This window comes from Bradyrhizobium sp. AZCC 1693 (genome assembly GCF_036924745.1).
In the GTDB taxonomy this organism is placed as follows: domain Bacteria; phylum Pseudomonadota; class Alphaproteobacteria; order Rhizobiales; family Xanthobacteraceae; genus Bradyrhizobium.
Map to the genome: position 1 here is coordinate 4,318,029 of NZ_JAZHSD010000001.1, position 113,378 is coordinate 4,431,406.

A 113,378-nucleotide genomic window follows, 5' to 3' on the forward strand; every position below is an offset into this window, starting at 1 on the left:
CTGGACGTCGGCGCCGACCTTCTCCGACAGGTCGGCGATTTCGTTGATGAAGGTGATCTTGGTGGCGAGGAATGCGTTCGCCGCGTATTTGATCAATTCCGCGGTACGCCGCGCGGTGAACATTAGAGGTGCCTGGTTGAGCGACAGCGGTCGGTAGACGTCACTGAGCACCTTGCGCCCGCGCTCGTCATCGGTACCGACCACGATGCGGTCGGGGAATTTGAAGTCGCGGATCGCAGCGCCCTCGCGCAAAAATTCCGGATTAGACGCGACCACCACGTCAGCCGACGGATTGGCCTCAACGATCAGCCGTTCGACCTCGTCGCCGGTGCCGACCGGCACGGTCGATTTTGTCACCACCACCGTGAAGCCGGACAGCGCAGCCGCGATCTCGCGGGCGGCGCTGTAGACGTAAGTCAGGTCGGCATGGCCATCGCCGCGCCGCGACGGCGTGCCGACCGCGATGAACACGGCGTCGGCTTCCGCGACCGGCGCGGTCAGGTCGGTGGTGAAATCCAGCCGCTTGGCCTTGACGTTGGACGCCACCAGCGCATCGAGCCCGGGCTCGAAGATCGGGATCTCGCCCCTGCGCAGGGCTTCGATCTTGCCGGCATCCTTGTCCACGCAGGTGACATGGTGACCGAAATCGGCAAAGCAGGCGCCGGATACCAGCCCCACATAGCCCGTGCCAATCATGGCGATTCGCATGAAAACAGTCCGTATTTGATGGTTAACGCCAATCCCGAATTCGCGGGCGTCTTAGAGCATTTTTCAGCAAAGGGGAAACCGGAAAAAGCGCAGAAAGCCGGCATGTCATTTGTATGAATAAAGGAGAAAGCAACGGATCGGGCCGAAGATGCGGCTCCATCGCGCCGAAAAGGGACACCGATGACTGTAAACGGTACATCCGCCGGACCTGAGCGTTCCATCCGCATCGACTGGGTGGATTACGCCAAGGGCATCTGCATCGTCATGGTGGTGATGATGCATTCGGTGCTGGGGGTGGAAAAGGCGGCTGGCGACACCGGTTTCATGCATGCGTTCGTCATGTTCGCGCAGCCGTTCCGGATGCCGGATTTCTTCCTGATTTCGGGCCTTTTTCTCGCCGTCGTGATCGACCGTGACTGGCGCACCTATCTCGACCGCAAGGTCCTGCACTTCGCTTACTTTTACGTGCTGTGGATGACGATTCAGTTCGGCTTCAAGGCGCCGGGCTTCGCCGCCGAACAGGGCTGGCGCCATGTCGGCTACCTGTATCTGGAATCCTTCGTCGAGCCGTTCGGCACCTTGTGGTTCATTTATCTGTTGCCGATGTTCTTCGTTGTCACAAAACTGTCACGCGGCATCCCCGCCATGGCGATCTGGCTGGTCGCCGCGGCGCTCGAGTCGGCGCATGTCGTGACCGGCTGGACGGTGATCGACGAATTCTGTGCGCGCTTCGTCTATTTCTATTCCGGCTATCTGTTTGCTTCCTATGTGTTCGCGCTGTCGGATCGTTCGCGAGAGAAACCCGCGCTGGCGCTCGTGGGCGTCGCGCTGTGGGCGCTCGTTAACGGCGGCCTCGTGATGTCGGACTTCAGCCATTGGCCGCTGGTCTCGCTGGCGCTTGGGTTTGCGGGAGCGTGCGCCATCATCGTCATGGGCACGCTGCTGGCGCGCATGCAGTGGCTGAACTTCCTGCGCTATTGCGGCGAACACTCCATCGTCATCTACCTCGCATTCTTCCTGCCGATGGCGGTGACCCGAACGCTGCTGCTGAAGACCGGCGTGATCACCAATATCGGGACGATTTCCCTGATCGTCACCGTTGCGGGCGTCGTCGGTGCGGTTCTGATCTGGCGGCTGGCGCTGGCACTTCGTGCCGACTTCCTGTTCGAGCGCCCCGCCGCCTTCTGGATCGCGCCGAAAAAGGCAGCTCCGGCGCTACAGCCGGCGGAGTAGGTTCTGTATCCGCATCTCAGCTGTCATCGCCCGGCTTGACCGGGCGACCCAGGGCGCCGGGCTCCCTCAGTTGAACACGGCCGCCTCGGCGTACTGGATCACCCGCTTTCTGTTTAGTCCGGAGACATGGCTGACACCTGTTCGGACACATCACTGACAGGTTGGTCATTGGTCAAGTCGATCGATGCGACCTGCCAACTGGCAAAGAAGATACCGTAGTGGCCGTCGCGATCGAGCGGGCGGATGGCAAGGCGCTCGCCGACGAAGGCTTTCGGAACTTTCCAGAACTGTCCCTTGAAAGAGATGTAGCTTCGGGTCGGCGAGACGGTCCGAACCGTCTCGCCGAGGTCGTATTGCACCTCCGGAATACGGGCCGGCATCGCACGTGAACTCGGCCGAAAGCGGTCGGCGGGGACGCTCATATCGAGGCCTTGGTGAGGCCGCTCCAGATTGTAGACCATGCGCCAGGCGTCGAGGGCGCGCTGGACCTCCGGCAGGGTGCGGAAGGGGCGCATGGCAAACACTTCGGCGTTGAGGGTGCGATGGAAGCGCTCGTTCTTGCCGCGGCCCTGCGGGTGGCACGGTCTGGCATGCACCACCCTGATGCCGAGCTTGAGCAGCCACACCTTCAGCCCGGTCCAGCGACCGCCGGACGTATCACCCCAAGGTGAGCCGTTATCGATATAGAAGGCCTCCGGCAGGCCATAGCGGCGGAACGTGGCCGTCAGATGCTCCTGCACCGTGGGACGCTGCTCGTTCTCACACGCCTTCAGGCACGGGACATAGCGCGAATGATCGTCGATCACCGTCAGCGGATGGCATCGCGTCCCGTTGGCGAGTGGCATGTGGCCCTTGAAGTCCATCTGCCACAACTGATTGGGAGCTTCCTTCTCGAAGCGATGGCCTGGATTGGGCGGCGCATTCTCGCTCGGCTTGATCCGGTCGTTCCGACACAGGATCCGATGCACGGTGGACGGCACTGGCACAGCCTGCCCATTGCGCTTCAGGCAATGGGCGATCTTGCGTGCTCCCCAAGCAGGATGCTTGTCGCGCACAGTTACGACCCGCGCCTCCACGGCAGCGGCGCTGCGCTTGGGCATCCGCTTCGGACGACGGGACTGATCCGAAAGCTCCCGATCGCCGGCCTGCCATCGCCTCAGCCATTTGTAGCCCACATCAGGACTGATCCCGAACCGCCGGCAGAGCTCCCGGCGGTTCGCTCCTTCCTGCAAGGCAAGTCGCACGAACTCGCGTCGCTGATCCATTACTGACACCTCGCTCCACGGCATGGACGGCTCCCGAATCGACCAATCCAGCCAATTTTGATGTGTCAGCTATGTCTCCGAACACCCGTCAGTGATCTGTCCGGGCTAAACAGAAGGCGGGTGATGACGGGTGATGACGGGTGTGTATTGGGCTCAAAATCCACCTCCCAAGGCTGTCAATCCGCGCAAAAATCCCTAAATTTCGGCCATGCCGAAATCAGCCCCCAAAGCCGCCACGAAACCCGCTCCCGCCGCCAAAACCCCTGCCAAGGCGCCAGCCAAAAATCCCGGCAAGGGCGACCATGTGTTCCTGGTCGACGGTTCCTCCTACATTTTCCGCGCCTATCACGCGCTGCCGCCGCTAAACCGCAAGTCCGACGGGCTGCAGGTGAATGCCGTGCTCGGCTTCTGCAACATGCTGTGGAAGCTGCTCCGCGAGATGCCCGAGGATAACCGGCCGACGCATCTGGCGATCGTGTTCGACAAGTCCGAGATCACGTTCCGCAACAAGCTCTATCCCGATTACAAGGCGCACCGGCCGCCGGCGCCGGACGATCTGATTCCGCAATTCGCGCTGATCCGCGAGGCGGTGCGCGCGTTCGACCTGCCCTGCCTGGAACAGGTCGGCTTCGAGGCCGACGATTTGATCGCGACCTATGTCCGCATTGCCTGCGAGCGCGGCGCCACCGCCACCATCGTGTCCTCGGACAAGGACCTGATGCAGCTCGTGACCGATTGCGTCACCATGTACGACACCATGAAGGACCGCCGGATCGGCATTGCCGAGGTGATCGAGAAATTCGGCGTGCCGCCGGAGAAGGTGGTCGAGGTGCAGGCGCTGGCCGGCGATTCCACCGACAACGTGCCCGGCGTACCGGGCATTGGCGTCAAGACCGCGGCGCAATTGATCATCGAGTATGGCGATCTGGAACAACTGTTGTTCCGCGCCGGCGAGATCAAGCAGCCGAAGCGGCGCGAGGCGCTGATCGAGAATGCCGAGAAGGCGCGGATTTCACGGCAGCTCGTGCTGCTCGACGACAAGGTCGATCTCGAAGTGCCGCTCGATGACCTCGCGGTGCACGAGCCTGATGCGCGCAAGCTGATCGCGTTCCTGAAAGCGATGGAGTTCTCCACCCTCACCCGCCGTGTCGCCGAATATTCGCAGGTTGATCCCGCCGATATCGAGCCGGATGCCGGAAACAAGAGCGGCGCCAGCGTTTTCGCAGTTCCGCCTTCCGGCAAGAAACCGGAAGGATATGCCGAGGGCGCGACGCTATTTGATAGTCCGCCTGCAGGCAAAGCCGGCACTGCGCCCGGCGCCGACAAGCAGGACAAGGCCGCGAGCCACAAGGGCACGCCGATCTCGCTCGCCGCCGCCCGCGCCGAAGCCGCGCGAAAACTGCCGGTCGACCGCAGCAAATACCAGACTATCCGCAGCCTCGACGAACTCAAGGCCTGGATCGCGCGCGCCTACGACGCAGGCATCTTCGCGATCGACGCCAAATCGAACTCCGACGATCCGATGCAGGCCGACATCTGCGGCATCGCGCTAGCGCTGGCGCCGAACGACGCCTGCTATGTGCCGCTCGCCCACAAGCAGTCCGGCGGCGGCGCAGGCCTGTTCGATGCCGGCCTCGCACCGGACCAGATCACGGCCGCTGAGGCGTTGGCGGCGCTGCAGCCGCTCCTGGAATCATCAGGCATTCTCAAGATCGGCTTCGACATCAAGTTCAACGCCGTGATGCTGGCGCAGCATGGCATCACCCTGTGCAACGTCGACGACGCGCAATTGATGTCGTACGCGCTCGACGCCGGACGCAACTCACATGCGCTGGGGTCGCTGGCCGAGCGATGGTTTGGTCATGCCGTGATCGGCGAAAGCGAGCTAATTGGCAACGGCAAGAGCAAGCTCACGTTCGACCAGGTCGCAATCGACAGGGCGACCGCCTATTCGGCCGAAAGCGCCGACGTGATCTTGAGGCTGCACCGCGTGCTGAAGCCGCGGCTCGCCGCCGAGCACATGACAACGGTCTATGAGACCCTGGAGCGGCCGCTGGTCAGCGTGCTGGCGCGGATGGAACGTCGCGGCATCTCGATCGATCGGCAGGTGCTGTCGCGGCTGTCGGGCGATTTCGCCCAGACCGCGGCGCGCGTCGAGGCCGAACTTCAACAGATCGCGGGCGAGCCGATCAATGTCGGCAGCCCCAAGCAGATCGGCGACATCATCTTCGGCAAGATGGGGATACCCGGCGGCACCAAGACCAAGACCGGCGCGTGGTCGACCTCGGCGCAGATCCTCGACGAGCTCGCCGAACAGGGCCATGAGTTCCCGAAGAAGATCCTGGAATGGCGGCAGGTGTCGAAACTGAAATCGACCTATACCGACGCGCTGCCGAATTACGTGCATCCGCAGACCCATCGCGTGCACACCACCTACGCGCTGGCTGCGACCACCACGGGGCGGCTGTCGTCGAACGAGCCCAATTTGCAGAACATCCCTGTACGTACCGAGGACGGCCGCAAGATCCGCCGCGCCTTTATCGCGACGCCCGGCCACAAGCTGGTGTCGGCGGACTATTCGCAGATCGAATTGCGGCTATTGGCCGAGATCGCCGACATCCCCGTGCTGAAGCAGGCGTTCCGCGACGGGCTCGATATTCACGCCATGACGGCATCCGAAATGTTCGGCGTACCGATCAAGGACATGCCGGGCGAGGTGCGCCGCCGCGCCAAAGCGATCAATTTCGGCATCATCTACGGCATCTCGGCGTTCGGCCTCGCCAACCAGCTCGGCATCGCCCGCGAGGAAGCCTCCGCCTACATCAAGAAATATTTTGAACGATTCCCCGGCATCCGCGCCTATATGGATGAGACGCGGGATTTCTGCCGCAGCAACGGCTATGTCACGACGCTGTTTGGGCGGAAGATGTACTACCCCGACATCAAGGCCTCCAACGCGTCGGTCCGCTCCTTCAACGAGCGCGCGTCGATCAATGCGCGCCTGCAAGGCACCGCCGCCGACATCATCCGCCGCGCCATGATCCGGATGGAAGACGCGCTGGCGGAGAAGAAACTATCGGCGCAGATGCTGCTGCAGGTGCATGACGAACTGATCTTCGAGGTGCCCGACAACGAGGTGGCGGCGACGCTGCCGGTGGTGCAGCACGTGATGCAGGACGCACCGTTCCCCGCGGTGGTGCTGTCGCTGCCGCTGCAGGTGGATGCGCGGGCCGCGAACAACTGGGACGAGGCGCATTGAGTTGCTCTGTCATCAACCGCGACCGGGCGATCCAGTATTCCAGAGCACGAAGTGTGAGGGGCAGCTCGTGCCGCATTGACTACGCTTCATCGGCTGGGCCGCGGCGTACTGGGCGGATTCAACCGGTCGTCGCAACACTTCAGCCAAGGAGGTCGGCAGCGTGCTGACGCAGTCGCTGGCGCTGGCGCTGGGCGCGATCCAGATCGTCATCAGCGTCAGCGTCAACGCCATGATCGCGCTCGCCGCCGGATCGATCGCGCGCTTTCTCGGCACGCGGCCAAGCTGGCTCTTGGTGCAGCGCGGGCTGATGGGCACCGTGCTGGCCGGGCTTGCGGTGAGGATGGCGTTCGAGGCGAAGCGGGCGTGAACTTCTTCCCCTCTCCCCTTGTGGGAGAGGGATCGAATGAGCGAAGCTCATTCGAGACGGGTGAGGGGTCTGTCACCGCGAGTCCTGCTCGTTGAGAGAACCCCTCATCCGGCGCTTCGCGCCACCTTCTCCCACAAGGGGAGAAGGGAAGAAAAATCAATCCAGCTTCGCTTCCATGCCGCGCTTGGTGGCGGGGCGGGCCATCAGCGCGTTGTACCAGCGCTCGACGTTCGGAAAATCCTTCAGCTCCACCTTGTGGCGCGGGTGGCGCCAGGCCCAGCCGAGGATGGCGAAATCGGCAACCGACAGGGCGTCGGCGACGAATTCACGGCCTTCCAGCCGCCGGTCCAGCACACCATAGAGCCGACGCGTCTCAGCCATGTAGCGCTTGAGGCCATAGGCGCGGTCGGTTTCGTTCTCCAGCGCGATGAAATGGTGCACCTGGCCCGGCATCGGGCCAAAGCCGCCCATCTGCCACATCAGCCATTCATAGACCGGGATACGCTCGGCCAGCGGTTTTGGCAGGAACTTGCCGGTTTTCTCGCCGAGATAGAGCAGGATCGCGCCGGACTCGAAGATGCCGACCGGCTTGCCGCCGGGGCCGTCGGGATCGACGATCGCGGGAATCTTGTTGTTCGGGCTGATCTTGAGGAAACCGGGCGCCATCTGCTCGCCCTTGGTGATGTTCACCGGGATCACCTTGTAGGGCAGCCCCATTTCCTCCAGCGCGACCGAGATCTTGCGGCCGTTCGGCGTGTTCCAGGTGTGCAGTTCGATCGTCATTCGGTTTTCCCCACAAAGGCTTGGGTCTCCGTACCCCGGAACCTCCGGGCCTTACAACCCGCGCTTTCCACGGGGGGCCCCTGCGAAAGCAGGACGCATGCGCCACTGTTGACGGCACGAGATCGGCGCTGGAATGTCCGGGGAAGCGTCGATAGATTGCGCCCGCCTGAAACGCCTTAGGAAACCGCCTTGTCCAAATCCGCCTCCCGCGCCCGTCTCGCCGAGATCATCCGCAAGCGTTCGTTCGGGCGCGGCGAGATCACGCTGGCCTCGGGCCGCAAGAGCGACTTCTACTTCAACCTCAAGCCGACCATGCTCGACCCCGAGGGCGCCGCGCTGCTGGCCGAACTGACCTATGAGGCGCTGAAGGACGACAATCTCGATTTCGTCGGCGGGCTGGAGATGGGCGCAGTGCCACTGGCGGGCGCGATCGCGCAGCTCTCCTGGATCAAGGGGCACCCGATCGCCGCCTTCTTCGTGCGCAAGAAGCCGAAGGAGCACGGCGCCCGCCTCGCGGTGGAGGGTCTCGCCAAGGGCGAGACCTTGCAGGGCAAGCGCATCGTCATCGTCGAGGACGTCACCACGACCGGCGGCTCGGCGCTGAAAGCCGTTGAAGCCGTGCGCGACGCCGGCGGCGAGATCGTGCTGGTCCTCACCATGGTGGACCGCGAGGAAGGCGCGACCGAAACGTTCGCGGAAGCCGGCCTGGAGTTTCGTTCACTCTACAAGGCCGGTGAATTCTTGAAGGGGTGATCTCCAGCTCTTTCGCACATATCACCGTCATGCCCGGGCTTGTCCCGGGCATCCACGTCTTAGCGGTGCTGCGGCAGGAAGACGTGGATGGCCGGGTCAAGCCCGGCCATGACGGAGAGAGCATTTCTTTTCCGCGTTCCCGCCCCCGGGTAAAAGCTCATTTACCATCCCCCGTTAAGGTTACCCGAACTGAAGCCGATAGCGCTTCAGCGCGTTTGTTGCGTTGGGTGGAGTTGGCGTTGCGTACAGAGTTGGCTTTTTCGCGCGTGCGGCGCCGCGCGGCATTTGTGACCGCCGCCACCCTTGCGGGCTCGCTTGCGCTGGCACCCGGCAGCGTCTCCGCCGAAGGTCTGTTCGATTTCCTGTTCGGCGGCGTCCAGAAACAGGCGCGGCAGGCCCCCGCGCAGGCGAACTTCTTCGCCGATCCGTTCGGCACCAATCAACCGGCGCATCCGGCGCCCGCAGCGCGCGTCGCGGGCTCCGGACCTGCCTTCTGCGTGCGAAGCTGCGACGGCAAATATTTTCCGCTGACCATGCGCGGCAACGCCACGCCGGTTCAGACCTGCCAGGCCTTCTGCCCGGCGAGCGTCACCAAGGTGTTTTACGGCAGCAACATCGACAGCGCTGCCGCTGCTAATGGCGAGCGCTATGCCGACAGCGAAAACGCCTATGCCTATCGCAAGGCGCTACGCGCCGACTGCACCTGCAACGGCAGGAGCCCGTCGGGGCTGGCGCCGGTCGATCTCACGCTCGATACCTCGCTGCGCTCCGGCGACGTCGTCGCCACCACCGACGGCCTGGTGGCCTATACCGGCGTTCGCTTAGGGGCCGACCAGACGGCGGAATTCACCCCCGTCGCTGCCTATCCCGGCCTCACGGCGGACGTCCGCGCGCGGCTCGGCGAAATGAAGGTGGCGCCGGTCAGTGCCGAGATGGTCGCGGCCAACGCGCCGCTTCCCGAAACAAGACGCGACGTCGAACTGCCGACCGCCTCCATACCGAAGACGGTTGCGCCGAAGCCGGCGACGCGGGCAGAAGTGCGATAAGGACAACACTGTAGCCCGGACGAGCGAAATCCGGGAAAACTGTATCCGTTGCGACACTGTCCCCGGATGTCGCTTCGCTCGTCCGGGCTACGATTTTGTGCAAGCCCCTACCGCACCACGCCCGAGGTAAACCCCGCCTTGCGCCGCGGCGGCTTGATGTCCTTCTTCAGGAAGCAGTGCGCCTCCTTGCCGGCGTAGCCTGGTCGCGCATAGGTCCAGGCGCGGCATTTGTTGTCGGCGGCACAGGCGGCCTTGCAGGCGTCGTCGCCGCCGTTGCTGCTCTTGAGATCAAAACTCTTGTAGTCGCCGCCGAAGCGGTCGATCGAGGTTTCGATTGTCTCGTTGCGCCGCTCGACCACGCCGGCGCCGCGCACGCCGGTGACACAGCAATCGCTCTGCACCCGCGGCGGCACGTTGCTCTTGAGCCAGCACACCGCGCCTTTGACCAGGTCGGTCGGATAGCTGAAGGTCCAGGCCCGGCAGCGGCGGTCGCGCTCGCACACCAGCGCGCATTCCGCCGGATCGCCCGAGATCACGGGCGCACTGAGATAATCGCCGCCGGGACGGTCGAAATTGGCCTGCGCCAGCGCCGGGCGCGCGCCTACGGCCGCCGCCAAAAAGGCGAGCGTCACCATACATGCCCTGAACAGGCGAACAGTCCCCATTTGCGGGTTGCTTTCGAGCACGCGTTTCCAGCGCGGGACGGCTTTCCTTCGAAAAGCCATCCCGCCCCAGCCCCTTGATTCGAGCATGATTTCCGCGAGGGAAAACCGGCACCGGCCTTCCCTCGCGACAAACGCGAAAACGCGTTTGCGCGGAGATCATGCTGCATCCGGCCGTCATTTGAGCGCCATCAACCTGTACGGTGGATGAACGGCCCAAAGGTTAAGCAACCCGTTAAGTTAAAACGCGTATTCCTGATAGACGGGCTCCACGGAACCGCCCCACTCACCGTTGAATTTGTCCAGCATTTCTTCCGCCGGCGTGCGGCCCGCTTCGAGGATGCGCTCCAGCGGTTCGAGGTGGCGGCTCTCATCGCGGCCGAGTTGATCGATGCGGCCACGCCGCCGCAAGCCGGCATGCGACAGCTTCAGGCAGTCCCGGGCGATTTCGAACAGATAGCGATCCCGGATCCTGGCCTTGAAGCCGAAGCGCGGCACGTCGTCGCGCAATGCCTGACGCTCGGCCGCGGTCCAGTGGCGGACCAGATCCCAGGCCGCGTTCAGGCTTTCGTCGTCATACAGCAGTCCGACCCAGAACGCCGGCAGCGCCGGCAGCCGGCCCCACGGCACACCGTCGGCGCCACGCATTTCCAGATACCGCTTGAGGCGTACTTCCGGGAAGATCGTCGACAGATGGTTGGCCCAGTCCGACAACGTCGGACGCTCGCCGGGAAGCGAATTGTTGCGGCCCTCGAAGAAGGCGCGGAACGACGAGCCGGCGACATCGATATAGCTCTCGCCGCGCTTGACGAAGTACATGGGTACGTCGAGCGCGTAGTCGACCCAGCGCTCGAACCCCATGCCGTCCTCGAACACCCACGGCAACATGCCGGAGCGCGCATTATCCGTGTCGCGCCAGATCTCGGAGCGGAACGACAGGAAGCCATTGGGCTTGCCTTCGGTGAAGGGCGAATTGGCAAACAGGGCGGTCGCCACCGGCTGCAGCGCGATCGACACGCGCAGCTTCTTGACCATGTCGGCTTCCGAGGAGAAGTCGAGATTGGTCTGCACCGTGCAGGTCCGGTACATCATGTCGATGCCGTATTGCCCTACCTTCGGCATGTAGTTGGTCATGATCTTGTAGCGGCCCTTGGGCATCACGGGAATCTGCTCCCGCGACCAGGACGGCGTCATGCCGAGCCCGAGAAAGCCGATGCCCAAGGGCGTCGCGATCTCGCGCACCTGCGCCAGATGCGCCATCAGTTCGGCTTGGGTCTGGTGCACAGTTTCGACCGGCGCGCCGGACAGCTCAAATTGGCCGCCGGGCTCAAGCGAAATCGCGCCGCCCCCGGTGACGTCGTAAAGCCCGATGATGTTGCCGCGCTCCATGATCGGCTCCCAGCCGAGCAGGAGTTGCATACCTTCGAGCAGCGCGCCGATGCCGCGCGCTCCCTCATATGGCACGGGCTGACGGCCCTCCAGCGTGAACGGGGTTTTCTCGTGCTCGGTGCCGATGCGGAACTCGGACGGCGGCTTGATGCCGGCTTCGAGCCACGCGACGAGTTCGTCACGCGATTGCAGCGGAGTCATATCGATCTGGTCACGCGCCATGAAAAAATCCGGATATCTGGCGATTCGACCGAACGCGCCGTGTGGCCAAGGGAATGCGGACGGCGTCGTCCGCATCAACGAAACGTGTCAGGATTATCATCGCGCCGGCACGCCGTCGCGGGCAGCAGCCGCCTTGACGTCGGAGCAGGAGCAGCCCAGCCGGTCGAGCAGACCGCAAAGCTTCATGGCGTCGGCATCGGACAGTTTGGAGCCTACGTGCTTTTCGATCGCCGCCGAATAGGCGCTCCACATTTTCTTCTGCAGCTCGCGCCCGGCTTCCGTGATCTCGACGAACTGGCCGCGTTTGTCGATCTTGCACTCGCGCCGCGCCGCCAGGCCCTCGTCGACCAGGCGGTCGATCAGCCGGGAGGTGGAATATTGCGGGATCAGCATCTGCTTTTCCAGTTCCACCGGGCGCATCTCGCCGGACGGCGCGCGCGACAGTTCCAGCAGCGCGTCATACCAGGCCAGCGGCGGAAAGCCCGCTTTCTTCAAATCCTGCTCGACGGCATCGAGTACCCGGCTCTGCACCCGCATCAGGCGGATCCAGGCGGCTGTCGCCTCGGTCGATGGTTTGCGTTTCATCATCCAGTCCGTGTCTGTCACAGATCAGTGTACCGCACTAAATGCAGGTGCATCAATCTTGACTATTCCATGCAGATGCATTTAGTCAGTCTGCCAATAAATGCGAGAGAAGGAAATCCGATGAAATTGTATTATACGCCAGGCGCCTGCTCGCTATCCCCCCATATCGCGCTTCTCGAGGCCGGTCTGCCCCATGACCTGGTCAAAGTCGACCTGCGCGCCAAGAAGCTGGAGAACGGTGACGACTTTTTGAAGGTCAATCCGAAGGGCCAGGTGCCGGTGCTAGCGCTGGAATCCGGCGAACTGGTCACCGAGGGCCCGATCATCGTCCAGATGATCGCCGACAAGGCAGGCAAGAATCTGGCGCCGGCCCGCGATTCGGACGAGCGCTACAGGCTGCTCGAATGGCTGAACTACATCACGACCGAGTTGCACAAGAACCTCGGACCGATGTTCTCTCCGCTGCTCGCCGAGGAGGCCAAGGGCTTCTTCAAGGATCGCGCGATGAGCAAGTTCAAGTATCTGGAAACGGCGCTTGCCGGACGCGACTACCTGATGGGTAAGCAGTTCACCGTCGCCGACGGCTATCTGTTCACCATGCTGATGTGGGCGACCGATCGGCTCAAGTTCGATCTCTCCGACCTGCCGACCCTCCTGGCCTACAAGGCCCGCATCGCTGCGCGGCCGATGGTGCAGGAAGCGATGACCAAGGAAGGGCTGCTGAAGGCGGCGTAAGCTTTCATCCACGGGAATGCGAAAGGGCCGGATCGACGATCCGGCCCTTTTTGTTCGTGTCACTCTCTCCAGTGGTCGTCCCTGCGAACGCAGGGACCCATAACCACAGGGAGTTGTTGTTTGCCGAAGGCGTCGACCAACACGCCTTATCGACAGATCACGCGGTATGGGTCCCTGCGTTCGCAGGGACGACGATAGACCGCGACTTACGCCGCCTGCTTCTTCGGCGGGAAGCGGCCGTAGAAGGTCTCGCCGCTCGCCGCCATGTCTTCCAGGAGTTTCGGCGGGGTGAAGCGCGAGCCGTATTTGGCTTCCAGCCTGTGGCAGAGTTCGACGAACTTCCGCGTGCCCATGAAGTCGATATAGGACAGCGTGCCGCCGGTGAACGGCGCAAAGCCGAAGCCAAGGATCGAGCCGACATCGGCCTCGCGCGGATCGGTGATGACGTGATCCTCGACCGTGCGCGCGGCTTCCACCGCCTGCACCACCAGAAAACGCTGCTTCAGCTCCTCGATGTCGAGCGTATCCGGATCGAGTTGCTTGGGCTGCAGCGCTGATAGCCCCGCCCACAGGCTCTTCTGGCCCTTGCCCTTCTCGGGATAGTCGTAAAAACCCTTGCTGTTCTTGCGCCCCAAGCGGCCCTGCTTCTCGACCAGTTCCACCATCAGCTTCTTCTGATCCGGGTTGATGGAATTGGGACCGAGATCGGCCTCCGTCGCCTTGATGACCTTGAGGCCGAGGTCGAGGGCGACTTCATCCGACAGCGACAGCGGGCCGACCGGCATGCCGGCCATCTTGGCGCAGTTCTCGATCATCGCCGGCGGCACGCCTTCCAGGAACATTTCGTTGCCTTCGGCGATGTAACGGCCGACGCAGCGGTTGGCGTAGAAGCCGCGGGAGTCATTGACGACGATCGGCGTCTTGCCGATCACCCGCACATAGTCGAGCGCGGCGGCGAGGGCTACGTCGCCGGTGTTCTTGCCAAGGATGATTTCCACCAGCATCATCTTCTCGACCGGCGAGAAGAAGTGGATGCCGACGAACTTGCCCTGCTCCTTGAAGCTTTCGGCCAGCGACGTGATCGGCAGCGTCGAGGTGTTGGAGGCGAAGATCGCGTCCGACTTGAGGTACTGCTGCGCCTTGGCAAAGGTCTCGGCCTTGACCTTGCGATCCTCGAACACGGCCTCGATGACGAGGTCGCAATCCCCGAGCGTGGCGTAGTCAGCGGTCGGCGTGATGCGCGCCAGCAGCGCGTCGCGGTCACCGGCCTTGGCGCGGCCCTTGGCGACCTGCTCGTCGATCACCTTCTGCGCATGCGCCTTGCCCTTGTCGGCGCTTTCCTGGTCGCGGTCGATCAGCACCACGTCGAGGCCGGCGCGGGCCGAGACATAGCCGACGCTGGCGCCCATGAAGCCGGCGCCGATCACGGCGACCTTCTTGATCCTGGTCGGCGGCACGTTTTGCGGACGCCGGGCGCCCTTGTTCAGTTCCTGCATCGACAGGAACAGGCTGCGGATCATCGCCGCGGCTTCCTTGGAGCGCAGCACTTTTGTGAAGTAACGCGACTCGACGCGCAGCGCGGCGTCGATCGGCAACTGCAGGCCCTCGTAGACGCAGCTCATGATGGCGCGCGCCGCCGGGTAGTTGTCGTAGGTCTCGCGGCGATAGATGGCGTTGCCGGCCGGGAACATCATCATGCCATTCTTGGAGAACACCGGTCCGCCCGGTAGCTTGAAACCCTTCTCGTCCCAGGGCGCCACGGCCTTGCCGCCGCCCTTGATCCAGTCCTTGGCCGCCTTGACCAGATCGGCCGCCGGCACGATGGCGTGGATCAGATTGAGCGCCTTGGCCTTGTCGACCGTGACCGGATCGCCCTTGAGCAGGATCGTCATCGCATCCTGCGGCGGCACGAGGCGCGGCACGCGCTGGGTGCCGCCGGCGCCGGGGAACAGGCCGACCTTCACCTCGGGCAGGCCGAGGCGCGTCTTGGGATTTTCAGCCGCGACGCGGTAGTGGCAGCACAGCGTCACCTCGAAACCGCCGCCGAGCGCCAGCCCGTTGATCGCGGCCGCCCACGGCTTGCCGCAGGTTTCGATGCCGCGCAGCACCAGCGAAAAGCGGCGGCTCTGCTCGAACAGCATCTGGTTTGCGGCGACCTCGCCCTTTTGCTTGAAGACTTTTGCGTATTCCTTGTTCATGCCTTCCAGCATGGAAAGGTCGGCGCCGGCGCAGAACGCTTCCTTGCTCGAAGTGATGACGACGCCCTTTACCGCGGCGTCGGCCGTGGTCTGCTTCAATATCTCCTCGAGCTCGGTGGTCGAGGTCTCGTCCAGCACGTTCATCGAACGTCCGGGAATGTCCCAAGTGACGAGCGCAATGCCGTCGGCGTCGGTCTCTAGCTTGAAATTCTTGAAGGCCATGTTGGTTGCTCCCTCGATGCCGGCAGCCGATGTCAGGCGCGGGCGGTTGAATTGTGATCCCGTAGGGCGGGCAAAGCGCAGCGTGCCCACCAATCCTTGCGGAGTTCGTGATGGTGGGCACGGCGCAAGAGCGCCTTTGCCCACCCTACGTTCTCAGACTCTTTCGATGATCGTGGCCGTCCCCATGCCGCCGCCGATGCACAAGGTCACCAGCGCGGTGGACTTGTTGGTGCGCTCGAGTTCATCGAGCACGGTGCCGAGGATCATCGCCCCCGTCGCGCCGAGCGGATGGCCGAGCGCAATCGCGCCGCCATTGACGTTGATCTTCGAAGGATCGATGTCGAAGGCCTGCATGTAGCGCAGCACCACCGAAGCGAAGGCCTCGTTCAGTTCGAACAGATCGATGTCCGACTTCTTCATGCCGGAACGCTCGAACAGCTTTTCGGTGACGTCGACCGGACCGGTCAGCATCATCGCGGGCTCCGAGCCGATATTGGCAAAGGCGCGGATTTTTGCGCGTGGCTTCAGGCCGTACTTGGCGGCGGCCTCCTTGCTGCCGAGCAGCACCGCGCCCGCGCCGTCGACGATCCCCGAGGAATTGCCGGCGTGGTGCACATAGTTGATCTTCTCGACTTCGGGATGCGACTGGATCGCCACCGCGTCGAAGCCGCCCATCTGGCCCATGACGACGAATGACGGCTGCAACTGGCCGAGCGACTGCATCGTCGTGGTCGGACGCATGTGCTCGTCCTTGGCCAGGATGGTGAGGCCGTTGATGTCCTTGACCGGCACCACCGACTTGTTGAAGCGGCCCTCGTCCCAGGCCTTGGCGGCGCGCTGCTGGCTTTGCACCGCATAGGCGTCGACGTCGTCGCGCGAAAAACCGTATTTGGTGGCGATCAGGTCGGCCGAGACGCCCTGCGGCATGAAATAGGACGGTACAGCCATAGAGGGATCCATCGGCCAGGCGCCGCCGGAAGCGCCGATGCCGACGCGGCTCATCGATTCGGCGCCGCCGCCGATCACGAGCTCATGCTGGCCGGCCATGATCTGGGCGGCGGCGAAATTCACCGCATCGAGGCCGGAGGCGCAGAAGCGGCTGATCTGCACGCCGGGAACGGATTCGCCGAGGCCCGCCTTCAGCGCCGCAAAGCGCGCGATATCGCTTCCGGCCTCGCCGACCGGATCGACCACGCCAAGGATGACGTCGTCGACCACGTCCTCGGCCAGGTTGTTGCGTTCCTTCAGCGCCTGCAGCGGCACGGTGGCCAACGCCAGCGCGGTGACCTCGTGGAGTGCGCCATCGGACTTGCCGCGGCCGCGCGGGGTACGAACGTGATCGTAGATATATGCCTCAGGCATGACGCCCTCCTGGTATGAGGATCATAATATTATAGGCGAAAGGACAGGGAGGTGGCGGAAAATCTCAGAACGCTTCCGCCGCCAATTCCATGGTGGTGGCGCAGCCGGTCTGGATGCGCGCAAGATGGACGTGGGTTTCCGGCAACATCCGCTCCATGAAGAAGCGGCCGGTCACCAGCTTGGTGGAGAGATAGGGTGTGGCGCCACTGCTCGCAATCTTGTCCTGCGCTACCTTGGCCATCCGCGCCCACATATAGGCGAAGGTGACAAGGCCGAACAATTGCATGTAGTCGGTAGCGGCGGCACCCGCATTGTCGGGCTTGGTCAGCGCGTTCTGCATCAGCCAGCCGGTGGCCTGCTGCAGATGGCCGAGCGCCGCCGACAGCGGGGTGACGAACGGCTTCATCGCCTCATCGCCGCCGTGCTCCTTGGCGAAAGCGCCGACCTCGGCGAAGAACGCCATCACGGCGCGGCCGCCGTCGCGCGGCAATTTGCGGCCGACCAGGTCGAGCGCCTGAATACCGTTGGCGCCCTCATAGAGCATGGCAATGCGCGCATCGCGCACGAACTGCTCCATGCCGTGCTCGGCGATATAGCCATGACCGCCATACATCTGCTGCGCCAGCACCGCGTTGGAGAATCCAACGTCGGTCATCACGCCCTTCATGACCGGCGTCATCAGGCCCATATGGTCGTCGGCCTCCTGACGATCCTTCGGGTCGGAGGATCGGTGGGCGACGTCGCTCTTCAACGCGGTCCACACCACCATGGCGCGGGCCGCCTCGTTGAAGGCGCGGATGGTGAGCAGCACGCGGCGCACGTCGGGATGCACGATGATCGGGTCGGCCGCCTTGTCCGGTTCCTTTGCGCCGGTCAGCGAGCGGCCCTGCAGGCGTTCGCGCGCATACTGGACGGCGTTCTGATAGGCGACCTCGGACTGCGCGAGGCCCTGCACGGCGACGCCGAGGCGGGCCTCATTCATCATCACGAACATGCCCTGCATGCCCTTGTTCTCTTCGCCGATCAGCCAGCCGGTGGCGTTGTCGTAGTTCATCACGCAGGTGGAGTTGCCGTGGATGCCCATCTTGTGCTCGATCGATCCGCAGGACACGCCGTTGCGCGCGCCCAGCGAGCCGTCGGCATTGACGAGGACCTTCGGCACGACGAACAGCGACACGCCCTTGATGCCTGATGGAGCGCCTTCGATGCGCGCCAGCACCAGATGGATGATGTTCTCGGCGATATCGTGCTCGCCGGCCGAGATGAAGATCTTGGTGCCTGAAATCTTGTAGCTGCCGTCGGCCTGCTTCACCGCCTTGGTGCGTAACAGGCCGAGATCGGTGCCGCATTGCGGCTCGGTGAGGTTCATGGTGCCGGTCCACTCGCCCGCCACCATCTTCGGCACGAACATCTTCTTCTGCTCGGGCTTGCCATGCACCAGCAGCGCCGCGGTCGCGCCCATGGTCAGGCCGCCATACATCGAGAACGCCATGTTGGCCGCGCTCTGGAATTCGGTGACGACCTGGCTCAGCGTCACCGGCAGCCCCTGCCCGCCATATTCCGCCGGCGCCGACAGTCCGAGCCAGCCGCCCTCGGCGACCTGCTTGAAGGCTTCCTTAAAACCCTTCGGCGTGGTCACCGAACCGTCGTCATGCCGCTTGCAGCCTTCGAGGTCGCCTGTGCGGTTGAGGGGCTGCAAGACCTCTTCGGAGAGTTTTGCAGCCTCGCCCAAGATCGCTTCGCGCACATCGGCGGAAGCGTCGGTGAACCCGGGCAGATTGTCGTAGCGATCGATCTGGAACACGTCGTTGAGCAGGAAAGTGACGTCTTCCACAGGGGCTTTGTAGATCGGCATGATGTTCTCCCGGCAGGGGCAAAGAGTGGCGAAGGCGCTTGAAATGAATTCGTCGTGGCGATCCGGAAGCAGACCTTATCCGGTTCCGGAGATTCTAGGGAGTGAGCAGGCCGGCAATATCTCGCCAGCCATTGCGGCATAAACGGCGCCGGAGATGTCGCGGCCTTCCTCACCCTTTGGCGAGCTGCTCCCCCATCAAGCGGTGCAGCAGATTGATTCCCTTCAGCGGACGCACCATCACCTTGAAGTGCGTGATCTTACCGTCATCGCTGAAGGTGATGATGTCGACGCCGTTGATCCTGATGCCCTCGATCTCGTTTTCGAATTCAAGGACTGCGCCATCAGCGCGGCGCCATTCGCCGATGTATTTGAAGCCGGGGCCGCCAAGGACCTTCTCGGCGCTCGCCAGATATTTGAAGGTGATGTCGCGCCCGCGCTGCGGCGTGTGGACGACCGGGCTTTCGAACACCGCATCCGGGTGCAGCAGGTCCCACAACGCCGCCGTGTCATGGGACTTCATGTAACCGTACCACTTGTCGAGGCCGCTGATGGTCATCATGTCTCCTCTGGCGGGCGATGACCGGCTGGCGCCGGGGAATGGGATTCTCCGGAGCTTATGCGTGTTGACGCATATGCAACTTTATGCATAATGTCAAATCAATCCTGAAAGCCGGAGGCCGGCGTCTTGGCGCTTGGTGACGCGATCCTTGCCTGCCTGACCGAACGTCCCATGACGGGCTATGAGCTCGCCAAGACGTTCGACAACTCCATTGGATTCTTCTGGAAGGCCGACCACCAGCAAATTTATCGCGAGCTCACCAAGCTTCGCGACCGCGGCCACATCCAGGGCCGCGAGGTGGTGCAGTCCGGCAAGCCGAACAAGCTGGTCTATACGCTCACGCCGGAAGGGCGGGCCGCGCTCAGGCACTGGGCCGCCCGGCCAAGCGTTCCGGCCTCGATCAAGGACGACCTGCTGGTGCGGCTGTACGCCCTCGACAGCGTCGACGTCGAACCGTTGCGCACCGACCTGATGGCGCGGCTGGAACATCACCGCGACCGTTTCGCCCGCTACGAGCGCCTGCTCAACAAACGTTTCCCCCAGGGCATCGCGCCGCCGGCCGATGTCGGCAAACTGCTCGGACTTCGCATCGGCCTGAGCCACGAGCGGGCGGTGGCGGAATGGTGCGAAGAGGCGATCGAGGCGCTGTCGGCCCTGTCTCCCGGCGCGGAGCGGACCAACGTCGTGGCCCTCGAAGACGGCCAGCACGAAAATAACGGCTAGAGCCTTTTCGGTTCTGGCTGAATGAACCGGACTCAAGGAGACGCGTCCCAATTAGCGAAAATGACGATCGCGTTCGTTCAGACCGCCTTAGTTGGCTGCCTCTTTCACTTGCGGCGGACGCGACTGAATTCCAAGCCCACCCAGTCGGTATCGCTTGCCGGCCTTAACAGCAGATACAACAATCCTTCCCTCTTGCTTGATCTCAAGCGGGTTAAATTCGAAGCTCAATGCCGCGCCCATGAATGGGTCGTTAATGTCCGTGGGAGGTGGCGGCAGTTTTGCGGCGAGGTCTTCAAGCGAAACGTCTACCCGAGCGGTTGGCTTGTCTTCATCGTCGCCCGGCATGTGAACTTCAATAGCAAGAGGTTCACGTCCGTCTGTATAGCGCTGGCGGTACGCTACATTTATCGAGAACTTTCCTATTGCAGCCGGCAATACCCCGAACACATGCAGGTCGTTGCCGACGATAACGCCGACATAAGTTTGTTTTCCGTTTATTTCCTGCCTTATGTCTTCGCAGAAAATGCAAAATCCATACGGACTCGTTGTCTTTTCGAAATTCATCTCAACCAACCGCGACCGTCGCGCTTAAGACATCGTTGAAACTGAGCTTCTGATCTACAGCGGCGGTAGAGACGTAATTCGTAAATGAGTGAATCTTCGCAGAGCTAGGCAGAGAATCGTCAGGCTTGGTTGATGCAAACTTGCTCAAGAAGTCGGCGTCAAAACTCTTTTTCTCAAAGTTTTCACGAGACTGATTTTTCATGCGCCGTAGCCAATCGCTCCATTCTGGGAATTGGACGAGCAGCGGCAAATCATAGGCCTCCGCAATTTCGAACAGGGTTTGGAGTGAGACCTTGCCATACTCAGGGTCTTCAAGTTTTGAAATCCAACTCTGCGGCTTATCGCAACGCTTGCCCAATTCGGCTTGTGACCATTCGCGCCCTTCCTGCTCGCGCAAAATACGAATGGCGAGAGCAATGTGAGTGCGGACCTGATCGGTCATATAGGCATGGCGAAACTCTCGATCAGAAAGCTGATCGATAAACTGACTAGTCCAAGATGAAGTCATGGGGACAACTTCGTTTGCCATCAGACTGAACCTCACTCTTTCGCGCTAACCCAACTGCACACGCACTAGCAGGCACAAACTTACCGCCCTTTTCGATGGCGCAAAGAACCATCGTGAACGTAAAGTCGGTGCGAAATCCCAACGGTCTGTGTTGGACATTTCCTACCTCGAATCGAATTTCTCCCAATCCCCGCGCACTCATGGCGAAGCCAGCGAAAAGGCTTCGGCACCCAGAGCTCCGGATCGAGTTGCCGCAATGTTTGCAAGCGCGAGATGAACTTGCCTTGGACCGCCTTTGGCTGGTCGTCGAACCAGGCGCGAATTTCATTCGTGCCAGCCCCATTCACATAACATCGAAAATACCAGACAACAGCCATGATATACTATTTTTCGTATATTACGAGAAGTTTCGTCTTGCCAGAATATATGAAATTTGATATGGATAGAATCAACTTAATAAAAACCCGTCTAATCAATGGATTAGACGGTCTTTGAGAGGGCGGGTAGCAGGTTGCCGGAGAGCCCTGATGAAGTTCGCCCGGTCGGTTCAATTCCGACTACCTCCACTGAATAATGGCATCGCTGCGGTTGCAGCCACAACGGCCCTCATCATACACCCCGAGGATGCGCCCGAAGCGAATGACCATCTGGATGACATACGCTTTGCAGAGCGTGTTTGCCAGTGTCGCGGAAGCCGCGAAAGGACCAGCACCGGCTGATATGCCCGCTTGGTAACTTTTGCGGCCGCCCGTCCCATTCCTTAACCCGTTCTTTACCGTAACGCGAAAAAGTCAGTTCCGAGGCAGGCGAGCCGCGCAAAAATTCTATTGTCTCTTCAGTGGGACGCGCGGGGAGAGGCTGATGGCGCTGGTGGAGCGCCGGAGCGGAACCGGACGAGAGCATGAATTCGCGCGTATCGTGGAGTGTTGACGGCATCGATCCATCCGTCCGCGAAAGGGCCGAGGCGGCCGCGCGGCGCGCCGGCATGTCGTTGAGCGACTGGCTCAATTCCACCATCGGCGAACCGATCCCGCCGAGCTTCAGCGCGCCTTCCAGTCAGCGCCCGGCGATGCCGAGCCGGGAAAGCCGCGATGTCGCCGACATTCACCAGCGGCTGGATTCGATCACCAAGCAGATCGAGCAGATTTCGCGGCCGGCGCCGCGCGGCGGCGATGTTTCGCGTGGCGAAGCAGCCCGTGGCGAGCCGACGGTGGCCCGCCAGCTCAACGAGGCCATTTCGCGCCTCGACGCGCGGCTGTCGCAGATTTCCAACCCAGCGCCCACCCGGCAGGCCCAGATGCAGGAAAAGCAGCGTCAGACCGAGCAGGTCGAGCGGGCCGCAGCCCAGGTCTACCGCCCCGCGCCGCCGCTCAGTCCGGCCTCGATGGATTTTGCGATCGCCGAAATCACCGCGCGCCGGAACGAACTCGACGGCCCGCCGCCGCGCCAGATGCCGCCGCGCAATGGCGCACCGACGGCCTCTCCCGCGCAGCCTGCACAGCCCAATTCTACACATTCCACGATGCAGGCCGCGCCGGCCGGTCCGGACTTTTCTTCGCTCGAACGGCACCTGCTCAAGATCACGAGCCAGATCGAGGCGCTGCAGCGTCCCGATCATGTCGAGGAATCGATTGCGGCGTTCCGCAGCGAACTCGCCGAAATCCGTCAGGCCATCACCGAGGCGGTGCCGCGCCGGGAGATCGAATCGCTCGAGAACGAAATCCGCTCGCTGTCCCGCCGCATCGATGAAAACAGGCAGCACGGCAGCGACGGCCAGACGCTGGCCGGCATCGAACGCGCGCTCGGCGAAATCCGCGAGGTGCTGCGCTCGCTGACGCCGGCCGAGCAGCTCACCGGCTACGACGAGGCGATCCACAATCTCGGCGCCAAGCTCGATCTGATCCTGCGCTCGAACGACGATCCGTCGACGGTGCAGCAGCTCGAAAGCGCGATCGCGGCGCTGCGCGGCATCGTCTCCAACGTCGCCTCCAACGACGCGCTGGCCCGGCTCGCCGAGGACGTGCACACGCTGTCGGCCAAGGTCGACCAGCTTTCCCGCTTTGACGGCAACAGCGATGCCTTCGGCATGCTCGAGCAGCGCCTGGCCGCGCTGACCTCGACGCTGGAAAGCAGGCAAGCGCCGGCAGCGAGCGACAATTCGGAATATCTCGAAAACGCGCTGCGCACGCTGTCGGAGCGGCTCGACCGTATCCCGGCCGGCAACGACAATGCGTCGGCGTTCGCCCACCTCGAACAGCGCGTGTCCTATCTGCTGGAGCGCCTGGAAGCCTCGGGTGATCGTTCCGCCGCCCCTGCCATCGACCTCGGACGGGTCGAGGAGGGGCTGCACGATATTCTGCGTTCGCTCGAACGCCAGCACGCCAGCCTGGTCGCGCTCGCCGATTCCAACCGCAATTCGACCGACACGGCCCAGCCGATGGACTCCGGCATCGTTGATCTGGTCAAGCGCGAGCTGTCCGACATCCGCTTCAGCCAGTCGGAAACCGACCGCCGTACGCAGGACTCGCTCGAGACCGTTCACAGCACGCTCGGCCACGTGGTCGATCGCCTGTCGACGATCGAAGGTGATCTACGCACGGTTCGCACCGCGCCGGCTGCGACCGCCTCTTCTCCTGCAGCCGCCGAAATGCGCGAGGAAGCACCCCGCGTGATGACACCGCTGCAGACCTATCCGCAGCAACCGAAACCGGAATTGCCGAATCCCGCCGCACTGCAAGCGACCCCTCAAGAACATTTTGCCGCCGCGCCGCGCGAATTCCATGCCGTGCAGCCGATAGCGCCGGCCGCCCCGCCAGTGCCGCCGCGCGCGATTAGCGAAATCCTGGAGCCGCATGCCGCAGCCCCGCGCACCGCGATCGCGCCGGAATTGCCGCCGGATCATCCGCTCGAGCCGGGCACGCGGCCGCCCGTGCGCATGTCTTCGCCGTCGGAACGGATCGCGGCTTCCGAAAACGCGATCAGCGAAATCGCCTCCGCTGCGAAGGAGCCAGTGAGCTCGTCGAGCTTCATTGCCGCCGCGCGCCGCGCCGCGCAGGCCGCAGCCGCCGCGCCGCCGCCCGAAAAGGCGGGACGTTCGGCAAAGGTCGCGCCCAAGGACAAGGGCGGCGACAAGGCGGACGACAAGAACCCCTCGAACATTTCCTCCAAGATCCGCTCGCTGCTGGTCGGTGCGAGCGTGGTCGTGATCGTGCTCGGCACGTTCAAGATGGCGATGACGCTGCTCGACACCGGCAGCGTGCTGCAACTGCCGATGATGGAACAGTCCAGCGAGCCGGCCGCTCCAGCGCAGCCCCCCGCACCGGCGGAGAGCAACACCAGGCCCGCAATGCCCGTGGCGCCGGCGCCCATGATGATCTCGCCGACGCCGGTCGAGAAGCAATCGAACAATTCGTCCGCACCGAACACGCTGGATAGCGCGCGGATCGCGGTCCCGCCGCAGGCCGCGGCTGCCAGCGACGTCACCGGCGCGATCACGACGCTGCCGGCCACCGGCGGCAAGCTTGCCATGATCGCGGTGCCGCCGACCGAGCGGCTGCCTGACGGCATCGGCGGCCCGGTATTGCGCGCCGCCGCGCTGAAGGGCGACCCGGCGGCGGCCTACGAGGTCGGCGTGCGCTTTGCCGAAGGCAAGGGCGTTGCCCCGGATCTCGACCAGGCCGCGAAATGGTACGACCGCGCGGCGCAGGCCGGCGTGGTGCCGGCGCTGTTTCGGCTCGGGACCTTCTACGAGAAGGGCCTGAGCGTGAAGAAGGACGTCGATATCGCACGGCGTTATTATGCGCAGGCGGCGGAGCGCGGCAGCGCCAAGGCGATGCATAATCTCGCCGTGCTCGATGCTGACGGTGGCGGCAAGGGCGCCAATTACAAGAGCGCGTCGATCTGGTTCCGCAAAGCCGCCGACCGCGGCGTCGCCGACAGCCAGTTCAACCTCGGCATCCTCTATGCCCGCGGCATCGGCGTCGAACAGAACCTCGCCGAATCCTTCAAATGGTTCAGCCTCGCGGCAGCCCAGGGCGACGCGGATGCGGGGCGCAAGCGCGACGACATCGCCAAGCGCCTCGACGTCCAGTCGCTGGCGGCGGCCAGGCTCGCGATCCAGACGTTTACGCCGGAGCCGCAGCCCGACGACGCCGTCAACGTGGCCTCACCCGCAGGCGGCTGGGATTCAGCTCCCGCACCGGCCACCGGCAAGCCCGGCGCCAAGCCGGCTGCGACCAAGCGCACCGCCGCCGTTCATTAAGACCTGAACACGAGTCGCGATGCCGCCGGCATCGCCGCCATATCCTCGGCCATAAATTCGTATAATGCTTCGAGCCAGCCCGACCCCGAACGGGGCGGCCTGCAACGAGGACCGATTGTCGACCGAAGACAGCCAAAGTGGGGAAAATCGCTTCCGCAGGTCACCGACGGGCCCTGCGGTCGCGCCGCCGCGCGGACCTGCCGGTCAGGCCCCGCCGCCGGCGCCGCCGGTGCAACCGCCCCGGCGCAAACGGCATTTCTGGTCGGTCGCGATCTTCATCCTGCTGGTCTCCGGCGTCTGCATTCGCGCCTACCGGGACCTGTCGCAGCCCGAGGCCTGGCACTACTGGAAAGACCAGTACGTCTCGCCGAGCCTGACTTTTTCGCTGATCGACAGGATCGACCTCAACGGCGCCGCGCAGGGCCGCCGCGCACTCTTCGTCAGCGGCACGATCGGCCCCGCCGCCGCTACGCTGTTTCGCGACAAACTGGACCAGGCCAATCTCGCGGCGGGCGACATCGTCCTGCTGGCCTCCCCCGGCGGCGATTTGAACCAGGCCACGATCATGGGTGAGATCATCCGACAGCGCTCGCTCGCGACCGCGGTCGGCGGCGCCGACGCCTTGGGCCGCGTCAAGCCTGCTTACTGCGCCAGCGCCTGTGTGCTCGTCTATGCCGGGGGCAAGACCCGCTTCGGCGTCCTGGGCTCGGCATTGGGCGTTCATCGGTTTGTCACAACCCGGCCCGTCGACGACCCCGTCGCGGAGGCGCAGCGGATTTCCGGCGCCGTGCTGGGCTACATGACCAAAATGGGGGTCTCGTCCTCCATCGTGGAAGCGATGTCCGAGACCCGGGAGATCCGCTGGCTCAGCCCCAAGCAAGCGCTGGCGATGAACCTCGTCACCGACCCGCTCGGAAAGCCCTGAGCCAGCCCCACAACCGTCCTGGGCTCGCCCAGCGGATTTGTTACAGCGCTTCAATGTCCTGACGGACCCGTGGCCACGTGAGGCAAAAATTTGCCTTTCCGGGCATTTTTAGTCCCTCATCCGCCCGAATTCAGTTAAGCAAAGGCGCGGGAACCGGCCCTGCGCACGCAAAGGTGCATGCGCGAACCGGCTTCCACTGCCGGCAAATACAACAGAAACCATGCCGTGAAGCGGCCTCCCGGCCGTCTCTTGCGGCAAAGCTACAAAAGCAGACGCGCGTGCAGCTCTACCTCCCGATCGCCGACATTCCAGTCAATGTTTTCCTCATCCTGGCGATGGGCGCGGCGGTTGGGTTCGTGTCCGGCATGTTCGGGATCGGCGGCGGCTTCCTGATGACGCCGCTGTTGATCTTCGTCGGCATTGCGCCGGCGGTGGCGGTCGCCTCCGTCGCCAGCCACATCGCCGCCTCCTCGTTTTCCGGCGCGCTCTCCTATTGGCGACGGCGCGCCATCGATCCGCTGCTGGCGGCGGTGCTGTTGACCGGCGGCAGTATGGGCACCGCGCTCGGGGTCTGGACCTTCACGCTGCTGCGCGCGCTGGGTCAGCTCGACCTCATGATCGCAATGTCCTACGTGATCCTGCTGACCACCGTCGGCGGCCTGATGTTCTGGGAGGGCCTGCGGGCGCTGTTGCGGGCCCGCCGCGGCGGCCCGGTGACGACGCGCCGCCCGGGCAGCCATGTCTGGATCCATGGATTGCCGCTGAAGATGCGCTTCAAGCGCTCGAAAATCTATCTGTCCGTCATCCCCGTCGTCGTGATTGGCCTGGTCATCGGCTTCATCGGCGCCGTGATGGGCATCGGCGGCGGCTTCATCCTGGTGCCGCTGTTGATCTATGTGCTGCGGGTGCCGACCTCGACCGTGATCGGCACTTCGATGGTGCTGACCCTCGTCACCATGGTATTCGCCACCATGCTGCACGCCATCACCAATCATCTGGTCGATGCCGTGCTGGCGCTGATTTTGATGGTCGGCGGCGTCACCGGCGCGCAGTTCGGCGCGCGTGCGGGGCAGAAAATCCGCGGCGAACATTTGCGGCTGCTGCTCGGGCTGTTGGTGCTCGCCGTCGGCGTCCGGTTTGCCGTCGAGCTGGTGATCCGGCCCGAGGATCTCTTCACCATCCGCGAAACCGGAGCAACCGGATGATCGCGCGCCTCCCGCTCACACTGGTCGGGCTGCTGCTGGGCACAGCGCTCGCGGTCTCGCCCGCGCGGGCCGAGCGGCTGATCGTGTCGGTGTCGAACCACCGCGTCACCGTGACACCGAACTACTCCGGCGAGGAGCTCGTGCTGTTCGGCTCGGTGGAGAAGGACCCCAATACGCCGGCCAATCGCACCTACGATCTGGTGGTGACGGTGGCCGGCCCGCGCGCCGACATGGTCACCCGCCGCAAGGAGCGCCGGTTCGGGATCTGGATCAACACCGACTCCCGGCAGTTCCTGAAAGTGCCGAGCTATCTGGCGCTGTTCTCCAACCGGCCGTTCGACGCCATCGCTTCGCCCGAAGCGCAGCGGCGGCAGCAGATCGGACTGAACAACGTGTTGCTGACCCAGCGCGTCGGCGGCGATTACGCTGACGTGGTGCCGGACGACGCGTTCCGAAGCGCCTTCGTGCGGCTGCGCAAGCAGCATGGGTTGTATCGCGAGGAAACCTCGGCGGTGACGTTCCTGACGCCGACGCTGTTCCGCACCGGCATTCCCCTGCCGGCGGAGGTGCCGATCGGCCTCTATAACGTCGAGATCAAGCTGTTCGCCGAAGGCGCGCTGGTGGCCAAGACGGACAGCGCATTCGAAATCGTCAAGGTCGGCTTCGAGCAGTTCGTCGCCACCACCGCCCAGCAGCACGGCTTCGTCTACGGGCTCATCACCGCCTTCATGGCGCTGATGACGGGATGGATGGCATCGATCGTGTTCAGGAAGGATTGAGTGGCCATCGTCATTCCGGTCTGGTCCGAAGGACCAGACCTCAGGTGTGCAATTGCACACCGGGGATTCTCGAGATTCTCCGATGCGCAATTGCGCATCGTAGTTCGATGCTTCGCATCGCCCCGGAATGACCTCAAACAAAGAACCCCACGCCCATCGCGACGACGCTGAGCACCATCGCTGATGTCGACAGCCAGCCCAGCCAATAGAGCGGGCCGTTGACAGCGAAGCTCCCCATCACGTCCCTGCGGCGCGCCATGAACATCAGCAGCACCATCACTGGCACGGCGAGAACGCCGTTGATGACCGCGCTCCAGTACAGCGCCGAGATAGGGTTGATGGAGGTGAAATTCAGCGCGATCCCAATACCCGCCGACAACGCCAGCACGGCGTAAAATGCCGCCGCTTCCTTCGGCTTGCGCGCGAGCCCGACCGGCCATCGCCGCGCCTCACCGACGGCGTAGGCGGTGGCGCCGGCGAGTATCGGGATCGCCAGCAATCCGGTGCCGACGATACCGAGCGCAAAGATCACTTCCGCGAAGACGCCGGCAATCGGACGCAGGGCTTCGGCGGCCTCCGCCGAGCTCTTTATGTCGGTCGTCCCGGCCGCATGCAGCGTCGCCGCGGCGGTCACGATGATCGACAACGCGATCAGGTTGGAGAATGCCATCCCGATGACGGTGTCGGCGCGGATGCGATGGAATTCCTTCCGCGCGCCATAGTGCTTTTCGATCAGCGGCCGCTTGGTCGCATCGACACGCTCATCCTCGGCTTCCTGCGAGGCCTGCCAAAAGAACAGATAGGGCGAGATCGTGGTGCCGAAAATCGCGACGATGGTGGTGAAATAGTCGACGCTCCACGAGAGGCGCGGAACGAGGATGCCGGTCAGCGCCTCGCTCCAGGAAACCTTGGCGAAGACCAGCGCGGCGACATAGGCGAACAGGCTGAGCGTCAACCATTTCAGCACCGCGACGTAGCGCTGGTAATCGAGAAAGATCTGCGCCGCCACCGACGTCACGCCGAACAGCAGCACATAGACGATGCTGTGGCCGCCGATCAGCAGTTTGCTGGCGTCCGCCATCGCGCCGAGGTCGGCGGCAATGTTGATGGTGTTGGCGATGAACAGCAGCGTCACCACTACATGGAGCAGCCATGACGAATAGTGCTGGGACACATTGCCTGCGATTCCATGCCCGGTGACGCGGCCGACCCGTGCGGAAATTTCCTGAATCGCCGCCATCAGCGGGAAGCTCAGCAGCATGGTCCAGCCGATGCCGTAGCCGAGCTGCGCGCCAGCCTGGCTGTAGGTGCCGATCCCCGACGGATCGTCGTCGGATGCGCCGGTGATCAGTCCGGGGCCGAGCTCGTTCAGCGCATCGCGAAAGCGAAACGGCCGCGGCGGCCTGGCCTTCGCGGCCTGCTTGTCGTGGCCGGGATGCTTGTGCGCGTGATGCTTCGGATTCGACTTGTTGTGCTCTGCCATGCCCGGGTCCAGCCGCAGCGACAACGAACCTGACGGGAGCAGGTTCCGGAGAGCGACCTTGCCCGAGGACGCCGCGGCAGACAAGCGGCCATCAATGCCGTCACGCGGCGCGTGGCGGCTCGATGATGGTCGTGACGCCGGGCTCCAGAATCCGCAAGCGCGATCCGAACCCCAGCGCGTCGAAGGTGGTGCGCAAATCGTCCGCGCTCTGGCGAAAATGCTTCCATCCCTCGGTATGGACGGGAACGATCACGGCGTCCGGGAATGCGCGCGCGGTCTCGATCGTATCGTTGGTGTCCATCGTGAGGTGGAAGGGACCGCGGGTTTGCGCCGCGCCCGCGAAAGGCAGCACCACGCCGGCCTTGAACCGTTTTGCCACTTCGGCAACGCCGTCATACCAGACGGTGTCGCCGCTGATATAGATTGGACGGCTGCCCGGTCTGTTCGAGGCGACCACGAAGCCGATGACGTCGCCTGCCAGCGGCTCGATGCCGGCCGGACCGTGACGCGCGGGCGTGGCGGTGATAGTCAGCGAGCGACCATTGTTGCCCGTCAATTCGGTGACATCCCATGGCGCAAAGCCTTCCGCGTGGCTGCCGAGCCGTTTTGCGCCGATCTCCGTCGTCAGGACGCGCTTGGCTCGCTTGAGAAAATCGCGCCCCGAATGATCGAGATTGTCCGAATGCTGGTCATGACTGAGCAGCACGGCATCGACTTCGCCGATATCATGCGCGCTGAGCGCTGGGCCGACCAGCTTTTCCAGCTTCACATGCGGCAGTTGATAGGCGCCGGGCTCGTCGAAGGTGGGATCGGTGAGCAGGCGGAAGCCGTCGACTTCGATCAGCGCGGTGGGTCCGCCGATCAGGGTGATGGAAACTGTCATGACTTGCTCCTTCCATTATAGCGTTTTCGAGCGAAGTGGATTCCGGTTCGCGTGAAGAAAACGCGTCAAACGAGAATTTGGAGATTCGGTTCTGATTTAATCAGAACCGAATCTCAGGTTTGACCGGCCGCAGCAGCGGGGCGGGTCACCAGATAAATGCCAAGGGCTACGGGAACGATGCCGAGCAGATCGCGCAATTCGACGTGTTCGCCGAGCACGAGGAAGGCGAACAGCATGCCGAGCGGCGGCATCAGGAAGTGATAGGCACTCGCGGCCGTAGCTCCACAGACCTTCAACAGGTGAAACCACAGCAGATAGGCCAGGATCGAACCGCCAAGCACGAGGAACGCGAACGCGCCGAGAAGCCTCATGCTCGGAACGATGTCGCCCGCGCTGGACAGCGTGAATGCGAACGGCAGCAGCACGATGCCGGCTGAGATATTTTGCACGCCGTTGCCGACCCAGAGGCTGCCCTTCGGCGCCAGCACCTTGAACAGGATGGTGCCGGCCACGATCGAGGCCAGCGACGCCAGCGTGAACAGGATGCCGTGCCAGTCATCGGTACCGACCGACATGCGGTGCCAGACGATGAAGCCGACGCCGGAAATGCCGAGCAGGAGGCCCATTACCTTGCGCCAGGTCAGCGCCTCGCCGAGAAAGGCTGCCGCGAGCACGGCGGTGAACACGGGATTGGCGCTCACGATCAGCCCGCCGAGGCCGGCCGACACGGTCTTGAGGCCGGTATAGCCGAGGCCGAGATAGAGCCCGTTGTTGGCGACGCCGAGGATTGCGAAAATGCCGGCGTCGCGCCAGGTGAGCGAGGACCACGCTTCGCCGCGCAGCGCAGTGACGCCGAGGATCAGGATGCCGGCCAGCGAAAACCGCGCCGTGAGCAGGATCAGCGGCGGGCAATCGGTGACGCCGATCTTGCCGGCGACGAAGGCAAAGCTCCAGAGCAGGCAGAAGAGCGCGATATAGAGCGGAAGCGGGTTGAAGCCGGCGCGGGGAACCGCGACCGAGGGGGCGAGCGACATGGGAAGTCTCCTTTCCCCTGATCTAGGCCGGCGCCTTGCTATTTGGAAATTAAATGATAAACTGACATCCAGTTGATTTATGAATGGAGCATTCGCATGCTCGATCTGGAGCTCCTGCGCAGTTTCGTCAGCGTGGTCGATGCCGGCGGCTTTACCCGCGCCGGCGAGCGCGTCCACCGCACGCAGTCGACCGTCAGCCAGCAGATCAAGCGGCTGGAAGACGATGTCGGCCAGCCGCTGCTCAACCGCAACGGCAAGGATGTGACGCCGACCGAAGCCGGCGAGCGGCTGTTGTCCTATGCGCGGCGGCTGCTGGCGCTTGCGGAAGAGGCGCGCGACGTGATGGCGCGTCCCGAGAGCGAGGGCGCGGTGCGGCTCGGCATCCCCGAGGATTTCGCCGCCTATCGCCTCGCCAAGCTGCTGGCGACGTTTTCGCGCTCGCGGCCGGGCCTGCGGCTCGACGTCCGCGCCGACCAGAGCACGTATCTGCGGCGTGACATCGAACGCGGCGATCTCGATCTTGCGCTCCTCAAGCGTGACGCCGGCGAGAAAGGCGGGATCGCGGTGTGGCCGGAGCAAGTGCACTGGGTCACCAGCAAAACCCACCCGATCGATATCGACGCCGGCTCCGTGCCGCTGATCGGCTTTCCCGCCGGCTGCCTCTATCGCTCCCGCGCGATCCACGCGCTCGAAAGCGCCGGGCGTTCCTGGCACATGGCCTATACGAGTTCAGGCCTCGCCGGCATCCAGGCCGCGGTCGCCGCAGGCCTGGGCCTGAGCATTCTGTCCGAGATCGCGATCCAGGCCGGCCATCGCGTGCTCACGGCAAAGGACGGCTTTGCGCCGATCGACAAGACGGAAGTGGCGCTGATGGCTTCCCCTGATGCGAGCCCGGCGACGCTGCGGTTGGCGGACCGGCTGGCCGAATTCTGCGACAGTGTGGAAGCGAAGGCGGCGTAGCGAGCGGCACGGGAAGTAGGCTCCCTCGCCCCGCTCTTCGCGGGGTCGAGACGAGCGAAGCTCGCTCTTAGAGGGGTGGGGTGAGGGGCTGCCTCCACGAGCACTGAAGAAGGTGAGACCTGTACCCCCTCACCCGGATCGCATCTTCGATGCGCTCCGACCTCTCCCCGCAAGCGCAGGGCTGTCCGGGGAAAAATCACTCATAGCAGAATCCCAGTTGATCGGCAGAAAACCTGGGCTTCGGCTTGCTCGGGTTGACCGGCGGAGGTTTGTCAATTTTTGCGATGTGACTTCGCATGAACAGGCGTTGGCAGACCAACTCGGCGAAGCGCAAGTCCAGCATTTTCAAGGAATTCAATCGCCGGGCGAGGCGCAGAAGCAGATATGCGATCATCGCGGCGAGGATCTGCAGACGGATTGCGTTGTCGTTTTTGGCCATGAACTTGCGAAGATTGAGATGCTGCTTGATCCAACGGAACAAAAGCTCGATCTGCCAACGGCTCTTATAGAGTGCCGCAATCTCGACGGCTGTGCGTTCGAGATCGTTGGTGATGAGCGTGATCACTCCACCTTTGTCGCGCCTGACTTTGATGCGGCGCAACGGAATCGGAAGACTGGAATCGCCTTTGCTCGCAAGCGCGACATCGGCATCGTTGATGATTTTGAAACCGTCGCCGATGGTCTTGCGGACATACCGGGACTTCGACTTGCGCAAGCGCGTGCTCACCTTGGTGCGTGTGACGAAGAAAGCCCCGGTATCATTGATCTTCTTCCACCAGCCGAAGTGGTAATAGCCTTTGTCGAACACGTAAGTCACGCCGGCTTCGAGTTCGGTTTGGCGGCCGATCTCGACGTCGTTGACGGTCGCCGGCGTAATCTCGACGCAGCGGGGGCACTTGCCGTCCGGTTCGTAGACCGTATGCATCTTCATGCCGCGGATGCGACCATTCCATTCAGCCCATTTGCACACCTTGCCCAACGGAACCGGGCTCGAGTCGATCAGCCGAACCATCTCGGCTCCCTCCACCCGCGTATGTCGATCAGCCTTCTCCGCCAGCATGGCGAAGGTCTCCGCAAAAACGCCAACCGGGCGCCGCGCATTCGCATCCGAAAGCGTCGAACGAGCAACCCGGCCCACACCAAGATGATAATGCTGATGGCTGTTGGCATTGAAAGCGCCTTCGACCGCGCGCAGACTCATCACCTGGCCTAGCTGGGCTCCGACGAGCGTCACCAAATGATCCCAGCTTTTGAATGACTTGTCGTAGGCGTCGCCGTCATGCTTCTCCACAATCCCGCGAAATTGCCGCCGATCGATCGGTTTGAGAAGCTCCCCAAAGATGCTATTTACGCAGCGCATGCCCGGCCCCTTTCTGAGTCTCGACAACCAGAAAGTATCCGGCTCACGCTGGATTTGCCGGGCATGCGCTGCGGCATAGTGAATCATTCCCCGGACAGCGCTGCCGCAAGCGGGGCGAGGTTGGAAACCGCACGCTCTCAATAACAGCGCGAAGCGGAAATAGCGTGGAGCTTGTTGTCGCCGAGCACATGCGCCATGAAGCCCGGCGAACCGAAGATTTTCGCGAACGCTACATCGCGGATGCTCAGGCCGCCGGTGTAGGCGCCGAACGCCGGCATCACCGCGCGCTCGCCGTCGGACGCAAAGCATCGCCGCTCCATCGAGCGTCCCCTTGTGGCGACGCGGGCTTTGGGATGCAGATGGCCGGCGATTTCACCCGCCGCCCCTGTCGGCTCATGGCGGAATGCAATCGGGCCGATCGCGACTTCGCTCGCGACCACGCCGCCGAGGTCGGACGGCAGCGCCGGATCGTGATTGCCCGAGATCCAGATCCAGTCGCGCCGCGCCTGCATGGCCGTCAGCGCCTCGCGGTCGGAGGCCGACAGCCGCTCATGCGCGGTGCGATCGTGAAAACTGTCGCCAAGTGCAATGACCATGCGCGGGTCGTGCCGCGCGATGACGGCGGCGAGACGGCCGAGCGTCGCCACCGTGTCATAGGGCGGCAGCAGCACGCCGCGCGCGGCGAAGCTGGAGCCCTTTTCCAGATGCAGGTCGGAGACGACGAGCAGACGCTGCTCCTGCCAGAACAGCGCGCCGGAGAGGTCGGCGAGCATCGAGACGCCTGCGACTTCCAAAATGCTGTTGGGAACGACCGAAAGAACCACATTCTCCGTCATGGCTGGGCCTGTCCCGGCCATCCACGTCTTGCTTCCACAAAGAAAGACGTGGATGCCCGGGTCAAGCCCGGGCATGACGACGTTGATGGATTAGCGCCCTGCAAATTCATTTTCTTACGACATCTTCCTTACGACATCGCCTCTTTGATGAGTTCATCGGCGGCTTCCGCCAGCAACTCATCTCCCGCTTCGCCATAAACTGACTCGCGGCCGATTTCCAGCATCACGGGGACTGCGAGCGGCGAAACTTGCTCGAGTTCCCGATGGGTGATTCGGCCCTGAATGCGCGAGAGCATATCACCCAGACGCTTGAGATCGAGCAGGCCAGCGGCGGCGTCTGCGCGGGCGGCGCGGAGCAGCACGTGGTCGGCCTGGTGCTTGCGCAGCACGTCATAGACGAGATCGGTCGAGAACAGCACCTGGCGGCGGCTCTTTTCCTCGCCGGTGAAGCGGCGCGGGATCAGGCCGGAGATCAGCGCGCAATTGCGGAAGGTGCGCTTCATCAGCGCGGATTCGGCGAGCCACGCCTCGAGATCGTCGCCGAGCATGTCGGGCGCGAACAGCGCGGCGAAGTCGAGTTTGCCGTGGCGAACCATGAAGGAGACGTCGCCAAGGCCCCAGATCGCCAGCGCGTATTCATTGGCGACGAAGCCGAGCGGCCGGGCGCGGGCACGCTCCAGCCGGCGCGTCAGCAGCATGCCGAGCGTCTGGTGTGCAAGCCGACCCTCGAAGGGATAGCACACCATGTAATGCTTGCCGCCACGCGGGAAAGTTTCGATCAGAAGCTCGCGCACGCCGGGCACGCGGGAAAAATGCCGTTGCAGCGACAGCCAGTCACGCACCTGTTCCGGCAGTGCGTTCCATTGCCGCCGGTCGTCCAGCAGTTTCCGCACCCGTTCGGCCAGATAGGTCGAAAGCGGAAACTTGCCGCCCATGTAGGACGGCACTTTCGCGTCCCTGTCGTTGGCGCGGGAGACGTAGACCTGGTCCTCGACCAGCGCCTCGTAGCGGACGATCTCGCCGCCGAACACAAAAGTGTCGCCGGCGACCAGCCCCTCGATAAAGTATTCCTCGATCTCGCCGAGCATCCTGCCACCGCGGCCGACCATCCCGGTGGAGCCGGCGCCGCCGCCGCGGCCGCGCACCAGCTTTACCTTCAGCATCGCCTCTTCGACGATGGTGCCGACATTGAGACGATAGCTCTGCCGCACCTTTGGATTGGCGACGCGCCAGCGGCCCTGCTTGTCCTGCTTGATGCGGGCGAAGCGCTCGTAGGTTTTTAATGCGTAGCCGCCGGTGGCGACGAAATCGACCACGTCGTCGAAATCGGTCCGGGTCAGCGTCGCGTACGGCGCCGATGTCAGTACTTCCGCGTAGAGTTCGTCTGATAGAAACGGCTCGCCGCAGGCGCAGCCAAGCACGTGCTGCGCCAGCACGTCGAGCCCGCCGGTGCGGAGCGGCGGCGTATCCTGCGCATTCTCCGCGATCGCATCGATCGCGACCCGGCATTCCAGCACCTCGAAACGATTGGCCGGGATCAGCACCGCGCGCGATGGCTCGTCGAGCCGGTGGTTGGCGCGGCCGATCCGCTGCATCAGGCGCGACGCGCCCTTGGGCGCGCCGACATTGACGACGAGATCGATGTCGCCCCAATCGATGCCGAGGTCGAGCGAGGATGTGCAGACCACGCCGCGAAGCTTCCCCGCCGCCATCGCGTCCTCGACCTTGCGGCGTTGCGCGACATCGAGCGAGCCGTGGTGCAGGGCAATGGCGAGGCCATCGTCGTTCATGCGCCAGAAATCCTGGAACAGCATTTCGGCCTGGCTGCGGGTGTTGACGAAGATCAGCGTCGTCTTGTTGCGCTTGATCAGCTCATACATTTCCCCGAGCGCGTGGCGCGCGGTGTGGCCGGCCCAGGGCAGCCGCTCCTTTGTGTCGAGCATCTCCACGACAGGCGCCGCCGCGCCGCCGGCCACGACGATATCGGCGGAGATTTCCTTGCCGTCGCGCTGCGGCGCCAGAAACCGCGCCAGCGATTCCGGCTCGGCGACCGTCGCGGAAAGACCGATCGCGCGCATTTCGGGCGCCAGCCGCCACAGCCGCGCCAGCCCGAGCGACAGCAGATCGCCGCGTTTGGAGGTGACGAGCGCATGCAGTTCGTCGAGCACGATGCGTTTGAGCGAGGAAAACAGAAACGGCGCATCATCCGACGAAAGCAACAACGCCAATTGCTCAGGCGTGGTGAGCAGAATGTCCGGTGGATATCGCCGCTGCCGCCGCCGCCGCGACACCGGCGTGTCTCCGGTGCGGGTCTCGACCTTGATCGGCAGTCCCATCTCCGCGATCGGTGTCTCCAGATTGCGCGCGATGTCGACCGCGAGCGCTTTCAAGGGCGAGATGTAGAGGGTGTGGAGGCCGCCGGTGCGCTTCACAGTGCGGCCGGTGGAGATGAGGCTCTTCTCGCCCCCACCCTTCGTGAAAGCGGGAGACGAAAGCTCCACCAGCGTCGGCAGAAATCCGGCCAGCGTCTTGCCGGCGCCGGTCGGCGCGATCAGCAGCGCGGAAGCGTCATCGCTGGCTTTTGCCAGCAGCGCCAATTGATGCTCGCGCGGCGACCAGCCGCGGGAGGCGAACCAGCGCCGGAAGCGGTCGGGCAGCAGCGCAGCCGTTTCAAGCGGCGTGAAGGGCAAGGGATCGGGCGACGGCACCCATTAGAGCTAAGCTGTCGAAGCGGCTTCGTCGAGGGCTAGTTAGTCAACCCGGCCCGCTCGGATGGCGTGCGAATGATCCACATCGTCATGGCCGGGCTTGACCCGGCCATCCACGTCTTCTTGCCGTGCCTGCGACAGAGAACGTGGATGCCCGGGTCAAGCCCCGGGCATGACGAGTGAAGGACGAGAGAGCCAGAACTACTCCGTCACCGGCTTGTCCGAAATATCCCAGTCCTTGCCGTTGAAGATCGAGATGTAGAGCGTCTTCATCGGCGTGTAGTCCTCAGGCGTGTAACTGAAATTAATGCCATCGAGGAAATAGGGCGAGTGGAAGCCCGCCAGCGTCGTGGCCTGCTTCAGCACATTGGCGCGGGTGAGTTCATCGCCGCAGCGGCGCAGGATTTCCGCCATGCTCGCGACCTGGCCATAGCCGGCAAAGGCGATGGTGTTATCAGGGTCGACATTGGGCAGGTATTTCTTGCGCAACTCCTCGAACGCCATGACGTCGGGGTCCTTCTCGAAACGCGGCACGCCGACTTCCTTGGCATAGCGGATCGCGACGATGCCGGTGGCGTTCTCGAGGCCGGCGGCGGCGAGGATCGAGCGGCCGGTCGAGCCCGCCGACAGCAGATGCAGCGGCTTCCAGCCAAGCTCCGCGACCTTGCGGATCGACTGCGACGACGCCTTGCCGGTCGAGATATTGTAGAAAACATCGGCGCCGGATTTCGAGAGATTGATGAGCTGAGAATCGATGGTCGGATCGGTCAGATCGTAGGTCTGCTCCAGGATCACCTTGGCGGTGCCGCCGGCGTCCGCCAGCACCTTCTTGAAGGGGCCAAGGAAATCGCGGCCGAAATCGTCGTTCTGGTAGAGGATGCCGATCTTGGCGTTCGGCTTCACGCCCACGACATGCTTGGCGAGAATGCGCGCTTCGGTCGGATAGAGCGGCAGGCCCGCCATGGTCCATTTGAAGTTTTTCGGATCGTTCCATTTCGACGCGCCGGTATTGAGCAGCAATTGCGGCACGCCCTTCGAGTTGAGATATTTGTGCACGGCGGTCTGCGGCGCGGTGCCGAGCGAGCCGTACAGCGCCAGCACCTCCTCCTGCTCGACCAGCCGCCGCGTCGCCTCGACACATTTCGGCGCGCTGTAGGCGTCGTCCATGGTGAGGAACTTCACCTTGCGGCCGTTGATGCCGCCCTTTTCGTTCAGCATCTGAAAATAAGCCTCGCCGACGCGCCCCAGCACGCCGTAGAGCGAGCCGGGACCGGAATGCGGCACGGTCTGGCCGAGCTTGATTTCGGTATCGCTGGCGCCCGGATCGTATTTCTTCTCCGCCGCCCAGACGAAGGGCGCAGGCATCGCGGATGCGAGCGCGGTAGCAAGCGCAGTGGCGCCGAATTCGCGCCGGGTTTGTTTGTTCTTCATTGTTGTTTTCTCCCTGATGGGAGCCTTGATCAGCCATTCCAGCACCACTGGCAATAGCTGACATGTCGCACGCAATGCCGCCATTCGGCGAGCGCGTAGCGTCTAGACTCAAGTTTTCGCGGCGACGGCGACCAGGCCGGGAACCGGCGCGTTGTCCTCGTTGCGGGCGGAGCGATCTTGCAGCAGGGGCAATTTGAGGCCGGCGGATTCGACCGCAGCGCGTACATAGGTAGCGCCATGGGCGTAGCGCAGCCCTTGGCCGATCACGACGCCTTCGCCGCCATGGGTTTCGGTGGTGAAGGCGAGCAGGCCGCCCGGCGCAAGCACACGCGCGGCTTCAGCCAGCACCGGCGCGAGATCGGCGACATAGACCATCGCGTCCGCGGCGAGAATGAGATCCGCGCTGGCATCCCCCCTCGCCCGCAGACCCTGCAGCATGTCGGCAACTTCTAACTCGGTGTAGAGGCCGGTGGCGCGCGCCCGCTCGATCATCCGCGGCGACAGATCGACGCCGATGAAATGATCGACCGCCCTGGCGAAGGCCGCCGCCGCCAGTCCGGTGCCGCAGCCGAGATCGATCGCGCGTTTGAAGAACGCCGGCTTGCGCGCGGCCGATCGCACCGACAGCACCGCCTTGAACAGCAGCGCCGGGCCGCGATAACCGAGATCGCCGACCAGCGAGGCTTCGAACCGCGGCGCATATTGGTCGAACAGGGTTTGCACATAGGCCTGCGGCATGCCGGCCACCGGCTCGGCGCCGAGCCGCATCAATCGAAGGCCAGCGCCGTGGCGATCGCCGGGATCGCTGGTCTGCGCCTTTTGATACGCCGCGACCGCCGCGTCATGCTCGCCGAGTTCTTCGCGGATGCCCGCGAGCGTGAACCAGGCGGAAGTGAAATCCGGTGCCAGTTCGATCGCCTGCAACAGCAGATCGGCGGCAGCAGGCAAATCGCCCTTCAATTGCAGGTCGCGCGCGAATTCGAAGCGGCGGTCGGCCATCAGATCGCCGGAGGACAGGAAAAGGCGGGCAGGCATTTCAGGAACCGGTTTCGTCATTGCCGGGCTGCGCCCGGCAATCCATCAATAAAAGGAGACTCTTCAAAAGATGGATGCGCGGGTCAAGCCCGGGCATGCCGACCAAACATCACACGGCTAAACATCGCAAGCAGACCGCCTATATAGAAGGCATGCGTCCGCAGGACATCCTGATCCCCGCTCCGGCCGGCCTCTGCTGCAAGCCAGGTGGCTTCCATATCGACCCGGTCCGCCCGGTCGAGCGCGCCGTGATTACCCACGGCCATTCCGACCATGCCCGGCCCGGCCACGGCGCGGTGCTTGCGACGCAGGAAACGCTCGACATGATGCGGCTGCGCTATGGCGACAATTTTGCTTCGACCACACAGGCCGTACGCTATGGCGAAGAGATCCGGCTCGGCGACGTCAAAATCAAATTCCATCCTGCGGGCCATGTGCTGGGGTCGGCGCAGATCGCCGTGACCTGCAAGGGCACCTGCATCGTCGCCTCCGGCGACTACAAGGACGCCATCGATCCGACCTGCACGCCGTTCGAAGTGGTGCCCTGCGACGTCTTCATCACCGAGGCGACGTTTGGCCTGCCGGTCTTTCGCCATGGCGATGCGGCGGACGAGGTGAGGAAACTGCTGGCATCGGTGGCGCTGTTTCCGGAGCGCGCGCACCTGGTCGGGGCCTATTCGCTCGGCAAGGCCCAGCGCGTGATCGCGTTGCTGCGCGCGGCCGGCTACGACGCGCCGGTCTATCTGCACGGCGCGATGGAGGCGATCACGCGCTATTATGAAAGCCGTGGCATAGCGCTTGGCGAGCTGCGCTCGGTCAAGGGGATGAAAAAGGCCGACCTCGCCGGCACCATTACGCTGGCGCCCCCGTCGGCCACCTCAGATATCTGGACGCGACGTTTCCCCGATCCGGTCACGGCCTTCGCCTCGGGCTGGATGCGGGTGCGGGCGCGCGCCCGCCAGCGCGGCGTCGAACTGCCGCTGGTGGTCTCGGATCATGCCGACTGGGACGGCCTGACCGCGACCATCGCGGCCACCGGTGCCGGCGAGATCTGGGTCACCCACGGGCAGGAAGACGCGCTGGTGCATTGGTGCAAGGCGCGTGGCCTCGCCGCACGGCCGCTGGACCTCGTCGGTTACGGCGACGAGGAGGAGCACGAGGTGGTCGCGGCCGACGAGGCCGAAGCATGAACCGCTTCGCCGAACTTTTGGACCGCCTCGCCTACGAGCCCGGCCGCAACAACAAGCTGCGGCTGATCACGGCCTATTTCCGCGACACGCCCGATCCCGATCGCGGCTACGCGCTGGCGGCGCTGACCGGCGCACTGTCGTTCAAGCACGCCAAGCCAGGGCTGATCCGCGATTTGATTATGGATCGTACTGATCCGGTGCTGTTTGGGTTGTCGTATGATTATGTCGGCGATCTCTCGGAGACAGTCGCGCTGATGTGGCCGAAGGCCCCGCTGCCCGGCCACAACAACCCTCCGCCGCCGACGCTGAGTGACGTCGTCACCACTCTTCGCACGCTCGGCAAGACCGAACTGCCAAAACAGCTGGCGCGCTGGCTCGACGAGCTCGACGAGACCGGCCGCTGGGCGCTGCTAAAACTCGTCACCGGCGCGATGCGGATCGGGATTTCGGCGCGGCTGGCCAAGACCGCGGCGGCCGCGTTGGGCGACAAGGACCCGCACGACATCGAACTGATCTGGCCGGGGCTGTCACCGCCCTATCTCGACCTGTTTGCGTGGCTGGAGGGACGCGGCGAAAAACCGGTCAACCGCGATCCCGCGCCGTTCCGGCCGGTGATGCTGGCGCACGCGATCGAGGATGCGGATTTCGCCAGTCTCGATCCGGCCGATTTCATCGCGGAGTGGAAGTGGGACGGCATTCGCGTGCAGGCGGTCTCGGGCCGCGACGAGCGCGGCACCATGCAGGCGCGGCTCTATTCGCGCACCGGCGAGGACATTACAAAAAGCTTTCCTGACCTCTTGCCGTCGCTGCATCTGCCCGGCGCCATCGATGGCGAGCTGCTGGTGCTGCGCGAGGGGCGCGTGCAGACCTTCAACGTGCTGCAGCAGCGGCTGAACCGAAAAATCGTCTCGCCGAAATTGATCAAGGACTTTCCGATTCACTTGCGCGCCTACGACCTGCTCGGCGACGACGAGAACGATCTGCGCGAACTGCCGTTCGTCGAGCGCCGCGCCCATCTCGAGGCTTTCGTCAGGAAGCTCGACGACCCGCGCATCGATTTGTCGCCGACGGTTGCCTTCGATAGCTGGGAGGCGCTGATGGCCGCGCGCGCCGATCCCTCAAGCGCCGGCGCGGGTGAGGACGCCGACGCGGTCGAGGGCGTCATGCTGAAGCGCCGCGACGCACCCTACCTGCCGGGCCGTCCCAAGGGCCAGTGGTGGAAGTGGAAGCGCGACCCGCACATCATCGATGCCGTCTTGATGTATGCGCAGCGCGGCCACGGCAAGCGCTCGTCCTATTATTCGGACTACACCTTCGGCGTCTGGACCTCGGGCGAGGACGGCGAGCAGCTGGTGCCGGTCGGAAAAGCCTATTTCGGCTTCACCGATGAGGAACTGCTGCAGATCGACCGCTTCGTCCGCCGCAACACCACCGAAAAGTTCGGCCCAGTCCGCCATGTCGTGCACGAGCCGGATCAGGGCCTGGTGCTGGAAGTCGCTTTCGAGGGCCTGCAGCGCTCGCCGCGGCACAAATCCGGCGTCGCGATGCGGTTTCCGCGTATCAGCCGGCTGCGCTGGGATAAGCCGCCGCGCGAGGCCGACCGGCTGGAAACGCTGGAGCGGATGCTGAAGGACGTGACGGCAAATTAACATTCCGACGGCGCATAGCGGCCATTGACTGATATGAGCGGGTTCCCCATCTGCCCCGCCGTGCCTATAATGCGCGCGACCCGCGAGGAGAAACCGATGCCCAACGACGTCAGAGACCTGCCGGCCAGCCATGACGGCCTGTACCGCTTCCTCGGCGGCTCGCCGCTGTCGGTGGCGTTCCGGCTGATCCTGCTGTCGATCCTGGTCGGCGTGGTGCTCGCCGCCATCGGCTTCGATCCCGGGAACATCCTGCACAGCATCCAGACCCTGTTCCGGCGGCTGTGGGATCTCGGCTTCGACGCCGTCAACTGGCTGTGGCGCTACTTCCTGCTCGGCGCCGTGATCGTGATCCCGATCTGGCTGCTGTCGCGGCTGTTCGGCGCCCCGCGCGGGCGATAATCACCTGGAGGCGGTGAGCAGCCGATGCAATTGCGATTTGTCGGCTGCGGCGACGCGCTCGGGTCCGGCGGCAGGTTCAACACCTGCTTCCACGTCACGGGCGAGCGCGTCAATTTCCTGATCGATTGCGGGGCGTCGTCGCTGCCCGCACTGAAGCGTCTCGGCATCGCGCGCGATGATATCGATCTGATCCTGATCACGCATTTCCACGGCGACCATTTTGGCGGCCTGCCGTTCCTGCTGCTGGACGCGCAGTTCACGCGGCGGACCCGTCCGCTCGTCATTGCCGGGCCAGAGGGTATCGAGACCAAGCTCGCCAATCTGATGGAAGCGCTGTTCGAGCATTCCTCCAAGACCAAACAGCGCTTCGATCTCTCGGTCGTTGCACTCGAGCCGGAGCAGAGCCGGACGTTTGGCGAGGTCAAGGTGACGCCCTATCCTGTTGTCCACGGCGAATCCGGCGGGCCGTTCCTGGCCTATCGCGTCGAGGCCGAGGGGCGCGTCATCACCTACAGCGCCGATACCGAATGGACCGATACGCTGATCCCGGCGGCACGCGATGCCGACCTGTTCATTGCGGAAGCCTATTACTACGACAAGATCGTCAAGAATCATCTCAGCCTGAAGACGCTGGAAGCGCATCTGCCCGAGCTCAACGCCAAGCGGCTGGTGCTGACGCACATGAGCGAGGACATGCTCGGGCGGGTGGACGAACTGCCCTACCTTGCCGCCCATGACGGCATGGTCGTCGAACTCTAGGCATGCATTCGCCCGTAACTCCTTCCAAAGTAACGACGGCACAGGTGTTCGCCATCGCCGGTCCCGCGATGGTCGCAAACCTGACCACGCCGCTGATCGGCATCGTCTCGACCTCCGCGATCGGCCGGCTCGGCGACGCCACCCTGCTCGGCGGCGTGGCGATGGCCTCCGTGCTGTTCGACTGCATATTCTGGCTGTTCGGCTTCCTGCGCATGAGCACGGTCGCCTTTACCGCGCAGTCGCTCGGATCAGGCGAGATCTCGGAATTGCGCGCGATCCTGCTACGCGGGCTGATCGTCGCGGCGCTGGTCGGTGCGACGCTGATCGCCCTGCAGATTCCGCTCGCCACCATTCTGCTCAACGCCATGGGTGGCAGCGAGGGCGTCACCCGCGCGGCCAAGACCTATTTCATCATCCGGATCTGGTCGTCGCCGCTAGCGCTTGGCAACTATGTCGTGCTCGGATGGCTGATCGGGCAGGCCCGCGCCAAACTGGCGCTCGGCATGCAGATCACCATCAACCTCATCAACGTGGCGGCGACCGCCGCGCTGGTGCTGGTGTTCGACTTCGGAATTGCCGGCGCGGCAATCGCGGCGCTGATCGCGGAGGCCGCAGGCCTCGTGCTCGGCTTGCTGATCGCGCATCGCCTCTCGAGCGGGCAATTTGCGGGTTCCCGCGCGTTGCTGTTCGACCGCACCAAGCTGATGCGCATGCTCGCGGTCAACCGCGACATCATGATCCGCACCGCGTCGCTGATTGCTGCGTTTCTGTTCTTCACCGCGCAGGGCGCCCGCGCCGGCGACATGACGCTCGCCGCCAATGCGGTACTCAACAATTTTCTGCTGTTCGGCGCCTTTTTCCTCGACGGCCTGGCCAATGCCGCCGAGCAGCTCTGCGGCCGTGCCTATGGCGCACGCGACAAGAATGCTTTCGCAGGTGCCGTGAAGCTCGTCGTGATGTGGGGCTTTGGCTTCGCGCTCGCGGTCGCCGCATGTTTCCTGCTGTTCGGGAATACGTTTATCGACATGATGACGGCAAGCGTGGAGGTGCGGCGCATCGCGCGCGATTATCTGCCGTTCGTGATTTTCGCGCCGCTGCTTGGCGTGTTCGCCTTCGCCTTTGACGGCGTCTATATCGGCGCCACCTGGGCGCGCGACATGCGCAATTTGATGGTGACCTCGCTGGTGATCTTCCTCACCGCGTGGTTTGCGCTGCGCTCGTTCGGCAATGCCGGACTGTGGGGCGCGCTGCTGGTGCATTATGCCGCGCGGGGTGGATTGGAGGCGCTGCGGTATCCGGTGTTGTTGAGGAAGTCGTTTGGAGCGTGATGGCTGCTGAGATGGCGGTTTGCTCCCTCGCCCCGCTCTTGCGGGGAGAGGGTAGGGGTGAGGGGCTCTCTCAGCCCGGCACGTACGCGGTAAGAGCGGTACCCCCTCACCCGGATTGCTTCGCAATCCGACCTCTCCCCGCAAGCGGGGCGAGGTGACTCAAAACGCGCTGCGCGCGAACAACTACCTCACCGGCCAGTCCTCGGCCGTGATCGTTGCGGCATCCGCGCCGACGATCTCGGAAAGCGAGTCACGCCCGGTGCGCAGCAACGTCGAGGCCAGATCGTTCTTGATGTCGTCGACCAGACCGAGCCCCTTGTAGACCAGCGACGAATAGAGCTGGATCAGGCTGGCGCCGGCGCGGATTTTCGTCAGCGCCGCGCCGCCGGAATCGATGCCGCCGACGCCGATCAGCGGGAACGCGCCTTCGGTGCGGACATAGGTCTCGGCCACCATGCGCGTCGACAATCGAAACAACGGCCGTCCGGATAACCCGCCCTGCTCTTTGGCACGGGCCTGTTCGCGCAAGGATGAGGGCCGCGCCAGCGTGGTGTTGGCGACGATCATGCCGTCGACCCGGCGCGAGCGCGCGATGTGCACGACGTCGTCGAGTTCGGTCAGACTGAGATCCGGCGCGATCTTGAGCAGCACCGGCGAATCGCCGGCATTCTTGCGCACCCGCTCGCGCGCATCGATCACCTTGGCCAGCAGGTCGTCGAGCGCCGCGGATTGCTGCAGATTGCGCAGGCCCGGCGTGTTCGGCGAGGAGACGTTGACGGTGAAATAGCTCGCGACCGGCGCAAACGTCTCGATCAGCTTGACGTAGTCGGCGACGCGGTCGGACGAATCCTTGTTGGCCCCGACATTGACGCCGACGATGCCGCCATGGTGGGCGCGCGCCGCAAGCCGGCGCAGCGCGGCCTCGGCGCCGTCATTGTTGAAGCCCATGCGGTTGATCACGGCTTCGTCCCGCTCCAGCCGAAACAGCCGCGGCCGAGGATTGCCGCCCTGTGGCTTCGGCGTCACCGTGCCGATCTCGACAAAGCCGAATCCGAGCCGCAACAGCGCGTCGGGCACCTCCGCGCTCTTGTCGAAGCCTGCGGCCATGCCGATCGGATTGGGAAAGTTGAGGCCGAAAGCGCGCACCGCGAGCTTGTGGTCGTCGGGGCGCGGCTTGACCGGCGGCAGCAGCCGCAGGCCCTGGATCGCCATGCGATGGGCGTCCTCCGGATCGAACCAGCGCAAGAGCGGCAGCGAAAGGGCGTCGAAGGCGCGGATCACGGGAGAAGCTCCGGAATGTCGTGCGTGCCGTCGGACCGCGCGCGCATGTCGAGGATGGCGGTCACCGCGCCGAGATCGAGCTCGCCATAGAGATGCGGGAACAATTCATCGTTGCGCGAGGGCTCCCAGCGCAAGGCGTCGCCTAGCGCGTCAGCGTCGACCGCGACCAGGAACAGGCCGGTCTGGCCGAAATAATGCTTTCGCGCCGTCTCGGCGACCTGCGCGGCGGTCGAGAAATGAATGAAGCCGTCGCGCAGATCGTCGCTACTACCCCGGTAGACGCCCTGCCGTTCGGCCTCGCGCCAGGCCGAGGCGGGAGTGATTTTATAAATGGTCGGCACGGCCTTTTCCGGGCTTGTCGTTGAGTCTCTTGGGATTTTCCCGGAAATGGCCGGGGTGGCGGCCGACCGTAAAGGCCGCAGGCCGCTAACTCAAGCGCTGCTGCGGCAGGGGCGGCACGGAGATTTGCGCAAAGGAGCCGAATGAGGCAATAATTCCTAGACGATTCAGAGATGTTCCATGGCGAGGCAATCCAAGGCGCAACGGATTTTGACCCACAGCCAGGTCTGGACCGCGCTCGACCGGCTGGCCGAACGCGCCGGGATGTCGCCCTCCGGCCTTGCCAAACGCTCAGGGCTGGACCCCACCACCTTCAACAAATCCAAGCGCATCACCGCCGACGGCCGCGAGCGCTGGCCCTCGACCGAATCGGTCTCGAAGGCGCTGGCCGCGACCAATTCGTCGATCGACACTTTTGTGCAGTTGATCAGCGACGGCGCGCGGGGCCTGCAATCGGTGCCGCTGCTCGCGCTGGCGCAAGCCGGCAGCGGTGGCCATTTCGACGATTCCGGTTTCCCCGCCGGCCGCGGCTGGGACGAGGTGGCGCTGCCACAGCCCTCTGACGAGCACGCCTACGCACTGGAGATCTCAGGCGATTCGATGAAGCCTGCCTATCGCGACGGCGACATCATCGTGGTGTCGCCGGGCACGCCGATCCGGCGCGGCGATCGCGTGGTGCTCAAGACGTCAGACGGCGAGGTGATGGTCAAGGAATTGAAGCGCCGCACCACCAGGACGCTGGAATTGCAGTCGCTCAACCCGGCCCAGACCGACCGCACGCTCGACGCTGATGACGTGGCGTGGATCGCGAGGATCGTGTGGGCGAGCCAGTAGGATTGCCGCTAGCGTGACGGACGTACTGAGCGACCTGCTGCAACATTCCCTTCGCATCGTGTTGTGCGGAACCGCCGCCGGGACGACATCCGCCGCAGAACGGGCGTACTATGCGCACCGGCAAAACAAGTTCTGGAAGATCCTTCACGAGACGAGGCTCACGCCGGAGCCGCTGCAGCCGCATCAATATCGCAGCCTGCTGCAACATGGGATCGGCCTGACTGATCTGGTGAAAGCGGGCGCGGGGATGGACCGCGCAACGCTTCCGAAACTGACGGCGGCGGATCGTGCGCGATTAAGCAATGCCATCGCGACATTTCGTCCGCAATTTCTCGCCTTCACCAGCAAGACGGCCGGACAGAAATTCTTCGACGGCAAGCGAGACTATGGCGAGCAGTTGGAGCTGATCGGCGACACCAGGGTGTGGATATTGCCGTCGACCTCGGGCGCGGCCAATGGAAGCTGGCGCCCGGAAATCTGGCATCAATTTGCGAACAGGGTCAGAGCGATGCGCTGATGGAATCGTGGCCGAGAACCTTCGTTCTCCCCTTGTGGAAGAAGGTGCCGCAGCGAAGCGGAGGCGATCCACCTCTCCCACAACGGAAAAATTGCTCCTCATTAACGATTCGTGCTATGCTATAGTTCAGTAACCGCTTGAAATCGCTCAGGTCTACGTCAGAGCCCGCCAAGAGAACTGCGAGTTTTGTGTCAGTTAGCAGCTGTGATCTTGAAGTCGATCAGCCACTTCAGCTTCGTTTTGTCGCCCGCAAGATACTCGGCAACGGCATGGGCGAGATCGTTCACATGGCGAAGCGGGACCACGTAATCAAACACTTTGGCCATGACCTTCAATGTCTCAGCGGTCCATTCGCCATCTACAACGAGAATGGCAAGCATATCCCGGTGTTTCCCCTTCCAGTTAATTGCCGAGAACATTTTGTCTTTCGCATAAAGGGAGGCATGCCGAGAAGAAGATTTGCGAACTTCAATAAATGCTTTTGGCGACCCGTCATCGGGAATGATGAAGTCTGCACGGAAATCATAGATGACCCCGGAAAGTCCTGCGTATTCTTCTTCGCGCTTGAAAGGCACGCCAGCGACTTTGAGGGCACTTTCAACGATGGATTCAAGCATCACTCGTCCGATCAAGTCTCGAACGATCCCTTCAAGCGTGGATTCGAGTCGCTTCAAGATTTCACCTTCTCGAACCTCCTGAGCTACGACGCGCGCTCTAAGAACTGCCGCCAGTCGCGTGGCAGCGGGCAGCGATATGCTGTTGTCGGAAACGCCGCCGACCTCCTTTTTCAGGGCCGCCTTGCTGAAAATCCCTGACAGATGCTGAAGCAGTGGAAGAGTATGCGGATTGGCTTTGATCCACTCAGGAGTCCAAGTTTGAAACCCGTCCGTTCCGGCCTTGATCTCATCGAGGTAACGGATGCCCGCGTTTCTGATGTTGGTGTAGACGCCCTGCGTAATCCCGGTCTCAACGTCGAGAGGAATAGCCCTCCGTCGCTCCCACTCAAGGACGGCCTTGTCGGGTGCGAGATTATCGAGCGGGGCATTCAGACCCGCGAGCAAAATAACCGCTTTTCGAGCGGTATCCAGTGCATCCGCCGTAACCGCCGTGAACCCCTTAGTGTCCTCAGCCAGAGCTAAATAGTCAGCTATGCAAGAACGGATCTCGGCGTCGGCGAGCTGATAAAGAGTATGCACTAAGGGGCTCTCCCAAAGACGTAGTACTCGCCGAGGCCTTCTGATGAACCCTCCCGTTTATCCAACAGCCATCGATGGCCCCGAGCGCGGATCAATTCGCACTGCACGGCACTAAAGCCCAGCTCGGTCATGATTTCCGCGAGCCATTGCGGTGCTGGTAGGTGAACCCCATAGAGGGCGGCGTCCGAAACCATCATATGAAACGGGGCGCCCGGCTTGAGGACGCGAAGCGTCTCCTGCAACACCTTTTGCATTTGGCTGAGATAAGGATAAACGAGAAAATCATACTCCTTTTTGCCCGCTCTCTCCTTGCGGCGGATTGCGAGAGTCTCGACCACAACATCGGCTGCATCCCTTACCTTAGTTGGCAAGGTATCACGATAAGCGTGCTGACGGCCCTTGTGCCCTTTCAAGGCCGTAGTCGTATTGACTATCAAGCGATTTCGTACCCGATTGGTGATCTCCCCCCACGAGGTAGCAAGGCCCCAAAAGTAAAGGTACATTCGCGTCATTTCAGCGAAATCAAAGTTGTTAAGATAGGGTGGCGAGGTGACAACTAGATCTATCGATGCATCGTCCAATTCGCCCATGCTTTCAGATGAACGCTCGTAGATATGGGCGGTCCCGCCGCCCATCTGAGCCTCAAGTTGGTCTTCCGAGATCACGCTAAAGACCCGGTCGAGGGCGGCCTTGGGACTAATGGTTCGTTTTGCGGTGGTTGGCGCTTTGTAGATCCCGTCTGTAGCCGCAAAGCAGCAATGGTCCAGCATCCGAGAAAGCATGAGAACAGCCAAGGGATTCTCACCGAGCCCATTGTCGCTCAGCTCTCGTCGCGCCGAGTAAAGCGCGATCAGGTCCTCCTCCCGAAACATCTTTCCAAGGAAGGCTGAGGCGGATTCGGAAACGACAAGGCCGTGCGGATCCCGCCGCAGTATTCCCCGAGCCAATGTCGCATGAATGCGTGGTACGTCCCGCCAATAGAGCGGACTATTTGCCTTTGCCTCGCTAATCGCTGCGAAAAAAGGGTGAGGTTCGTAACCCACGGCCGAGGCGCCCAATATTCGCGCCGCTAATGGCGCAGTACCGCATCCCGAGAATGGGTCGAGCAAGCGAATGTCGGCCACCGCCCTGGCGGTCCCCATGCCGACGCAAGCTCGAACAAGCTCGGGGGAAAATCCCGCGATGAAGTTGAACCAGCGGTGCACAGGGTGCCCGCTTGTCGTTGTATTGGTCGGAAGCCGTTCCACACGCACGGACCCTGCGGATGCATCTTTCAAGTCCTTCAGGTTGGATCGCGGGGTCATTTTGCTCCGTAGGATCAAACAATGAGACGAATCGACTCATTGGAAATCCCTAGTAACCCATCATTTTTTGCTTGAGGAATAAAGTGTTTGTTGGACCATGCAGCCACCCAAGGGGCGCAGCAATCAACGCGGCCCTCGACATTTGTCACCCAAAATCACCATATTCAAAAGCGTGGCAGGCCCCTCTATGGCGACTTCGACTGCATCGCCTCGCGTTTCGACGAGCGCGAGGCTTGGGTACTGCATGACGACTGGGTGCAGCTCAACAGCGTTTCGGTCAACAATGCCGTACGTGAGTTGACCAAGGAGCAGTTCGACCGCCTGCCGCAGCGGCTTCGTGAAGCGAGCCGACAAGGCGCTGCTCGCCGAGCTGACGCCGCGTGAGCGCGAGGTGATGAACGAGTATCCGGCCCTGACGCTGGCCAAGGCCATTGCGATGCTCAACGCCGCCGGAATGTACCACCGCTGCGCGCGGAACCGGCGCCAACTTCCGTTTCGCCCGCTATTTCAGTTGGTTAATAAGGCCTCATCTTTCCCCAACGGACGAAGGAAAGAGGTGCCCTGGTTTGCAGGGACGACCGAAACTACGTCGCGTAATCCGGCTCCTTGCGATCCAGCATCCGCTTCAACGCATCGAAATGCCGCTGCGCCGGGGTCGGCCCCTTGTAGAGGTGCTCGTCCTTGTAATCGCGCTTGGTTTTCTCCACCACAGGCGCAGGAAGCTGTTTCAGCCTCTGCCCGGTCCACATGGCGTAGATCTGCACCTGGGCGGCGCGCTCGACGTAGTACAGCATGTCGTAGGCTTCCGCGACGGTCGCGCCGACGGTGGAGATGCCGTGGTTGGCCATGAACAGCACGGTCTTGTCGCCGATGACTTTTGCCAGCCGAGCGCCTTCGGCGGGATCGAGCGCAGGGCCGGTATATTCGTCGTCATAGGCGATGGCGCCTGACAGCCCGACTTCGGTCTGGCCGATCTCCTTGATGCGCGGGTCTTCGAGCCGCGTCAGCGCGCTGGCATGCGGCATGTGGGTGTGAAACACCGCCTTCGCCTGCGGCAGCGCCTTGTGGATCGGCGCGTGGATGCAATAGCAGGAGCGCTCGACCTCGCCCTCGCCGCGCTTGACCTCGCCGTCGTCGATGCCGACTTCCATGAAGCAGGACGCGGTGACCTCGGACCAATGCGTGCCGAACGGAATCTGGTAGTAGCGATCCGTACTGCCCGGCACCACGAGGGTCAGATGGTTGAAAATGCCTTCGGAAAACCCCTGAATGAAGGCCAGCCGGTGCGCGGCCGCGAGGTCGACGCGCGCCTGCCATTCCTCGGCGCTGCATTCGCTGAGCGTCTTCGGCGAAACCCTGAACTGCATGCGCTTTCTCCCGCTGTGTTGCCTGCCCCTCGTCGGGGGCCTTGACGACTGTTATGCGTGGTATTGTAGCGCAATCCCGCGCGGATAACGGCTGAAATTGCGGAGGGCCTGCCATCCCACTTTGTGGGCTCTGCCCGTCGATCCGTAGCCCGGAATCGGATACTGCAAAGCTTTCATCCAGGCAGGAGCATCACATGAATCGTCGAAATCTATTAAAGGCGCTCGCCGGGCTCGCGGCTTGCCCAGTCTGCACCACCACGGGATTTGCCGCCGAAGGCGCCCATTGGAGTTACGAGGGCGCGGGCGGCCCGGCAAAGTGGGGCGACCTCGACGCCGCCAACAAGGCCTGCTCGCTCGGTGCGCAGCAATCGCCGATCAATATCGTGGCTCCCATCAAGTCGCAGCTCCCGGCGCTGAAACTTTCATGGGGCAAGACCGCCGATACCATCGTCAACAACGGCCACACCATCCAGCTCAATTTCGCCGAGGGCTCAACGCTGAAACTCGGCGACACCACCTACAAACTCCTGCAGGTGCACTTTCACCGGCCAAGCGAACATCTGATCGGCGGCAAGAGTTTTCCGATGGAAGCGCATTTCGTGCATCGCGCCGATAGCGGCGGGCTCGCCGTGGTTGGCGTCATGTTCTCGGAAGGAAAGCCGAACGCGACCTTCGGCAAGATCGTAGCCGCCATGCCGGCCAACGAAGGGCCGGCTGTCAAAGCCGACGCCGCCATCAACCCGAACGGGCTGTTGCCAGCGAAGCTCGGCTATTACCGTTACGAAGGCTCTCTTACGACACCGCCCTGCTCGGAGGTGGTCGAATGGCTGGTGCTGACCGATCCGATCCAGGTCGCAGCGGCCGATGTCGCGGGCTTTGCAAAACTCTATCCGATGAATGCCCGCCCGGCGCAAAGAGACAACCGCCGCTACGTGCTGCAGTCGAGTTGAGTGGGACGTTACGGGCGGAGACCACCGCCGCAGCGGCGGTCATCCGTGACCGCCACTTCGTAATTGTGGACGGTCGTATCGAACGTCGTCAGCATCGCCTGGGCTTCGGGATCAACAACCGCTATGGCGGGATCTGCGCCGGCGAACGCGCGGATGCTGTCCATGGATTCCCATAGTGTCACCGCCAGCAATTCCACGCCACCGTCGACCTTGCGCCGCAGCAGAGAAGCGCCCTCATAACCGGCGATGGATTTGAGATGCGGAACGACCGTCGCCGCGAAATGGCGCTGATAGCTCCCGGCTTTCTCATGTGATGCGGTTGCACGCCAGATACGGGCAATCATGTTCATCCTCCTGCGCCAGGTCCCTGCTCCAATGCGAGCTGCCGGCCGATGACCAGCGGCTGAATCTCGGAAGTGCCTTCATAGATCTTGCAAACCCGGACATCGCGATAGATCCGCGCGAGCTTTCCTTCGACGATGGACGGCCGGCAACGCGCAGCCGAGCGGCGTTGCAGTCGCGCGCCTGTATCAGGGAACAGCCTTGAACTTGTATTGGTTGAAATTGCCGCGGGCCTACCATCTCGATTTGCGGCTCGTCATGGAGATCGGACGATGGTGTATTGCGAAGATCGTTTGGCCCGAACAGACCCGTGGAGCTGATTGAGATGGCGCGCCGGGATACTGGAAACCGTACAACTTATTGGCACAGCAAGCGCATTGCCGGCATGAGCCTGTTGCGCGCAGATTTCGCCGCGCAGCAGTTCAGTCCGCATACCCACGACGCTTTCGTGATTGCCGTCACCGAGACAGGTGGCGCGGAAATATCCAGCCGGGGCACCACGGAAAAAGTCGGCCGCGCGACCTTGTTCGTCTCCAATCCGGAGGAAAGCCAATCGGCACGGATGGATGAAGGCGAGCGCTGGCGCTACCGCGCATTCTACCTGACGCATCCGGCGATCGATGCCGTCGGCCGGAGCCTTGGAATCAAGGCTACGCCCTATTTCATGCGCAACATGTTCCGCGACGCCGACCTGATCGAAAAGTTCGGCCGTCTGCACCAGATCCTCGAAACAAACGGCGACGACTTGTGCGCAGACGAATTCGCGGTTGACGCGTTCAGCCACCTGTTCCACCGCTACGGCAGCGGCGGCGGCCAACCGGAGCAGCCCCCGGCCTGCCGCGCCATTGCAGGCCAGATCATCGACTTGATGCACGCGCGCTATTCGGAAAATCTCGGCCTCGACGAACTCGCCGGCGTGGCCGGCCTCACCCGATTCCAGTTGATCGGACTGTTCAAGCGCAGCGTCGGGCTGACGCCACACGCCTATCTAATCCATATCCGCCTCAATGCCGCCTGCCGGCTGCTCAAGCGCGGCGTTACGCTCGCCGAGAGCGCGCTGGCGGCGGGCTTCTGCGACCAGAGCGCACTGACCCGGCATTTCAAGCGGTGCTACGGCATCACGCCGCGGCAATTCGCAGCCGCAGCGCGGGCGGGTTGACCCGACCGTTTCCGGAGTTGGTCGCAATTTCAGCCAATATCGTTGGTGACACCGGTTCTATCCTAACCCCGAGGAGATCTGCCACGGCATGTCGAGCACTGGAAATTCAGATCGCAAGACCATCGCCGTCGTCGGGCTTGGCAGCATTGGCGGCGTCATCACCGGCCTGCTGCGGGCGGCCGATCGCCACGATGTGGTCGCCTGCGTCAGGCGTCCGATCGAGCGGCTGACAGTCGAACGGGCGGAAGGCGCGATCGAGGTTCCGCTTCGCGCCCTCACTGATCCGACGCAGGCGGAGCATTCGGACTGGGTGCTGTTGTGCACCAAAGCCCAGGACACGCCGTCGAGTGCGCCATGGCTCAAGCGGCTGTGTGGCCCCCGCACAAGCGTTGCAGTGCTGCAGAACGGCATCGGGCATGCCGACCGGCTGAAGCCGCTGGTCGGAAACGCCACCGTCGTACCGACGCTGGTCTACTACAATGGCGAGCGGCTCGCGCCCGACCGCGTCCGCTTCCGCCGCGCCGGCGAGTATGAGTTTGCCGTCGGTGACGATGCGGACGCGTGGGCATTCGAAGCCCTGCTCGACGGCACCGCGATGCGGACGCTTCGCAACGCCGATTTCAACACGCTGGCGTGGCGAAAACTCCTGATCAATGCGGTCGCCAATCCGATCACAGCGCTGACGCTGCAGCGCCAGGCGGCGTTTCGGCGCGACGACGTCAAGACGCTCTGTCTTGCGGTCCTCGACGAGGCCGCCGCGGTCGGACGCGCCGACGGCGCAAGGCTCGCGGCCGACGAGCCGGCGCAAATCCTCAACACGCTTCTGACCTATCCGGCCGACGCCGGCACCTCGATGTATTTCGATCGCCTTGCCGGCCGCCCCTTCGAAGCGGAGGCGCTGACCGGCGCCATCGTCGCGGCCGGCGCGCGCCATCGCGTGGCGACGCCGCTCAACGGTCTATTGCTGACGCTGTTGCGGGCGACCAGTGACGGGCTGGCTCAGGCCGCCGACAGGCAGGAGTGAGGATCCGGGATGAGCAAATCGTCAACACCAAGGCTTCCGGCGTTTGATCCTGGTGCGGTGACCGAGACCAATTTCACCAGCTACCCGGAGCCGTACCGGGCCGCGAATTCGACGCGCTACAACCGGCGGCTCGCGCGCTGCTACGCGCTTCTTGCCAGCGCGCCGTCTATCATGTTGACGGCGTTCTGTACGCCGTACACCGCGACGAACGAGCCGAAGCGCGGGCCCTTCTCCTGGCCGAGCAGCACCTGGTAGAGCATGTTGAACCAGTCGAGCGAGACGCCGGGCCGGCCGTCCTTGCCCTTCTTCACGGGGTCCAGAAACGGCTCGCGGCGGCCGATTTCGTAGACGACGTTCTGGATGTCTTCGGCACTCGATCCCGCCGGCATGTTCGACAGTGCATCGCGCAGGTCCTGCAGCGCGGCGCGCTCGCCATCGGTCGGCTCGCGGAATTTTTTCGTCGGCGCCACGAAGTCGCGGTAGTAGTTGATGGCGTAGCCGACCATCGCATCGAGCTTCGGATGGGTCTGCGGCGTCACGCCGGGGCGATAGCGCCCGATGAAACCCCACAGCGTTTCGGCGTTTTCCGCGTTCGACGACGACACCAGCGTCAGCAGCAACTGGAACGTGACCGGCATGTCGGCCTTCGGCGGCTTGCCGGAATGGATGTGCCAGACCGGATTGGCGAGCTGCTGCTTGGCATCCTGCCGCGAGAAGCCATCGAGGAATTGCTGGTAGTCGTCGACGTTACGCGGAATGACGTCGAAGTAGAGCCGCTTCGCCGCCTTCGGCTCACGGTACATGAACAGCGACAGCGATTCCGGCGACGCGTAGCGCAGCCATTCGTCGATGGTGAGCCCGTTGCCCTTCGACTTCGAAATCTTCTGGCCCTTGTCGTCGAGGAAAAGCTCGTAATTGAAGCCCTCCGGCGGCGTGCCGCCGAGCGCCGCGCAGATCTTGCCGGACAGCTTCACCGAGTCGATCAGATCCTTGCCGGCCATTTCATAGTCGACGCCGAGCGCGAACCAGCGCATCGCCCAGTCCGGCTTCCATTGCAGCTTGCAATGCCCGCCGGTGACCGGAACCGTGACGCGCTCGCCGGCAACCGTTCCGGGGTCGATATAGGTGATGGTGCCTGCTCGGACGTCGTGATCCACTATCGGCACCTGCAGCACGACACCGGTGCGCGGGCAGATCGGCAGAAATGGCGAATAGGTCGCCGCGCGTTCCTCGCGAAGCGACGGCAGCATGATCGCCATCACCTTGTCGATCCGTTCCAGCATGCGCAGCAGCGCTGCGTCGAACTTGCCCGAGGTGTAGTAGTCGGTTGAGCTGGCGAATTCGTAATCGAAGCCGAAGGTGTCGAGAAAGGCCCGCAGCCGCGCATTGTTGTGCGCGCCAAACGACGGATACTCATTGGAGAACGGATCGGGTATACGCGACAGCGGCTTGCCGAGATGCGCCGCCAGCATCTCCTTCTTCGGTACATTGTCGGGCACCTTGCGCAGCCCGTCCATGTCGTCGGAAAACGCCAGCAGCCGCGTCCTGATCTTGTCCTCGGTGAGCACGCGGAAGGCGTGGCGCACCATCGAGGTGCGCGCGACCTCGCCGAAGGTGCCGATATGCGGCAGGCCCGAGGGGCCGTAACCGGTCTCGAACAGCACCTCGTCCTTCGGACTTTTCTTCAGCCGCGCGACCATCGCCTTGGCCTGCTCGAACGGCCAGGCGTTGGATTGTTCGGCGAGCGCGCGCAAATCGCTCGGGCTAAAGGCATGGTCGATGACGGACATCTAAGAGGCTCTCCAGGGCCGCGGAAACTAACGCTTCCGAGGCAAAATGCAAAATGACGGGGGCTCCACCGTCATTCCGGGGCGATGCGCAGCATCGAACCCGGAATCTCGAGATTCCCCGGTGTGCAATTGCACACCTGAGGTCTGGTCCTTCGGACCATCCCGGAATGACGGCGCTAAAACGGGCTGATCGAAAAATACCGCAGCCACAGATCGGTGAAGCGGCCTTTTTCCCAGATCCTGAACAGCGCCCAGTTCAGCGACGTACGCAGCAAATCGTTGCCCTTGCGGACGGCGATGCCGATGCCCTCGCCGAAATAGCGGCTCTCGACAAAGGGCCCGCCCGAGAACGCGCAGCATTCGGCCGAATCGGTGCCGTTGATCCAGAACGCCAGCGAGATCGCATCACCGAAGATGAAATCGACCTCACTTCGCCGCAAAGCCAGCCGCAGCGCGTCGTCATTGGGATAAGACTTGATCTCGGCGTCGGTGAACATCGCCTTCAAATAGGCCTCGTGCGAGGTGCCGGCGATGACGCCGACCTTCTTGCCTTCGAGATATTCAGGGCGGATCTCCGGCATCGCAGCGTCGCGCCGCGACACGAAGCGCGCCGGCGCACGGTAATAGGGATCGGTGAAATCGAGCCTTGCGCGCAAGGCCGGCGTCACCGCCATGGAGGCGATGATGGCGTCGCCGCGGTTGCTGGTGATGGCGTCGACCAGCGTCTCGAACCGGCGCATCTGGACGGTGCAGCTAATCTTGATCTCGTCGCACAGCGCGCGGGCCAGATCGACATTGAAGCCGGCCGGATTGCCGTCGGCGCCGGTGAAGTTGAACGGCGGGTAATCGGTCTCGGTCAGGAACCGGATCACAGTGAGGCGCGACATGTCCGGCCGGTCCGGACGCCGCCGCGGGTCCCAGAAACCGGGCACCGCCTGCGGGGCCGCCTCGACCGCGGGGCGGGGTTGGGTCTGCGCATAAGCAGCGCCGCCACCAACAGCCATCAACGCGGACGCGATCGACAGCCCGGCCAGCCAGGCGCAGACGGTTCGATGCAGTCTTGCATTGGTTAACGGTGTGTTAAGATATGGCATCTTCGGCAATGCTTGCGGAATTTCATGGCCTTATAGACCATCCGGCCCGCGATGCGAGGGCCGTTTTACAGCTTTTGGCGCCCCCTGCCGGCTCAAAGATACCGCTTCAAATCCTTGGCGGCTTCCTCCGGCGTCCGTTTCAGGTTGAAGGGCGCTACGAAATTGCCGTCGCGATCCATCAGATAGACCAGCGCGGTATGGTCCATGGTGTAGTCGCCGTCCTTGAGCGGGACTTTTCTGGCATAGACCCGGTAGGCCGAAATCACCTTGGCCACCGCCGCGGGCTCGCCGGTCAGCCCCTTCAGATGCGGATCGAAGCTGGACAGATAATCCTTCATCGCGGCCGACGTGTCGCGCTCGGGATCGACGGATACGAACCAGGCGTTGACCTTGTCGGCGTCCGTGCCCATTGCCTTCAAGACCTCGGAAATCTCGAACAGCGAGGTCGGGCAAACATCCGGGCAATGGGTGAAGCCGAAGAAGATCAGCGTCGGCTTGCCCTTCAAGTTCCGCTCGGTGACGGCCTGGCCGGCCTGGTCGGTCAGTTGAAACGGCCCGCCGATCGCGGCCGGCGCGGTCACGGTGCGCAGGCCGCCCATCGCCCACAGCATGATCATCAGCCCGACCACGAGGCTCGCGGCGAAAGCAGCGATAATCACCAGTGGGCGGATCGTCCGGTCCATCGTCGATTCCTTTTCGCCCTGTCAGAAGCAGGCCGAGATGCCGGCGGCGATCATCTCGAAGAACACCGCGGTGCCGTAATGGAACCACAATGCCGCCGCGCCGAGCACGGCCAGCGCGCCGAGGGTAGCTGCGCTCCAAACAATGATCGACGCCACCCTGCCCTGACGCGGGGTCGCGGTCATCATTCCGGCTTGGGTGGAAATCGGCTGAGCCATGCGTTTCAGATAGGGCTAGTTCCAGGGGCAGGCAAGTGGAATAGCCGCGCCCGACATCACGTCATGCGGAGGGTAAGCCGGAGAGAAGGTGCACGAAAAGTAAATGGCCGGGACGTCTGCGCGAAGACGCGCTTCGCGCTTTTGCCCGGCCACAACGTCACTTTCGGGCGAAACGGCCGCCCCCGGTTTCAGCGCGATGCCGGCTTGTTGGTGGAGGCCTGCGCGTCGAGGTAGCAGGGCTTGTACATCGACTGCAGCTGCTTGCCGCGCAGGAAGAGCATGCGCTGCGTCAGGCCGCCGCGTGCCGCAATCCACTTCCGAACCGGCGGCGGATACATCGAATACAGCATGTGGGTGGCTTCGGTGTTGGTGACGGCGCGGCCGTTGGCGCCGAAATCCCAGGCGGCATGGAAGCCGAGATTGGCGTGCGAGGTGACGCAGATCCGGTCATGGGGAACCGCGCCGAGCACGATGGTGCAAGCCGAGGCACACAGGCCATCGATGATGACGGTTTCGCCCGAGGTGCGCAGGCCCTGGTATTTGTCGACATAGGTGCCGATCCGGCCGCCGCGGTCATCGGCAATCCGCACCACCGCCTGGCTCGCCCCTACCCCCGCCAGCAGCAGCACCGCCGCAAGCAACCCCGTCAGCAGCTTCATATCCCAGCCCCAGTCGGAAGAATGTCGAAACCGAATCTGATCGTCTTAGTGATGCAAGACAGGATGTAGCGTCGTTTGAGATCGTGATTTTGTCTAGGCAGACACAGCCCATCAAAACAAATTCAAATTAAGTGTTGCTGGACCGCTGCACCCTCCGCGCGCATAGGTCCCAAACTGGAACACGTCACCTTGCGGACGTGACGACGCGGTCACAGACAGGAACCCATTTACCGTTGACCGCGCGCGAGGACGCGGGCTTGAATCAAAAATGGCACGGCGGAGGAAACGATGGCTGAAGACGCAGACGTAATTGTGGTCGGCGGTGGCCTGGCGGGGCTGGTCGCGGCAACCGAAATCGCAGATGCCGGCAAGCGCGTCATCGTCGTCGATCAGGAAGGCGAGCAAAGCCTTGGCGGACAAGCCTTTTGGTCATTCGGCGGACTCTTCCTGGTGGACTCTCCCGAACAGCGCCGGCTCGGTATTAAGGATTCCTACGATCTCGCACTGCAAGACTGGATGGGGACCGCGGGCTTCGACCGCGACGACGACCATTGGCCCAGGCAATGGGCGAAAGCCTATGTCGCGTTCGCGGCCGGCGAAAAGCGCGACTGGCTGCGGGCGATGGGCCACCGTATTTTTCCGGTGGTCGGCTGGGCCGAGCGCGGCGGCTATGACGCGATGGGCCACGGCAATTCGGTACCGCGCTTTCACGTCACCTGGGGCACTGGCCCCGGCATCGTCGAGCCGTTCGAACGTCGCGCACGCGAAGCGCAAAAAAACGGCCGGTTAACGTTCAGGTTTCGCCACCGCGTCGACACACTTGTGATGACGAACGGCGCCGTCGAGGGCATCAGTGGTTCGGTGCTCGAAGCTGACAGCGTCGATCGCGGCAAGAGTTCATCGCGCAAGGTGGTCGGCGATTTCAGCCTGCGCGCGCCGGCAGTGATCGTCGCTTCCGGCGGCATCGGCGGCAATCACGACTTGGTCCGGCAGAACTGGCCGAAGCGGCTGGGCGAGCCGCCGAAATTCATGATCTCCGGCGTGCCCGAACATGTCGACGGCCGCATGATCGGCATCACCGAGGCCGCCGGCGCGCGGCTGATCAACCGCGACCGGATGTGGCATTACGTCGAGGGCATCCGAAACTGGAATCCGATCTGGCCGCGCCACGGCATCCGCATCCTGCCCGGCCCGTCCTCGATGTGGTTCGACGCGACCGGAAAACGCCTCCCCGCGCCGCTGTTCCCGGGCTCCGACACGCTCGGTCAGCTCGAATACATCATGGGCACTGGCTACGATTATTCCTGGTTCATCCTGACCCAGAGCATCATCAAGAAGGAGTTTGCGCTCTCGGGCTCCGAGCAAAACCCCGACCTCACAGGAAAAAGCTGGCGCATGACGATCAAGCGCGCCACCAACAAGGGCGCACCCGCGCCGGTGGAAGCGTTCAAGAAGAACGGAGCCGACTTCATCGTGCGCGACAATCTCGCCGACCTCGTCAGCGCGATGAACGCGCTGTCAGGCGACAATCTGCTCCAGCTCGATCGCATCAAGACGCAGATCGAGGCGCGCGACCGCGAGATCACAAATCCCTACGTCAAGGACGCGCAGGTGATGAACCTGCACAATGCGCGCCGTTACATCGGCGACAAATTGATCCGCACCGCGAAGCCGCATCGCATTCTCGATCCCGACCACGGCCCGCTGATCGCGGTCAAGCTCAACATCCTGACGCGCAAGACGCTGGGCGGATTCGAGACCGATCTCGACTCGCGCGTGTTCGGCAGCAGCGGCGAAATCATCCGGGGACTTTATGCCGCAGGCGAAGCCGCCGGCTTCGGCGGCGGCGGCATGCATGGCTACCGTTCGCTGGAAGGCACGTTCCTCGGCGGCTGCCTGTTCTCGGGGCGAAATGCCGGACGCGCGGCGGCGAAGGCGGCATCGTAATTCGCTTTATCGTCATGGCCGGGCTTGTCCCGGCCATCCACATCTTTCTTGTGTGCGTCGAGCAAGACGTGGATGCCCGGCGTCAAGCCCGGGCATGACGCCTCTCTCCAGGATCGATGCAAATAACGCAGTGGCGCGCAAGGCATCAGCGCGCTAAGAAGCCGCCGCCCCTTATCAGGAGAAAAACATGACCATCCAGCGCTTCGAAACCGGACCACGCATGAGCCAGGTCGTCGTCCACGGCAACACCGTCTATCTCGCGGGCGTCGTCGCCGGCAAGGCCGCCGGCAAAAGCGTGACCGAGCAGACGCAGGACATCCTCTCGATCATCGACGGCCATCTTGCCAAGGCAGGCACCGACAAGTCGAAGCTGCTGTCGGCCACGATCTACATCACCGACATGAAGACGTTTCCCGAGATGAACGCGGTGTGGGACGGCTGGGTGTCGGCGGGCAACACGCCGGCGCGCGCCACCGTCGAGGCCAAGCTCGCCGCACCGCCGTACAATGTCGAGATCATGGTGATCGCGGCGAAGTAAGGTCGCCCACCGCAACGAGTCTAGCCCCGGATTGCACGCGCAGTCCGGGGCGCTTTTCATCCGCTTCTCACGCGCGGATCTTTGCGCCGGCGACATCGCCGATCTCGGCCTGAAGCCACCGGGCGATCCGGCGCCAGGAACGGCTTAAGGTGCTGCGCCCCATGAAAAGGCTGAGGTGACCGCACGGCTCGCAGGCCTGTTCCAGCCACGCCAGCCGCGTGCCCAACAACCGTGCGGTGGCGAACGCCTGATCGCGCGGGACCACGATGTCGTCCGCTCCCGCCAGCAGGAAGACCGGCACGCGTACTTCCGTGAGATCGATCCTGCGGCCGAGCGCGACGAAGCGGCCTTTTGCGATCAGGTTTTGCCGGAAAACCTGGTCGGTTACTTCGAGATAATAGGTTCCCGGCAGATCCAGCGTCGCGCGATCCCAGCGTGCGAAACGATCCAGCAGCATCCGCGCCTCGTCCGATCCATCGCCGAGATTTCGTTGCAGCACGGCCTCCACGTCACGCTGGCTGAATGGAATGTTCCAGAACCGTAGCATGTGCTCGCCACTGACGAGGCCGTCGCCCTGCTGCACCATCTGCTCGAAAGCCTGATGTGGAAGTGCGGCCACCATCTTCGACAGCTCTGACGGCGTAGAGATATCGACAGGCGCGCCGGCGAGCACCAGCCGCCGCACCTTGCCGGGGAAACGCGCGGCATAGACCAGCGACAACCATCCGCCCTGACACAGGCCAACCAGATCGACCGGCGCGCCGATCTCGTCGATCGCCACATTGAGATCGGCGAGATAATTGTCGATCGACAGATACCGCATTCCGGGCGTGGCCGAGCACCAGTCCGGAACATAGATCCGGTTCACGCCGTCTTTTTGCAGCGCCGCGACCAGACTATGGCCAGGTGCGAAGTCCGCGATCAGCGCACCATGCAGCGCATAGGGCGCACAGACGACAACCGGCTTCTGTCCTGAATCCCTGCGCGAAAACTCCCGCAACCGCATCGATGGAAGCTGCAACACCACCGCGTTTGGCGTCGTCCAGGCCAGTGGCTCCTGGTCCGGCGCACGGGAAGCCGCAGGTTTTGGATCGGCGAACCATTGCGCGTAGCTATGCAGGGCCAATCGCGTGGCTTCAAGCGGCCACAGCCAGACCTGCTGCACCCAGTCGGCGCCCCCATGCTGCTCTGGCCTCTTGGTGTGTTCGGTCACCGATTGATCGCCCCATATGATGAGGACGGCGAGGCTATGCTTGTACGCCAAATCCGGCGCCGGCCCCAGCCCGAACAATGGTCACGCCCCCGCGACTGCGGGGCGGCACGGCCGCTGCCAGCTTTACGCCGCCCGCGCCGCGCTCCCTTCCGCCTCGATCCGCCGCGCCAGCACCCAACGGAAATAGGTCAGCGCGGCATCCGCACCGATGGCGAGCAACTGATAGTTCGGATCGGCGTCGAACACCTTCTGCTGTGCCTCGATGATCGCCAGGTCTTCGTGGAACGCCTCTTCCAGGCTGTTGCGCAGCGACAGCGCGATGTTCGGGTTGTCGAGGTCGAAATCATGCAGATAGTTCCAGAAGAAATGCGTGGTGCTGCGCGTCTCCGGCGTCATGAATTGCGCGATATTGCCGGGTGCCCGGCACCTGAACACCTTTTTCCGCGCCCTGGCCGGCCGGCGCAAACATCGTGTCGAGCAGGAAGATGCCTGGAACGATCATGCGGCCGATATTGCGGCGGTCGATCTTGTCGCTCTTGTTCGGGATCACCTTGCAATGATAGGGCGGCGGATCGGCGCTCATGTGCCAGCGCTCGACGCGAAAACCATCGTCGAGCTTCTCGATCGCGACCGGCTTGGTCTTGTAGGCGTATTCCTCGGAGCCGCCGAGCGTGTGCGTGTGCACGAAGGCGAGATGGGCGAAGTCGCTCAGATTGTCGACGATCAAGAGCCAGTTGGCCTTGTAGTGCATGTAGCCGGGCAAGCCGCGCCATTTGGGATCGGCGAGCGGCGGATAATCCACGATCAGGTTCGGATCGGCCTTTTCGATATCGCCCATCCAGATCCAGATCAGATTGTAGCGTTCGACCACGGGATAGCTGCGCACGCCGAGCTTTGGCGGGATCATGTCCTGGCCCGGAATCTGGATGCATTTCCCGCCCGGCTCGAATTTCATGCCATGATACATGCAGCGGATATCGTCGCCTTCGATCCGGCCCATCGAGAGCGGCGCCGCGCGATGGCAGCAGCGGTCGTCGAGGGCCACGACCTTGCCGCTCGCGCCGCGATAGATCACGACGGGCTTTTCCAGGATGGTGCGGGCGAGCTTCCGGCCGTCGATCAACTCGTGATTCCAGGCTGCGACGTACCAGGAATTGCGCAGAAAGATTCCGTCATCCGACATGCCGTTTCTCCCTCTGTGTGTTTTGCGAACCGCGCTGCTTTTGTGCCATCTTCTAGGGCATCGGTATTTCGGCGGATATCCGGATTCTCTGGACACACTGTCCCGCCACATGGACGATGGCCCCGATGGACTGGCGCGATTGGGAGCTGTTTTGCGAGGTGGTGCAGCATGGCGGCTTTAGCGCCGCCGCGCGCGTGCTCGGCCATCCCAAATCGAGCCTCAGTGCTGCAGTGCAGCGGCTGGAAGCCAATCTCGGCCTGCGGCTGATCGAGCGAACGACGCGCCATTTGCGCCTGACGGATGCCGGCGGCACCATCTATCAGCGCGTGAGGCCGCTGTTCACTGCGCTGCACGATACGCATGGCGAGGCGCTGGCAATGAGCAGCGCCGTCGCAGGCACGTTGCGCATCAAGTCGCCCTACGAGTTCGGTGCGCACCATGCCGGCCCCGTCGCGCTCGAATTGATGGCTCGCTATCCGGATCTCGCGATCCGGATCGATGTCGAGCACGAGATCGTCAGTCCGGTAGCCGAAAATTACGACATCGTGTTTGCGATGCTGGAGTCACCGCTGCCTTCGACGGGAATCGTGATCCGCAGGGTTTCGTCGCTGGAACGCGGCTTGTACGCCGCGCCTGCGCTGTTGGAAAAATTTGGGGAACCGCGGACCCTCGAAGAACTCGCCCGCCTTCCGGTGTTGACCGGCCCCCACGACGCGCCCTGGGCGCTGACCACACCGGCCGGCATCACCGAGCATCTCACGGTTCGGAACGCGCGGCTGGTGAGTTCGAATGCCGATATCCGCTTGCAGGCAGCACTCGCCGGGCTCGGCGTGTTGCGGGTGACGGCGAGCTTTACCAGAGCGGCGGAGGAAGCGGGATTGCTGCGGCGAATCCTCACCGACCATATCTGCGAGCCGCTCAACATTCACGCGCTGCTGCCGGCCCGCCAGTTCGTTCCCGCAAAAGTGCGATGCTTCCTCGATGCGCTTGATGCCCATGGCAGAGGCGGCAGCGGAACGGAGGACTTGCAAAGTCGAAATCCTTGACCTCCGAGGTCAAATCCTTGACCTCCAAGGTAATCGATCAGCCCGGTCGAACCTTCGATAGTGCGTTCAGCCGATCCATCCGGCGTCATCGAAGGAGAGCAACATGACCGATCACAAGACCGTCGCGAACCGCTACATCGATTTGTGGAACGAGCGGACCCCAAGCCGCCGGCGCGAAATCCTCAGCCAGAACTGGACCAGCGATGCCCGCTATGTCGACCCGCTGATGTCAGGCGATGGGCATGATGGCGTGGACGCCCTCGTCGCCGGCGTGCAGCAGCGCTTTCCGGATTTCAAATTCAGGCTGATCGGCGAGCCCAACGGCTTTGGCGACCACGTCCGCTTCTCCTGGGGGCTGGGTCCCGATGGTGGCGACAGCCCGATCAAGGGCACGGATTTCGCCGTGCTCAGCGACGGCCGCATCCGCAGCATCACCGGGTTCCTGGATCAGGTTCCGGCGAGCGCCTAACCACCCTGCAAAACCGAAATATTTCGGGAACCTGTTTCCCTCTGCCGCATCCAACCCCAATACCCTGTTATTGGTGGACATCATGCGCCAGGCCCAGATACCGCAAATTGCGCCCGTCGAATCCGGCGATGCCGAGCTGGTGCGGCGGGCGCTGGCCCGCGACGAGGCGGCTGTCCGCGCCATCATGCAGGCAAACAACCGCAGGCTCTATCGTCTCGCCCGCGGCATCCTGCGCAACGACAGCGAGGCCGAGGACGTGGTGCAGGAAGCCTACGTCCGCGCCTTCACCCATCTGGAAAGCTTTCGCGGCGATTCCAGCCTGTCGACCTGGCTGTCGCGGATCACCATGAACGAGGCGCTCGGCCGGCTGCGCCGCCAGCGGCCAGGCGTCGATATCGACGCATTGCCACAGGGCGCGCTCGAAGCCCAAATCATTCAGTTTCCTCTCGCCGCCGGCGACGATCCGGAAAAATCCATGGCCCAGCGTGAAATCCAGCATGTCGTCGAGCATGCCATCGATGAATTGCCGGAAGCGTTTCGTCTCGTCTTCATCACCCGCGTCATCGAAGGGATGAATGTGGAAGAGACCGCCGAGATTCTCTCGCTGAAGCCGGAGACGGTGAAGAGCCGGTTGCACCGCGCCCGCACGATGCTGCGCGACAACGTCGAGAAGAAGATCGGCCCCGTGGTGATGGAAGCGTTTCCCTTTGCCGGAAGGCGTTGCGAACGGCTGACGGATGCCGTGTTGAAGCGGCTGGATTTCGATTAACTTTTCCGGGGACCTCTGCGCGTCCCCGCCATCCAACTCCTGTGCCCCAACAACGCGCGGCCTCCGCGCCGCGCCACAGGAGTGTCAGACATGTTCGTTCGACTGAGCGCGGCGATCGCCGCATTGAGCATCCTAAGCAGCGCCGCGCTGGCGCAGGGCGCAAAGCCCACCGATCCCCAGATCGCGCATATCGCCTACACCGCAGGGGTCATCGACATCGCCGCCGCCAAGCAGGCGATCGAGAAGGCCGGCAACAAGGACGTCAAGGCATTCGCGCAGGACATGGTGCGCGACCATGAGGCCGTGAACAAGCAGGCGCTCGACCTCGTCAAGAAGCTGAAGGTGACGCCGGAGGACAACGACACCAGCAAGACGCTGTCGAAGCAGGCCACTGAGAAGCTCGCCGAACTCGCCAAGCTGAAGGGCGCCGAATACGACAAGGCCTATGTCGCCAATGAGGTCGCCTACCACAAGGCCGTCAACGGCGCGCTGGAAACGCAGTTGATCCCGTCGGCCAGCAATGCCGAGTTGAAGAGCCTGCTGCAGACTGGCCTGAAGATTTTTCAGGGCCACCAGCAGCACGCCGAACAAGTCGCCGCCAAGCTGAAATAAGCGAGCCCGCGATGCGTCCGGGACGCTATCTGCCTGCTATGGCCGCCTTGCTGTTCGGAGCGATGGAAATCCCGGCGCATGCGGCGACGATCCAGATCACGATCGACAATCTGGTGTTCGCGCCATCAGAGGTTTCGGCCAGGGTCGGCGACACCATCGAGTGGATCAACAAGGATGTGCTCGCGCACACCGCGACCGCTCGGAATGGCGATTTCGACGTGACCACACCGCCGAAAAAGACCGTGACGTCGGTGCTGAAGAAAGCCGGCAGCGTCGAATATTACTGCCGCTATCATCCGAACATGAAGGCGGTGCTGACGATCGCGCCGTAGCGCGCGGCTCAGGCAGCCCGCACCGAGCCGAGGAACTTGCCGACCTCGCGCTTGAGCCGGTCGCTCTCGCCGGACAGTGACTTTGCCGCCGTCAGCACCTGCGCGGACGCCGACCCCGTCTCGCTGGCGCCACGCTGCACGTCGGCGATGTTGGAGGACACCTGCTGCGTGCCGTGCGCGGCCTGCTGCACGTTGCGGGAAATTTCCTGGGTCGCCGCGCCCTGCTCCTCGACGGCGGCCGCGATGGTGGAGGCGATCTCGGACATCCGTCCGATGGTGTCGCCGATCTCCTTGATGGCGCCGACGGATTCCTGGGTCGCGGCCTGGATGCCCGATATCTGCTGGCTGATCTCGCCGGTCGCTTTCGCCGTCTGTTCGGCCAGCGCCTTCACTTCGGACGCCACGACCGCGAAACCGCGCCCGGCCTCACCGGCCCGCGCCGCCTCGATGGTGGCATTGAGCGCCAGCAGGTTGGTCTGGCCGGCGATGGTGTTGATCAGCTCCACCACGTCGCCGATGCGGGCGGCGGCCTTGGCGAGTTCGGCGACGCGGTCATTGGTCTTCTGCGCCTGCTCCACCGCCTCATTGGCGATACGCGCCGAGCCCTGGACCTGGCGGCTGATCTCGTTGACCGAGGAAGCCATCTCTTCGGTGGCGGATGCCACCGATTGCACATTGGTGGAGGCTTCCTCGGATGCCGCCGCAACCGTGGTGGCAAGCTCCTCCGAACGCTCCGCGGTCGCCGTCAGCGTGCCGGCGGAAGCTTCCAGCTCGGTCGAGGCCGACGACACGATTTCGACGATCTCGCCGATCATCGCTTCGAAATCGCTGGTGATCCGGTCGACGCGTTGCCCGCGCCGGATCTTTGCATCTGCCTCCACCGCGGCCGCCTCATCGGCAGCCTTCTTGGCGATCAGGGCGTCCTTGAAGACCTGCAGCGAGCCGGCCATGGCGCCGATTTCATCAGCACGTTCGACCGTCGGGATGGTGACGTCATGCCGGCCGGCGGCGAGGTCGCCAACCACGCCGGTCAGTGTCGCAAGCGGCGTAATCACGCGCCGGCGCAGCATCATGGTGACGCCGGCAAGCACGCCGAGCAGCGCCATAACGGCAAGGCCGGCCAGCACCAGCATCGTCAGCGCCCCATCGCGCGCGGCGCCCGCGCGTTCTCCCGCCTCCGCCAGCGCGGCATCGCGCGCGGCGAAGAAGGCCTGCACCGCCGGCACGATCGTGCCGGCGAGCTGATCGGAGTTGATCGCGAATTTGCCGTCGTTGCGTCCGGTCGCCATTTCCTTTTCAAGCCATGGCGCGGCCTTGCCGAAATAGGCCTCGACCGCGTCGTTCATCGCTTTCGCAAGACGCGGCGGGCTGCCGATCTGATCGACACCGGCCTCGATCCGTTCGCGATCGAGATCGACGCGGCCCTGGGCGCGGTCCATGCCGGAGATTTCAGCCGCCGTCAGCGGACGGCGGGTGCTGATCGCGAGTGACACCGTAGCAGCCCGGCCGCCGGCCGAGATCCGCAGATCCTGCGACGTGCGGGCGACATTTAGCAGCGCGGTCAACGACGCGTCCGCCATCGCGACCTGATTTTCAAGGCGGTTCAACAGCGGTTCGAGAATCCCGACAACGGCGGCAATGCCCGGCAGAAAACCCTTGATCGCCACCTGATCGCGCGCGTTCATCGGCAAGCCCATCGCGCGATCGCTCGCTGTGCGAACCTCGGCCAGTTTGGCCGCCGCCTGATTGAGGCCCTGGACGATAACGGCGCCATCGCTGAGCGCGCCGACGGCAGTCCGCGCTTTTGCGAACGCGGCGTCTGCGGTCTGCACGGCCTTCGCGGCCACCTCGAGCTGGGCCTGCGTCGCGGCACCTTCCTGAAACAGCGGACCGACATAGGGCGCGCGGTAGCCGGCGACCTGCTGGCCGACCGCCAGCACCGTGCCATAGGCCTCCACCGCCTTGATCGCCTCGGTCTTGCTGGCAAAGGTCCGGTACTGCGGCACCAAAACGCCGGCACCAAGAACGACCGCCAGGACCGTCACCGAAAGCATCGATACCGCAAAGAGACGACCGATCCGCATTTTGTGATTCCGCTGCTTGGAAGGAGCGGTCAACGTAGGCGGAACCCGGCTAAGGCAGCCTTAATGCAGGCCTTAATGCGGTACGGTAGAACTACGGGGCTGCACGCGGCGCTGGGCCGTCAGGACCGCAGCGCCATCACCAGCCGCACCGCGACCGCCGCTTGCCAGACCGGATAGAGCAACGAGACCTGGTCGAGGCCGAGTGCATTGTCGAGCGCCAGCAGCGTGCCGGCCAGCGTCCCCGTGATCAGCATCGACCACCATGCGGCGGCCGCGCGCGGCCCTGCCGGCAGCAGCGCGATTCCGAGCGCCATCACTGCCGTGCCGACGAGGCCGCCCGTCAATCCGGCGAGCAGATAGCGCATGACCGTCGCAGCGCCCGCGGTCTGTCCCTCGATAAAGATCGCCGCGTTCACCGCGCAGACAAACGCGATCATGGTGACGATCGCGGCAAGCCCCGCCGCCCAAAGCGGATTCGTGCTGAAGCGCCGCACCAGAATGAAGACCAGCACGGCGAACGGCACCGCGATCAGCGAAATGCGAAGCTGGCCGGAACCGCCCGCGATCATGTCGATCAGCCCGGGCAGCAGCGGCGTGAGGATGCCGGAGATGATGCCGCCGGCGGCGACCATCAGCAGATTGTTGCGGGAGGTGTCGGTGGAAGTGATCGCCTGGGTCAACGCTCAACTCCATTTGTAACGTCTCTCGACGCGGGCCTACCCGTTCTGACCATCCGAAAAAATCTCTTCGATATCCTGCCTACCGTCGAGCACCCGCACGATTTCCGGCCGGTCATCCTTCAATCGATAGAATACAATTTGGGGCGCAGTCGCCAGGGAGCGCAGGCCGGATCGGATTTCATCCCGCGCCCGGCCGGCAAGTGGAAAGTCATTTATGACTGCAATGGCCTTCGCGATCTCACGCAAAATTCTGTCTGCGGTGCCCCGTCCTGCCGCTTGAACGTAATAGTCCCAAAGGTGGTCAATATCGGCGAGAGCTTCAGGCGACCAAACAATCGCTGGCTTATGCTCCGCCATGCCGCGAATTCTTGTCGCGAAGGAAAGCTTCCATATCCAGGGCGCGACCCTTGCCTTCGTCCAGTGACTGGATGCCCTTATCTATCTCAGTGCGAATCGCCCTAAGTTTTTCGACATGCGTGAGCAGTTTTCGGCCGATCTGTTCTTGATCGGCGTCCGGGAGCCGGGAAATCTGCGCGATGGCTTGTTCGAGCGTTCTAACCATGAACCCAGATTAGCACATCAGCGGCGGAAATTGAAGGCAACGCGCGAGGAGCGCGCCGGGCCGCAGATAAAAGCCGCGCCAACCCGAAGGCTGACGCGGCGATGGCCGTTCTGTTGCCAGGTGGACCAACCCCGAACGGTTACGCCGCGAGGCGCACTTCGTTCAATGCAACGTTATCATTTGCATTTAGGTTTTTGACCCGATAACGGCGGTATCATGCCGAGCACAATTCAGAGCTTCTTTGCGACCATCGATCCTGGTTCGCCCCCGCCCTAGCAGCCCTGGGATTCGGCCTTTCGGCAGAATCGATCTCACCGAGATGAGACCTTTAAGCTCAAGCTGCTAAGGTGGAGGCGCCGGGTACTGCCCCCGGGTCTGCCCGCAGTCCACTCTAAGGTTCAGCGCCATCGTCTTGCGACGAAGCGACCCTACGCGTGATCGCCGGTGAAAGATAGACCGGTGTTGCCCATAGTCGGCGGGTCGAACTGGCGACAGGCCTAAAGCGTCACAATCCACCCTTCGGCACGAAGAAGCAGAGCTCCATTCCCGTGTGCCTATTGATGAACAGCACGGGCAGATGGTCCGGCGTATCCTCCTCCTTGATGATGTCAGGCGGGACAGTTCTCCACTGTCCATCCTTCAGGTATTGCCACTGGTCTGAGCGATCTTCAGCCACCCTGAAGCGGGTTTTGAATACGTCGCCGTTGTCGCAGCATGACTTCCAGGGGACACCGAGCCGCTTCCGTGCGGCCGGGTTCATTTCCTGCGCGTTGAACCACTCGTGGTGCGGCATCGACGGATCGTGAGCGTCAGCACGAAAGGACACCAGAAGAATGCCGAACAACGTTAGTACGCGACCGAATGCTTTCATGGCAGCCTCCATTGTGGACTGTCATTAATTCGCGAATCAGACGAACTCTCCGGCAACTAAGGAGGCCAGATTCCAAAAAAAATGGGAGCCTCTTTTCTGAGCTGCTAGATTTTTTAAGCAAGACTGTTGCTTTCCCGTTCGTGCGGGACGAAGTCGAAGGTCCTGCCAGTGCAGCGAAGAAGCTCTCGGCGTTCCTCGTCAGCGCACCGGTTTACCGTCAAGCGAACTACCCAACCGTAGTAACACGTGGGAAGCTGAAATGCGGACTGCACTCGTGGTAGCAATCACGCTTACATTTGCGATTGGCGCACAGGCGCAAACGAGGGCCGACCGGTCCCCATCGGGCGGATCTGTCCAGGCCGCCGGCAAAGGGCGCGTTGAAACACAGGCACAGTGTGAGGCGCGGCAACAGCAGATACGCGACCCCGTCTCCGGCATCCGTATTCAGGCTGGTGATGCGGCGCGGTTCTGCAACAGACAACGGTCGGGGCGATGAACCCGATGCAGGGATAGGCATGCACCATGGAGTGGAGCGGGCGAAGGGAATCGAACCCTCGTATGCAGCTTGGGAAGCTGCCGTTCTACCATTGAACTACGCCCGCGGTCGCGCCCCATGATTAGCCGACATCGCACGATCCGCCAAGCTGTTCCGTTGCCCGTCTCGCTTCGCTGTTAACTTCCACAAAATTCCAGATGCGCTCTCTCAAGCCGGTGCTATGATCCCTTCGGGGCCTGGTGGCGTATGATGGGGCGTGGCTACACTATTTTCGATTCGGGGATCGGCCGCTGCGGTATCGCGTGGGGGCCGTCGGGCATTATCGGCGTGCAACTCCCTGAAGTGCGCGAGATCGATACGCGGCGGCGGCTCTATCAACTCTATCCGGATGCCCGCGAACTTCGCCCTCCCCAAGATGTCCAGGTTGCAATCGAAGGCATCACCGCCCTGCTGCGCGGGGCTGCGTGCGATTTCGCCGAGGTCACGCTTGATATGGCCGGCATTCCGGCTTTCAGCCAGCGCGTCTACGCCTATGCGCGCTCGATTCCGCGTGGCGAAACCCGGACCTACGCGGAAATAGCTTCGGCCTTGCGCGCATCCGGCGCAGTCTATTCGGTGGCGCAGGCGATCGGCCGCAACCCGTTCATGATCATCGTGCCCTGCCATCGCGTGCTCGAAGCGGGCAATTATGCCGACAAGATATCGCCGCACGGCGGGGCGATCTCCAAGCGGCGGCTGCTCTCGATCGAGGGCGCGAGCCCGACCGTCAGCAAGACGCTGTTCGATGTGCTGCTGCCGGTTGCACCGCCGCGCGCGCATACTTAAATCCGCGGGATGACGGCGACCACGCTTCTCGAACGCAAATCCATTTCCGTTTCCGACTTTCGCTGCACCGCAGCGCCCGGTGACAAGCCGTTTGCGGAGCAGCATAGCCGTTATTCGATTTCCTATGTGCGCAAGGGCAGTTTCGGCCTGCATTGCCGCGGCAAGTTCAGCGAACTGGTGGCGGGATCGGTGCTGATCGGCCATCCCGGCGATGAATATACCTGCACCCACGAGCATGTCTGCGGCGACGAGTGCCTGTCGTTCTTCATCGGTCCCGAACTGGTGGAAGCGATCGGCGACAGCCAGACCCCCTGGCAGGTCGGCGCCGTGCCGCCGCTGCCGGAACTGGTGGTGCTCGGGGAACTGGCGCAATCGGCAGCAGATGGCAGCAGCGACATCGGCCTCGACGAGATCGGCCAGGTGCTGGCGAGCCGTTTTGTCGAGGTGGTTTCCGGCAAGCCGCGCAAACCCGGCCCCGATGCCGCGCGCGATCGCCGCCGCGCGGTGGAAACCGCGTTGTGGATCGATGCCAACTCGCATCGGCCAATCACTCTGGAAGACGCCGCCGATCAGGCCGGTATCAGTCCATTTCATTTCCTGCGGCTGTTCTCGGATGTGCTCGGCGTAACGCCCCACCAGTATCTGCTGCGTTCGCGGCTGCGCCATGCCGCGCGGCGTCTGGCCGACGACGACAGCCCGGTCACAGATATCGCCTATGACGTCGGCTTTGCAGACCTGTCCAATTTCGTGCGCACGTTTGGCCGCGCTGCCGGGGCCTCGCCGCTAAAGTTCCGTCAGGCCTCGCGGGGTGACCGCAAGATTTTCCAAGAACGGATGGCCCTCAACTAGCTAGGCTTTCTCCAGGCCGCGCGACATCGCGCGCTTTTGACTGGAGAAACTCATGTACGACCACATCGGATTACGCGTCGGCAATCTCGACGCCAGCGTGCGCTTCTACACGGCAGCGCTCGCGCCGCTCGGCTTCGTGCTGTGCTCGCGCGACGGTTCCGGCGCGGGCTTTGGCCCGAAGGGCGCACCGGCGCTCTGGCTGCATCAGCACAAGGGGGCGGCCGGCTCAGCCGCGCATGTCGCGTTCCGCGCCAAGGATCACGCCGCGATCAAGCAATTCCATGCCAAGGGCCTGAAGGCCGGCGGCCGCGACAATGGCGGCGCCGGGCCACGCGCGGATTACAGCCCGACCTATTACGCGGCGTTCCTGATCGACCCCGATGGCAACAATGTCGAGGCGGTTTCTACGTAGTGCTGGAACGTCATCGCGAGGAACGAACGAGGGTGGGCAAAGCGGCAGCGTGCCCACCGATCAAAATAGAAATCTCGGTTGGATGGTGGGCACGGCGCTAACGCGCCTTTGCCCACCCTACGCCGATCTGCAAAGGAAAATCACCATGGCCTCTATCCACAAGGAAACCATCATCGACGCATCGCCCGCCGACGTCTGGGACGCGTTGCGCGATTTCGGCGCGCTGCATAACCGGCTCGTTCCCGGCTTCGTCACCGACACCAAGCTCGACGGCGACGCGCGCATCGTGACGTTCGGCAACGGCACGGTCGCGCGCGAAATCCTGGTCAATTGCGACGACACGAAGCGGCGGCTGGTCTATGCCATCGTCAGCGAACGCATCAGGCAGCACAGCGCCTCGGCGCAGGTTTTTGCCGAAAGCGACGGCCGCACCCGCTTTGTGTGGATTGCGGATGTGCTGCCGAACGAGATCGCGCCCTATATGGACGGGCAGATGGATCTGGGCCTGCTCGCCATGCAAAAAGCACTGGGACGCAGCGCCGCATGATATCACCGTTTCTCGACGCTCTCGGCGCGGACGGCCCCTCGGCCGACCGCGCCGGCAGGATGGATCTCTACGGCCGCTTCGTCGGCTCGTGGGATCTCGATGTCAGGCAATTTTCCGAAGACGGCCGCGAACGCCGCCGCGCCGGCGAATGGCATTTTGGCTGGGCGCTGGAGGGGCGCGCGATCCAGGATGTCTGGATCGTGCCGCCGCGCGGCGCGCTGCGGCACGGCGATGCCGCGGCCAATTTCAACTCGTACGGCACCACGCTGCGCGTCTACGATCCCGATATCGACGCGTGGCGGATTCAGTGGACCGACCCGGTGACGCGGAATTTCCTGCAGATGATCGGCCGCGCGGAAGGCTCTGACATCGTGCAGTTGGGCACGCGGCCGGACGGCCAACTGGCCCGCTGGAGTTTTAGAGATATCGCCGCCGATTCATTCCTCTGGCGCGGCGAAGTCTCGGCGGATGCGGGCGCAACATGGCGTGTCATCACCGAGTTCACCGCGCATCGCAGGTAGGCGTGATCTTTCTCACAGATCAGCCCGAAGGTTACGGTGTAATCTCGAGATTCCGGGTCTGGTGCTAACGCACCATCCCGGAATGACGATCTTTGCTAATGTCCGATATTACAATAACGCCGGCTTCACCACGGGCACAGGCAGCTTCGGCCCCCAGCGGGTCAGCATCACGCTGACGCACGACAGCACGCCGAGCAATACCATCGAGGCCGCCGCCAGCCTGAAGAAGTCCTGTGCGGTCGCATTGTGCGTGGACAGCCACCAGCCGCCGGTGCCGATAAACAGCAACCGCACGGTCTGCGCCAGCACCGGGCCGATCACCTTGGCCGCGCCCTGCGATGAGAAATAGCATGTCGTGCTAAGGCCGAGGAAAGCATACATCGGCGCCGCCGTAGACAAATACTGCCGGCTGGCGGCGCGTACGCTCGCATCGTCGGTGAAGAGATTGACCCAGATGTCGGGGAATACAGCAATGACACTCGCAACCGCGCCGACCGAGACGAATGCGACGACCCCGGCGATCCAGCAGATCCTGCGGGCCCGCGCGATGCGCTCCGCGCCGATCGCCATGCCGACCATCGGCACCGAGGCGATGCCAACCGCAAATGAGATCGACGTCAGCATGAATTCGAGCCGCGCGCCGATGCCATAGCCGGCGAGGATTTCGGTGCCGAAGCTCGCCAGCATGTGGGTGAAGATGCTGATGGTCAAAACCGACTGCAGCGGCGAGAAACAGGAGATGGCGCCGACCTTCAGGATGTCGATGAACATCGGCATGCGAATGCGAAGGCCCCTGATCTTGGGAACGACGCGCGCGCGGCCCGAGAACAGATACCAGGACATCACGGAGATGCTGATCAGGTAGGCGATCAGCGAGCCGGCGGCGACGCCGCGCATGCCGAATTGCGGGATCGGGCCGAGGCCCAGGCCCAGCGTGCCGCCGAGAATGATCTGGCAGACGGCCGATGAGAGCATCATTAGTGACGGCAGCTTCATGTTGCCGGTGCCCCGCAAAATGCCGGAGATCGTGTTCATCAGCCACGGCACCACGGCGCCGCCGAAGAAAATTTGCGTATAGGCAACCGCCTGCGTCAGCACGTTACCGCGCCCGCCGAGCAGTTCGAGCAGCGCGGGCCCGAAGATCAGCATGCCCAGCATGAAGGTCAGGCCGAAGCAGAAGCCGATCAGGAGCGCATGCGCCGCCAGCGTCGAAGCTCGCTCGATATCGCCGGCGCCGAGCGCACGCGCGATCGCCGACGCCACGCCGCCGCCCATGGCTCCGCCCGACATGGTCATGGTCAGGATCACGATCGGGAATACCAGCGCCATCGCGGCCAGCGATTCCACGCCCAGGCGCCCGATATAGGAGGTCTCGGCGATGACCACGCAGGTACCGGCGGTCAGCGCGATCACGTTCGGCCAGGCCAGCCACAACAGCGTGCGCAGAATCGGGCCGTCGACGAGCGCGTTCTTCACCGGCGCCGCCAGTGGCGGAAGCGGGCGTTCTTTCTCGTCGACGGGAATTTCGGCAACGCCGAGGTCGGACATTTCTGCTCCCCGCGCGCGGGCTTGGGTAGCCGCGACGCGCTGCTTCCTAGCATGGTGGGGAATGATTCCACGTGCGAATGGCGCAATGGGGGCCTGCGGGATTGCAGGCGGGGCGTCGCCGGCCGCCCATTTCACGCGAAATTCATGCCGGACCACACGAACGTTCAGGCGGGGGCCGCATTGTAAGATCAACCTCCCGAGGAACCCGCCATGCGTAACAACCTCCTTCTCCAGGCAATATGCGTCGGTGCGCTGGCGCTGCCGCTTGCCGCCTGTAACGACCCCAGGGATACCGCGACCGTGGCGCAGAGCTATGGTCCTTCGCCCAACCTGCCGCCGCCGGAACATTCGTGGATCCCGACGGTCGATATCGCGTCGGCCAGCCGCTGGACCGACGGCGCCAAGCCGATCGCCGCCAACGGCATGACGGTCAATGCCTTCGCCACCGGGCTCGACCATCCGCGTACGGTCTATGTGCTGCCGAACGGCGACGTGCTGGTCGCCGAAAGCAACGCGCCGCCGAAACCGGATGACGGCAAGGGCATCAAGGGTTTTATCTACAAGCAGGCGCAGAGCTGGGCGGGCGCGGGGGTTCCGAGCGCCAACCGCATCACGCTGCTGCGCGATGCCGACGGCGACGGCTTAGCCGAGACGCGAAGCACCTTCCTCAGCGGGCTGAATTCGCCGTTCGGAATGGTGCTGGTCGGCGAGGATTTCTATGTCGCCAATACCGATGCGATCATGAAGTTCGCCTATCGCGAAGGCGACACCAGGATCAGCGCCCCCGGCGTCAAGCTGGCGGACCTGCCCGCCGGCACGCTCAATCACCACTGGACCAAGGATCTCACGGCAAGCCCGGACGGCACCAAGCTCTATGCAACCGTCGGCTCCAACAGCAATGTGGCCGAGAACGGCATCGACGCCGAGAAGGATCGCGCCGCGGTGCTGGAAGTCGACCGTGCCAGCGGCCAATGGCGCGTGTTCGCCTCGGGCTTGCGCAACCCCAACGGCCCGGCCTGGAATCCGAAAACCGGCGAGCTCTGGGTCGTCGTCAACGAGCGCGATGAACTCGGCAACGATCTGGTGCCCGACTACATGACCGCGGTGAAGGACGGCGCGTTCTACGGCTGGCCCTACAGCTATTACGGAGATCACGTCGACACGCGCGTCGAGCCGCGGCGGCCCGACCTGGTGCAGAAGGCGATGGCCCCGGATTATGCGCTCGGCGCCCATACGGCTTCGCTTGGGCTCGCCTTCAACACCGGCAATCTGTTTCCGCCCGAGATGGAAGGCGGCGCGTTCATCGGCCAGCACGGCTCGTGGAATCGCAAGCCGCGCGCCGGCTACAAGGTAATCTTCGTTCCGTTCAAGGATGGCAAGCCTTCGGGTGCGCCGCAGGACGTGCTGACCGGCTTTCTCAACGAGACGGGCGAGGCGCAGGGCCGCCCCGTCGGCGTGCGGCTCGACAAGCAGGGCGCGTTGCTCGTCGCCGACGACGTCGGCAACACGATCTGGCGCGTCACGCCGGCGGCGAAATCGGCATCGCGGTGATCCAAGCGCTGTCTTAGTCGGGTAGCCGACAAAGGGCAGTTCGGGTCGGACCTCCTACGAACGATAGTTCCGACGGTTAGCGGGAACAGGCGAGGCGACTCCACGTTGATCCCTGCGGTTCCGGTCGGTTCCGGTGCAGCGCGGGACGAATAGCCGTGTCGTCACAGGTTAACGTGCCCCTCAGCAACTTGCGCGCGATCACCATTGTCATCGTGGTCGCATTCCATTCCGTACTGCCATATCTCGCATCACAACCATCCCATCCCTTTCAATTCGACGCGCCGCCCTATCGCTGGATCGCATTTCCTATTCTCGATCGGGAGCGCTGGTTCGGCTTCGACCTGTTTTGCGCGTGGCAGGACGTCAGCCTGATGTCGCTGATGTTTTTCCTGGCCGGCCTATTCACGCCGACCAGCCTGGGTCGCAAGGGGACCCTCACCTACCTTTTGGAGCGTTCGTGGCGGATCGGCCTGCCATTCGTCTTCGCCGTCGGCATTCTCAGTCCTCTCGCCTACTTCGCGTCCTATCGGCTGACGGCGGCCGATTCCTCCATCACTGCTTTCTGGCAACATTGGCGGGCGCTCCCGATGTGGCCTGCCGGTCCGCAATGGTTCTTGTGGCAAATCTTTCTCCTGGGCGCGGTTGCGGCCGCTCTCCACGCGCTCGCTCCACATTGGCTAAAGGCGTTGAGCGGGCTGGTAGCCCGCATTGCCGACTATCCGCTGAGGTTTTTCATCGGGCTCACAATGCTCTCCGCGTTGGCCTATGTGCCACTGGCGATGACCTTTACGCCGTGGGAATGGACCTTCCTCGGTCCATTTTCATTTCAGCTCAGCCGGCCATTGCACTATGTCGTCTATTTCTTCGCGGGATTTGCGATTGGCAGCCATCGACCCGAACACAGCATATTGCGTCCCGATGGTCCGCTTGCTCGTCATTGGCTGGCCTGGCTTGCCGCGGCCGTGGCCAGCATGTCCGTATGGGGCGGGCTCACATCGCTGACTATGCCAGACTGGCAGGCAAGCGCGCCGATCTCTCGCGTGGCTTCGGCGCTCGCGTTTCCGGTTGCTTCTGCGGCCGCCGCGCTGTGTCTGATCGCGATCTGCCTTCGGTTGTTGCGGTCGCGCCATCGCGTGCTCGACCGCCTCTCAAGCCATGCCTACGGCATCTATCTGGTGCATTACGTCATCGTGGTGTGGCTGCAATACGCGCTGCTCGACACCGATCTCGCGGCCATTGGCAAAGCAACTATCGTATTTGCAGCTGCGCTCACCCTCAGTCTGACTGCATGCGCCGGTCTGAAGATCGGAGTGAAGACGCTCGTTTGGCACCATTCCGAGCTGCGAGGCGAGAGAGCCATGACCAATCAATCGCCATAAACGGATGCCGACATGTCGCTGACACTGACACTTGCGTCCCGAAACCTGTTTCACGACCGGCTTCGCTTCGTCGCGACCCTCGTCGGAATCGTCTTCTCGGTCGTCCTTGTCATGATCCAGATGGGCCTGTTTCTCGGTTTCGGTCGAATGGTCACGACGATGATTGACCATGCTTCGGCTGATTTCTGGATTCTGCCCAAGGGCGCCAAATGCTTTGAGGATCCTTCGCTCCTCGACGTCAAGCTGCGAGACCGCATCGCAACGGTTGAGGGCGTGAGTTCGGCGGTCCCGCTGGTGATCGGATTCTCGGACTGGCGGCTGGAAAGCGGCGAAGTGACGCCGGTGTTCATAGTGGGATCCGAGCTACGCGACGGCAGCTTGCAGCCGTTCAATGTCGTGGACGGCAACGTACAGACGTTGACGCAGGGCGCGAATGTTGCAGTCGACCGCTCCTATTTTGACAGGCTCGGCGTGAGCGGCGTCGGCTCGACCGCGGAAATACGCGGCCGCAAGGTGCGCGTGGTCGCCATCACGGACGGAATTCGCTCGTTCGCCACGACGCCTTACGTGTTTGTCGACCAGAAAAACGTGCGCATTTACACCGGAACGCCGCGCGATCGCGCCAGCAGTATCCTTGTTCGGCTGAAAAGCGATGCCGATCGGGAGAAGGCCCTCAGCGCCATCCGCGCGCAGGCCGGCGAGGCGGAAGTTCTTACTTCAGACGATTTCAGTAGCCGCAGCCGGTCATTCTGGCTGTTCGGCACCGGCGCCGGAGCCGCGCTGTTTGCCGGTGCATTGCTCGGGATGATCGTCGGCACCGTGATCGTCGCGCAGACTCTCTACTCCAGCACCAAGGACCATTTGAGCGAATTCGCCACGTTGCGTGCGATGGGTTCCTCGAACGCCTATATCTACGGTGTGATCATCTATCAGGCGCTCATCAATGCCGTGATCGGATTCTGCATCGCCGCGGGGATCGGCTCGCTCGTCGTCCAGATGACCGCGAAAAGTGCATTGCCGATCGTGATCACGCCATGGCTAATGGCGGCGCTGTTCGCCCTGACTGTGGTGATGTGCGTCGCGTCGGGTATCGGGGCGATCGTCCGTGTGGTGCGTATCGATCCAGCCACGGTGTTCATGCGATGAATGATTACGTAATTGAAGCCAGGTCGGTGGAGAAGACGCTGGGTCGCGGCGCCGGCGAGGTGCAGGCGCTGCGCGGCATCGATCTCTCGCTGCGCCGGGGCGAGCTGACATTGCTGATGGGCCCCTCCGGCAGCGGCAAGACCACATTGCTGCTGGTTCTTGGATGCATGCTGACGCCGAACTCAGGTAGTATCACCGTATGCGGTACGCCGACGTCCAACGCCGACAAGGAAGCACTTGCCAGGATTCGGCGCGAGCATGTTGGGTTCGTGTTCCAGTCCTATCATCTGTTCCCGACGCTGACCGCGGCCCAGAACGTGCAATTGGCGCTGGATATTCGCAGCGAACACGGCAGGCAGGCGGCGAAAAAGTCGCGGGAGGCCCTTGCAATGGTTGGGCTCGAGCAGAAGGCGGATAGTTTGCCGGGTGGGCTCAGCGGCGGCGAGCAGCAAAGGGTCGCCATAGCGCGCGCGCTCGTCGCAAACCCTTCTGTCGTCCTCGCCGACGAGCCGACCGGGGCGCTGGATGGAAAGAACGGCCGCAGCATCATGCGCATTCTCGCCGACACCGCCCATGAGCGCGAGCGAGCGGTGCTGGTCGTCACCCACGATCCGCGCGTCGTCCCGTTTGCGGATCGCATCGTCGAGATCGAGGACGGTCTCATCGTGGCAGAGCGACCTGGAGAGACTGACCGCCCGCGTTTGCCCAGGGCCGCGCCGTTCAGGGCTTGAGCGCAAGGACCAGCTATGAGCGTGCGGGCCGAATTCCTGCGCATCGGTATTCGCATGTTGCTCAAGCGGCGCGGCGGAAATCTCGATGTCGAGCACTGGCGACGAAATATGCGTGCGATGGAGCGGTTTGTGCCGCGCCCGCCCGCCCGGAGCGCAACGGTCAAGATCGAGGCCGGTCGAGTGACCCTTCACCAGGTCACCACGTCCGCATCCCGGCCCGAACGCAACGTGCTCTATCTCCACGGCGGCGCATATGTTTCCGGCGCACCTATCTATTACCGACATTTCCTTTGGCGGATTGCCGACGCCTTGGAAGCGCGCATCTGGGCGCTGGAATACCGCCTGGCTCCGGAGCACCCTTTTCCGGCAGCGCTTGAGGATGCCATGGAGGGCCATCATTGGCTTGCCGATCACACACCCGATATCGGTCAGTTGTTTGTGGCAGGAGATTCGGCTGGCGGCGGCCTGGCGCTGGGCCTGCTGTTGAGACTGCGTGACAACGGCAAACCGCTTCCCGCCGCGGCTGTCGCCTTGTCGCCCTGGACCGATCTGGCCCTGACCGGCTCCTCCTTGAAAACGAATGCAGCGGCCGATCCGATGCTGAACGCCGAGGATCTGCCCGGCTTGGCGAAACTCTATCTCGGCGGAATCGATCCGCGGACGCCCCACGCTTCGCCGCTCTATGGCGATCCCGCCGGATTGCCGCCGGTGCTTATTCAGGTGGGCAGCGATGAAATTCTCAGGGACGACGCTGTCCGCATGGCGGAGAAGCTGCGCTCACACAATTCGCGCAGCAAGATCGAGATATGGCGCCGCATGCCGCACGCCTGGCATTTGTTCGTGCCAATGCTGCCCGAGGCCCATCGGGCGATTGCGCAGATCGGGAAATTTATCTCCGGCGTGCGCGGCTGATGCAAAGGTCAGACCCGGAAATGCTTGGAGAGCTTCAACCCCTGCGCCTGGTAGTTCGAGCCGATGCGCTGGCCGTACATGGCGTCGGGCCGCGACAGCATCTTCTCATAGACCAGCCGGCCGACGATCTGGCCGTGCTCGAGAATGAACGGTACCTCGCGCGAGCGCACTTCGAGCACCGCCCGCGCCCCCTGCCCGCCGGCGCCGGCATAGCCGAAGCCGGGATCGAAGAATCCGGCATAATGCACGCGGAATTCGCCGACCAGCGGATCGAACGGCACCATTTCGGCGGCGTAATCCGGCGGCACCTGCACGGCTTCCTTCGATGCCAGGATATAGAACTCGCCGGGATCGAGGATCAGGCTGCCGTCCGGGCGGGCCGGAATCGGCTCCCAGAATTCGTCGACGGCATAGCCGCCACGGCGGTCGATATCGACGACGCCGGTGTGGCGCTTGGCGCGGTAGCCGACGAAGCCTGATGTATTTTCGCCGGAGAGATCGACGGACAGCGCCACGCCGTTGGCGAGATCGGCGTCGTCGATATCGACCAGCCGCTCGGCGCCGTGCAGCGCGTCGAGTTCGTCGGCGTTGAGGATGGCGTCACCGGTGCGGAAGCGCACCTGGCTGAGCCGTGAACCCTCGCGCAGCAGCACCGGAAACGTCTTCGGGCTGATCTCGGCATAGAGCGGGCCGTGATAGCCGGCGCCGATCATGTCGAAGCGGCGGGTGCCGTCGGCGATCACGCGGGTGAAGACATCGAGCCGCCCGGTCGAGCTTTTCGGATTGGCGGCCGCCACGATCTGCGGCGGCAGCGCGAGGCTCTCCAGCAGCGGCACGATGTAGACGCAATTGGTCTCGAGCACCGCGCCGTCGGAGAGGTCGATCTCGTGCAGCTTCAGCTCGTCGATGCGCTCGGCGACGGTTGAGCCGGGACCGGGCAGAAAGCTCGCGCGCACCCGGTAGGCGATGTCGCCAAGCCGCAGATCGAGGCTCGCCGGCTGGATCTGGCTTTCGACAAAGGGATATTCCGGCAGGATCAGGCCCGCATCTGCCATCGCCGCGATCATGCGGTCGGGCAGAATTCCGTTGGCGTCGGGCGGAAGCGTGAACGGCACGGCGCGATCCTCAATACGGCCCAAAACTCATCCAAACCTCGTAAATATGGGCTTTTAGGGGTTATCCGATGGCCGCCTTGACGGGAAGGGCGCGAGGTAATATCAGCATGACTTATCCCGTGGTGATTTGAGCCGGCCGGCTTGCAGCCACGTTAAATAAGTCGCTAAACAGGCCGGGGACACGTGTGATCCCGGCCTGTGGAAATTTTTCCAGGCCGGTTTTTTGTGACCATTTTTCAATGGTGGTCATGGCGGAGGTCACATGTCTGAGACTGGTTCTACCAAGCATTATCGTCCCGAAACCCGCCTTGTCCATGGCGGCACGCTGCGCTCGCAATTCGGCGAGACGTCGGAGGCGCTGTTCCTAACCCAAGGCTACGTCTACGACAGCGCGGAGCAGTGCGAGGCCCGATTCAAGGGCCAGGATCCCGGCTTTATCTATTCGCGCTATTCCAACCCGACGATCGAGATGTTCGAGCGCCGCATGATCCAACTCGAGGGCGCGGAAGCCGCGCGCTCGACCGCAACCGGCATGGCCGCGGTGACGACCGCGATCCTCGCACCGCTCCGGGCCGGCGACCACGTGGTCGCTTCGAAAGCCCTGTTCGGCTCGTGCCTTTACGTGGTGCAGGATCTGCTGCCGCGCTACGGCATCGAGACGACGCTGGTCGACGGTCTTGATCTCGACCAGTGGCAGCGCGCGTTGCGGCCGAACACCAGGTCCTTCTTCCTGGAGAGCCCGACCAATCCGACGCTCGACGTGCTCGACATCCCGGCGATTGCCGAGATCGCGCACAGTGGCGGCGCACGGCTGATCGTCGATAACGTCTTCGCCACGCCGATCTGGCAGAGCCCGCTTTCGCTCGGCGCCGACGTCGTGGTCTACTCCGCGACCAAGCATATCGACGGCCAGGGCCGCTGCCTGGGCGGCATCATCCTGTCGTCGGAAGCTTTCATCGCCGAGCACATCCACAACTTCATGCGCCAGACCGGGCCGTCGCTCTCGCCGTTCAACGCCTGGGCCCTGCTCAAGGGCCTGGAGACGCTTGGCGTGCGCGTGCGCGCGCAGACCGAGACGGCGGGCAAGGTCGCCGACGTGCTCGCGTCGCACCCGAAGATTTCGCGGCTGATCTATCCCGGCCGCGCGGATCATCCGCAGGCGGCGCTGGTGAAGAAGCAGATGCGCGCCGGCTCGACGCTGGTCGGCTTCGAGGTCAAGGGCGGCAAGCAGGCCGCGTTCCGCTGCCTCAACGCGCTGCAGATCGCGCGCATCTCGAATAATCTCGGCGACGCCAAGAGCCTCGTCACCCATCCTGCGACCACGACGCATCAGCGCCTGACGCCGGAGGCGCGCGCCGAACTCGGCATCAGCGAAGGTTTCATTCGCTTCTCGGCCGGGCTCGAGCATGCCGATGATCTGATCGAGGATTTTGCGGCGGCGCTGGAGAAGGCGTGAGTGATTGCAACGCATGACAATGTCGTCCCTGCGAACGCAGGGACCCATAACCACGGGGAATTGTGAGTTAGGCAAGACGTCTGCTACTGCCTTTGATCATTTGGGCCGCGGCGTATGGGTCCCTGCGTGCGCAGGGACGACGGTGATGCGTTAGCCCAGCGTTACATCGGCCGATACGTGCGCTCGTCGCAAGGCGGTTGGCACAAAATATCGAAAACAACCCCATGCACAGTAGCCTGGTATCATTGGCGTGGATGCCTTGAGCGATCTGGTGATGGATGGCGCGCTAGCGCAACTACATCGGTCTGTACGCCCGCACGTCGGCGGGCACGTTGACGCCGAGCTTGATCTGGCCGACCGATTTGATGATGTCGTCGCCGAGCAGTTGGGCGAAGCAGGCGTAGCCCCAGTCGCTCATGTGCAGGCCGTCGGAGATGACGAAATTCTCGATCGGGATCGCCTGCTTCTCGTGCCAGTCCCTCATCACTTCGAAGCGCGGGAACACTCCGACGCGACGGAGCTCGGCGACCTTTGAGAGCAGCTTCACCATCTTGCCGGCGTTTTCCGCCTTGGCGGTGACGGCCGGCGAATATTGCGGATCGACCAGCACGAGATCGGCGCCCGCGGCCTGAATCCGCGCGATGCCCTCTTCCACGACCTTCGCGGTCTCGGTGGGATCGAGGTTACGCAGCACAGCGTTGGTGCCGACCTGCCAGATCACCATATCCGGATGCACGTCGATGACTTCGGTCTGCAGCCGCTTCATCATCTCTGGCGCGTCGTCGCCGCCCTTGCCGCGATTGACGACGGTGATGTCGGCCGTCGGATATTGCCGGCGCAACTGCGCCGCCAGGCGGTTCGGGTAATTGAATTCCGGCGAGGTCGAGCCGTAGCCCTGGGTCGACGACGAGCCGAAGGCGACGATCACGACCGGCTTGCCCGCCGCGAGCTTGCCCGCGACATGCGGCAGCGACCCCATCGATCTGGAGACGCCCTTCGGCGACTGGCAAGGCACACGGCTGAAGATATCGCCGGCCGACTTCGCGACCTCTTTCACTTTATCGATCGCCTTGCCGGCGATGCCCTTCTGCGCTGCCGGCTTGGCCGGATCGACGGCCGCGCCTGTCGGCTTGGCCGCTTCATCCTTGCCTGCAGACTCGGACTTCTTTTCAGATTCAGCCTTGTTTTCAGATCCAGCCTTGGTTTTGGCGTTGTCGGACAGCGCCGCCTGCTGCGGGGCCGTCTGCGCAAGCAGCGGCGACACCGGGGCAGGCATCATCAGCACCAGGCTCGCGGCAAAAAAGACGGTCGGCAATGTCGACAAACAAAAAGGGTAGTGACGGCTCATTAACGCTAGTTTCCCTAATTCTGCTGCGCCTGATCGAGGCGGGCCGCATCGAGCACAAATTTCGACAGCGCGCGGCCGAGGCAGGCATGAACCCGTTTGGCCATGTCGGTGCCATGAACGGTACTGAACAGATCGAAATCTCCGGCGTCGTTCCAGTGACGCATAATGCCAAACCGGTCGAACAGCGGAACATTATGCTGCTGCGCCACCACGCGCATATTATCCAGGTATGGCGACGCAGAAATCATCGTCTCCGTGCGCGGGCTGTATTGCGGATTGATCAGGACCACATCGGCGCCCGCATTTTGCAGCGCAACAACCCCTTCGCCGACGGCGCCGCGAAAATCGTCGGGATCGACGGATCGCATAGCATCGACGGTTCCGGTCTGCCAGATGACCAAAGTAGGCCTTTTTGCTTCCACCAGCTTAACGAGGGCGGCGTCGGTCTCCTCCGCGGATTTTCCGGGCTGTAGTTCTACGGATAGATTGATCGGGATCGAGGGCAGCTTCTCCTTCAGCGCGGCCTGCAATTGGGCGGGATAGGCGCTGTCGGCCGAAGCGGCGATGGTCGAGGAACGGCTGCCCACCACGAGGATGGTCAGCGGCCGGCCGTTCTTGACGGCCTCGGTGACCTTCGGCAGCAGGCTTTCGGTGCTCAGGAGATAGGCCGGCACCTCGCAGGTCTGGGGTGAGGCCTGGGGGGCATCCTCGGCTCGCGCCAAACCGGTAGCCGCAAGACCGGCGAACAGGGACAGGGCTAGTACGGCTCCAGAACCGGGCCTCATACGCTCCCTCCAGCCATATCGGCATTGCCGCCCGTGCGCTTGGTCCTGGACGCATCTTTGTCGGCCGAATGCTTGTACCACGAAATCACCCACGCCACGCCCCACATGACGAGGATTCCGGTCAGGCTGACCAGGGCGTGCATAAAGGCACCGCCGGAAACCTCGGCCAGCACGAAATGCCCTGCGAAGGCCAGGAAGACGCCGAGACAGAATATCTCAAGCGAATGCTGGCCGCACAGGATCAATGGTCGCAGCCAGGGCGATTTCAGCCCCGGCCAATCCCTGGGCAGGAAGCGCACGGTGAGCGCCGCCAGCGCCAGAAAATGGGCAAACCGCAGCACGTCCAGATCGGTCTTGGTGATCGGGTACATCCACTGTTCGATCAGCTTCGGCATCAGAAAGCTGAGCTGCGGTATGTGCCAGGTCAAGGTGACGAAGAATGAAAACAGCAGATAGGCAATGCAGATCCACATCGTCACCGGCGACGACAGGATCCGCGACATCCGCGCGGCGCCGCCGAGCGCGCACCAGGCGCCGAACACGAACAGCAACTGCCAGGCGAACGGGTTGAAGATCCAGAAGCCGCTCGGATAGGCCGTCAGGTACCAGTCGAACTGCCAGGTCAGCGCGTACAGCAGCACCGACAGGCCGAGCGACACGTCAGGCCGCCACTTCATCAGCCACAGGACGATCGGCAAAAACAGCATCAGCACGATGTAGAGCGGCAGCACGTCCATGTTGACCGGGCGGAAGCGCAACAGCAGCGCCTGCACGATGGTGACGTCAGGCTGCTTGAGAAAATCCATGATGCCCATTTCTTCGCTGTAGAGCGGGTTCTCGAAACGGGTCGCGACGTAGGAAATTTCGGCGAGGAAGATCGTGAACAGGAACACATGCGCGACGTAGATCTGCCAGACCCGGCGCATGATGCGCGCGGTCGCCACCACGAAGCCGGCCTGCAACATCGCGCGGCCGTAGACGAAGGCGGCGGTGTAGCCGGAGATGAAGATGAAGATTTCGGTGGCGTCGGAAAATCCGTAATTGCGGATGGTGAACCAGGTCAGGATATTGGTCGGCAGATGATCGACGAAGATCAGCCACAGCGCCATGCCGCGAAACAGGTCGAGCCGCAATTCGCGCTCGCCGGCCACCGGTAGCGCAATCGCCGGCGCGGCAGACACCGCAGCCTTGCTGTCGCTGAGAGGCGTTCCGGCAACTGGATCGGCAATGGACGACATCTGGCACCGTGAGTTGAGCTTTTACGCGTGCACTGTCCGGGACAGGATAATATCGGCCCGCACCTTGCGCACAAGATGCGCAAACAGATACGGGGCCGGACCGCGCGCGGGTGCGCTCTAGACTGGAACTATGTTGAAACCGCGATCAAACAACCGGCAAACCCGGCGGGCCGGAGATTGTTCCCCCGGCATTCTTGGCTATGATACCGAGCAGGATTTCCGAAAGCTGCCAGCATGTACCGCGCCGTCACCCGCCAGATCGAGGTCACCGTCGAACCGAACTTCCTGCCCGAGCGCTCGTCGGTCGATCGCGGCCAGTATTTCTGGTCCTACACCATCGTCATCACCAATACCGGCGCCGAGACCGTGCAGCTCCGCACCCGGCACTGGATCATCACCGACGCCACCGGCCGCAAGCAGGAAGTCCGCGGCGAAGGCGTGGTCGGCGAGCAGCCCGTGCTCGCGCCGGGCGAACGTTTCGAATACACGAGCGGCGTGCCGCTGCCGACCGCCTCGGGCTTCATGACCGGGCGCTACCAGATGGTCAGCGAAAGCGGCGAGCGGTTCGAGATCGACGTGCCGACGTTCTCGCTGGATAGCCCCGATAAGAGGCGGGTGTTGAATTAGGGCCAAGGCGATCTGCCCGTCATTGCGAGTGCAGTGAAGTCATCGAAACAACGAAGCTGTCGTCGCCCGGCTTGACCGGGCGATCCAGTACGCTGCGGCCTATCGGTTCAATCACTGGCGTCTCTGGAATACTGGGTCGCCCGGTCAAGCCGGGCGATGACGACTGAATATGCATCTGCATTCTCGCAACGCAATGCGCCCGAGGTTTGCATCTTCGTTTGCCGTCTTCGAAATAGAGGGCGCAATGTCGCGGATAGATGGTGGGCACGCTCCGCTTTGCCCGCTCCGCGAAACTCGATCGCCATTCGGGGAAGGGAGCGCACCGGGCGTGTGGCGATAGCGTGCGCAATAGACCGCCTACTCCTCCACGCCCGCTTCATGCGGGGTGAACTGATAGACCGAGGAGCAGAACTCGCAGGTCACCACCACCTTGTTGTCTTTCACCATCTCGGCGCGGTCTTTCGGCGCAAAGCTTTTCAGCATGGCCGACACCGCCTCGCGCGAGCAGGAGCATTGCGCGCGCAACGGCAGCGGCTTGAACACGCGTACGCCGCGTTCGTGAAACAGCCGGTACAGCAGGCGCTCGCCCGACAGATCGGGATCGATCAGCTCGACATCCTCGACGGTGCCGATCAATGACTGGCCCTCGACCCATGCATCATCCTCGGCAACGGCATGCGTCACCGCGCCATCAGGCGCATCGCCGGGATGCAAATCAGCCTGTCGCGCCCGTTCCGGCGCCTTCGGCAGGAATTGCAGCAGCATGCCGCCGGCGCGCCAGCGGTGCTTCGGGCCGCTGCCATCGCCGCCGCGCCATTCCTCGCCGACCGCAAGCCGCACGCGGGTCGGGATCTGTTCGGAGCGCAGGAAATATTCATGCGCGGCATCTTCCAGGCTGCCGCCGTCGAGCGCCACCAGTCCCTGGTAGCGGCTCATGTCCTGTCCCTGGTCGATGGTCATGGCGAGATGACCCTTGCCGAGCAGCGTGCCGGAATCCTGGCCGTCCTTCAGCCGCCTCACGTCATAGCGCGCATAGGCGCGCAGACGGTCGGGCGCCTGGAAATCGACGATCAGGAACGACACCGGGCCATCGGTCTGCGTCTGCATGATGAAGCGGCCTTCGAATTTCAGCGCCGAGCCGAGCAGCGTCGCCAGCACGATCGCCTCGCCGAGCAGCTTGCCGACAGCAGGCGGATAATCGTGCTTGGTCAGGATATCGTCGAGCGCGGGGCCGAGCCGGGTCAGCCGGCCGCGCAGGTCGAGCTCGGCGACCTCGAACGGCAGCACCGCGTCATCGACGGGAACGGACGAGGGCGCGCGAACGGGCGCCTCGGTGATTTTGATGTCTGATTGTGAATCCATGGCGCTTTATCTGGGGGCTAAGAGGGAAAATTGAAGGGGGTCGAAGAGGGCGAAACCATCTCCACGAGTCGTCCCTGCGAACGCAGGGACCCATAGCCACAGGGCGCAATTGTGAAGCACGGCGTCTACCACACTGCAGTAATCGAGAGATCACGCGGTATGGGTCCCTGCGTTCGCAGGGACGACGGAGAAGGCTACGCCACTTCGTTAAAACACCACGCCAGGATGCCCTTTTGCGCGTGCAGGCGATTTTCGGCCTCGTCGAACACCACCGATTGCGGGCCGTCGATCACCTCGTCGGTGACCTCCTCGCCGCGATGCGCGGGCAGGCAGTGCATGAAGATCGCGTCCGGCTTGGCCAGCGACATCAGCTTCTCGTTGACCTGATAGGGCTTGAGCACGTTGTGGCGATGCTCGCCGTCCTTGTCGCCCATCGAAACCCAGGTGTCCGTGACGACGCAATCGGCGCCGCGGACGGCAGCCTCGGGATCGTTGCCGAGCACGATGGGCGCTTGCGTCGCCTTGATCCAGTCCTTCATCGCCTTGTTAGGCGCGAGCTGCGGCGGGGTCGCGACATTGAGCTGGAACTTGAAACGCTCGGCCGCGTGCGCCCATGACGCCAGCACGTTGTTGTCGTCGCCGGTCCAGGCCACGGTCTTGCCCTCGATCGGCCCGCGATGCTCCTCGAAGGTCATCAAGTCGGCCATCACCTGGCAGGGATGCGAGCGCCGCGTCAGCCCGTTGATCACGGGCACGGTGGCGTGCGCGGCCAATTCCAAAAGCGCGTCGTGATTGAGGATGCGGATCATGATCGCATCGACATAGCGCGACAGCACGCGCGCGGTATCGGCGATGGTCTCGCCGCGGCCGAGCTGCATCTCGGCGCCGGTCAGCATGATGGACTCGCCGCCGAGCTGGCGCATGCCGACGTCGAACGACACCCGCGTGCGGGTCGACGGACGTTCGAAGATCATTGCCAGCGTCTTGCCTTCGAGCGGCTTCCTGCCCTTTTCACCAAGTTTTTCTTGCGCCTTGAGCTTCGCCTTCATGTCGGCACCCAAGGCCAGCATGTTGCGCAACTCCGTTGGCGGCAGTTCGCTGATGTCGAGGAAATGACGGACGGACTTGCTCATCACCCTGCCGCCTTCTTCAACTGATTACCCGACAGCGCGACGCAGGCGCGCTCGAGCATCTGAACGGACTCGTCGATCTCGGCCTCGGTCACGATCAACGGCGCCAGGAACCGCACCACATTGTCGCCGGCGCCGACGGTGAGCAATTTCTCGCCGCGCAGTGCATTGACGAGGTCGCCCGACGGCACCACGGCCTTGACGCCCACCAGGAGTCCCTCGCCGCGCACTTCCGAGAGCACGGCGGGATAACGATCGACCACGGAGGCCAGTTTCTGCTTCAGCAGCAGCGACATCTTCTGCACGTGATCGAAGAAGCCGGGCTTCAACATCACGTCGAGTACAGCATTGGCGGCCGCGATCGCCAGCGGATTGCCGCCAAAGGTCGAGCCGTGCGAGCCCGGCGTCATGCCGGAAGCGGCTTCCGCGGTGGCAAGCACTGCGCCGATCGGAAAGCCGCCGCCGAGCGCTTTCGCCAGCGACATCACATCCGGCGTCACGCCGACGCGCTTGTAGGCGAAGAGATCGCCGGTGCGGCCCATGCCGGTCTGCACCTCGTCGAACGCCAGCAGCAGGCCGTGCTCGTCGCAGAGCTGGCGCAGCGCCTTGAAGAAGGATTGCGGCGCCGAGCGCACACCGCCCTCGCCCTGCACCGGCTCGATCAGAATGCCCGCGGTGTGCGGCCCGATCGCCTTCTTCACCGCTTCGAGATCGCCGTGCGGCACCTGGTCAAAGCCGTCCATCGGCGGCCCAAAACCTTCGAGATATTTGGCGGAGCCGGTTGCGGCGAGCGTGCCGAGCGTGCGGCCGTGGAACGCGCCCTCGAAGGTGATGAGCCGATAGCGTTCGGGATGACCCTTGGAGAATTGATAGCGGCGCACGACCTTGATCACGCCTTCCATCGCTTCCGCACCGGAATTGCAGAAGAACACGAGGTCGGCAAAGCTCTGTTCGCACAACCGCGCGGCAAGCTTCTCGCCATCCGGGCTCTTGAACAGGTTCGACATGTGCCAGAGTTTTGTCGACTGTTCCTGCAGCGCCTTGATCAGATGCGGATGGCAGTGACCCAGCGCATTGACCGCGACGCCCGAGGTGAAGTCGAGATAGCGCTCGCCATTGGTCGCGGTCAGCCAGCAGCCCTCGCCGCTTTCGAAGCCGAGATCGACCCTGGCAAAGACGGGGAGCAGATGCGACGTGGCGCTATTGGTCATGGCGATCACAAAAGGTTTGCACTGAAGGTAAGACCTGCCGCGGAGCACACGCGTGCATTGGCGCGAACGCGGCAACGGCCGGTCTTGCGAAAACGAAACGTGCCGCCTCTTAAGGGCGGCACGTGCGAGGTATTCTATGTGGGCGGGGGGCGCTGTCAACACGCCACGAAGCCGCCTTTCCTGCACCGCAAGATTAAGGAAATCCGTAAGATTGCGGTGTGGTGGAAAACACGCAGTGCAATGCCTAGATGTCGGAACATGTGGACGCGCGGGCCCGGACTCTTGCGCCCGAGTCACGCCATATTGTAGCGTTTGGGCTGTCGGGTACGACATCTCGTGCGGCAGTTCTGATCCCTAGAGTCCATTTTGTACGGCGTAAACGTTCGGGCGCGGTTTTCGCGCCCGGCGAGGGCTAAGGGATTCTGACCGCAGGGATTTTTGAGACGAATGACGTCGCCAGCGCTGCCCCTGATTGGCCGGCGCGATGCGAAGGGAAGAATGCGATGACGGTATTGACCTGGTCCGACGATCGCGTCGAGCAACTGAAAAAGCTCTGGGAAGCCGGATTATCGGCCAGCCAGATCGCCGCGGAACTCGGAAATGTGACGCGAAACGCTGTGATCGGCAAAGTGCACCGGCTGGGCCTGTCCGGCCGCGCCAAGAGCCCCTCCTCGGCGGCCCCGCGGCAGCGCAAGGCGCGCCCGGCGCAACAGATGATGCGGGTGTCGCGCCCGGTCTCGCGCGGCAACACCGCGCTTGCGCACGCCTTCGAGGTCGAGATGGAGCCGGATCCGATCGCCTTCGACAACGTGGTGCCGATGAGCCAGCGGCTGTCGCTGCTCGAACTGAACGAGGCGACCTGCCACTGGCCGGTCGGCGATCCCTCGAGCCCGGAATTCTTCTTCTGCGGCGGCAGGGCGCTTACCGGCCTGCCCTATTGCGCGCACCACTCGCGCATCGCCTATCAGCCCGCCGCCGACCGGCGGCGGCAGGCGCCGAAGCAGACAAGGTAAGGGCACGCGGCAGCAGTTGTCGTCCCTGCGAACGCAGGGACCCATAACCACAGGCGTTCGTGGTTATGTCACGCTGGGGCTCCAGCGCATTTCAACAATCGAGATTTGTGGTTATGGGTCCCCGCGTTCGCGGGGACGACGATGGAGTGCGGGTGACGCGCTGGAGCCTTACGGCTCCACCTTCGCAAACCGGTCATCCAGCGCATAACCCGCGCCGCGCACGGTGCGGATCGGGTCCTGCTCGCGGCCGGGATTGAGCAGTTTGCGCAGACGGCCGATATGGACGTCGACGGTGCGCTCGTCGATATAGATGTCGCGGCCCCAGACGCTGTCGAGCAATTGCTCGCGGCTGAAGACGCGGCCGGGATGTTCGAGGAAAAATTCCAGCAAGCGGTACTCGGTCGGGCCGAGATCGATCTGGCGGCCCGAACGCGCGACGCGGCGTTTCTCGCGATCCAGTTCGATGTCGCCATAGGTGAGCACCGTGGCGAGCCGCTCGGGGCTTGCGCGCCGCAACAGGCCCTTCACCCGCGCCAGCAGTTCCGGCACCGAGAACGGTTTTACGATGTAATCGTCGGCGCCGGTCGCCAGGCCCCGCACCCGCTCGCTCTCCTCGCCGCGTGCCGTGAGCATGATGATCGGCAATTGCTTGGTCTCCGGCCGGGCGCGCAGGCGGCGGCAGAGCTCGATGCCGGACAGCCCCGGCAGCATCCAGTCGAGCACGACGAGATCGGGCACGCGCTCCTTCAGCCGCGTATCCGCATCGTCGCCGCGGCCGACGGTTTCGACCTCATAGCCTTCGGCGTCGAGGTTGTAGCGCAACAGCGTGGTCAGCGCTTCCTCGTCCTCGACCACCATAATGCGCGCGCTCATTCTGCTGTCCTCAAGTGTTCGGTACGGTGGTGGCAAACGTCGTCATGTCGCCCTTCGGGCGCTCGTCGAGCATCTGCTGACCCTCGATCATGTAGAACACGGTTTCGGCGATGTTGGTGGCGTGATCGCCGATCCGCTCGATGTTCTTGGCGCAGAACATCAAATGAATACAGAACGAGATGTTGCGCGGATCTTCCATCATGTAGGTCAGGAGTTCGCGGAACAGCGAGGTGCAGATGGCGTCGACTTCCTCGTCGCCCTTCCACACCGCCATCGCCGCCGGCAGATCGTGCGCCGCATAGGCGTCCAGCACCGACTTGACCTGCGACAGCACCAGGTCGGTCATGTGTTCGAGGCCGCGCATCAGCTTGAGCGGCTGGAAATCGTTCTCCAGCGCCGCGACGCGCTTGCCCATGTTCTTGGCGAGGTCGCCGATCCGTTCCAGATCGGTGGCGACCCGCATGGCGCCGACGATTTCGCGCAGGTCGATCGCCATCGGCTGGCGGCGGGCGATGGTCAGCACCGCGCGTTCCTCGATCAGATGCTGCAGGCGGTCGATCTCGACGTCGGCGGCGACGACGCGCTTGCCAAGCGCTACGTCGCGACGGACCAGCGCGTCGACGGATTCGGTGATCATGCGCTCCGACAGGCCACCCATCTCGGCGACGAGACGGGTCAGTTCCTGGAGATCGCTGTCGAACGCCTTGGCGGTGTGTTCAGAACCCATGTGTTATCTCCTCAACCAAAACGGCCGGTGATGTAGTCCTGCGTGCGGCGATCGCCGGGCGAGGTGAAAATCTTGCTGGTGTCGTCGAACTCGATCAGTTCACCGAGATACATGAAGGCGGTCTTGTCGGAGACGCGGGCCGCCTGCTGCATGTTATGGGTGACGATCGCGATGGTGTAGTCCTCCGCCAGTTCCTGGATCAGCTCCTCGATCTTGGCGGTCGAGATCGGATCCAGCGCCGAGCACGGCTCGTCGAACAGGATCACCTCGGGCCGTACCGCAACCGTGCGGGCGATGCAGAGCCGCTGCTGCTGGCCGCCGGACAGCGACAGGCCGCTTGCATTCAGCTTGTCCTTGACCTCGTTCCACAGCGCGCCGCCGCGCAGCGCCTTCTCGACCCGGCCGTCCATCTCGGACTTGGAGATCTTTTCGTAGAGGCGGATACCGAAGGCGATGTTTTCGTAGATCGTCATCGGGAACGGCGTCGGCTTCTGGAACACCATGCCGACGCGGGCCCGCAGCAGATTGAGGTCGAGCTTGGGGTCGAGGATGTTGGTCTGGTCGAGCATCAATTGACCGGTCGCCTTCTGGCCGGGGTAGAGATCGTACATCCGGTTGAAGATCCGCAGCAGCGTGGATTTGCCGCAGCCGGACGGGCCGATGAAGGCGGTGACGCGGTTTGTGCCGAGCGTCAGGTTGATGTTCTTCAGCGCATGGTGCTCGCCATAGTAGAAGTTCAGGCCGCGCGCGGTCACCTTGGGCGCAGCCTCGGGCAGCGCCACCTGCGGAACGGGCCCGCTCGCGGAACTCACGGATACGGAGAGATCGGTCATTTGGATGTCCTCTCGGCGCCGAGAATGCGCGCGCCAATATTCAGGGCAAGTACGGTGAGCGTGATCAGCAAGGCCCCGCTCCAGGCGAGCTGCTTCCAGTAGACATAGGGGCTCTGCACGAAGTTGTTGATGGTGACGGGCAGGTTCGCCATCGTCTTGGTCATGTTCAGGCTGAAGAACTGGTTGGACAGCGCGGTGAACAGCAACGGCGCGGTCTCGCCGGCGACTCGGGCGGTGGCCAGCAGCACGCCGGTGATCAGGCCCGACCGCGCGGCACGATAGGCGATCCGCCGGATCACCAGCGAACGCGGCAGGCCGAGCGCGGAGGCCGCTTCGCGCAACGGGTTGGGCACCAGTCCCAGCATGTCCTCGGTGGTGCGGACCACCACGGGGATCACGATCACGGCCAGCGCCAGACAGCCGGCGAAGGCCGAGAACCCGCCCATCGGCACCACGATGGCGCCGTAGATGAACAGGCCGATGATGATCGAGGGCGCGCTGAGAAGAATATCGTTGATGAAGCGGATCACCGAGGTCAGCTTGTCGTGCTTGCCGTATTCGGCGAGATACGTGCCGGCGAACAGGCCGAGCGGCGCGCCGATGCCCACCCCGATCACGGTCATCATGATCGAGCCGATGATGGCGTTCCGAAGCCCGCCCTCGGTCGATCCGGGCGGCGGCGTATCCTGGGTGAAGACGGCGAGGTTGACGCCGGAAAGGCCGTTGTAGAACAGCGTGAACAGGATCAGCGCGAGCCATGTCACGCCGAACAAAGCGGCGCCGACGCACAGCGCGCGGATGATGGTGTCGAAGCGGCGGCGGGAGGCGTAGATCGGGTTCATGTCAGTTCCCCGCCTTCTTTTCCAGCCGCAGCAGCATCAGCCGCGCCGCGGCGAGCACGAAGAACGTCAGCACGAACAGCAGTAGCCCAAGCAGGATCAGGCCGGACTGATGCAGGCCATCGCTTTCGGCGAACTCGGAAGCGATGGCGGCCGAGATCGTGGTGCCCGGCGCGAAGATCGAGGACTGGATCTTGAACGAATTGCCGATGATGAAGGTCACCGCCATGGTCTCGCCGAGCGCGCGGCCGAGCGCCAGCATAATGCCGCCGATCACGCCGACCCGGGTGTAGGGAATGACGACGTTGCGGACGACTTCCCAGGTGGTGCAGCCGACGCCATAGGCGGCTTCCTTCAAAACCGGCGGCACCGTCTTGAACACGTCGACCGAGATCGAGGTGATGAAGGGCAGCACCATGATCGCCAGGATCAGCGACGCGTTGAACAGGCTGAGATAGGACGGGGGACCGGCGAAGATTGTGCCCAGCACCGGAACGCCGTCGAACACGCTGATCATGAACGGCTGGAAGGTGTTGGCCAGGAACGGCCCGAGCACGAAGAAGCCCCACATGCCGTAGATGATCGAGGGGATGCCGGCGAGCAGCTCGACCGCAAGGCCGATCGGGCGGCGCAGCCAGAGCGGGCAGATCTCGGTCAAAAACACCGCGATGCCGAGGCCGACGGGGATCGCGATCATCATCGCGATCACGGAGGTGATCAGCGTGCCGTAGATCGGGCCGAGCGCACCCAGTACCGGCGGATCGGCCGACGGCGCCCAGCGCTGCGTCCACAGGAAGGCCGCGCCGTATTCCCTGATCGCAGGCCAGGCGCCGACGATGAGCGAAAGGATGATGCCGCCGAGGATGAGCAGAACCGAGATCGCGCAGGCGCGCGTGATCCAGTAGAAGGTGACGTCGCCGAGCTTGAACGCGCTGAGAGCCCTCGCGCGATCGTAGGGTCCGGCAGCTTCCATTACGTCGCTTTCAACCGCCATTTCCGCCACGCTAGTCCCCTGTACTTCTACTCGATCTTGCTCGATCCGTCTCGTGCCCCGGATGCGACGCAGCGCGTAGCGATGCGTTGCTAAGCCGGGGCCCAATTGTCGAGTGACGCGTTCTTGAGACGCGTGGGTCCCGGCTCTGCGGCGCAGCGCAAAGGGCGCTGCACCGCGTCCGGGACAGGAGACCTCAGCTCTTGATCTCGGCCGACCAGGTCTTCTCGATCTGCTTGACGACCGAGTCCGGCATCGGGATGTAGTCGAGCTCTTCGGCCATCTTGTCGCCCTTCTCGAACGCCCATTTGAAGAACTTGACGGCTTCCTGAGACGCCGCCTTGTCGGTCGCATCCTTGTGCATCAGGATGAAGGTCGCGCCCGTGATCGGCCACGACGCGTCGCCGGGCTGGTCGGTCAGGATGACGAAGTAGTTCTTGGCGCCGGCCCAGTCGGCATTGGCAGCCGCGGCCTGGAATGCGCCAATCGTCGGCTGCACAGTCTTGCCGGCCTTGTTGATCATTGCGCCGTAGGTCAGCTTGTTCTGCTTGGCATAAGCATATTCGACATAGCCGATCGAATTCCTGGTCTGGCTGACATTGCCGGCAACGCCTTCGTTGCCCTTGGCGCCAACGCCCGTCGGCCACTCGACCGCGGTACCGGAGCCCGCCTTCGCCTTCCACTCGGCGTTGCTCTTCGAGAGGAAATCGGTCCAGATGAACGTGGTGCCGGAACCGTCCGAACGGCGCACCACCGTGATCGCGTCGGAGGGCAGCTTCACCTTGGGATTGAGCTTGGCAATCGCAGGATCGTCCCACTTCTTGACCTTGCCGAGATAGATGTCGCCGAGCAATTCGCCGGAAAAAACCAATTCGCCCGGCTTGATGCCTTCGAGGTTCACGACCGGCACCAGCGCGCCCATCGCCTGCGGCCATTGAATCATGCCTTCCTTTTCAAGCTGCTCCGGCTTGAGCGGCATGTCGCTGGCGCCAAACGTCACGGTCTTGGCCACGATCTGCTTGATACCGGCGCCGGAACCGATCGACTGGTAGTTCAGACCGTTGCCGGTCTCCTTCTTGTAGGCGTCGGCCCACTTCGAATAGAGCGGAAACGGAAAGGTGGCGCCCGCGCCGGTGATATCGGCGGCGAAGGCCGACGTCGACGCGGCGACCAGGCCGGCGGCGACGATTGTCCTGAGGAAATTCATGGTTGGTCTCCATCTGGTGAGCGAAGCGCCTGTTGCGCCCGATCGCGCTCACGTGCCGCTCATCTAGGAGCGGTCGATAGAGCTTTTACGAAGGTTCGATGACAGTTGGATGACATAATCAAGCGATTGAAATCGCGTGGATTTAATGCGCTGACGGGGTCTTGGTCTGGGGAAAACACGCAGTAAAGACCGCGCCGTTTTTCGGCACGCTTTCGATCAAAAGCCGGCCGCGATGGCGGTTAAGAATATGTTTCACCAAGGATAAACCGAGGCCGGTTCCACCCTGCGCGCGGCTGTCGCCGACATCGACCCGGTAGAAGCGTTCGGTCAGCCGCGGCAGGTGTTCCGGCGCGATGCCGGGGCCGAAATCCCGCACCATGATCCGGACTTCCGGCGCGCCCTCGCTGGACGTGGCCTGGGTCAGGGAGACGATCACCCGCCCGCCGGACGCGCCATATTTGAGCGCGTTCTCGATCAGGTTTTCAAACAGCCGCAGCAGTTCCTCGCGGTCGCCCGCGATCGCGACCTGTGCGGTGGGCAGGTCGATCTCGATTTCGACCTGGCGTTCCCGGGCCAGCGGCTCCAGTCCGTCGGCGACCTGGCGAATGATCGGCACGATATCGACGCAGGCGTCGGGCCGGACATGGGCCGACAATTCGACCCGCGACAGCGACAGCAGATCGTCGATCAGCCGTGCCATCCGCGTCGCCTGCGTATGCATGATCGACAGGAAGCGTTCGCGCGCCTTGGCGTCCTCCTTGGCCGGCCCCTGCAGCGTATCGATGAAACCCGACAACGCCGCGAGCGGCGTGCGCAGTTCGTGGCTGGCATTGGCGACGAAATCGGCGCGCATTTCCTCGACCCGCCGGAGCGGCGTCTGGTCGTGGAAGGTCATCAGCATGCATTTCTCGGTGCCGCCGAACAGCGTCGGCACCGGCACCGGCGTGATGATCAGTTCCATCCAGCGGTCGACCGGCACCTGGTCGAGATAGGTCGCCCGGCGTGGTTCGGTGGTCGCGATCGCCTCGCGCAGCGCGGTGATGATTTCGGGAGAGCGCAGCGCGAACTGGGCGAGTTCGTTCTTGCGCAGCGCAGGCGCGAGCTGCGCGGCCGCCGCGTTGAGATGCAGGACGCGGCCGGCGCGGTCGAGCAGCACGGCCGGATCCGGCATGCCGGCAACGACGGCGCTGACGGCGGCAGACTCGACCGGGCTGACGGCGCGGACATCGTCACGGGAGACCGCCACATGATGCAGCCGCCACGGCACCAGCGCCGCGGCGGCAATACAGATGAAAACCGCCACGGCGCGCGCCAGCGAGAGATCGGCCAGCACCACGAGCGCGCAAAGCGCGAGGCCGGCGGCGAGCAGAATGATCGCCGAATGCCGCAACCGGTCCGGCCACGGCGCAAAGAACGAGGAAGAGCTGGAATCGTCAATCGCCATGGCGCAGGCTTTTTCCTCTAATCGCGAAGCCCCCGCCGCGTCATCAGGTGCCCGTGTCTCCACGCTCGCGGACATAGACGGCGGCCTCATGCCTCGTCGGCTCGGCGTCGGCGCTGGCCGCCAATTGGCGCAGGCGCTTCGATCGCGCGCCGATGATAATCTCCCGAAGCGTCAGCAAGATTACAGATATGACAAAGGGACCGATATAATAGAGGACGCGGAACAGCAGCATGCCGGCGAGCAGTTCCTCCCGGTCCATCTGCCAGAGCCCGACCAGCATGGCGGCATCGAAAACGCCGAGCCCGCCCGGCGAATGGCTGGCAAAACCCAGCAGCGTGGCCGAGACGAAGATGACGGCGACGACGACAAAGCCCAGATTGGGCTCGTCCGGCACCAGCACATACATCGCCAGCGCGCAGAAGCCGAGATCGACGATGCCGATGGCGATCTGCAGCAGCGTCAGCGGCCCGCCCGGCAGCGTGACCGTCCACGGCCCGCGGCCGACGCCGCGGGGCTGCGCCCAGACCCAGGCCACATAGCCGACCAGTCCGAGAAGGATGCCGAACGCCGCCACGCGGTTGAACCAGACCGGGAGCTGGTCGATCGAGGCGGCGGCCTCCGGGTGATAGGCGATGCCCAACCCCAGCACGGCGGCGTTGCCGAGCCAGAAGGTCAGCCCGGCGAGGAAACAGATCTTGGCGACATCGATCGCGTTCAGCCCCCAGGCCGAATAGATCCGGTAGCGCACGGCGCCGCCGGTGAAGACGCTGGCGCCGACATTGTGTCCGATCGAATAGGAGGTGAAGGCGGCAAGCGCGTTGACGCGGTAGGGAATGTGGCCCTGGCCGATCGCGCGGACCGCGAACCAGTCATAGAAAGTCAGCGTGAAATAGCCTGCCGCCACGAACAGGGCCGCCAGCGCGATCTGGCGCGGCTCGGTGCCCTTGATGGCGTCGATCACCTCATCGGTGTCGATGCCGCGGAGCATGTGATAGAGTACGTAGCACGCAACGGCGATCACCGTGATGCTGATCAAGACCCCGAGCTTGTGCAGGACCTGCTTCTGGCGCAGAAACGAGATCGCCCTGCGTATTGCTTCCAGCATCTACACCTCGAATTGCGCTTCTGCGGCGAGAACCCCGCCGACGCTACGCTGCTCCCTTGCCCCTCTGGTAGCGCGTTTTGAGCCGGAGTGGAATTCGCCTGACGACAATAAAACACGCTTCTTCAACATATTAGGCGCCAGTTGACGACGGTAGAAGTACGGTTTTGCGGCAATCCCGCCGCCCAACGGCGATTCGCGACCATAGAAGGGGCTGGTCAAGAACGCGTGACAGTGACGGCGGAGGAACTGGCGGGCTCATGCGGCGGTCAGGCCGACGGCGCACTGCGCGAGACCACCCAGTCGCGCAACCATGATCCGACCGCACAGAAGCAGAGATAAAGCGCGAACATGATCAGCCCGAGGTCGAGCCAGTAGCCGAAACGGCCGGGCACGATGCGCGCAAGGGCTGCTCCAATCAGCGCCGCGACCAGGGCCGAAAGCGCCCAACGCAGCTTCCGCGAGACGCCGTCGCCGTGCTGAACCACTGAAATCCAGCCCATGGCGAAGCCGAGCAGCGCCGATGCCAGCAACCAGCCCCAGTAGAATGTGGTCAGATAGGCCATGCTCACTTCACCACGAAATCGATGCGGCGGTTCTGCGCCTTGCCCTGGTCGGTATCGTTAGCCGCAATCGGCTGCGTCGAACCATAGCCGGCCGCGCTGAACCGGTTGGCCGGCAATCCCGCCTTGACCAAATAGTCGGCGACCGCCTGGGCACGCTTCTCGGACAGCGCCTGGTTGGCCGCCTCGTCGCCATCGGTATCGGTATGACCTGATATCTCGATATTGGCGGTCGGACAGCGCAACGCGGTTTCGATCAGGCGGTCGAGCAGGCCGGCGGAATCCGCGACAATGTCGGCCTTGCCGGCTTCGAAGCGGATCCGGGCCTTGCCGAGCAGTTCGGAGAATAGTTGCTGGCAGACGGTCGCATCCACCGGCGCCGCAGCCGGCTTGACCGAGATTTCCGGCTTGAACCGCCAGCCTTGCGGAAAATCCTTGCCGAGGCCGGCGCGGATCTGGCCGGCGGCGGCTTCATAAAGCGCATCGCCCGACAGCTTGACCTCCCGGTCGGAGACGACGAGCGTGCCGGTCGACAGCCGCGACAGCGCGCCGAGCGCGGGCACCACCGCGTTGGCAAACCCTGCGGGCGCACCGACGCTCTCCTTGAGGTTGTCGACGACCTTTTCGCTGAAGAACTTGCGTCCCGCCGCCGCCACCAGCGCGGCGTGGCCGTTGCTGTCGGGCGCGTTCCCGGTCAGCGTCAGCGTCACCGCGACCGGATCCTTGTAGGCCTGGAAGATGTAAGGCGGCGCCTTGACCTCGTTGGCTGCAACCGAAAAGCCCTCGGGCAGATTTTTCAGCGCGGCGGCGATGGCTTCCCGGCCACCGAGTTCGCGCGCCATGCCGGACAGGCTGACCTTGGTGTCCGACAGCGTGATCTTGCCGTCCTTCAGCTTGCCTAGCTGGTCGAGCAGCAGCAGCGCGGCATTGTCGAAACGCGGCGGCGCCCCGCGCGACAGATTCATCCGGTCGACCACTTCGACGCCACTGAGGCCGGCGCGGGCCGCCTCCATCAGCCGACCCTTGCTCGCCGGCAGGGGCGAGCTGCCCGATAACGTCACCCGGAGGACGTCGCGTTCGGCCGACCAGACAAACGGCGTGGCTTCGGGAACGAGCCGTGTTTCATCGTTAACCAATCGCACGCCCGGCACCGCTTCCACCGACGCCACCGCACTCTGCCGGCCGTCTTCCGAGAAAGCATCCGCCGCAAGCGTTACGTCGCGGCCAACGACCGTAATCCGCCTTTTGTCGAGGATGGTGTCCTTGAGGGCTGCGGCCGAGCGCTGCGCCAGGTCGATTTCCAGCGGCTCAGTACTCGTCCAGGCTGCGATAGCCCAAAAGATGACCAACGGAATGATGCCCGGCCACCATTTGCCACTCCACCTGAAAAGTCCGTGCATTCGAGTTCCTGCGGGGTCCGGAACGGAGAGAAAACAAACCCTTGCGAGGCTGTCAAACCCGAAATGTCGCAGGCGCCGAAACGCTCTGAAATTAGTCAGGCTAACTGTTTCTTCAGCGATCTTTCGCTAATTTCGCCCCGTAAATAACCGGGCAGCCCTGCATCTCGATGAAACCGCTTCGCAACACCGTCATCCGCGCCGGACTGGAAGCGCTGTACTTCTCCGGAGCGCACTACCTGCTGCGGCCAATCTTCGCAGGCGTCGGCGTCATCTTCATGCTGCACCACGTCCGCCCGAGGCGCGACGGCGCGTTTCAGCCCAACTATCATCTTGAGGTCAAGCCGGAGTTCTTGCGGGCGATGCTGGCGCATCTTCGTAACCTCGACGTCGACATCGTCACCATGGACGAGGTGCATCAGCGACTCCAGGCGCGCAAATTCGCGCGGCGCTTCGCCTGCTTCACCCTCGACGACGGCTATCGCGATAACCGCGATTACGCCCTGCCGGTGATGCGCGAATTTGATGCCCCCCTCACCGTCTACGTGACGAGCGATTTCGCCGAAGGCACCGGCAGGTTGTGGTGGGTCGCGCTCGAGCGGGCGATCGCCAAGGCGCCTTCGATCGAAGTCCCGATCGGCGGCGTCAAGACCCGCCTCGACGCCTCAACACCGGCGGCGAAGCAAGCCGCCTTCGATCGCATGCACGACTGGCTGCGCGGGCTGCCGACCGAACACGACATGCAGCGCGAAATCTCCGCGCTATGCACGCGACATGGCGTGGACGAAACTCCCATCGCTCGCGAGCTCTGCATGTCCTGGGATGAATTGAAGGCATTCGCTGATGATCCGCTGGTGACGATCGGCGCGCATACGATCACGCATTGCAATCTGGCGCGGCAGAGCGAGGAGACCGCCTCGTTCGAACTGGCCACCGGCCGCGCGCGGATCGAAGCTGAGTTGCAGCGGCCGGTGATCCATCTCGCCTATCCCTATGGCGACCGGATCGCGGCGGGCCGGCGCGAATTCGCCCTGGCGAAGGCGGCGGGATTCAAGACGGCGGTCACCACGCGGCCAGGCATGATTTTTCCGGAAAGCGCCGAACACTTGACCGCGCTGCAGCGGGTTTCGCTCAACGGCAACTACCAGGATGCGCGCCTCCTCCCCGTTCTGACATCAGGCGCGGCCACCGCGATGTGGAACGGTTTCCGTCGCATCGACGCGGCGTAGGGTAACGCCTCTTCACTTCCCTTCTCCCCTTGTGGGAGAAGGTGGCGCGGACGCAGTCCGCGCCGGATGAGGGGTTCTTTCCGCGGAGACAGACCCCTCACCCGTCCGCGATGCTTCGCATCGCGTCCACCCTCTCCCACAAGGGGAGAGGGGAAGAGTTGACTCGCCGCCCTCCCCCGCCCAAAACCAGCGGCAAAGCCAATGGAGGAACGCATGTTCAAGGATCTGTTTTCGCTTAACGGCCGCGTCGCGCTGGTGACGGGCGGCTCGCGCGGCATCGGCAAGATGATCGCGGCCGGTTTTCTCGCGCAAGGCGCGGCGAAGGTCTACATCACGGCGCGCAAGGCCGGGCCCTGCGAGGCGACCGCGAAAGAACTGTCCGCCGCCTATGACGGCGAATGCATCGCGCTGCCGATCGACATCTCCACGGTTGCGGGCTGCGACAAACTCGCCGGCGAAATCATCAAGCTGGAGCCGAAGCTCGACATTCTCGTCAACAACGCGGGCGCTGCCTGGGGCGCGGAGTTCGACGAATTCCCCGAAAGCGGCTGGGACAAGGTCATGGACCTCAACGTCAAGTCGCTGTTCTTTTTGACCAAGGCGCTGGCGAAACCGCTGCGCGCGGCGGCCTCGCCCGAACGGCCGGCCAAGGTCATCAACATCGCCTCCGTCGACGGCATCTTCGTCAACCCGAGCGAGACCTATTCCTACGCCGCGAGCAAAGCCGCCGTGATCCATCTGACGCGGCGCATGGCGACGAAACTGATCAAGGACAATATCAATGTCACCGCGATCGCGCCCGGCGCGTTCAAGTCGGACATGAACCGGGCCGCGCGCGACCACTCGGACGAAGTCGCAAAGCGCATTCCGGCGCGTCGGATCGGAACCGACGAGGATATGGCGGGGGTGGCGATCTATCTCGCCTCGCGTGCGGGCGATTATGTGATCGGCAACACCATCGCCGTCGATGGCGGCGTGGTTTATGCGAACGCGGGACTCGAGATCGCGGGGTAAGCCGTGGCTTCAAAGACTGGCGTCGTCCCTGCGAACGCACATAGGCGCTAAGGTAGTTGGATCATTGTTTGATACGTGCGTTTTCTTGGGGGTTCGCGAAGATGGCGCTGGAGCGCCGACTTTGACCGGCGCAGGCAGGCGATTGTGGGCTGTGGGATAATCGCCTGAAGCAGCGAGGCGACGAGATTCTGAAGCAGACGCCAAGCGCCAGGCGGCGTCAGGCGGCTTCGGCCAAGCGGGGAGAGACCTCGAGTTCGTCGATGAACGGCTCGAGCAGCAGAATGGCCAATAGATGAGCCAGAACGTGGGGTCTGGCGGAGCCTTCATCGGTTCCTGGCGGTCCCTTCAGGCCGATCAGACTCTTCAATCGTTTGAAGCCGAGTTCGATCCGCCATCGAAGGCGATATAGGGCCAGGACATCGGCGGTTGCGAAGTCCTTGGGCTTGAGTGAGGTGATCAGGATCACCCATTCGGCGGCCTCGAGCGTTTGCTTCGAGAGTTGGTGACCGCCTCGCTGTGCGTCGCGGCGCGCCTTGCGTCGCGCGTCGGCAGCCGCCTGCACCGGCTTCTTGATGGCGACCAGACGCAAGGCGAGAGGTGCGCCGCGCTTGCGTTTTACCCAGATCGGCCGATCGATCAGCCCGCGGACTGCCGCCTTGCGCAACGCGGCGAGGAGATCGAACACCTCACCTTCGGCATCGAGCCAGCGCGCGCTCTTCCAGCCGGCCCGGATCACGAGGTCCGCTCCGGCTTCGAGCAGGGTCGCCATGCGGTCCGGTTGCAAATAGGCGCGATCGGCAAGGCGGATCTCTCCAGCCACCGCCGGTATCCGGTCGAGCGTCTCGCCCGCCCGCTGATCGGTCAGTTCGAAGTGGCCAAAGCGTTCCTGCGGCAGATCGAACGCGCTGTGGATGCGCCACACCTTGTTCTTCTTCCTGGCCTCCGATCCTTTCTTCGGCACCGAAGTGGCATCGATGATGCGGATCATTCGTCCCCGGCTCGCTGACGGGGCAGTGGCCGCAAGTACCTGACCCACCAGCATTGCGAACCAGTCCCCGCACTGACGCAGTCGATATAGCAGAGCCACGTTGGAAATATCGACAAGACCTACCGATGTCGCCCATGCAACGGTCGAGCGCAATCCGCGCTCGCCCAGACAGTAAGCCAAGATCAATCTCAGCAAATCCACCGCATTGGTGATCTCACGCGGACGCAAAAACGCTCTCGTCTTACGCGCCGTAACTTCAAGCGTTTCCACCCCGCCAAGCCGGGCGACAACGTTCGCCCAGTCCTCATTCACCAGTGATTCGTGCCTCATGACACGCTGGAATCACAAACGATTCCGACCCGCAACACTATTTTAGCGCCGATGTGCGAACGCAGGGACCCATACCGCGTGATCTAACGATGAGACGCGGTGGCTGACGCTCTGCGTTGGTCGATTACGGTCGTGAGTTGCTGAACCGAAGCCGTCTTCCAATGTGCCCATTACATGGGCCGCGGCGTATGGGCCCCTGCTTTCGCAGGGGCGACAAGTTGATGGGTTCTCGCCCCGCGTCGTCCCGGCGAACGCCACGACGTAGAGATCACGTCTCGATCTTCACGTACTCGAAATCGCCGGGCTTGTTGTCGATGCCGACTTTCGGCGGCGAGATCCAGTTGGCGTAGACGCCGACTTCGGTCACCGGTTTCATCAGCGAGGCGATGAAATCGCCGTCCTGCGTGGAAGGCAACCATTCGCCCTTGCGTTGGTTCCAGGTGGCATCGTCGATCAGGATGCCTTCCGGCGTGGCGTGGATATCCTTGAACTCGCCGATCTGGCGATGGAACGCGACGTTCGGCAGCGTCAGCTTGTACTGATAGCCGGCGAGCGAAATGATCTTGTTCCAGCGCAGCATGCCCTTGACGCAGTCCTGCGTGTAGTCGTCGCGCAGCCGCATGTTGAGCGCGGTCAGCGCCGGCTCGTCGACGCGCTTGATCACGCCGTCGACCAGCTTGAGCACCGGATAGGTCGCGTTCTTGAGCTGGTGGTCGTCGTCGATCTGGGTTTCCTTGTAGCGGCCCTTGATGCCGGCATTGAAGGCATTCGCCGCGTTGGTCGAGACTTCCGAGCCGAACAGATCGAGCGACAGCGAATAATGCAGGTTCAGCTTCTTCTGGATGGTCGGCAGGTCGATCACGCCGAGCGCGCGGACTTTGGCGATATCGGTGGGATCGGTGATGCCGGCTTCCTTCATCGCCTCGCAGGTACGCTGCACGACGCGGCTGATGCCGGTCTCGCCGACGAACATGTGATGCGCCTCTTCGGTCAGCATGAAGCGGCAGGTGCGCGACAGCGGATCGAAGCCGGACTGCGCCAGCGAGTGCAGCTGCATCTTGCCGTCGCGGTCGGTGAAGTAGGTAAACATGAAGAACGACAGCCAGTCCGGCGTCGCCTCGTTGAAGGCGCCGAGCATGCGCGGTGAGTCCGCGTCGCCGGAGCGGCGGCGCAACAAATCATCCGCCTCCTCGCGGCCGTCGCGGCCGAAATACTTCTGCAGCAGATAGACCATCGCCCAGAGATGGCGGCCTTCCTCGACATTGACCTGGAACAAATTGCGCAAATCATAGAGCGAGGGCGCGGTCTTGCCGAGATGGCGCTGCTGTTCGACGGAGGCAGGCTCGGTGTCGCCCTGGATCACGATCAGGCGGCGCAGCGTGGCGCGGTGTTCGCCCGGGACTTCCTGCCAGGCCGGCTTGCCGTAATTTTCGCCGAAGGGAATGACGCGGTTCTCTTCCTGCGGCGCCAGCAAGATGCCCCAGCGATATTCCGGCATCTTGACGTAGTCGAACTTCGCCCAGCCGCGCGGATCGACCGAATAGGCGGTGCGCAGGTACACTAGCGACTGCTGAAAGCCTTCCGGCCCCATATCGCCCCACCAGTCCATGTAACCGGGATGCCAGCCCTCGAGCGCCTTCAGGACCTGGCGGTCCTCGCTGAGATTGACGTTGTTGGGAATCTTGGTCGAATAGTCGACGTTCATGAAGTTCATTGGGGGCCTCCCGTGGTTCGGTCTCGTGTCCCGGACGCGGTGCAGCGTTCTTCACGATGCACCGCAGAGCCGGGACCTATTTCGGTGGCTGAGGTGGGTCCCGGTTCTGCGAGCCACGCCACAAGCGTGCCGCGCAGCGCCCGGGACACGGACTTAAACTCTCGTCATATCGAATTGCGCCTTCTGGCCGGTGCCGTAGCGGCGCAGCGCGCCGTCCTCGCCGACCGCATTGGGGCGCTGGAAGATCCAGTTCTGCCACGCCGTAAGGCGGGAGAAGATCTTCGATTCCATGGTCTCTGGCCCGACGAAGCGCAGATTCGCTTCCATGCCGGTGAGGCCGTCGGGCGAGAAGGACGTGCGCTCCTCCAGGAACACCCGCACCTCGTCGTCCCAATCGATGTCGTCGAGCGCGAAGGTGACGAGGCCGAGCTCTTCGGCCTCCTCCGCATCGAGCGACGTGCCGATGGTGGCTTCCGCGCGCTCCAGATCGGACGGATCGGCCTGGAAGCGCGATTGCAGGCGGGTCAGACCGTGGCTCATCGGATAGGGGCCGAAATTCATGGCGGTGAGCTGGATCGCGGGAGGCGCGCGGTTGTCGCCCTGCCGCGAGCCGATCAGCATGTAGGAGCGGTCGGCGGCGAACACGAGTTCGGCGAGCGTGCCCGCAAAGCAGGAGCCGGGCTCGACCAATGTCACCAGCGTGCGCGAGGTGACGTCGATGCGCTTCAACACCCGCTTCCAGTAATGCCTGATCTCGTTGACCAGCCAGTGCGCCTTGTTGGCTTCGAGGAAGGCGTCGCAGGCCACCACATTGGCGGCATCGCCATGCGATTTGAACAGCAGCATCGCTATTTCGAGTTCGTTGATGCGCAAATGAAGGATCGCATCGTCAAGCTCGCGCGCGACCTGCAGCGGCCAGAACGACGCGCCTTGCGCGATCAGGCCGTCGATATCACCGGGCGGGGCCGCTTCCGGCGCCTTGATCGAAATGGTCGCGATCCGCTGCGCGCGATCGATGTCGACATTGACAAAACCATAGCGGATGCCGCTGTCGTCGATGGTGCGGTTGAGCGGCGCGAGCGCGATGCCCGGGCCTGAGCCGTTGCGCTTCGAGCTTGCTGCAAATTCTTTGGCCCGATCGGCGACTTTGCCTTCGAGTTTGCTGCTCGGCACGATCTCGTCGACCAGCCGCCATGCAACCGCGCGCTTGCCCTTGATGCCTTCCTCGATGGTGCAGAAGAAGTCGGCATGGTCGCGCCGCACCTTGCGCTTGTCGACCACCCGCGTCAGGCCGCCGGTGCCCGGCAGCACCGCGAGCAGCGGCACTTCCGGCAACGACACGGCGGCCGCGCCGTCATCAGCCAGCATGATGTGATCGGTCGCCAGCGCCAGCTCGTAGCCGCCGCCGGCCGCGGTGCCGTTGACGACGGTGATGAAGCGCTGTCCGGAATTCTCCGATGAATCTTCCAGGCCGTTGCGGGTCTCGTTGGTGAATTTGCAGAAATTGACTTTGTGGGCGTGGGTGGCGCCCGCCAGCATGCGGATATTGGCGCCGGCGCAGAACACGCGGTTCTTAGCCGATCGCATCACCACCGCCTTCACTTCGGGATGCTCGAAACGTAGCCGCTGCACGGCATCGGCGAGCTCGATGTCGACGCCGAGATCGTAGGAGTTCAGCTTGAGCTGATAGCCTTCGAACAGGCCGCCATTCTCGTCGACATCCATGGTCAGTGTCGCGACATCGCCCTCCACGGCCAGCTTCCAGTGCCGGTAGCGCGACGGATCGGTTTGAAAATCGATGTATTTCGCGCCGCCTGCGAGGACGCGATCGTCACCGGCCATGGGCCACCCTCTGTCGTTTTCTCGAGCTTGTTCGTTTTCTCAAGCGTTGCCTGGTTTGTTAGATGCACAATAGTGCATGTTTTTTAGAAAGTCCAGCCTGAAACGCAGGAACATGCATTTTGTTTCATGTTCGGCCAGCAGCGGCGAATGCCACGCCATCGGCCTTTCCGAGCTGCGGCTGGGCCAATTTGGCCTTGATGACCGCCGCCAGCGCTGCGACCGGAAAGCTGTCGGCAAAGCCGTCGCCGCCGGCACTGCGCATGCCCAACGCCTCGAGCTCGCCGAGCGCTTCGCCGAACAGGCGTGTCGCGACATGCGCCTTCTGCATGCGCAGCCGCAAATTCGCGGTCGCGATCAGGATGCAGGCCCGCAACAGGATCCGTTCGCGGCCGCCCTGCGGCGCTGCCGCCCACACCGCTTCCAGGATCTCCTGCGACTCCCAGAAGTAGCCGCGGTCGTTGAGCATGATGCCGTAGCGCAGCGCCGGGTGGCGCGCCGGCACGTGGCCGCCGAAGCGCGGCGGCACCAGAGCGGTGATCTGCGCCAGCGTTTCGTAATCGGCGCTGGATTTCTCGGACTCGCCGGGCACGTAGGCCCAACGCGGCAGCGGCAGATGGCCGGCGCCTGAGGGCGGCGCGGTCATCGGGATATCGCCGAAAAAAACGTGAAGCGAAGCGCGAAGAGAAACGTATCACGAAACGCGTTGCGCGGCCCGTCCCTGCGAGCCGTCATCGACATGCAACACCGCGTTTGCGAATTCCGAAATCGCATCGAGCGTCGGCCCCGGTGCTTCGCGATGCGGCTGATGTCCCGCTCCCGGGATCACAGTCACATCGACCGGACAGTAGCACTCTTCCTGCGCGATCTCGACCTGGCGCATTGTTCCATACTGGTCGTCCACACCCTGCAGGATCGCCACCGGTACGCGGATATAGGCGAGGTATTCGGAAATATCCCAGTTGCGGAAGTCCGGATCGAGCCAGGCGCCGTTCCAGCCATAGAAGGCATTGTCGACGTCCCTGTGCCAGCGCGAAAGCTTCCCCTTCAGGTTCGTGGTCTCGTAGGCGTTCCTGATCTGCGCAATCGAGGCGACGGAAATATCCTCGACGATGAAATGCGGGGCGATCAGCGCAAGGCCCTGCACGCGGTGATCCTGATGCGAACCCGCATAGATCGCCGCGATCGAGGCGCCATCGGAATGTCCGAGCAGCAGCCCGCGGCGAAAGCCGATCTTGTCGAGCAGCTTTGGCAATACGTCGAGCGCCTCGACATGCATGTAGTCGAGCGGCCGCGGCAGTTTCACCGGCGTCGAGGCGCCGTAGCCCGCGCGTGAATAGACGAACACGCCCGCGCCGGTCGCGGCCTGAAGTTTTTCGGGAAAGTCGCCCCATAGCCCGGCCGATCCGAGCCCCTCATGCAGCACCACGATGGTCGGCGCGGCCTCGGGCGACGGGCCGATCATGCGGTATTCGAGATGGGAGGCGCCGACGGTGAGGAAGCCAGAGGGGGTTAGGGTGGTCATGTCGTAAGCTTTCCGAAAGTGATCCAGACGTCGCACTCCTCACTCCCGTCGTCCCTGCGAAAGCAGGGACCCATACGCCGCGGCTTATCCGTTCACGCGCGATGTACGAGACCTTCGACTACAACAAGGGCCGGTGGTTATGGGTCCCTGCTCCCGTGCGCAATTGCGCACTAGGCAGGGACGACGTGAGAGAAGTTACGATGCGCCATCCCGCAACTTGAACCGCTGAATCTTCCCCGTCGCCGTCTTCGGCAAACTCTCCACCACGTCGATCCAG

The 113,378-nt window shown here is 63.4% G+C and carries 107 protein-coding genes, 1 tRNA gene, 1 other RNA gene, 2 pseudogenes and 1 riboswitch (2 of these 112 cut by a window edge); of the genes and pseudogenes, 45 read left to right on the forward strand and 66 right to left on the reverse strand.

Annotated elements, in window-relative coordinates:
- Positions 1-708, reverse strand: partial view of a UDP-glucose dehydrogenase family protein gene (locus V1293_RS20665; protein WP_334511759.1) — the 5' portion only. 603 nt of this gene lie to the left of the window's left edge; the window shows 708 of its 1,311 coding nt (coding positions 1-708); the start codon lies at positions 706-708; its stop codon lies off the left edge, out of view.
- 180 nt (positions 709-888) lie between these two features.
- On the opposite strand from V1293_RS20665, the gene V1293_RS20670 reads away from it, so the two are divergent.
- Positions 889-1,941, forward strand: coding sequence for an acyltransferase family protein (locus V1293_RS20670; protein WP_334511761.1), 1,053 nt, complete (start codon positions 889-891; stop codon positions 1,939-1,941).
- 113 nt (positions 1,942-2,054) lie between these two features.
- Here V1293_RS20670 and V1293_RS20675 read toward each other — a convergent pair whose 3' ends face one another.
- Positions 2,055-3,230: an IS481 family transposase gene (locus V1293_RS20675; RefSeq protein ID WP_334505689.1), complete on the reverse strand. Its 1,176-nt coding sequence runs from the start codon at positions 3,228-3,230 to the stop codon at positions 2,055-2,057.
- Positions 3,231-3,414: 184 nt separating this feature from the next.
- On the opposite strand from V1293_RS20675, the gene polA reads away from it, so the two are divergent.
- Together polA and V1293_RS20685 are read left to right on the forward strand one after the other, a co-directional pair.
- Positions 3,415-6,465, forward strand: coding sequence for a DNA polymerase I (polA, locus tag V1293_RS20680; protein ID WP_334511763.1), 3,051 nt, complete (start codon positions 3,415-3,417; stop codon positions 6,463-6,465).
- 154 nt (positions 6,466-6,619) lie between these two features.
- Positions 6,620-6,832, forward strand: a pseudogene (locus V1293_RS20685) (LysE family translocator); the annotation flags it as partial.
- 156 nt (positions 6,833-6,988) lie between these two features.
- Here V1293_RS20685 and V1293_RS20690 read toward each other — a convergent pair.
- Positions 6,989-7,615: a glutathione S-transferase family protein gene (locus V1293_RS20690; protein WP_247834161.1), complete on the reverse strand. Its 627-nt coding sequence runs from the start codon at positions 7,613-7,615 to the stop codon at positions 6,989-6,991.
- A 189-nt stretch (positions 7,616-7,804) separates the two neighbouring features.
- Here V1293_RS20690 and pyrE point away from each other — a divergent pair, with 189 nt between their 5' ends.
- Together pyrE and V1293_RS20700 are read left to right on the forward strand one after the other, a co-directional pair.
- On the forward strand, positions 7,805-8,368 hold the full coding sequence (pyrE, locus tag V1293_RS20695; RefSeq protein ID WP_212422228.1) for an orotate phosphoribosyltransferase: 564 nt from the start codon (positions 7,805-7,807) through the stop codon (positions 8,366-8,368).
- Between the two features lie 239 nt (positions 8,369-8,607).
- A complete protein-coding gene (locus V1293_RS20700; RefSeq protein WP_334511765.1) occupies positions 8,608-9,414 on the forward strand; it encodes a DUF2865 domain-containing protein in 807 nt (268 codons plus the stop codon).
- A gap of 107 nt (positions 9,415-9,521) precedes the next feature.
- On the opposite strand, the gene V1293_RS20705 is transcribed toward V1293_RS20700, so the two are convergent.
- The 3 genes from V1293_RS20705 to V1293_RS20715 form a co-directional block, all read right to left on the reverse strand.
- Complete coding sequence (locus V1293_RS20705) at positions 9,522-10,049, reverse strand: PAN domain-containing protein (protein WP_334516819.1); 528 nt, start codon at positions 10,047-10,049, stop codon at positions 9,522-9,524.
- A 267-nt stretch (positions 10,050-10,316) separates the two neighbouring features.
- Complete coding sequence (locus V1293_RS20710; protein WP_334511766.1) at positions 10,317-11,687, reverse strand: glutamate--cysteine ligase; 1,371 nt, start codon at positions 11,685-11,687, stop codon at positions 10,317-10,319.
- 96 nt (positions 11,688-11,783) lie between these two features.
- Positions 11,784-12,272, reverse strand: a complete 489-nt coding sequence (locus V1293_RS20715; RefSeq protein WP_212422353.1) for a MarR family winged helix-turn-helix transcriptional regulator — start codon at positions 12,270-12,272, stop codon at positions 11,784-11,786.
- A gap of 120 nt (positions 12,273-12,392) precedes the next feature.
- On the opposite strand from V1293_RS20715, the gene gstA reads away from it, so the two are divergent.
- Positions 12,393-13,007, forward strand: coding sequence for a glutathione transferase GstA (gene gstA / locus V1293_RS20720; RefSeq protein WP_334511767.1), 615 nt, complete (start codon positions 12,393-12,395; stop codon positions 13,005-13,007).
- Positions 13,008-13,213: 206 nt separating this feature from the next.
- Here the strand turns inward: gstA and V1293_RS20725 are convergent, their stop codons facing one another.
- From V1293_RS20725 to V1293_RS20740, 4 genes are all read right to left on the reverse strand, one after another.
- Positions 13,214-15,427 (reverse strand): FAD-dependent oxidoreductase, encoded by a 2,214-nt coding sequence (locus V1293_RS20725; protein WP_334511769.1) that lies wholly within the window; start codon positions 15,425-15,427, stop codon positions 13,214-13,216.
- Between the two features lie 153 nt (positions 15,428-15,580).
- The gene (locus V1293_RS20730; protein WP_334511770.1) at positions 15,581-16,789 is read right to left on the reverse strand and encodes an acetyl-CoA C-acetyltransferase; all 1,209 of its coding nucleotides are present in this window, start codon (positions 16,787-16,789) and stop codon (positions 15,581-15,583) included.
- Positions 16,790-16,853: 64 nt separating this feature from the next.
- A complete protein-coding gene (locus V1293_RS20735) occupies positions 16,854-18,644 on the reverse strand; it encodes an acyl-CoA dehydrogenase C-terminal domain-containing protein (RefSeq protein ID WP_334511772.1) in 1,791 nt (596 codons plus the stop codon).
- 169 nt (positions 18,645-18,813) lie between these two features.
- A complete protein-coding gene (locus V1293_RS20740) occupies positions 18,814-19,200 on the reverse strand; it encodes a nuclear transport factor 2 family protein (RefSeq protein ID WP_334511774.1) in 387 nt (128 codons plus the stop codon).
- A gap of 129 nt (positions 19,201-19,329) precedes the next feature.
- Here V1293_RS20740 and V1293_RS20745 point away from each other — a divergent pair, with 129 nt between their 5' ends.
- A complete protein-coding gene (locus tag V1293_RS20745; RefSeq protein ID WP_334511776.1) occupies positions 19,330-19,926 on the forward strand; it encodes a PadR family transcriptional regulator in 597 nt (198 codons plus the stop codon).
- Positions 19,927-20,013: 87 nt separating this feature from the next.
- Here the strand turns inward: V1293_RS20745 and V1293_RS20750 are convergent, their stop codons facing one another.
- Both V1293_RS20750 and V1293_RS20755 read right to left on the reverse strand, forming a co-directional pair.
- The gene (locus tag V1293_RS20750; RefSeq protein ID WP_334511778.1) at positions 20,014-20,490 is read right to left on the reverse strand and encodes a hypothetical protein; all 477 of its coding nucleotides are present in this window, start codon (positions 20,488-20,490) and stop codon (positions 20,014-20,016) included.
- A 1-nt stretch (position 20,491) separates the two neighbouring features.
- Entirely contained in the window at positions 20,492-21,019 is a 528-nt protein-coding gene (locus tag V1293_RS20755) for a helix-turn-helix domain-containing protein (protein ID WP_334511780.1), read from the reverse strand.
- A gap of 880 nt (positions 21,020-21,899) precedes the next feature.
- On the opposite strand from V1293_RS20755, the gene V1293_RS20760 reads away from it, so the two are divergent.
- The 4 genes from V1293_RS20760 (at position 21,900) to V1293_RS20775 (ending at position 28,168) form a co-directional block, all read left to right on the forward strand.
- Entirely contained in the window at positions 21,900-25,259 is a 3,360-nt protein-coding gene (locus V1293_RS20760; RefSeq protein WP_334511782.1) for a hypothetical protein, read from the forward strand.
- A 115-nt stretch (positions 25,260-25,374) separates the two neighbouring features.
- A complete protein-coding gene (locus V1293_RS20765; RefSeq protein WP_334511784.1) occupies positions 25,375-26,184 on the forward strand; it encodes a hypothetical protein in 810 nt (269 codons plus the stop codon).
- A gap of 278 nt (positions 26,185-26,462) precedes the next feature.
- Positions 26,463-27,389, forward strand: coding sequence for a sulfite exporter TauE/SafE family protein (locus V1293_RS20770; protein ID WP_334511786.1), 927 nt, complete (start codon positions 26,463-26,465; stop codon positions 27,387-27,389).
- Positions 27,386-28,168: a TIGR02186 family protein gene (locus V1293_RS20775; protein ID WP_334511788.1), complete on the forward strand. Its 783-nt coding sequence runs from the start codon at positions 27,386-27,388 to the stop codon at positions 28,166-28,168. Before V1293_RS20770 ends, V1293_RS20775 begins: the two co-directional genes overlap by 4 nt.
- Positions 28,169-28,301: 133 nt before the next feature.
- Here V1293_RS20775 and V1293_RS20780 read toward each other — a convergent pair whose 3' ends face one another.
- From V1293_RS20780 to V1293_RS20790, 3 genes are all read right to left on the reverse strand, one after another.
- A complete protein-coding gene (locus V1293_RS20780) occupies positions 28,302-29,651 on the reverse strand; it encodes an NRAMP family divalent metal transporter (protein ID WP_334511790.1) in 1,350 nt (449 codons plus the stop codon).
- A 100-nt stretch (positions 29,652-29,751) separates the two neighbouring features.
- Positions 29,752-30,534, reverse strand: coding sequence for an MBL fold metallo-hydrolase (locus V1293_RS20785; RefSeq protein WP_334511791.1), 783 nt, complete (start codon positions 30,532-30,534; stop codon positions 29,752-29,754).
- A 113-nt stretch (positions 30,535-30,647) separates the two neighbouring features.
- Positions 30,648-31,568 carry a DMT family transporter gene (locus V1293_RS20790; RefSeq protein WP_334511793.1) on the reverse strand — a complete coding sequence of 307 codons (921 nt, stop codon included), beginning with the start codon at positions 31,566-31,568 and terminating at the stop codon, positions 30,648-30,650.
- Positions 31,569-31,664: 96 nt separating this feature from the next.
- On the opposite strand from V1293_RS20790, the gene V1293_RS20795 reads away from it, so the two are divergent.
- Positions 31,665-32,528, forward strand: a complete 864-nt coding sequence (locus tag V1293_RS20795; RefSeq protein ID WP_334511794.1) for a LysR family transcriptional regulator — start codon at positions 31,665-31,667, stop codon at positions 32,526-32,528.
- Between the two features lie 196 nt (positions 32,529-32,724).
- On the opposite strand, the gene V1293_RS20800 is transcribed toward V1293_RS20795, so the two are convergent.
- The 5 genes from V1293_RS20800 to V1293_RS20820 all read right to left on the reverse strand — a co-directional run bounded on the left by V1293_RS20800 (position 32,725) and on the right by V1293_RS20820 (position 39,898).
- Complete coding sequence (locus tag V1293_RS20800) at positions 32,725-33,888, reverse strand: IS4 family transposase (protein ID WP_334516820.1); 1,164 nt, start codon at positions 33,886-33,888, stop codon at positions 32,725-32,727.
- A gap of 137 nt (positions 33,889-34,025) precedes the next feature.
- Positions 34,026-34,724 (reverse strand): ligase-associated DNA damage response endonuclease PdeM, encoded by a 699-nt coding sequence (gene pdeM, locus V1293_RS20805; RefSeq protein WP_334511795.1) that lies wholly within the window; start codon positions 34,722-34,724, stop codon positions 34,026-34,028.
- 128 nt (positions 34,725-34,852) lie between these two features.
- Positions 34,853-37,432 (reverse strand): ligase-associated DNA damage response DEXH box helicase, encoded by a 2,580-nt coding sequence (locus tag V1293_RS20810; RefSeq protein ID WP_334511797.1) that lies wholly within the window; start codon positions 37,430-37,432, stop codon positions 34,853-34,855.
- Between the two features lie 201 nt (positions 37,433-37,633).
- The gene (locus V1293_RS20815) at positions 37,634-38,863 is read right to left on the reverse strand and encodes an ABC transporter substrate-binding protein (protein ID WP_334511799.1); all 1,230 of its coding nucleotides are present in this window, start codon (positions 38,861-38,863) and stop codon (positions 37,634-37,636) included.
- A gap of 108 nt (positions 38,864-38,971) precedes the next feature.
- A complete protein-coding gene (locus V1293_RS20820) occupies positions 38,972-39,898 on the reverse strand; it encodes a class I SAM-dependent DNA methyltransferase (RefSeq protein ID WP_334511801.1) in 927 nt (308 codons plus the stop codon).
- A gap of 152 nt (positions 39,899-40,050) precedes the next feature.
- Between V1293_RS20820 and V1293_RS20825 the strand changes: the two genes are divergently transcribed.
- The 5 genes from V1293_RS20825 (at position 40,051) to V1293_RS20845 (ending at position 45,223) form a co-directional block, all read left to right on the forward strand.
- Entirely contained in the window at positions 40,051-41,088 is a 1,038-nt protein-coding gene (locus V1293_RS20825) for a ligase-associated DNA damage response exonuclease (protein ID WP_334516822.1), read from the forward strand.
- On the forward strand, positions 41,085-42,737 hold the full coding sequence (locus V1293_RS20830; protein WP_334511803.1) for a cisplatin damage response ATP-dependent DNA ligase: 1,653 nt from the start codon (positions 41,085-41,087) through the stop codon (positions 42,735-42,737). The genes V1293_RS20825 and V1293_RS20830 overlap by 4 nt, the downstream gene beginning before the upstream one ends.
- Before the next feature lie 96 nt (positions 42,738-42,833).
- On the forward strand, positions 42,834-43,136 hold the full coding sequence (locus V1293_RS20835) for a DUF6460 domain-containing protein (RefSeq protein WP_334511805.1): 303 nt from the start codon (positions 42,834-42,836) through the stop codon (positions 43,134-43,136).
- A 24-nt stretch (positions 43,137-43,160) separates the two neighbouring features.
- The gene (locus V1293_RS20840) at positions 43,161-43,895 is read left to right on the forward strand and encodes an MBL fold metallo-hydrolase (protein ID WP_334511808.1); all 735 of its coding nucleotides are present in this window, start codon (positions 43,161-43,163) and stop codon (positions 43,893-43,895) included.
- A 2-nt stretch (positions 43,896-43,897) separates the two neighbouring features.
- Complete coding sequence (locus V1293_RS20845; protein ID WP_334511810.1) at positions 43,898-45,223, forward strand: MATE family efflux transporter; 1,326 nt, start codon at positions 43,898-43,900, stop codon at positions 45,221-45,223.
- Between the two features lie 183 nt (positions 45,224-45,406).
- On the opposite strand, the gene V1293_RS20850 is transcribed toward V1293_RS20845, so the two are convergent.
- Together V1293_RS20850 and V1293_RS20855 are read right to left on the reverse strand one after the other, a co-directional pair.
- On the reverse strand, positions 45,407-46,504 hold the full coding sequence (locus V1293_RS20850) for a quinone-dependent dihydroorotate dehydrogenase (protein WP_334511812.1): 1,098 nt from the start codon (positions 46,502-46,504) through the stop codon (positions 45,407-45,409).
- Positions 46,501-46,845 carry a DUF952 domain-containing protein gene (locus V1293_RS20855; RefSeq protein WP_334511814.1) on the reverse strand — a complete coding sequence of 115 codons (345 nt, stop codon included), beginning with the start codon at positions 46,843-46,845 and terminating at the stop codon, positions 46,501-46,503. The genes V1293_RS20850 and V1293_RS20855 overlap by 4 nt, the downstream gene beginning before the upstream one ends.
- 178 nt (positions 46,846-47,023) lie before the next feature.
- On the opposite strand from V1293_RS20855, the gene V1293_RS20860 reads away from it, so the two are divergent.
- Together V1293_RS20860 and V1293_RS20865 are read left to right on the forward strand one after the other, a co-directional pair.
- Positions 47,024-47,677 (forward strand): helix-turn-helix transcriptional regulator, encoded by a 654-nt coding sequence (locus tag V1293_RS20860; RefSeq protein WP_334511816.1) that lies wholly within the window; start codon positions 47,024-47,026, stop codon positions 47,675-47,677.
- A 13-nt stretch (positions 47,678-47,690) separates the two neighbouring features.
- Entirely contained in the window at positions 47,691-48,194 is a 504-nt protein-coding gene (locus tag V1293_RS20865) for a mismatch-specific DNA-glycosylase (protein WP_334511817.1), read from the forward strand.
- A gap of 191 nt (positions 48,195-48,385) precedes the next feature.
- Here V1293_RS20865 and V1293_RS20870 read toward each other — a convergent pair whose 3' ends face one another.
- Positions 48,386-49,390 carry a hypothetical protein gene (locus tag V1293_RS20870; RefSeq protein ID WP_334511818.1) on the reverse strand — a complete coding sequence of 335 codons (1,005 nt, stop codon included), beginning with the start codon at positions 49,388-49,390 and terminating at the stop codon, positions 48,386-48,388.
- Positions 49,390-50,694, reverse strand: coding sequence for a hypothetical protein (locus tag V1293_RS20875; protein WP_334511820.1), 1,305 nt, complete (start codon positions 50,692-50,694; stop codon positions 49,390-49,392). The genes V1293_RS20870 and V1293_RS20875 overlap by 1 nt, the downstream gene beginning before the upstream one ends.
- Before the next feature lie 90 nt (positions 50,695-50,784).
- Here V1293_RS20875 and V1293_RS20880 point away from each other — a divergent pair, with 90 nt between their 5' ends.
- Entirely contained in the window at positions 50,785-51,078 is a 294-nt protein-coding gene (locus tag V1293_RS20880) for a hypothetical protein (RefSeq protein WP_334511822.1), read from the forward strand.
- Between the two features lie 200 nt (positions 51,079-51,278).
- On the opposite strand, the gene V1293_RS20885 is transcribed toward V1293_RS20880, so the two are convergent.
- Positions 51,279-52,061 (reverse strand): class II aldolase/adducin family protein, encoded by a 783-nt coding sequence (locus V1293_RS20885; RefSeq protein WP_334511824.1) that lies wholly within the window; start codon positions 52,059-52,061, stop codon positions 51,279-51,281.
- Positions 52,062-52,255: 194 nt separating this feature from the next.
- Between V1293_RS20885 and V1293_RS20890 the strand changes: the two genes are divergently transcribed.
- Positions 52,256-53,011 (forward strand): carbonic anhydrase, encoded by a 756-nt coding sequence (locus V1293_RS20890; protein WP_334511825.1) that lies wholly within the window; start codon positions 52,256-52,258, stop codon positions 53,009-53,011.
- Positions 53,012-53,019: 8 nt separating this feature from the next.
- On the opposite strand, the gene V1293_RS20895 is transcribed toward V1293_RS20890, so the two are convergent.
- Entirely contained in the window at positions 53,020-53,355 is a 336-nt protein-coding gene (locus V1293_RS20895) for an antibiotic biosynthesis monooxygenase (RefSeq protein WP_334511827.1), read from the reverse strand.
- 2 nt (positions 53,356-53,357) lie between these two features.
- Positions 53,358-53,477 (reverse strand): annotated as a pseudogene (locus tag V1293_RS20900) (acyl-CoA dehydrogenase family protein); the annotation flags it as partial.
- A 261-nt stretch (positions 53,478-53,738) separates the two neighbouring features.
- Here V1293_RS20900 and V1293_RS20905 point away from each other — a divergent pair.
- Positions 53,739-54,512 carry an AraC family transcriptional regulator gene (locus V1293_RS20905; protein ID WP_334511829.1) on the forward strand — a complete coding sequence of 258 codons (774 nt, stop codon included), beginning with the start codon at positions 53,739-53,741 and terminating at the stop codon, positions 54,510-54,512.
- 88 nt (positions 54,513-54,600) lie between these two features.
- Positions 54,601-55,536, forward strand: a complete 936-nt coding sequence (locus tag V1293_RS20910; RefSeq protein ID WP_334511831.1) for a 2-dehydropantoate 2-reductase — start codon at positions 54,601-54,603, stop codon at positions 55,534-55,536.
- A gap of 140 nt (positions 55,537-55,676) precedes the next feature.
- On the opposite strand, the gene V1293_RS20915 is transcribed toward V1293_RS20910, so the two are convergent.
- The 5 genes from V1293_RS20915 to V1293_RS20935 form a co-directional block, all read right to left on the reverse strand.
- Positions 55,677-57,326 (reverse strand): lysine--tRNA ligase, encoded by a 1,650-nt coding sequence (locus V1293_RS20915; RefSeq protein ID WP_334511832.1) that lies wholly within the window; start codon positions 57,324-57,326, stop codon positions 55,677-55,679.
- Between the two features lie 176 nt (positions 57,327-57,502).
- The gene (locus V1293_RS20920) at positions 57,503-58,330 is read right to left on the reverse strand and encodes a transporter substrate-binding domain-containing protein (RefSeq protein ID WP_334516823.1); all 828 of its coding nucleotides are present in this window, start codon (positions 58,328-58,330) and stop codon (positions 57,503-57,505) included.
- Between the two features lie 182 nt (positions 58,331-58,512).
- Positions 58,513-59,103: an SCO family protein gene (locus tag V1293_RS20925; RefSeq protein ID WP_334511834.1), complete on the reverse strand. Its 591-nt coding sequence runs from the start codon at positions 59,101-59,103 to the stop codon at positions 58,513-58,515.
- A gap of 21 nt (positions 59,104-59,124) precedes the next feature.
- Positions 59,125-59,319, reverse strand: coding sequence for a hypothetical protein (locus tag V1293_RS20930; RefSeq protein WP_334511836.1), 195 nt, complete (start codon positions 59,317-59,319; stop codon positions 59,125-59,127).
- Between the two features lie 188 nt (positions 59,320-59,507).
- Complete coding sequence (locus V1293_RS20935; protein ID WP_334511838.1) at positions 59,508-59,978, reverse strand: hypothetical protein; 471 nt, start codon at positions 59,976-59,978, stop codon at positions 59,508-59,510.
- Positions 59,979-60,266: 288 nt separating this feature from the next.
- Here V1293_RS20935 and V1293_RS20940 point away from each other — a divergent pair, with 288 nt between their 5' ends.
- Positions 60,267-61,925: an FAD-binding dehydrogenase gene (locus V1293_RS20940; protein WP_334511839.1), complete on the forward strand. Its 1,659-nt coding sequence runs from the start codon at positions 60,267-60,269 to the stop codon at positions 61,923-61,925.
- 187 nt (positions 61,926-62,112) lie between these two features.
- Positions 62,113-62,463: a RidA family protein gene (locus tag V1293_RS20945; protein WP_334511841.1), complete on the forward strand. Its 351-nt coding sequence runs from the start codon at positions 62,113-62,115 to the stop codon at positions 62,461-62,463.
- Between the two features lie 67 nt (positions 62,464-62,530).
- Here V1293_RS20945 and V1293_RS20950 read toward each other — a convergent pair whose 3' ends face one another.
- From V1293_RS20950 to V1293_RS20960, 3 genes are all read right to left on the reverse strand, one after another.
- Positions 62,531-63,676 carry an alpha/beta fold hydrolase gene (locus V1293_RS20950; RefSeq protein WP_334511843.1) on the reverse strand — a complete coding sequence of 382 codons (1,146 nt, stop codon included), beginning with the start codon at positions 63,674-63,676 and terminating at the stop codon, positions 62,531-62,533.
- A 123-nt stretch (positions 63,677-63,799) separates the two neighbouring features.
- Positions 63,800-64,072 carry a hypothetical protein gene (locus V1293_RS20955; RefSeq protein WP_334511844.1) on the reverse strand — a complete coding sequence of 91 codons (273 nt, stop codon included), beginning with the start codon at positions 64,070-64,072 and terminating at the stop codon, positions 63,800-63,802.
- A complete protein-coding gene (locus V1293_RS20960) occupies positions 64,020-64,859 on the reverse strand; it encodes a Rieske 2Fe-2S domain-containing protein (RefSeq protein ID WP_334511846.1) in 840 nt (279 codons plus the stop codon). The genes V1293_RS20955 and V1293_RS20960 overlap by 53 nt, the downstream gene beginning before the upstream one ends.
- 125 nt (positions 64,860-64,984) lie before the next feature.
- Here V1293_RS20960 and V1293_RS20965 point away from each other — a divergent pair, with 125 nt between their 5' ends.
- The 5 genes from V1293_RS20965 to V1293_RS20985 all read left to right on the forward strand — a co-directional run bounded on the left by V1293_RS20965 (position 64,985) and on the right by V1293_RS20985 (position 68,087).
- Complete coding sequence (locus V1293_RS20965) at positions 64,985-65,905, forward strand: LysR family transcriptional regulator (protein ID WP_334511848.1); 921 nt, start codon at positions 64,985-64,987, stop codon at positions 65,903-65,905.
- A 103-nt stretch (positions 65,906-66,008) separates the two neighbouring features.
- A complete protein-coding gene (locus tag V1293_RS20970) occupies positions 66,009-66,374 on the forward strand; it encodes a nuclear transport factor 2 family protein (protein ID WP_334511850.1) in 366 nt (121 codons plus the stop codon).
- 82 nt (positions 66,375-66,456) lie between these two features.
- Positions 66,457-67,143 carry an RNA polymerase sigma factor gene (locus tag V1293_RS20975; protein ID WP_334511852.1) on the forward strand — a complete coding sequence of 229 codons (687 nt, stop codon included), beginning with the start codon at positions 66,457-66,459 and terminating at the stop codon, positions 67,141-67,143.
- 90 nt (positions 67,144-67,233) lie between these two features.
- Positions 67,234-67,755: a DUF4142 domain-containing protein gene (locus V1293_RS20980; RefSeq protein WP_334511854.1), complete on the forward strand. Its 522-nt coding sequence runs from the start codon at positions 67,234-67,236 to the stop codon at positions 67,753-67,755.
- A gap of 11 nt (positions 67,756-67,766) precedes the next feature.
- Complete coding sequence (locus tag V1293_RS20985; RefSeq protein ID WP_334511856.1) at positions 67,767-68,087, forward strand: cupredoxin domain-containing protein; 321 nt, start codon at positions 67,767-67,769, stop codon at positions 68,085-68,087.
- Positions 68,088-68,095: 8 nt separating this feature from the next.
- Here V1293_RS20985 and V1293_RS20990 read toward each other — a convergent pair whose 3' ends face one another.
- The 7 genes from V1293_RS20990 to V1293_RS21020 all read right to left on the reverse strand — a co-directional run bounded on the left by V1293_RS20990 (position 68,096) and on the right by V1293_RS21020 (position 72,886).
- Complete coding sequence (locus tag V1293_RS20990; RefSeq protein ID WP_334511858.1) at positions 68,096-70,171, reverse strand: methyl-accepting chemotaxis protein; 2,076 nt, start codon at positions 70,169-70,171, stop codon at positions 68,096-68,098.
- 119 nt (positions 70,172-70,290) lie between these two features.
- On the reverse strand, positions 70,291-70,851 hold the full coding sequence (locus V1293_RS20995) for a hypothetical protein (RefSeq protein WP_334511860.1): 561 nt from the start codon (positions 70,849-70,851) through the stop codon (positions 70,291-70,293).
- Positions 70,852-70,887: 36 nt separating this feature from the next.
- Positions 70,888-71,208, reverse strand: a complete 321-nt coding sequence (locus V1293_RS21000; RefSeq protein ID WP_334511861.1) for a type II toxin-antitoxin system RelE/ParE family toxin — start codon at positions 71,206-71,208, stop codon at positions 70,888-70,890.
- Positions 71,195-71,413 carry a hypothetical protein gene (locus tag V1293_RS21005; RefSeq protein WP_334511862.1) on the reverse strand — a complete coding sequence of 73 codons (219 nt, stop codon included), beginning with the start codon at positions 71,411-71,413 and terminating at the stop codon, positions 71,195-71,197. The genes V1293_RS21000 and V1293_RS21005 overlap by 14 nt, the downstream gene beginning before the upstream one ends.
- Before the next feature lie 97 nt (positions 71,414-71,510).
- Positions 71,511-71,871: a transfer-messenger RNA gene (gene ssrA / locus V1293_RS21010) on the reverse strand.
- Positions 71,872-71,918: 47 nt separating this feature from the next.
- Entirely contained in the window at positions 71,919-72,284 is a 366-nt protein-coding gene (locus tag V1293_RS21015; RefSeq protein ID WP_334511864.1) for a hypothetical protein, read from the reverse strand.
- Positions 72,285-72,812: 528 nt separating this feature from the next.
- Positions 72,813-72,886, reverse strand: a tRNA-Gly gene (locus V1293_RS21020).
- 140 nt (positions 72,887-73,026) lie between these two features.
- On the opposite strand from V1293_RS21020, the gene V1293_RS21025 reads away from it, so the two are divergent.
- The 5 genes from V1293_RS21025 (at position 73,027) to V1293_RS21045 (ending at position 75,934) form a co-directional block, all read left to right on the forward strand.
- Positions 73,027-73,605, forward strand: coding sequence for a methylated-DNA--[protein]-cysteine S-methyltransferase (locus V1293_RS21025; RefSeq protein ID WP_334511865.1), 579 nt, complete (start codon positions 73,027-73,029; stop codon positions 73,603-73,605).
- Positions 73,606-73,614: 9 nt separating this feature from the next.
- Positions 73,615-74,454, forward strand: coding sequence for a helix-turn-helix transcriptional regulator (locus V1293_RS21030; protein WP_334511867.1), 840 nt, complete (start codon positions 73,615-73,617; stop codon positions 74,452-74,454).
- Between the two features lie 52 nt (positions 74,455-74,506).
- A complete protein-coding gene (locus V1293_RS21035; RefSeq protein ID WP_334511868.1) occupies positions 74,507-74,866 on the forward strand; it encodes a VOC family protein in 360 nt (119 codons plus the stop codon).
- Positions 74,867-75,011: 145 nt separating this feature from the next.
- Positions 75,012-75,413: an SRPBCC family protein gene (locus V1293_RS21040; RefSeq protein WP_334511871.1), complete on the forward strand. Its 402-nt coding sequence runs from the start codon at positions 75,012-75,014 to the stop codon at positions 75,411-75,413.
- Positions 75,410-75,934 (forward strand): hypothetical protein, encoded by a 525-nt coding sequence (locus V1293_RS21045; RefSeq protein WP_334511873.1) that lies wholly within the window; start codon positions 75,410-75,412, stop codon positions 75,932-75,934. The genes V1293_RS21040 and V1293_RS21045 overlap by 4 nt, the downstream gene beginning before the upstream one ends.
- A gap of 108 nt (positions 75,935-76,042) precedes the next feature.
- On the opposite strand, the gene V1293_RS21050 is transcribed toward V1293_RS21045, so the two are convergent.
- Positions 76,043-77,482, reverse strand: coding sequence for an MATE family efflux transporter (locus tag V1293_RS21050; protein ID WP_334511875.1), 1,440 nt, complete (start codon positions 77,480-77,482; stop codon positions 76,043-76,045).
- Between the two features lie 210 nt (positions 77,483-77,692).
- On the opposite strand from V1293_RS21050, the gene V1293_RS21055 reads away from it, so the two are divergent.
- From V1293_RS21055 to V1293_RS21075, 5 genes are all read left to right on the forward strand, one after another.
- Entirely contained in the window at positions 77,693-79,033 is a 1,341-nt protein-coding gene (locus tag V1293_RS21055; protein WP_334511877.1) for a PQQ-dependent sugar dehydrogenase, read from the forward strand.
- Between the two features lie 155 nt (positions 79,034-79,188).
- Positions 79,189-80,412, forward strand: a complete 1,224-nt coding sequence (locus tag V1293_RS21060; protein ID WP_334511879.1) for an acyltransferase family protein — start codon at positions 79,189-79,191, stop codon at positions 80,410-80,412.
- A 12-nt stretch (positions 80,413-80,424) separates the two neighbouring features.
- On the forward strand, positions 80,425-81,558 hold the full coding sequence (locus V1293_RS21065) for an ABC transporter permease (protein ID WP_334511882.1): 1,134 nt from the start codon (positions 80,425-80,427) through the stop codon (positions 81,556-81,558).
- A complete protein-coding gene (locus V1293_RS21070) occupies positions 81,555-82,289 on the forward strand; it encodes an ABC transporter ATP-binding protein (RefSeq protein ID WP_334511884.1) in 735 nt (244 codons plus the stop codon). The genes V1293_RS21065 and V1293_RS21070 overlap by 4 nt, the downstream gene beginning before the upstream one ends.
- Positions 82,290-82,304: 15 nt before the next feature.
- On the forward strand, positions 82,305-83,201 hold the full coding sequence (locus V1293_RS21075; RefSeq protein ID WP_334511886.1) for an alpha/beta hydrolase: 897 nt from the start codon (positions 82,305-82,307) through the stop codon (positions 83,199-83,201).
- Positions 83,202-83,209: 8 nt separating this feature from the next.
- Here V1293_RS21075 and V1293_RS21080 read toward each other — a convergent pair whose 3' ends face one another.
- Positions 83,210-84,316, reverse strand: a complete 1,107-nt coding sequence (locus V1293_RS21080) for a 2'-deoxycytidine 5'-triphosphate deaminase (RefSeq protein ID WP_334511888.1) — start codon at positions 84,314-84,316, stop codon at positions 83,210-83,212.
- A gap of 109 nt (positions 84,317-84,425) precedes the next feature.
- A riboswitch (SAM riboswitch) is annotated at positions 84,426-84,505 on the forward strand.
- A gap of 73 nt (positions 84,506-84,578) precedes the next feature.
- Between V1293_RS21080 and V1293_RS21085 the strand changes: the two genes are divergently transcribed.
- Positions 84,579-85,772 (forward strand): O-succinylhomoserine sulfhydrylase, encoded by a 1,194-nt coding sequence (locus V1293_RS21085; RefSeq protein WP_334511890.1) that lies wholly within the window; start codon positions 84,579-84,581, stop codon positions 85,770-85,772.
- A 295-nt stretch (positions 85,773-86,067) separates the two neighbouring features.
- On the opposite strand, the gene V1293_RS21090 is transcribed toward V1293_RS21085, so the two are convergent.
- From V1293_RS21090 to V1293_RS21100, 3 genes are read right to left on the reverse strand one after another with little or no spacing between them, the layout of a single operon-like run.
- Positions 86,068-87,120, reverse strand: coding sequence for an SGNH/GDSL hydrolase family protein (locus tag V1293_RS21090; RefSeq protein WP_334511892.1), 1,053 nt, complete (start codon positions 87,118-87,120; stop codon positions 86,068-86,070).
- A 14-nt stretch (positions 87,121-87,134) separates the two neighbouring features.
- Positions 87,135-87,905, reverse strand: a complete 771-nt coding sequence (locus V1293_RS21095; RefSeq protein WP_334511893.1) for an SGNH/GDSL hydrolase family protein — start codon at positions 87,903-87,905, stop codon at positions 87,135-87,137.
- Positions 87,902-89,143, reverse strand: coding sequence for an OpgC domain-containing protein (locus V1293_RS21100; protein ID WP_334511895.1), 1,242 nt, complete (start codon positions 89,141-89,143; stop codon positions 87,902-87,904). Before V1293_RS21100 ends, V1293_RS21095 begins: the two co-directional genes overlap by 4 nt.
- 234 nt (positions 89,144-89,377) lie before the next feature.
- Between V1293_RS21100 and apaG the strand changes: the two genes are divergently transcribed.
- Entirely contained in the window at positions 89,378-89,770 is a 393-nt protein-coding gene (gene apaG, locus V1293_RS21105; RefSeq protein WP_334511896.1) for a Co2+/Mg2+ efflux protein ApaG, read from the forward strand.
- 357 nt (positions 89,771-90,127) lie between these two features.
- On the opposite strand, the gene V1293_RS21110 is transcribed toward apaG, so the two are convergent.
- The 3 genes from V1293_RS21110 to V1293_RS21120 all read right to left on the reverse strand — a co-directional run bounded on the left by V1293_RS21110 (position 90,128) and on the right by V1293_RS21120 (position 93,473).
- Complete coding sequence (locus tag V1293_RS21110) at positions 90,128-91,132, reverse strand: Hsp33 family molecular chaperone (RefSeq protein WP_334511898.1); 1,005 nt, start codon at positions 91,130-91,132, stop codon at positions 90,128-90,130.
- Between the two features lie 194 nt (positions 91,133-91,326).
- Entirely contained in the window at positions 91,327-92,265 is a 939-nt protein-coding gene (argF, locus tag V1293_RS21115) for an ornithine carbamoyltransferase (RefSeq protein ID WP_334511899.1), read from the reverse strand.
- Complete coding sequence (locus V1293_RS21120) at positions 92,265-93,473, reverse strand: aspartate aminotransferase family protein (RefSeq protein WP_334511901.1); 1,209 nt, start codon at positions 93,471-93,473, stop codon at positions 92,265-92,267. The genes argF and V1293_RS21120 overlap by 1 nt, the downstream gene beginning before the upstream one ends.
- Before the next feature lie 503 nt (positions 93,474-93,976).
- Between V1293_RS21120 and V1293_RS21125 the strand changes: the two genes are divergently transcribed.
- Positions 93,977-94,486 (forward strand): GcrA family cell cycle regulator, encoded by a 510-nt coding sequence (locus tag V1293_RS21125; protein WP_334511903.1) that lies wholly within the window; start codon positions 93,977-93,979, stop codon positions 94,484-94,486.
- A 168-nt stretch (positions 94,487-94,654) separates the two neighbouring features.
- On the opposite strand, the gene phoB is transcribed toward V1293_RS21125, so the two are convergent.
- From phoB to V1293_RS21175, 10 genes are all read right to left on the reverse strand, one after another.
- Positions 94,655-95,359, reverse strand: coding sequence for a phosphate regulon transcriptional regulator PhoB (gene phoB, locus V1293_RS21130; RefSeq protein WP_028351834.1), 705 nt, complete (start codon positions 95,357-95,359; stop codon positions 94,655-94,657).
- Positions 95,360-95,369: 10 nt separating this feature from the next.
- Positions 95,370-96,086: a phosphate signaling complex protein PhoU gene (phoU, locus tag V1293_RS21135; RefSeq protein ID WP_334511905.1), complete on the reverse strand. Its 717-nt coding sequence runs from the start codon at positions 96,084-96,086 to the stop codon at positions 95,370-95,372.
- Between the two features lie 11 nt (positions 96,087-96,097).
- On the reverse strand, positions 96,098-96,919 hold the full coding sequence (gene pstB, locus V1293_RS21140) for a phosphate ABC transporter ATP-binding protein PstB (RefSeq protein WP_334511907.1): 822 nt from the start codon (positions 96,917-96,919) through the stop codon (positions 96,098-96,100).
- A complete protein-coding gene (pstA, locus tag V1293_RS21145) occupies positions 96,916-97,761 on the reverse strand; it encodes a phosphate ABC transporter permease PstA (RefSeq protein ID WP_334511909.1) in 846 nt (281 codons plus the stop codon). The genes pstB and pstA overlap by 4 nt, the downstream gene beginning before the upstream one ends.
- Position 97,762: 1 nt before the next feature.
- Positions 97,763-98,752 (reverse strand): phosphate ABC transporter permease subunit PstC, encoded by a 990-nt coding sequence (gene pstC, locus V1293_RS21150; protein ID WP_334516824.1) that lies wholly within the window; start codon positions 98,750-98,752, stop codon positions 97,763-97,765.
- A 193-nt stretch (positions 98,753-98,945) separates the two neighbouring features.
- A complete protein-coding gene (pstS, locus tag V1293_RS21155; protein ID WP_334511910.1) occupies positions 98,946-99,956 on the reverse strand; it encodes a phosphate ABC transporter substrate-binding protein PstS in 1,011 nt (336 codons plus the stop codon).
- A gap of 142 nt (positions 99,957-100,098) precedes the next feature.
- Positions 100,099-101,400, reverse strand: coding sequence for an ATP-binding protein (locus V1293_RS21160; protein ID WP_334511912.1), 1,302 nt, complete (start codon positions 101,398-101,400; stop codon positions 100,099-100,101).
- Between the two features lie 43 nt (positions 101,401-101,443).
- Entirely contained in the window at positions 101,444-102,505 is a 1,062-nt protein-coding gene (locus V1293_RS21165; protein WP_334511914.1) for a lysylphosphatidylglycerol synthase domain-containing protein, read from the reverse strand.
- Positions 102,506-102,771: 266 nt separating this feature from the next.
- On the reverse strand, positions 102,772-103,068 hold the full coding sequence (locus V1293_RS21170; protein WP_334511916.1) for a hypothetical protein: 297 nt from the start codon (positions 103,066-103,068) through the stop codon (positions 102,772-102,774).
- 2 nt (positions 103,069-103,070) lie between these two features.
- Positions 103,071-104,465 carry an OmpA family protein gene (locus V1293_RS21175; RefSeq protein WP_334511917.1) on the reverse strand — a complete coding sequence of 465 codons (1,395 nt, stop codon included), beginning with the start codon at positions 104,463-104,465 and terminating at the stop codon, positions 103,071-103,073.
- Positions 104,466-104,632: 167 nt separating this feature from the next.
- On the opposite strand from V1293_RS21175, the gene V1293_RS21180 reads away from it, so the two are divergent.
- The gene (locus tag V1293_RS21180) at positions 104,633-105,691 is read left to right on the forward strand and encodes a polysaccharide deacetylase family protein (protein WP_334511919.1); all 1,059 of its coding nucleotides are present in this window, start codon (positions 104,633-104,635) and stop codon (positions 105,689-105,691) included.
- Between the two features lie 213 nt (positions 105,692-105,904).
- A complete protein-coding gene (locus V1293_RS21185; RefSeq protein ID WP_334511921.1) occupies positions 105,905-106,705 on the forward strand; it encodes an SDR family oxidoreductase in 801 nt (266 codons plus the stop codon).
- A 217-nt stretch (positions 106,706-106,922) separates the two neighbouring features.
- Here the strand turns inward: V1293_RS21185 and V1293_RS21190 are convergent, their stop codons facing one another.
- The 6 genes from V1293_RS21190 to V1293_RS21215 form a co-directional block, all read right to left on the reverse strand.
- Entirely contained in the window at positions 106,923-107,873 is a 951-nt protein-coding gene (locus tag V1293_RS21190) for a transposase (RefSeq protein ID WP_334507587.1), read from the reverse strand.
- A gap of 418 nt (positions 107,874-108,291) precedes the next feature.
- Complete coding sequence (gene boxB, locus V1293_RS21195) at positions 108,292-109,728, reverse strand: benzoyl-CoA 2,3-epoxidase subunit BoxB (RefSeq protein WP_334516825.1); 1,437 nt, start codon at positions 109,726-109,728, stop codon at positions 108,292-108,294.
- A gap of 162 nt (positions 109,729-109,890) precedes the next feature.
- Positions 109,891-111,579 carry a 2,3-epoxybenzoyl-CoA dihydrolase gene (boxC, locus tag V1293_RS21200; protein WP_334511923.1) on the reverse strand — a complete coding sequence of 563 codons (1,689 nt, stop codon included), beginning with the start codon at positions 111,577-111,579 and terminating at the stop codon, positions 109,891-109,893.
- Positions 111,580-111,703: 124 nt separating this feature from the next.
- Positions 111,704-112,222: a DUF309 domain-containing protein gene (locus tag V1293_RS21205; protein ID WP_334511925.1), complete on the reverse strand. Its 519-nt coding sequence runs from the start codon at positions 112,220-112,222 to the stop codon at positions 111,704-111,706.
- Between the two features lie 48 nt (positions 112,223-112,270).
- Positions 112,271-113,101: an alpha/beta fold hydrolase gene (locus V1293_RS21210; RefSeq protein WP_334511927.1), complete on the reverse strand. Its 831-nt coding sequence runs from the start codon at positions 113,099-113,101 to the stop codon at positions 112,271-112,273.
- 195 nt (positions 113,102-113,296) lie between these two features.
- On the reverse strand, positions 113,297-113,378 hold the 3' end of the coding sequence (locus V1293_RS21215) for a benzoate-CoA ligase family protein (RefSeq protein ID WP_334511929.1). Its footprint extends 1,466 nt past the window's final position; only the last 82 of its 1,548 coding nucleotides appear in the window; its start codon lies beyond the right edge, outside the window; it ends in the stop codon at positions 113,297-113,299.

What these genes read in the sequence shown, in the direction of transcription:
- V1293_RS21090 (WP_334511892.1), bottom strand. Translation starts at nt 87,120, where the DNA reads ATGAGCCGTCACTACCCTTTTTGTTTGTCGACATTGCCGACCGTCTTT.
- V1293_RS20670 (WP_334511761.1), top strand. Translation starts at nt 889, where the DNA reads ATGACTGTAAACGGTACATCCGCCGGACCTGAGCGTTCCATCCGCATC.
- gstA (WP_334511767.1), top strand. Translation starts at nt 12,393, where the DNA reads ATGAAATTGTATTATACGCCAGGCGCCTGCTCGCTATCCCCCCATATC.
- V1293_RS20890 (WP_334511825.1), top strand. Translation starts at nt 52,256, where the DNA reads ATGAATCGTCGAAATCTATTAAAGGCGCTCGCCGGGCTCGCGGCTTGC.
- V1293_RS20775 (WP_334511788.1), top strand. Translation starts at nt 27,386, where the DNA reads ATGATCGCGCGCCTCCCGCTCACACTGGTCGGGCTGCTGCTGGGCACA.
- V1293_RS20790 (WP_334511793.1), bottom strand. Translation starts at nt 31,568, where the DNA reads ATGTCGCTCGCCCCCTCGGTCGCGGTTCCCCGCGCCGGCTTCAACCCG.
- V1293_RS20965 (WP_334511848.1), top strand. Translation starts at nt 64,985, where the DNA reads ATGGACTGGCGCGATTGGGAGCTGTTTTGCGAGGTGGTGCAGCATGGC.
- V1293_RS20755 (WP_334511780.1), bottom strand. Translation starts at nt 21,019, where the DNA reads ATGGCAAACGAAGTTGTCCCCATGACTTCATCTTGGACTAGTCAGTTT.
- V1293_RS20710 (WP_334511766.1), bottom strand. Translation starts at nt 11,687, where the DNA reads ATGGCGCGTGACCAGATCGATATGACTCCGCTGCAATCGCGTGACGAA.
- V1293_RS20825 (WP_334516822.1), top strand. Translation starts at nt 40,051, where the DNA reads ATGCGTCCGCAGGACATCCTGATCCCCGCTCCGGCCGGCCTCTGCTGC.
- V1293_RS21210 (WP_334511927.1), bottom strand. Translation starts at nt 113,101, where the DNA reads ATGACCACCCTAACCCCCTCTGGCTTCCTCACCGTCGGCGCCTCCCAT.
- V1293_RS21110 (WP_334511898.1), bottom strand. Translation starts at nt 91,132, where the DNA reads ATGGATTCACAATCAGACATCAAAATCACCGAGGCGCCCGTTCGCGCG.
- V1293_RS21185 (WP_334511921.1), top strand. Translation starts at nt 105,905, where the DNA reads ATGTTCAAGGATCTGTTTTCGCTTAACGGCCGCGTCGCGCTGGTGACG.
- V1293_RS20895 (WP_334511827.1), bottom strand. Translation starts at nt 53,355, where the DNA reads ATGATTGCCCGTATCTGGCGTGCAACCGCATCACATGAGAAAGCCGGG.
- argF (WP_334511899.1), bottom strand. Translation starts at nt 92,265, where the DNA reads ATGAGCAAGTCCGTCCGTCATTTCCTCGACATCAGCGAACTGCCGCCA.
- V1293_RS20820 (WP_334511801.1), bottom strand. Translation starts at nt 39,898, where the DNA reads ATGCCTGCCCGCCTTTTCCTGTCCTCCGGCGATCTGATGGCCGACCGC.
- V1293_RS20915 (WP_334511832.1), bottom strand. Translation starts at nt 57,326, where the DNA reads ATGTCCGTCATCGACCATGCCTTTAGCCCGAGCGATTTGCGCGCGCTC.
- V1293_RS20960 (WP_334511846.1), bottom strand. Translation starts at nt 64,859, where the DNA reads ATGTCGGATGACGGAATCTTTCTGCGCAATTCCTGGTACGTCGCAGCC.
- V1293_RS21055 (WP_334511877.1), top strand. Translation starts at nt 77,693, where the DNA reads ATGCGTAACAACCTCCTTCTCCAGGCAATATGCGTCGGTGCGCTGGCG.
- V1293_RS20840 (WP_334511808.1), top strand. Translation starts at nt 43,161, where the DNA reads ATGCAATTGCGATTTGTCGGCTGCGGCGACGCGCTCGGGTCCGGCGGC.
- V1293_RS20735 (WP_334511772.1), bottom strand. Translation starts at nt 18,644, where the DNA reads ATGCCGATCTACAAAGCCCCTGTGGAAGACGTCACTTTCCTGCTCAAC.
- V1293_RS20675 (WP_334505689.1), bottom strand. Translation starts at nt 3,230, where the DNA reads ATGCCGTGGAGCGAGGTGTCAGTAATGGATCAGCGACGCGAGTTCGTG.
- phoU (WP_334511905.1), bottom strand. Translation starts at nt 96,086, where the DNA reads ATGGGTTCTGAACACACCGCCAAGGCGTTCGACAGCGATCTCCAGGAA.
- pstC (WP_334516824.1), bottom strand. Translation starts at nt 98,752, where the DNA reads ATGGCGGTTGAAAGCGACGTAATGGAAGCTGCCGGACCCTACGATCGC.
- V1293_RS21025 (WP_334511865.1), top strand. Translation starts at nt 73,027, where the DNA reads ATGATGGGGCGTGGCTACACTATTTTCGATTCGGGGATCGGCCGCTGC.
- V1293_RS20845 (WP_334511810.1), top strand. Translation starts at nt 43,898, where the DNA reads ATGCATTCGCCCGTAACTCCTTCCAAAGTAACGACGGCACAGGTGTTC.
- V1293_RS21030 (WP_334511867.1), top strand. Translation starts at nt 73,615, where the DNA reads ATGACGGCGACCACGCTTCTCGAACGCAAATCCATTTCCGTTTCCGAC.
- V1293_RS20740 (WP_334511774.1), bottom strand. Translation starts at nt 19,200, where the DNA reads ATGACCATCAGCGGCCTCGACAAGTGGTACGGTTACATGAAGTCCCAT.
- V1293_RS21050 (WP_334511875.1), bottom strand. Translation starts at nt 77,482, where the DNA reads ATGTCCGACCTCGGCGTTGCCGAAATTCCCGTCGACGAGAAAGAACGC.
- V1293_RS20940 (WP_334511839.1), top strand. Translation starts at nt 60,267, where the DNA reads ATGGCTGAAGACGCAGACGTAATTGTGGTCGGCGGTGGCCTGGCGGGG.
- V1293_RS20905 (WP_334511829.1), top strand. Translation starts at nt 53,739, where the DNA reads ATGAGCCTGTTGCGCGCAGATTTCGCCGCGCAGCAGTTCAGTCCGCAT.
- V1293_RS20920 (WP_334516823.1), bottom strand. Translation starts at nt 58,330, where the DNA reads ATGGCTGTTGGTGGCGGCGCTGCTTATGCGCAGACCCAACCCCGCCCC.
- V1293_RS21015 (WP_334511864.1), bottom strand. Translation starts at nt 72,284, where the DNA reads ATGAAAGCATTCGGTCGCGTACTAACGTTGTTCGGCATTCTTCTGGTG.
- V1293_RS21045 (WP_334511873.1), top strand. Translation starts at nt 75,410, where the DNA reads ATGATATCACCGTTTCTCGACGCTCTCGGCGCGGACGGCCCCTCGGCC.
- V1293_RS21075 (WP_334511886.1), top strand. Translation starts at nt 82,305, where the DNA reads ATGAGCGTGCGGGCCGAATTCCTGCGCATCGGTATTCGCATGTTGCTC.
- V1293_RS21100 (WP_334511895.1), bottom strand. Translation starts at nt 89,143, where the DNA reads ATGTCGTCCATTGCCGATCCAGTTGCCGGAACGCCTCTCAGCGACAGC.
- phoB (WP_028351834.1), bottom strand. Translation starts at nt 95,359, where the DNA reads ATGAGCGCGCGCATTATGGTGGTCGAGGACGAGGAAGCGCTGACCACG.
- V1293_RS20835 (WP_334511805.1), top strand. Translation starts at nt 42,834, where the DNA reads ATGCCCAACGACGTCAGAGACCTGCCGGCCAGCCATGACGGCCTGTAC.
- V1293_RS21000 (WP_334511861.1), bottom strand. Translation starts at nt 71,208, where the DNA reads ATGGCGGAGCATAAGCCAGCGATTGTTTGGTCGCCTGAAGCTCTCGCC.
- V1293_RS20725 (WP_334511769.1), bottom strand. Translation starts at nt 15,427, where the DNA reads ATGGCCTTCAAGAATTTCAAGCTAGAGACCGACGCCGACGGCATTGCG.
- pstS (WP_334511910.1), bottom strand. Translation starts at nt 99,956, where the DNA reads ATGAATTTCCTCAGGACAATCGTCGCCGCCGGCCTGGTCGCCGCGTCG.
- V1293_RS20945 (WP_334511841.1), top strand. Translation starts at nt 62,113, where the DNA reads ATGACCATCCAGCGCTTCGAAACCGGACCACGCATGAGCCAGGTCGTC.
- V1293_RS21125 (WP_334511903.1), top strand. Translation starts at nt 93,977, where the DNA reads ATGACGGTATTGACCTGGTCCGACGATCGCGTCGAGCAACTGAAAAAG.
- V1293_RS20930 (WP_334511836.1), bottom strand. Translation starts at nt 59,319, where the DNA reads ATGGCTCAGCCGATTTCCACCCAAGCCGGAATGATGACCGCGACCCCG.
- V1293_RS20800 (WP_334516820.1), bottom strand. Translation starts at nt 33,888, where the DNA reads ATGCGCTGCGTAAATAGCATCTTTGGGGAGCTTCTCAAACCGATCGAT.
- V1293_RS21070 (WP_334511884.1), top strand. Translation starts at nt 81,555, where the DNA reads ATGAATGATTACGTAATTGAAGCCAGGTCGGTGGAGAAGACGCTGGGT.
- polA (WP_334511763.1), top strand. Translation starts at nt 3,415, where the DNA reads ATGCCGAAATCAGCCCCCAAAGCCGCCACGAAACCCGCTCCCGCCGCC.
- boxC (WP_334511923.1), bottom strand. Translation starts at nt 111,579, where the DNA reads ATGGCCGGTGACGATCGCGTCCTCGCAGGCGGCGCGAAATACATCGAT.
- V1293_RS20815 (WP_334511799.1), bottom strand. Translation starts at nt 38,863, where the DNA reads ATGAAGAACAAACAAACCCGGCGCGAATTCGGCGCCACTGCGCTTGCT.
- V1293_RS21085 (WP_334511890.1), top strand. Translation starts at nt 84,579, where the DNA reads ATGTCTGAGACTGGTTCTACCAAGCATTATCGTCCCGAAACCCGCCTT.
- V1293_RS21095 (WP_334511893.1), bottom strand. Translation starts at nt 87,905, where the DNA reads ATGAGGCCCGGTTCTGGAGCCGTACTAGCCCTGTCCCTGTTCGCCGGT.
- V1293_RS20925 (WP_334511834.1), bottom strand. Translation starts at nt 59,103, where the DNA reads ATGGACCGGACGATCCGCCCACTGGTGATTATCGCTGCTTTCGCCGCG.
- V1293_RS20875 (WP_334511820.1), bottom strand. Translation starts at nt 50,694, where the DNA reads ATGACCCCGCGATCCAACCTGAAGGACTTGAAAGATGCATCCGCAGGG.
- V1293_RS21040 (WP_334511871.1), top strand. Translation starts at nt 75,012, where the DNA reads ATGGCCTCTATCCACAAGGAAACCATCATCGACGCATCGCCCGCCGAC.
- V1293_RS21180 (WP_334511919.1), top strand. Translation starts at nt 104,633, where the DNA reads ATGAAACCGCTTCGCAACACCGTCATCCGCGCCGGACTGGAAGCGCTG.
- V1293_RS20795 (WP_334511794.1), top strand. Translation starts at nt 31,665, where the DNA reads ATGCTCGATCTGGAGCTCCTGCGCAGTTTCGTCAGCGTGGTCGATGCC.
- pdeM (WP_334511795.1), bottom strand. Translation starts at nt 34,724, where the DNA reads ATGACGGAGAATGTGGTTCTTTCGGTCGTTCCCAACAGCATTTTGGAA.
- V1293_RS20935 (WP_334511838.1), bottom strand. Translation starts at nt 59,978, where the DNA reads ATGAAGCTGCTGACGGGGTTGCTTGCGGCGGTGCTGCTGCTGGCGGGG.
- pstA (WP_334511909.1), bottom strand. Translation starts at nt 97,761, where the DNA reads ATGAACCCGATCTACGCCTCCCGCCGCCGCTTCGACACCATCATCCGC.
- V1293_RS21120 (WP_334511901.1), bottom strand. Translation starts at nt 93,473, where the DNA reads ATGACCAATAGCGCCACGTCGCATCTGCTCCCCGTCTTTGCCAGGGTC.
- V1293_RS20690 (WP_247834161.1), bottom strand. Translation starts at nt 7,615, where the DNA reads ATGACGATCGAACTGCACACCTGGAACACGCCGAACGGCCGCAAGATC.
- V1293_RS20885 (WP_334511824.1), bottom strand. Translation starts at nt 52,061, where the DNA reads ATGCAGTTCAGGGTTTCGCCGAAGACGCTCAGCGAATGCAGCGCCGAG.
- V1293_RS20760 (WP_334511782.1), top strand. Translation starts at nt 21,900, where the DNA reads ATGAATTCGCGCGTATCGTGGAGTGTTGACGGCATCGATCCATCCGTC.
- V1293_RS21065 (WP_334511882.1), top strand. Translation starts at nt 80,425, where the DNA reads ATGTCGCTGACACTGACACTTGCGTCCCGAAACCTGTTTCACGACCGG.
- V1293_RS20750 (WP_334511778.1), bottom strand. Translation starts at nt 20,490, where the DNA reads ATGAATTTCGAAAAGACAACGAGTCCGTATGGATTTTGCATTTTCTGC.
- V1293_RS20860 (WP_334511816.1), top strand. Translation starts at nt 47,024, where the DNA reads ATGGCGAGGCAATCCAAGGCGCAACGGATTTTGACCCACAGCCAGGTC.
- V1293_RS21160 (WP_334511912.1), bottom strand. Translation starts at nt 101,400, where the DNA reads ATGGCGATTGACGATTCCAGCTCTTCCTCGTTCTTTGCGCCGTGGCCG.
- apaG (WP_334511896.1), top strand. Translation starts at nt 89,378, where the DNA reads ATGTACCGCGCCGTCACCCGCCAGATCGAGGTCACCGTCGAACCGAAC.
- V1293_RS21005 (WP_334511862.1), bottom strand. Translation starts at nt 71,413, where the DNA reads ATGGTTAGAACGCTCGAACAAGCCATCGCGCAGATTTCCCGGCTCCCG.
- V1293_RS21170 (WP_334511916.1), bottom strand. Translation starts at nt 103,068, where the DNA reads ATGGCCTATCTGACCACATTCTACTGGGGCTGGTTGCTGGCATCGGCG.
- V1293_RS20785 (WP_334511791.1), bottom strand. Translation starts at nt 30,534, where the DNA reads ATGACAGTTTCCATCACCCTGATCGGCGGACCCACCGCGCTGATCGAA.
- V1293_RS20715 (WP_212422353.1), bottom strand. Translation starts at nt 12,272, where the DNA reads ATGAAACGCAAACCATCGACCGAGGCGACAGCCGCCTGGATCCGCCTG.
- V1293_RS21175 (WP_334511917.1), bottom strand. Translation starts at nt 104,465, where the DNA reads ATGCACGGACTTTTCAGGTGGAGTGGCAAATGGTGGCCGGGCATCATT.
- V1293_RS20955 (WP_334511844.1), bottom strand. Translation starts at nt 64,072, where the DNA reads ATGACGCCGGAGACGCGCAGCACCACGCATTTCTTCTGGAACTATCTG.
- boxB (WP_334516825.1), bottom strand. Translation starts at nt 109,728, where the DNA reads ATGAACGTCGACTATTCGACCAAGATTCCCAACAACGTCAATCTCAGC.
- V1293_RS20990 (WP_334511858.1), bottom strand. Translation starts at nt 70,171, where the DNA reads ATGCGGATCGGTCGTCTCTTTGCGGTATCGATGCTTTCGGTGACGGTC.
- V1293_RS20705 (WP_334516819.1), bottom strand. Translation starts at nt 10,049, where the DNA reads ATGGTGACGCTCGCCTTTTTGGCGGCGGCCGTAGGCGCGCGCCCGGCG.
- V1293_RS20980 (WP_334511854.1), top strand. Translation starts at nt 67,234, where the DNA reads ATGTTCGTTCGACTGAGCGCGGCGATCGCCGCATTGAGCATCCTAAGC.
- V1293_RS20830 (WP_334511803.1), top strand. Translation starts at nt 41,085, where the DNA reads ATGAACCGCTTCGCCGAACTTTTGGACCGCCTCGCCTACGAGCCCGGC.
- V1293_RS21205 (WP_334511925.1), bottom strand. Translation starts at nt 112,222, where the DNA reads ATGACCGCGCCGCCCTCAGGCGCCGGCCATCTGCCGCTGCCGCGTTGG.
- V1293_RS20970 (WP_334511850.1), top strand. Translation starts at nt 66,009, where the DNA reads ATGACCGATCACAAGACCGTCGCGAACCGCTACATCGATTTGTGGAAC.
- V1293_RS20780 (WP_334511790.1), bottom strand. Translation starts at nt 29,651, where the DNA reads ATGGCAGAGCACAACAAGTCGAATCCGAAGCATCACGCGCACAAGCAT.
- V1293_RS21165 (WP_334511914.1), bottom strand. Translation starts at nt 102,505, where the DNA reads ATGCTGGAAGCAATACGCAGGGCGATCTCGTTTCTGCGCCAGAAGCAG.
- V1293_RS20975 (WP_334511852.1), top strand. Translation starts at nt 66,457, where the DNA reads ATGCGCCAGGCCCAGATACCGCAAATTGCGCCCGTCGAATCCGGCGAT.
- pstB (WP_334511907.1), bottom strand. Translation starts at nt 96,919, where the DNA reads ATGACCGATCTCTCCGTATCCGTGAGTTCCGCGAGCGGGCCCGTTCCG.
- V1293_RS20985 (WP_334511856.1), top strand. Translation starts at nt 67,767, where the DNA reads ATGCGTCCGGGACGCTATCTGCCTGCTATGGCCGCCTTGCTGTTCGGA.
- V1293_RS21035 (WP_334511868.1), top strand. Translation starts at nt 74,507, where the DNA reads ATGTACGACCACATCGGATTACGCGTCGGCAATCTCGACGCCAGCGTG.
- V1293_RS20730 (WP_334511770.1), bottom strand. Translation starts at nt 16,789, where the DNA reads ATGCCTGAGGCATATATCTACGATCACGTTCGTACCCCGCGCGGCCGC.
- V1293_RS20910 (WP_334511831.1), top strand. Translation starts at nt 54,601, where the DNA reads ATGTCGAGCACTGGAAATTCAGATCGCAAGACCATCGCCGTCGTCGGG.